Origin of the sequence: Alkalitalea saponilacus (assembly GCF_900168165.1) — a bacterium.
GTDB classification, from domain to species: domain Bacteria; phylum Bacteroidota; class Bacteroidia; order Bacteroidales; family Marinilabiliaceae; genus Natronoflexus; species Natronoflexus saponilacus.
In genome coordinates, this window is the sequence record NZ_FUYV01000004.1 from 51,048 (window position 1) to 166,390 (window position 115,343).

Genomic DNA, 115,343 nt, shown 5'->3' on the forward strand with positions numbered 1-115,343 from the left:
AGAACTTATTGTAAATGAGAATCCGACTGTTCTTATTGATAGTGATAATAGTCCCGAACATCAGGTTTGTTTGGGAGAAGATCTTGAGTTGGAAGCTACACCGTCGGGAGGAAGCGGTAATTATGTTTACCGTTGGTACCGTGCAGGCGTTGTAATAGCTGGAGAAGAGAATTCAACTTACACCATAACCAATGCACAGTTTACTGATGCAGTTGAATATACTGTAGTTGCCATCGACAGCGACACCGGTTGCGAAAGCGATCCGGCATCCTTAACTGTTGTTGTAACCCAAGCATCTGCTACTTTGGATGGAGCAGCAATTTTTTGTGAAAACACTTCTGAGACTTACACCGCTGGTGGAGGAGTTTCTTACGAGTTTAGTATACCTGGGATTGGAGTTGTTCAAGCCATGTCAGCTAATAATGAATACACCACTGATCCAACTTTATCTGCCGGTATTTATACATTAAGAGTTGACATTGTAGATGAAAACGGCTGTGAAGATTTTGAAGAGATTAGCTTTGCGATCAACGCTGCACCCGAGGTTACACCTATGGCAGATTTCGCCGTATGCGAAGGAGACAATTTTACTTTACAAGTTACCGTTTCCGGTGGTGCCGGTCCTTATAACTTTGAATGGGAAGGGCCTGATAATTTTGAATCAGATGAGGAACAGCCTCAATTAAATAATGTTAGCTTGTTAGCTTCAGGTACATACACTGTTGTGGTTACAGATGCCAATGGTTGTGGAAGTGCTACTGCTGAAATTGATGTCACAGTAAATGAGCGTCCTGTAATTTCCTCATTAGATAGCGACTCTCCACATGCAACTTTACATCAGGTTTGTAGAGGTGGAGACCTTACATTAACTGCTGAAGCTATTGGAGGAACCGGTGTATATACATACACATGGATATTTGATGGAAATACCATCCAAACCGGTTCAGACAATACACTGATTATTAATAATGCAGATGAAAATGCTGATGCAGGTACTTATACCGTTATCGTTAATGATGGAAACTGCGACAGTGATCCGATGGACATCGAAGTGGTGGTTACGTTTGCAACAGCTGCACTTAATGTTACCGATGATGCCGTTTGTGAAGGAATATCTGTTACATTCTCTGCCGGTGGAGGTGTTTCTTATGAATTCTTTGTTAATGGTTCTTCTGTTAAAGGGCCGGGAGCATTAAACACATATACTACCTCCGATTTATCTGATGGAGATATTGTTTTAGTTGAAGTTACAGATGCCAATGGATGTGTGGATACAGAGCAGATTACAATGACCATTTATCCATTACCTGTAGTATCGCTTTCAGCCGATCTAAACGATGTTTGTTCCGGAGAAACCATTACAATAGAAGCAACACCGGGGTATGTCAATTACGATTTCAGAATTAATGGGACTTCTATTCAGAATTCCGAATCCAATATATTTGAATATTCTAATTTCGTCGATGGCGATTTGGTCTCGGTTAGAACCAGCTCAGAATTTTGTTCTACGCTAACTGGACCTTTGACCATAGAAATACGTGATTTACCTGAAATTACTCTGGAAAGCGATCAGACAAATGACATTGCTTGTGAAGGTGAAGACGTTATATTTACTGCTGGTGGAGGTGTTGATTATCAATTCTATCTTGATGGTGATTTGGTTCAGGACTTTGGAAATGGAAATGTCTGGACAACAAATAGTTTAGTAGATGGGCAGGTAGTGAGAGTTGTGGGTGAAGGAGCCAATGGTTGTTTTAATGAAGCTTCTGTTACAATGGAGGTTAATACACCCGTTGCAACAATGGCTGTTTCACCAAACCGACCTGAACATTGTGCCAATGAAACTGTGCGTTTTACCGCATCAGCCGGAGAACTCTTTGAGTTCTTCCTAAACGGCAATTCTCAAGGCGAAACAACAAACCCTGTATTTGAACACTTCCCACCTGCAGATGGAGACGAAATTTATGTTATTATAACCAATGAATTTGGTTGTGTAGCTACTTCAGATGTGAGACAACTAATTGTGAATCCAGTTCCAACAGTAAATCTGAATGTTGATGCAACCGATGAAACCATTTGTGAAGGGGAAGAGGTTATCTTTACTGCCACGGCTGGTTTGGGATGGAACTATCGATTCTTTGTTCTTAGAGATGGTAGTGATATAGAGGTTCAGGATGGAGAACTCAACACTTATACAACCTCTGATCTTCAGGATGGTGATGAAGTATATGTAGTTGTGCGAGATGAAAATTCATGTAACGGGATTTCACCAAGTGTAATAATGACTGTCAATCCAAATCCTGAAGTAACACTTAACGTGTTACCTTCAAACCATATTTCAGAAGGACAGGATGTTACACTTGAAGCGACAGGTAATGGTATAGAATTTTTATTCTTTATAAACGATGTACAAGTGCCTGAAGGATGGATTACTGACAATACTTATGATTTTCTGAATCCTGAGGACGGTGATTTTGTTTATGTTGATGCTCGTTCAGCATTTGGTTGTATCACCAGGAGTGATACAATAGAAATCATGGTTGATGCACTTCCGATAGTATTCGATATTCTACCTGAAGATCCTTATTATTGTGCTGATGAATCAGGTGTTCAGCTTTTTCTGAATAATTATGAGGAAGGTGTGAGATACGACCTTTATGAAATTTCTGATCTGGATACGCCTTTTGCAACCGGAGTTGTAGAATCCGATGTCTTAGTTTGGAACGATGTTCCTGCTGGCACTTATCGTGTTCGTGCAACTCGTCTAATTGGTGTAGAGCCTAATATTTGGTTCCCTGATGATGTAACTGTAACTGAAGAAGCAACACCGGTTATTTTTGATGTTACACCTAATGGAGTTGTAACTGAATGTCCTGTTACAATTGAACTGCTTGGTTCAGAGGAAGATTTTATCTATACCTTATACAGGGATGGAATGCCATTAGCTGGTTCAAATGTTATTGGAACTGGTGGCGATCTTATATTTGGTGATTTTGATATGGTTGGTGTTTATACCATTCTTGCTACAAATCCCGAAACGGGATGTACTTCATGGATGAATGGAGAAGTTGATTTGGATTTACCACCGGTTGGAGATATTTATGACTTACTAACCGATCCCGAGAATGGCGCCTTTTGTGAAGGCGGAATTGGTGTTAGCTTATATCTTGCAGAATCCACAATAGGAGTAAATTATCAATTGTATTATGGAGGTTTACTTCAAGAAGAAGTAGTAAGCGAAGATGGCGGTGAGATTAACTTTGGAATGTACACAGCACCTGGTGTTTATCAGGTATTTATAGAGGTGGGTAGTGGATGCCGATATCCAATGTCTGCGACAGAGATTATTATGAATCCATTGCCTGAGCCAAGAGGCATTGAGGCTGACAACAATGGACATTTCTGCGAAGGAAGTGATGGTGTTGAAATCCGACTTATTGGTTCTCAGGCTAATGTACGGTATGAGTTGCAACGTAATACAAATATTGTAGCAGAACTACCTGCTCTTCCTGAAGATGATGCAGAAACACGTGCCTTTGATGGATTGGTTAATGTTGCTGGCACATATACTGTCTTCGGTTTCACTGAAAATGATTGTATAGGAATCGTTGCAACAATTGAGATTGTTCAGGATGATCTGCCTAACATTTATTCTGTTTTTTCAATACCTGCCGGTGGTTTCTGTGAAGGAGAAACAGGCACTATTGTTGTGGATGGTTCCCAACCTGGTGTTACGTATAATTTATATCTTATTGGCGACAGTGATCCTATTGATAGTCAATCCGGCGATGGTGGTATCATTGAATTTACCGGTATAGATGCTGAAGGCACTTATTTTGTTGAGGCTGTTAATAATTTAACTGGTTGTTCAAGAATACTTAATGAAGAAGGACTTGTTATTGACGTTATTCAATTGCCTGACACTGCAATTGATATAAATATAATTATAGGGGATGAAAATTGTGACCCGGTTGTTGTGGAAATAGTAAATCCAGAGATTGGTGTTTTCTACGAACTGCTGCGTTATGAAGATGGAAATTTATACTCAACAAATAACTTCACACTAACACCCGATGGATCATCAGTTAGCTTTAATGGCATTATTGATTCAGATGGTTATTATAATATCATTGCGATTAGAAATGGTTGTTCTGTATTGATATATGATGATTTTGATGATTATATTCACATCGATGTGCCCGGGGCCATACGTCAGTTTGAGGTAACTGGATTCGATAATCTTTGTGAAGGTGAGGGGGGCGCAATTATTAGTTTAAGTGGTTCAGAGGTGGGTGTCAATTATGAGTTATGGAGGATGGGAGATGATATTCCTGTTGAAACTCGTGACGGTGATGGTGATGCAATTATTTTTAACGAAATATATAGTGAAGGTCAATATTATGTAAGAGGAGATAATGGTATATGTCCCGCTCAAATAGGAAGTTCATTTGAGGTAACATTCCATCCTTTACCGGTTGCTTTCCAGTTGTATGGTGATGAAGCATTTTGTGGTGATCATGAAGCAAGGATTTATTTAAATGGTATGGAACCAAACACCACTTATATCCTTCAATTCCGTTCTGAAACTGATGGGTTCAAATCCCTTCAACAAACCATTACAACAGGAAATGAGGTCATCGATGAACCTCTGGCATTTTTACCAGTAGTTGTTGAAGGTTATTATACCGTATTTGCCCGCTCTCAGTTTGGATGTACTTCCAGCATGAATGGAGAAGTTCATGTTGAAATGAGGGATCTCCCGAATGTATCAGGTATAACGATTACAGGGCATGACAATCCTTTCGATTGTGGTTACGCAGAGATTCATTTATCTGGTGTTGAAAGTGGAGTCCTTTATTCATTGTATCATGATGATGATTTAGTCCGTAGCATTCCTGTCACTACTCAAAGCAGCATATTGTTTGGTAGTATTACTGACTCTGGCGATTATACCATTTACGCATCATATAATGGGGCTTGTGAAGTTGAAGTAACTAGTTTTGATATAATTATAGAAGATGTTCCTGCGATTGGCGTACTTACTAAAAGCGAAGATGGTTGCGTCAGTTCAGTTACTTTAACTCTATCTGAAAGTGCAATGGGAGTTAACTATTATCTATCAATAGATGGTAATAAGCTTGAGGAGAGAATGCTTGAAGGAAATGGCGAAACATTGGAATGGATTATAGAAGATCAAGGCTCTGCACTTTATGGTATTATTGCAGAGACTCCTGGAAGTCAGTGTCCTTCATATAGTAATCAAGTTCTGGTTAATATAATTTCAGGAAGAGAATCCATAGTTTCATTCCCTTATGGCACCGAATACTGTTCCGATGGTATTGGTATCTCAATTGAAATTGGTAATACTGAACCTGGGGTTTATTATGATTTATACATGGATACTCCATTTGGAATGATGTATCAATTTACCAGACGTGGTAATGGCGGTTTTGTTTCATTTGATGAACTAACCGGATCTTTGGAAGGAACCGATTATTCAATAGTCGTTAGTTCTGGTTGCGTTACCGTTGATCAACCTCAATTCACCGTAACCGCGTTACCATCACCAGAAATATTCCGTCTTACACGTACCACTGATTCACAGGAATTTGTGCTTAGTGGCTCAGAGGCAGGAGTATGGTATTTCTTGCTCAGAAATGGACGATTTATATTTGATGATATTAACTATATCCGTCCTGGTACTGGTTCGCCTGTCAACTTTGGCTACATCGATATCCCTGGTTATTATTCTGTTGTTGCGCAACACGAAACCAGCGATTGTGAGGCGTTTATGGATAACATCATACATATTGACAGTGAATTGCCTGATTTTAGAGCCAATGATGATGTGTTCTATCTTGGTATAGACAGGTTCTCTGGAATTATCGATGTTGCCAGAAATGACCGATTTGATCCATTCCTTGATGAAGGTCATCTAGAATTTATGCTCATTGACCCGATGTTGGAGGCTGAGGTTGAACGATTCACTTTGTATTTGGATAACGATGTTGCCAATGTTCCAATAGCTGAATTGTCAATTGATACTGAGACTGGTGAAGTATCATATTCTAAGCTCCAGGTTAGTTATTTCGGTATCGATTCAGTTCAATACAGTGTACGAAATACTCAGCCTGGATTGCAGAATCGTTATGACACTGCAAACATTACAATAGTTGTTGGAAACAAGGATATTGATGAACGTTTATCGTTTATTTTACCCAATGCTTTCTCACCAAATGGTGATGGCTTAAATGATTTTTTCATCATACAAGGATTGGACAACACATATGAGTCTAATTTAGAAGTGTTCAATCGTTGGGGAACTGTTGTTTATAGAAGCAGAGGTCGATGGTATAATAACGATTGGGATGGAACCGCCAATTCAGGAGACATGGTTTCTATTGGAAAAGAACTACCTGTTGGAGTCTATTTTTATGTGTTTAGTGTAAAGGTTTATATTGATGAAGAGTTAATTAACAGAACCTTTAGCGGATTTATTGAATTGAGAAGATAAGAATTAAGATAGTAACCCAATTGCAACAGGTTTAAACCTGTTGCAATTAAGTCCCTATATTATGATTAAAAAGTATCTGATATTAATAGGTTTAATGTTGACTGTGGGTGGAGGAATGATCATTGGTCAAAATCAATATCAATTCAACCATTACATTGCCAATCAGGGTTTGTTAAACCCTGCTTACAATGGTACCAGGGACATTATTAGCGGACTGATGATTCATCGCAGTCAATGGGTTGGTTTGGATGGTGCTCCTATGAACCAGGCCTTAAATGTACACGGTCCAATTGAAGATACCGATGTCGGCCTTGGATTGTCCATCGTGAATGATCGCATTGGATTTACCAATACATTGGATTTGTTTGGTGCTGCTTCATATAAACTCCAATTGGATCGAGATGAAAAGTTTCTTTCATTTGGTCTTCAGTTTGGACTAAGTTCAATGATTTATGATGGAACCGACGCAGTTATCATCGACTACGAAGATCCATTGTTCTCAGGTAAGGAAACAAAATTGAATTTCAATTTTGGTTTTGGTGCTTATTATTTTGCTGATGATTATTTTATTGGTTTTTCTATCCCTAAATTTTTTACTGATCAATTTGATGAAAGAAGCGAAGGCTTTAAGAACTCTATAGATTATAAGAATATACATAAATATTTGTATGGAGGTTATGTGTTTGACTGGCATCCTGTGAAAGTTAAACCTACGCTTATGATTAGAGAAGTTTATGGCGCGCCTTTGGTTTTTGATGTTTCCACATCTGTACTTTTGGCTGATCAGGTATGGGTGGGGTTGGCCTATCGTTCCATATCCGATATGGTATTCTTGTTGGAATATATCATTAATCGACAATTTACAGTCAGATATTCGGCAGATTATCCGTTTAATTCTATGAACAGACATGCAAAATTTGGATCACATGAAATAAGTCTCCAATTTGATTTTTCATTCAATCGGAGGCCTGGAATGCGTTCAATCAGGTATTTCTAATTGGTTGTATCCTGAATTCAGGATACGCAGTATAGTTAAATAATATCACAGATGTTTTTTAAGAAGTTTGGATACATCTGAAAATCTATAGAAAATAAATCTTTACGAGATGAGACCATACCTAAAGTCCATATTTATTTTTCTCTTTCTGTTAAGCTCTACGCTTGCCTGGAGTCAGGGAGCTCTATTACGCCGGGCTAATAATGAGTACAACAGGGGAGAGTACTATGAAGCGCTTCAACTATTTCAAAGAATTGTTGCTAGTGGCTATGAACTTGATATTGAATCCAGGATCAAAGTTGCACATTGTCATTACGACCGGAATAACATCATGGAAGCGTGGAGTATTTTTTCTGAATTGGAAGATCATTTAACCGGTCACTATCTTTTTCTATACGCTTCGAGCACTCATAAAATTGGTTTTTATGAAGGAGCAATTAACTTATACCGACGAGCAAGACCTGAAAATCCCAGAATTCAAGGTCAAATAGATGAGCTGATCAGGGCTTGTGAATGGGCGCTTGCTAACCCAATATTTGATCAGGATGTTAATGTTCTGCCATCGTTAATTCCTACGTTTGGTCAGTCATTTGGATTACAATATTATGGTGATGGAGTTGTTTATTCTTCTGCATCGCCCGAAGATGAAGGTCAGCGAGGACGCCGCGACCGTACAGGAAGAAGTATGTTAGACTTATATTATTCAGATCTTACCAATGGTAGTGTTTCATCTGAACGGAGACTTTTTTCTCAAAATCTGGTTTTTCCTGAACACGTAGGAGCAACTTCTTTTTCTCCTGATCAAAAAAGAATGTATTATACCCGTGTTGTTCGAGTTCGTGGAGGATCTGTATTCAAGATTTTTTCAGTAGAGCATGATGGAAGGGACTGGGTAAATGAGCGAGAACTTCCATTCAATAGCAACGATTTCGATACTGGTTATCCTGCCGTATCGCCCGACGGGAAATTTCTTTATTTTGCTTCAAATCGTCCGGGTGGTTATGGAGGTATGGATATTTATATGGTTGAAATTCGTGGCAGAGGAAACTATGGTCCGCCACGTAATCTTGGACCAGAAGTTAATACATTTGGAAATGAGGTATTCCCGTTTATTAGTCAGGATAATGTATTATATTTTTCAAGTGATGGACACATTGGTTTCGGCGGTCTTGATGTTTTTAAAGCTTCCAATGTAAATGGGAACTGGAGAAACATTGAGAATATGATGCAGCCTATGAACTCTTCCTTTGATGATTTTGCTTTTGTTATTAATCCGGAAAATCCATCACATGGGTTCTTTTCAACTAACAGAAGGGGAGATGGTGATAACGATGAATTTTATTCTGTAAGACTGCGTGAACAGGAAGAAAGGATTGAAAGTGAACCTATCGACGCTATTCCTGTCATTGGATTGCCCGATTCAGAACCAGAACCTGAGCCTGTAATTGAAGAACCGATTATTGAAGAACCTGTAATTGAGGAGCCAACAATTGATCTTTCGATGTTTCCATCATCTTTTGGAACAATAGTTAATAGTTCTTTTGATGAGGATGCCCTAGAAAATGCGTCAGTTCGGCTTTTAGATTCTTTTACAGGCAGTGTTGTTGCTCGTGGTTCAACCGGTTCTAATGGTCGGTTTTTGATTACCATTCCTGATAGTTACAGAAGAGAGGGACAGGAGTTTGAAATTGAGGTTTCTAAATCAGAATATCATACACGAAAACTTGTCGCCAATATTCTCGAATTAACAGAGATTGAGAGAAATGGTATTACCCTTACTCGCATATTCAGGGAAGCTGCGCTGAATGAAATCAGTGGTTTAATTATACCATATGTTGGTTCCGAAATTACCCAGGAAGGATACAGAATTTTAGATCAAGTGGCAGGTTATTTAGAAAACAACCCTCATGTTGTAATTCGTCTTAATGCGCATACAGATGCACGAGGTGATCGGATGAATAACCTTACCACTTCACAGAATGTATCTGAAACTGCGAAATCATATCTTGTATCTAAGGGTATTTCTGGAAATAATATAATTGCCAGAGGTTATGGAGAAAGATATTTATTAAATAATTGCAGTAGAGGCAAGCTATGCAGTGATTCTGAACATTTGGAAAACCGACGTGTGGAAGTTGTGATCTGGCGGTTTTTGCAATAATATCAATTTTTGAAACCATTGAACTTTCATAATTGAATGAAAATGTCGAATTTTGAAGATTGAACCTAATACAAAATTTAAAGTGATGAACCTGATAAAGAGCATTATTATAATTCCACTGTTGTTTTGCACGATATTTGCTTATGGTGACAAACTTGAGCATTTACGTTCAGCTCGCAGAATAATTACAGTGCATGATATTACTGCACCATATTTTACCATTCAGATTTTGGCCTTAGCAGAGCCACCCGGAAATCCTGGGTTTTTCAATGATATTGATGTAGCAAGGGAGTTTATATCAACCGATGGGTTTGTACGTTACACAGTAGGGGAATACAGTACATTTTCAGAAGCTGCTAGTGATTTGGATCAAATGAAAGCTAAAGGTTATCAGGATGCTTTTGTTTTAAATTTGAGAAGAATAACTTTGAAAGGAAGTAATTATCAGTCAACAGGAGTTGATGGATTTGTACCTGATCCTAGTTTGGAATATACTATTCAGCTAGCAGCCTACAGGTTTCCGGTTTATGTTTCCGAATTTGAGCAATTTGATAATGTATATGAGTTCTATATGCAGGATCGTATCTTTAGATACACAACCGGACGTTTCCGCGGAAACGTTGCTGTTCAGGAATTGGAAGAGGTAAAAAGAAAAGGTTACCCGGATGCCTTTCTGGTTAGATTTGATCAGTATGAAAGGTATCGTATAGAATAAAATATATTGCAGCAGGTCGGTCTGTCGCTGCAAACTGTCGTTTGCAGAGGAAAGTCCGGACTACAAAGAGCAACGTGCTTCCTAACGGGAAGATACTCGTGAGGGTATTTCAGCGTAACAGAAAATAACCGTTCCGGCTTGCCGGAATAAGGGTGAAAAGGTGAGGTAAGAGCTCACCGGTTCCGGTGGTGACATCGGAAGCCGTACGTCACACGTGTTGCAAGACCATGTATACCCCGGTTTCTTTATAGAAGCAGGGTTGCTCGCCCTGTTGATTCCAGCCGGGGAGGGTAGGTCGCTGGAGATTGTGGGTGACTGCAATCCTAGATAAATGACAGACACTGTTAATCAGTACAGAATCCGGCTTACAGACTTGCTGCTTTTTCTTTTCCTAATTTTTTAATTGTTCGCACGTGAAAAATAAAATAGATCAGGTAAAGAAATTTGTGCAGGAGGATATTTGGCGCATCAGGAAAGAAAAAACGTCTAAGCGGCAATATTTGACCATCCGACTTTTCCGCATTTTTGTCCTTGCCATTAAAAGATTCATGGTAGACAACTGTCAGGTGAAGGCATCTGCACTTACTTATTACTCGCTTTTATCTGTGGTGCCAGTTGTAGCTCTGGTCTTTGCAATTGCTAAAGGATTTGGTTTTCGTGAGCGGCTTGAAGAAGAACTTCAGTCAAAACTTACAGGCCATGAGGAGGTGATGATTTGGGTACAGGAATTTGCTCTCAGCTATCTCGACAATGTGCAGGGGGGAATGATTGCAGGGATTGGTATTGTGATTCTTCTTTGGAGTGTAATGAAAATTCTAGGTAGCATCGAAGAATCCTTTAATGATGTTTGGGATGTAAAGCATGCCCGTACGATGGTGCGCAAATTCAGCGATTACATATCGTTTGTTTTGGTTGCTACCGTTTTATTGATGCTTTCCTCCAGTTTTTTGGTTTTTATTACCAATAGCATCGAGATTTTTGATGTAGGCCGTATTGCCACACCAATCATCGTTTGGGCCTCACCTTATGTCGCCATCTGGATGGTGTTTTCCTTGATGTTTATTTTGATGCCAAACACAAAGGTTAAACCTACTGCCGGTTTCTTTGGAGGATTCATTGCCGGTTCTCTGTTTCTCCTTGTTCAGTTTGCATATATTACCTTTCAGATAGGAATGTCGAAGTATAATGCCATTTATGGTAGTTTTGCCGCTTTGCCGTTATTTTTGATTTGGATGAACATATCTTGGCTTATTGTTTTGTTAGGGGCAGAGTTATCGTACGCCTTTCAGAATGAAAAGAGTTTTGAATTTGAAGCTGATACCCAGAAAATGAGTTTTCATTATCGACGTTTGGTTAGTTTACTCGTTGTAAAATATCTGGTTGATGCATTCAGGGATGAGAAACCTGCCCCAACTATGAGTGAAATTTCGGTTAGTCTTAAGCTGCCAATTCGTTTGGTTTCTGAACTTCTAAGGAAACTCGAAGAAGCAGGTGTTTTAGTGGAGGTATTATCGATTGATGACGACAGAGATATAGGTTATGCCCCAGCATTTGACATCGATAAAATGTCTGTTAATTGTGTCATTGATAAAATAGAATCACATGGTTCGTCGGATTTCCATTTCGAGGAATCTGAAGGTTACCAAACTTTAAAAGATATTCTTGATGCCTTCTCAAAACAGAAATCAGAAATGAAGGAGAATGTTTTATTACGGGATTTGTAGTGATACATTATATCACAATTATAAAACAAAAAAAGCAGCATATTTATGCTGCTTTTTTTATGGGGCCGCATCAACTGAGACTAATTAAACTCCTAAATGACAGGAATTTGAGTGCACCCTAATCGCGAAGATCCTCTGTGCTCCGAAAAGCAACCCGAAGGTTGAGGCCTGTCCTTGAAAAGGATAGCTTTCTCGGTATGTTATTAGTGTTGAGTTTAACAATCACTAGCAGTTGATGCGGTTTTATTTTCAAGTAACTAAACCTGATTCTGTTCCGCTCTTTATTTCAATGAACCTATAACAAATATAATGGTTTCAAAGGTTTTTTGCAAGAAAATACTGCTGTTTTAGGAACTATTTCCCTTTTCGCCATGGAAAATTTCCATTGCCTCGCATCATTGACCTGACAGGGAATACGCCCATATTAGCAAACCTTATATCTTCGAGTGTGTAAAAGGCATTCGGGTTATATTCCTGTATGATATCCGCAACCAGTTTGTAATCGCTTCTTTTAATAACACAATAGATAATGTTTACCCTTGATCTTGTACCTTGTGCTTCTGAAGAAGTAATACCAAAACCTTCGTTTGCAAGTCGTTTGATTAATGCATCTCCCTGCTCGTGAGTTATAATGCGAAGGTTCATGAATCCTAGTGCCAGTTTCTCTTCTATTATTAAGCCGATGTAGTTTCCCACTGCAAATCCGGCTGAGTATGCTACGTAATACATCCAATTATCAAGATTCTGGAATATTTTCCCCATGGCCAGTAACCAAATGAATACTTCAAAAAATCCCAATATCGGTGCAAGTATCTTATATCCTTTGGAAATGAAAACGATACGCAGTGTTCCGATGGTAACATCGGAAACACGTGCTATAAATATCAGAAAAGGTATAATAACCCATGTAAACCAGAAAGTATCGTAAAATTCCATCAAGCTATTGTTTTACAATTGAAGCGTGAAAAAGTTCAATGTCGACTACGTATCGACTATGAGCACCAATGGCAATCTCTTCAAGACTTTCATCCAATACAACTACATCAAAAAACAACTTGTTATTCTCTATAAATTTGAGATGAACCATGCACCGCACTAGTTCCCCTTTACCAACCGGCTTAAAATGTTTTACATTAATTTCGGAACTAACAGTTTCCTTATTCTCGTCTAAATATGGCTTAATGAGGTTGGTCACAGCTTTTTCTATAAACAAAATAAGTGCTGACGTCGAAAATGCTTTAACACCAGAAGTTCCCAGTCTATTTGCCAAATCCTCTTCATCAACTCTTTTCTCCAATGTCAGTCGTAAGCCTTCTTCTATTTTGTTTGTACTCATATGTGATCCTTATTAAGACATTCAATTGTTATTTTTATACTATTCACTCAAATTTATAGTTATTCCTAGTAATAACAAACTTCCAACATATGTTTTTAAGTATTTATTAGGAATGATTAGTGTCCGGTAAAAAGTTGTTTTGTCCCTAACGGGGCAATAGTTTTTTTTTCAACTAATTGTTTTACCGATCTTTAGTCTCAAACGGGACTGTGCCGTCGGTACAGAATATCGGTAAAGAAAAATTAACCCCCAATTTCAAGTGTCCTTTAGGGACACAACAATTTGCAGGCATTTTAGCATCTTGTCTGAAAATTTACCGGACAGTAATGATTAGGAATATATCAAACTTAATATCTATGATGTTTTACCCTAAATAGAATTTCGGTTTTTGATGTAGTAATAATGCCATTTAATAAAAGATTGGTCATGACCCCTATAAGATATTCATCCCACCAATATGGCGATAATGATTTATTTTAACACGAAAATAAATGAAGCGTTTTAAAATTCGGAGGTAAAATAAAAACGAATATCTTTAAAATTTTCCTGAGCCATTTGCAGCATATAGGAGCTGTCTGCTAAAAATACATCCCGGCCATGTTTGTCTTTGGCCATGTATTGGGTTTTCCGTTTTTTAAAGTCTTCCAATTCAGCTTTGTTATCGGAGGTTATCCAACAAGCTTTATATAGGTTAATTGGTTCGTATCTACATGAAGCTCCGTATTCATGCAACAAACGATGTTGAATGACTTCAAATTGAAGAACTCCCACAGTACCAATTATCTTTCGACCATTGGATTGATTAATAAATAGTTGTGCAACACCCTCATCCATTAGCTGATCTACGCCTTTTGCAAGTTGCTTGGCTTTCATTGGATCTGCATTCTCAATGTACCTGAAGAGTTCAGGTGAAAAACTTGGCAATCCTTTATAGTGCAGAATTTCGCCTTCTGTCAGTGTATCTCCGATCTTAAAATTTCCTGAATCGGGAATCCCGACGATATCGCCGGGGAATGCCTCATCAATGATTGATTTCTTTTCGGCCATAAATGCTGTGGGACTACTGAATTTCATCTGTTTGCCCTGTCGGATATGCAAGTAGTTGGTGTTTCGTTTAAAGTGCCCGGAGCAAATTTTTACAAATGCCAGACGGTTTCTGTGGTTTGGATCCATGTTGGCATGGATTTTAAACACAAAACCGGTGAATTTATCTTCATAAGCATCAACAACTCTCTCTTCTGCTTTAGAAGGAAGAGGAGAGGGGGCTATTTTTAAAAATGCGTGCAGTAATTCTCTTACGCCAAAATTATTCAATGCACTACCGAAGAAAACAGGAGCTAGGTTGCCAGCCAGATACTCGTTTTTATCAAATTCCGGATACACTCCCTCCAGAAGTTCCAATTCCTCCCTCAGACTTGAAGCACTTGTTTTACCTACGTACTCTTCAATTTCAGGATCGTTGATGTCGGAGATCTCAATGCCATCCTCTAAAACTTGTTTGTTAGGTGAAAAAAGATAGAGGTTCTCTTCCAAAATGTTGTAAACACCTTTAAACTGATCGCCATTGCCCATTGGCCATGCCAATGGGCGCACTTTTATCTGTAATTCTTCTTCTACTTCATCTAATAGTTCAAAAGCATCTTTTCCGGGCCTGTCTAATTTATTAATAAAAACAATTACCGGAGTTTTTCTCATACGGCAAACTTCCATAAGTTTGCGGGTTTGAGCTTCAACACCTTTGGCTCCGTCAATTACAATGATTACACTGTCAACTGCAGTAAGTGTCCTGTAAGTGTCTTCTGCAAAATCTTGGTGACCAGGCGTATCAAGTATATTAACCTTGTATCCGTTATAATTAAATCCCATGACCGAGGTGGCAACGGAGATTCCTCGTTGCTTTTCAATTTCCATGAAATCGGAGGTGGCCGTTTTTTTAATTTTATTAGATTTTACGGCTCCTGCTACATGAATGGCGCCTCCAAAAAGCAATAACTTCTCGGTAAGAGTGGTTTTTCCGGCATCGGGGTGACTGATGATTCCAAAAGTTCGCCGACGTTGTATTTCTTCTTTAAATGTCATCTGTTGTTTTTTGAGGCTGCAAAAATAGCGGTTTTTTTTCGGCCATCCATTTAATGTCCCTGATAATTCTACTTTTTTATTTGGTTGAATTTTGCGTACTTTGAAGTTAGATGTAAAGATGATGTTATGAGTTGGAGCAATTATCACGGACATAGCTTTTATTGTGACGGGCGAAAAGCACCGGAAGAATATATACCCGCCGCTTTGGAGCAGGGGATGAAGATTATCGGATTTTCTTGTCACGCACCGGTTCCTTTTGAAACCGGGTGGACAATGCCTAAAGATAAACTTCCTCAATACCTTTTGGATATTGAACAACTGCAAAGTAAAAATTTCAATGGCCTTCTGGTACTAAAATCTCTGGAGGTGGATTACATTCCGGATATTGCTGGTCCACTGCACCCCGACATTTTGTCGGCCAAACTGGATTATGTTGTTGGTTCCATTCATTACGTTGATCAGTTTCCATCCGGCCAACATTGGTCAATAGATAACAGCAATGAAGAGTTTGAACAAGGTATTGCTGAAGTTTTTAACGGAAATGTGAAAAGCGCTGTCACGCGATATTTTCATTTACAGATGGAGATGCTCCGTTATCAGCCTCCAAGCATCATCGGTCACATGGATAAAATACGAATGCATAATGTTGTTAAACAGCATTTTAATGAGGATGATGACTGGTACGTTGAACTGGTTCGTGAGACCATGTTAATGGCTAAAGATAAAAATGTTATAGTAGAGATAAATACCAAATATTTTGCCAAAAATGGTTTGCTTTTCCCGGATCATAAGCATTTTAAATGGATGTTTGAAAATGATATCCCGGTTACCATTAACAGTGATGCCCATGACCCGGAGAAATTGACTTCAGGATTCTCTCAGGTAGCTAAATTATTGATGGAAGCAGGCTATACCAGGCTGATGGAATGGAAGGACGGAAAGTTTATTCCAATGCCCTTTAATGAAAAGGGCATTAAATGGGAATAACATAATCTAATTGCTTTTAATATGTATCAGGGATTGTCCTTCTTTGACAAGGCTTTCCTCTGAAACGTCGATTTTCTCAACAGTTCCTGCTATCTCACTCGTGATTTCGTTTTCCATTTTCATGGCCGAAAGTACTATGAGCGGAGTGCCGGCTTCTACTGTATCTCCTTTTTTTACTTTAAGTTTCACAATTTTTCCGGACATAGGCGCTTTCACCAGTAGGTTTTTCAATTTTTTAGCATTTCCGTTGGTGCTGGATAGAATTGCTGGAATGACTTTTAACTCAAAGTAATTATGCAAAGTATTAACTTTATAATTGCCTGCCTCACCACTCTCAATCATCTCCATGCCGATACTACGACCTTTATATAAAATTGAATAAACCCCTTCCGCTGCTTTTACAACATCAAGTTCATAAACTTTATTATTTATGGATACTTTAAATATATCACCTTCTTTTTCAATTACTTTAACGGTTTTATTTATTTTACCGTTTTGAACCATCATTTTCATGTGTCTATGTTTAAGTTATTTAAGGCCACATGAGACTCGCCCTGGAGTTACATCCTTGTTTAAAATACTCTCTCACACGGCTCGTTTCATGGCTACAATTATAATTTAGACAGATTGTTAGTAAGGATTGTGTCGGAACAGTCGTCCAAAGTTTTTCCAATTGGAATGATGTTTTTGTTGATGAGTCACGAAATCCTTACGCTTATTTTGTTTGTTTTGGTAATCAAGATATGCTATGATCATGGCTATATCTTCAATCTCTTTAGATTGCTCTGATGGTTGTAATAAAAAGTCCAGATTTTCTTCTATAAAATGTGTGTTGTAATTACCATCAATAAAATCTTTGGCCTCCATAATGCGCTGAATAAATGCGATGTTGGTTTTTATGCCTGTAATTTTATATTCATATAAGGCACGCTTCATCCTGTCAATAGCTTCGGACCGTGTGGGTGCCCAAATAATCAGTTTCGAAATAAGCGGATCGTAGTAAACCGGAACTTCATAGCCTTCAAAAACATAGCCGTCGGTTCGCATACCAAGTCCTAATGGTTCTGAAATGTGACGAATCAATCCGGAACCCGGCATAAAATTGTGGTAAGGATCTTCGGCATATATCCTGGCTTCTATGGCATGTCCTGACTGCTTTAACTCCTCTTGTTGAAGATGTAACGGCTCATTGTTGGCAATGTGAATTTGCGCTTTTACCAGATCAACTCCTGTCACACGCTCGGTAATTGGATGTTCTACCTGTAAACGTGTGTTCATTTCGAGGAAATAGAAATGATGGTGCTTGTCCATGAGAAACTCAATGGTTCCTGCTCCGGAGTAATTAACTGACTTAGCTGCTGAAATGGCATGTTTTGCCATTTCCTGTCTGGTTTCTTCTGTTAAAAATGGGGAAGGAGTCTCTTCAATTACTTTCTGATGTCGACGCTGAACGCTACACTCTCGCTCGAACAGATGAATAACATTTCCATGATTGTCTGCCAAAATCTGAAATTCAATGTGGTGAGGTTCTTCCAGATATTTTTCCAAATAAACCGCATCGTTTCCAAAGGCTGAAGCCGCTTCAGATCGGGCGCGTCGGTATGAACTGATCAAATCTTTAGAAGAATGAACAAGACGCATCCCCTTTCCACCCCCACCTGCTGAGGCTTTAATCATGACAGGATAGCCAATTTTTGATGCCAATTGTTTTATTTGTGCTTCATCATCGGGCAGGGCCCCTGTACCGGGAACAACCGGTACCTCAGCTTTTTGCATCAGTTCACGGGCTCTCATTTTATCTCCCATGGCTATGATGGCTTCCGCTGATGGACCAATGAAAATGAGTCCGGCTTTCCGTACTTTTTCTGCAAACTCTGCATTTTCAGATAAGAAGCCATAACCTGGGTGTATGGCATCTGCTTTTGATTTTTTGGCAATCTTGATGATTGCATCCATATTTAAATAACTCTCTGCCGATGGAGGAGGACCAATGCGGTATGCTTCATCAGCATATCTCACATGCAACGAAGTTCTGTCTGCGTCTGAGAAAACGGCTATGCTTTTTATGTCCATTTCGCGACAGGTACGGATAATTCTTACTGCGATCTCTCCTCTGTTTGCTACAAGAATTTTTTTTATCATAAAGCAATTTGATTTTATTAAAGGGGAAGTTCAGATAATTTTACAACATTACAAAGTGAATGCATTTAATGATTGTATAATCAGTAATTTATTCATGTGTCAGAATGTTACATTTTTGTAACATCCAACTAATGAAACATTCCAGTTTGCAAATTGTTTAATTAGAATAATTCCAAATTAGGCATTTTAGTTGATATAATTGAACTTTTCACTGTTTTTTGAATTAATATTGATAAACCAATTAAACTAATTAACCATGCTTAATAAGAAAGTAGAAAAAGCTTTGGTAGCGCAAATAGAAAAAGAAGGTTATTCATCCAACCTCTATTTAGCCATGGCCAGTTGGGCCGAAACCAAAGGAATGGAAGGTGTATCCAAATGGATGTATGCACAAGCGGATGAAGAACGTATGCATATGCTTAAATTTATTGCATATGTTAACGAAAGAGGTGGTAAAGCCATTATCCCGGCATTTGAAAAGCCCCCGGTTGATTTTGATAATGTTCATAAGATGTTTGAGCAGGTATTGTCACATGAGCAGTATGTTACAAAGTCCATCAATGACATTGTTGGTGTATGTTTAGGCGAAAAGGACTTTACCACACATAACTGGATTCAGTGGTTTGTGGAGGAACAAATTGAGGAGGAGGCTTCTGCCCAGACTATTATTGACAAACTTAATCTGTTGGGTGATGGTGGATTGTATCTTTTCGACCGAGATATCCTCTCCATGCGAACTGAAAGCGAGCCAGGGGCGGAATAGTTTTATCCATTTAGCAGACATATAGAACAAATTGCAGGTTAAACCTTTTTTGAGGTTTAACCTGTTTTATTTAAATCGATTTAACCGATGATTTTACTATTTTTGCATCATAAAAGTTCATTTAAAAATACCTGTTTTGAAACTTGTTGCTAAAACTTTTCACGGACTGGAACCCGTTCTGGCTAAAGAGCTGGAAGAGATGGGAGCCAGAGATATTAAAATTTTAAAAAGAGCGGTTTCTTTTGAATCCAACAAAGAGTTGTTGTACAAAAGTAATTTGTGTCTGCGTACGGCCATCCGAATTCTTCAACCGCTAACTACTTTTACAGCCAGAGATGAGCAACAATTGTATGAAAAGGTGAAAGCGTTCAATTGGGCACCTTATTTACGCAATGATCAGACCTTAGCCATTGATGCTGTTGTTTTTTCGAAATACTTTCAGCATTCTAAATATGTAGCGCTTAAGACAAAGGATGCCATTTGTGACCAGTTTAGGGAAAGCACCGGAAAGCGACCATCCGTCGATGTGGAGCGACCCAATTTGCTGATAAATGTCCACGTGGCCGAAGATAAATTTACCTTGTCGATGGATAGTTCTGGTGAGCCACTTAACAGAAGGGGATACAGGGGAGGCGAGCATCCGGCTCCTATTAATGAAGTGCTGGCTGCCGGAATGATTCTCTTATCGGGGTGGGATGGCGTTCGTCCGTTTCACGACCCTATGTGTGGATCGGGAACCATCGTTATGGAAGCAACCATGTTTGCGGCCAATATGGCTCCCAACATCAACCGAAATGAATTTGGGTTTTCCAGATGGAACAACTTTGATCCGGAGCTGTGGAAAAATGTTCTCGAAGAAGTCAAAAGTAAAGTTAAGCGTCCCGAATGCAGAATTACAGGAAGTGATATATCGAAGAAATCCATAGACATCGCAAGGCAATCTGCGTTAGATTTTTCGCTGAAACAATACATCGATTTTCAGGTATCTCCATTTAGTGAAACCCATCCGATAGGAAAAGGAGGTGTCCTTATGATGAATCCGCCATACGATGAGAGACTGAAAACCAAAGATATTGTTGTTTTGTACGAAGGGGTGGGAACCAAACTAAAGCATGAATACACCGGTTGGGAGGCGTGGATTATTAGTTCCAATCTGGAGGCTTTAAAATTGGTGGGGCTTAAACCATCTGAAAAGCATACGCTTTTCAATGGCGCTTTAAAATGTGGATTTCATAAATTTGGATTATACGAAGGATCGAAAAAACGAGTAAACCGCTCTCTTCAGAAAATTCGCGAGAGTAGGGGAGAATAATTTCCAGACTAATGAAACGTGGTACAAAATACTTTTTCGCAGGTATATTATTGACTTTTGCTTTGGTATTGTTTCTAGGGCCCAAACCTGAAACACCATTGTATCACACCTTTGTTCCGAAAACGCCCAAAACAACACTAGAAGCCGAAGCAATACTGACCGCTCGTGAATCAAACTTATCCATTAAGCCCAAAAACGAAGCCTCCATAGTATGGGTTTGCGACTCCTCCAAGGCTCGCACCAGACAGGTTTTAGTTTACCTCCATGGCTTTGGTGCCAGTCACGAGGAGGGAAATCCCGTTCATCGTCATGTTGCAGATAGGGTAGGAGCCAATCTTTTACTTACCCGACTATATGATCACGGTTTAACAGATACGTTGCCCATGCAGCACTTTTCTGTTCAAAAATTTTGGGATGATGCCCTTGAATACCTTTCAATTGCCAGAGCATTGGGAGATGAGATTATTCTGATGGGAACCTCTACCGGTGCTTCATTAGCCTTATTGATGGCTTCTCATTTTGATGATGTGAATGCCATTATTTTGCTTTCACCCAATATTAGGGTCAACGACCCTAATATATGGATTATGAATCAACCCTGGGGACTTCAACTGGGGAGAGCAATTACGGGAAGTAACAAAACAATTTCAGATCACCCTGCTGAGTGGTACGATAAATATTGGTATCGTCAGTACAGCTTAAATGCAGTGGCTGAACTCCAGCAATTCCTCAAAATAGCCATGAAGCCAACTGTCTTTAAAAGGGTATTTCAACCAGCATTAATGCTTTATTACTACAAAAACGAACAGGAAAAAGATGATGTGGTTCGTGTTGATGCCATGTTGAAAATGTTTGATGAGTTATCCACCCCGTCGCATTTAAAATTGAAGCAAGCTATCCCCGAGGCAGCAGACCATGTAATTGGCTGTCACCTGCGATCTGGAGATATTGATGCAGTAAAGCTTGCACTGGAAGTTTTTATTGATGACATTTTGAATGCAAATGTAGACTAATTGTCTTTTTTAACTCTTCTCCATTTCTTTGCAGTGTGAAATATTGTAAAAACAATGGGCAAGTATTACTTTTACGACTAACAAAGGGGTCAGGAAGTGCGATGACTCATCCTCTTCTGTAAACAAACTATGCAACCTACATTTTAAGATGAGCTAAGCAGCCCATCTTCAGTTTTGGTGGTGTTATTATTCTGTGTATAGTTTAATTTTAATGAATGAGGAGTATATTATGCGTATGAAGAGTCTTATAACGGTTTGTTTATTTATCTTGACCATAAATCTTTCTGCACAATCCGTTTCTGAAATATCGCGAGAGGTTGACACATGGACAACCAGTATTGATGGGACGGATGTTTATATAGGTAACCTTTTTGATGATGCTTTACAAAAAGCAATAGATGAAATGGGTGCGGGTGTCATAAACATTCGAAACAGTGCGACATTATCCAGAAGAATTCATTTACGAGAGAATCAAACAATTGATTTTCATTCACACGAAATTCATTCATCCGGAAATTTGCGTGGATACCATGTGAACGGTGTGACCATTCGTAACCTTCACATGACCGGGAGTCCTACACACTCTTTGTTGTTTCATGGTTGTTCCGATATTCATTTGCACAATATCAGATTGGAATTTTCAGGTCCGGCAGGTGGCGTACGTATAGATAATGATCGGTATGCTAATTTGGTTGTAACACGAAATCTGAAGGTTACCGGAGAAGTATACATCCAAAATACACGTGGACACGCTTTTGAAACTTATGGAATCGACGGAATAGAAATAGAACAGATTGAAGCTCACCATACAGCCGGTTGTGGACTTCTGTTAAATGAATCGAAAAATGCAGTCATTGGCTCTGTTGTTGGTACATATAATAATCAAAGTGGTGGTTATGCTACATTTAGGGTTGCTAACGATAATGGACCCAACATTAGGGTTGAAAGTCTCTATTCTCTCCATTCGGGAAGAGGTTTTTTTAGCGTTTCCCGAAGTGGGGATTGTGTCATCCAGCATGTGGATATTGCCAATAGCACCCGGCAGGGAATATTTCTTGAAGATGCACATGATACCTTTGTGATGAGTGGTACGGTTGTGGATGGCAATCCCAATGTTCAGCTGGTTCGAACCAGAAATTGTGGAGTTTTTGTAAATGGCGCTGTTCCTCCGCCCTCAGAGGTGTTATTAGGTGATGGAGTCTTTTTTAAAGATTTAATCCTTTATGAAACATATAATTATGAAGGTTGGAATATCATGTCTGATTTAAATGAGGGTGATGTAGTTTATGGTGATCGGTCATTTACTTTTGCAAGCATTCCAGAGACTCTACATGGCGCTGAATGGATTCAAACAGCTAACAACTCCAGAGATTTGACGTTTCCATATACATATGCCGAGTTTGAAGTGGTTAAATCCGGATATGTTTATGTCGCACATTCTGATCGGGTTTCAGATAAGCCCGAATGGTTATTGGATTATGATTTAACCAACTTGTCTGTTGTTGTTCAGGAAAATGAAGCTACGCAAAGAACATTTTCTGTTTACCGAAGAAAAATTGAAGTAGGTGAATTCATCAATTTGGGAATCAATTCAAACAATGGTACGACCAATAGTTTAATGTATTTCGTAATTTTTAATGAGGATGAGCATGGTGGAATTCAGAAGGTTGAGCTAGGGGACGGAGAGTTTTTTGAAAACTTAGTTGTTTTCGAAGCATTAAATGGAGAAAATTGGAGTATTATGTCGGATTTAGATGAAGGTCAGGTTGTCTTTGGGGACAGAGCATTTACATTCGCTTCTATTCCGACAGGTCTGGTTGGCCGTGAATGGATACAAACAGCAATGAACTCACGTGTTTATACACATCTTGATGCATACGCAGAGTTTAAGATGAAGAAGAACGGCGTGTTGTATATTGCACATGCTGATCGGGTTCAGACTAAGCCTGCATGGCTTTCTGATTACACAGAAACAGACATGTCTATAGTTGTTCAGGAAAATGCAACTACGCAAAGATTTCTTACTCTTTATGAAAAAGAAGTTTCGGAAGGTGATGTTATTAAAACCGGCATCAATTCCAATAATGGAACTACTCAAACCCTGATGTATTTTATGATATTTTCTGACGATAGAGTAACTTCAATTAATGAAGTCAATTCTTTTAATTCAGATTTAAAAATATATCCAAATCCCTTCAGAACATCAACCAGTGTATTGTTTGATTTACAAAAAGGAACTGATGTAGACATAAAATTGCATGCACTAAACGGAGTTTTTATAGAAACCATATTTTCAGGATTTAAACCTGCCGGAAATCACTCAGTTTTGCTGCAAACTGCCAAACTTCCTTCTGGAGTATACATTGTTAGTTTAAGATCAGATGAAAATCAGGTAGAATATCGAAAAGCAATTGTTAAGTAGTAAATTATTAGGTCAATATGAAGGAGTGATGCCGATTTTCGGCATCATTCTTTATTCTGAATAAACTCTTCTATGTTTTTGAGCACTTTTTCACTTAGTCGCTCAAATGCTTGTTTTGTTCTTCCCGATGAAATACCCATACATTTCACGTTAGGGTGATTGGCCAGATTTTCTCCTCCCAAAGCTTCAATGGAGTCGCAGAAACATAAATTTTCATTATTTATCCATTTTTTAAAATCCTTTTCATCCCATGCGGGAGATAATCCTACATTAAAAAGAATTTTTCTATTTCCTAAATGTCTGAATTGTTCCTTGTGAAGAAGAACCGTGTTTTTGTTGAGACAGCAAATGATGACATCGTTGTGCGACAGTAAATTATTGAGCGGCATGTAACGAAAGCCTTTAGCATTGGCTTCATGTTTTTCACTACGTGAAAAATATGATATTTCTGCACCAAAAAAGCTGAGTGCATCGGCAATCATCCCCCCAACTTTTCCCATACCAATAATGCCGGTTTTTAAACCGGTTATTTCTGAAGGCATTCCAAACCATGGTTTGGAGTGGGCTCCAAAACCGTGCAAACAACAAACCAATTCACTTAAAACATATTCAACTACTCCTTCATCACCATAATCCCGAATTCCTGTTACAGATATATCATTTTCTTCTGCATATCGAATATCCACGTTGGCACTTTCGGGAGAGTATAGCGAGCAACACATTCCGATGTATTGAACATTGGGACATTTTTTCAAAGTTTCAGAATCAAGTGTGGTGGTATAGCTTAATAAAACCGCATCGGCATCGCCAATACGTAAAGCTATTTCATTCGAGCCATTGGGAATGTCCTGATGCATTATTATTTCTTTGGCAAATTGCTTCAATTTAATTTCAGCCTGAGGAACTAAGCCGATAGGTTCAATGGCTACCAGTTTTCTAAACATTATAATTTCATTTTTATGGAATGGATATTGTTTGGGTAAGTATCCATTTGGTTATCTCATCTAAAGCAACCGGGGCAAAAGTTTGCTCTATTTGACTGTATTCAGAAGGTAAACCCGTTTCACATTCCTGAAAAAGATGGTTTAATCCATCAAACTTCACAATTTTATAGCTTTTATTGCCACTTTGTAAAAGAGCTTCTTCTATGGCTTGCAAATTTTCGATTGGAGGAACCTGAAGATCTTTTTCACCATTCACTGCTAATACAGGACATTTCACCAACTTTAATGGGTTTATGGGATTGTGATTTAAGAAAAACCGCATCCAGGGCGTTGCCCACATGTTAACCTGATAGTTAATAATGTCGTCAGTTATTACTCCTCCCGGTATTTGTTCGGATGGGATACTTTTGTAATAGATCTCGAGTTTTGATTTTAAATCATTAATATCCTCAGTCTTGCTGACGATATTAAAAACATTCCTGTTAATTTTTAATGACTTCTCTATTTCAGATTCTTGCATTCCGGAGGCGCGGCTAATTAGTTTAACTTGAAGATGCAGCAGATCACTTCCTTTCATGCCGGTTCCGGCTAGAAGGACTATAAATGCAATCTTTTCATTTTTTGCAGCTACCATAGGAGCAATCATTCCTCCCTCGCTGTGACCAATCAAACCAATTTGCTTGCTGTCAATTTCCGGGCGGGTCATAAGATATTCAAAAGCACTTTGCACATCGGATGCAAAATCCTGCGATGTTGCAATGGAAAAATCGCCTTCCGATTCTCCATAACCCCGATCGTCAAACCTTAAAACCGCAATTCCATGCCGGGTTAAATAATCTGATAATACCAGGAATGGTTTGTGTCCAAAAATCTCCTGATTCCGGTTTTGTGCACCACTACCTGTTATTAGAACAACTGCCGGGTGTTTTTTATTGCCGTATGGGAAAGTTAGTGTTCCGGCCAGTTTAATTCCTGCTTCTTTATTTTTGAAAATCACATCTTCAGAATGATAAGGAAATGGAGGAGTGGGTTCTTGTGGTCTTTGTAAAGGTTTTTTTTCAGGTTCGTTGCGTGTTAATATCAACGGAGTATCAAATCCCGCTTGTGAAAATGTTCCTTTAATTTCTTCGTTTTCAAATTCTCCTGAGTATTTCAGAAATAATCCTGGAATTTCAATTGTTAAAATGCCTTCAACAAATGTTGTTGTTTTAACCTCTATTCCATAAGCTCCCTGGTCAGGGCTGTCGAGGGTTGACACAAATCCATCATCGGTTTCCTCAATATTAAAAACAATAGGTAACGAAGCTCCGGGAACTTCTACTATTCCGTACCATTTTCCTGATACGTCCTGAGCATTTACACCAATGGTTGTCAAAAATATAACCATTAAAATAACTGTTGCTTTCATCCGAAAATAATTTAGTTAATTAATTGGCCGAATGGAACTTCCATGAGGTGTTATTTTCATTTTCTTGTTGTGAGTTTCCCACTCATGGGCGTTTCATTTGAAAATAATTTGTTTAAGTCATTGGCCAAATGGAACATCCATGAGGTGCTATTTTCATCTTCTTGTTGTGAGTTGCTCACTCATGGGCGTTTCATCTGTTTATAATTGCTTGTTCCATCCCGAAGCCTCAGAACTCGCTTCATCTGGAAATTATTTAGTTAATCCATAGTTAAGCTGTGCGTTGAGATAGTATTTGTGTGCATATTTTGACTCTGCCTTTTCAAATATAAACAATGTTACGTTTAATACTCATAACTTTCTCTTATAAATCCCCCTTCTGAATGAATAATTTGGCCTGTTATCCAATCGGCATCTTCATTTACAAGAAATCCAACCAGTTTAGCTGCATCAGCAGGCAGGCCAAATCTTCCTTGAGGAAATCTTTTTCGAAAAATCTCGGTTTGCTTTTGGTCTAACAAACCGGAGTTTATCCACCCGGAATCAGTTAAGCCAGGATTGACTGCATTTATTGTGATGTTCATAAAACCAAGTTCATGCTGCATGGTTTTAGTAAATGTTTCTATTCCTCCCTTAGTAACTGCGTAGGCTATTTCGTTGCTCATTGCACTCAAACTTTGGCCTGATGTGATGTTTATAATTCGTCCATGGGCATTTCCATCATATTGCTCTACAAATTTTTGTGTTAGCAGAAGTGGTGCTTTTAGGTTAACCATGTAATGGTTATCCAGATTCTCCGATGTAATGTTTTTAATATCTGTTTGCGTGCTGTAGGTAGCATTATTTATTAAAATAGAAGCCGAACCAAAGTTTTCTTTTATTATTTTAAATATCAGTTCGATACTTGATTCATTCATTAAATCAGCTTCATAGTGCTTACAATGAACACCCAGATCTGATATTTCATCTTTAATCATTTCCGGTTCATTATCACTAATCCCCCATGGCATGGATTTGTCATATTGTCGCCAGTAGGTGAAAAAAATGTCTATTCCTTGTTTGGCCAATTCAATACATATGGCTTTCCCAATACCTTTAATTCTACTTACACCTGTTACTAATGCAACTCTTTTTTTATTCATGAATTTGTGTTAGGATATATTATTTGAATTTCATTTTTTTCTGCATAATGATTTACAGATTCCTTAATAATCTGAACCCGATGATAATCATCTGTGGGGATATCTATATGTATGATTTCGTTATTATTCATACCTATTTTATATTGAGCCGATTTGTATTCAATTGTTTTAACATGATTCCATTCAATTTCTTTTTCTTTGGAAAACGCATCTTTCTTAATTTTTAAGCCGGAATCTCCAATATGAACAAATGCTTCTCTATTTAAAAATGTGGAAAATGAAAATCCATACCCTTCAATCAGATGGCCAATGCCCAGTAGCATAAATACTATAACATATACCCAATCAAAGGTGCTGATGTGGCCATCTTTAAGTGGTTTAATAATTAAAAATGAAATTGAAAAGAGTACAAGGATTATCCCATAAAAGATTCTGGTTCTTGACTTTTTATTTTTCAAAAGGTTGATTTGTAGCTCCATTTGTTTGTTTTTATACGACAAAAGGCGATTGATAAACTGTAATTTAAAATGCCTGATACTAAGAATAAAGATAAAGTATTTTTGTTGAAGTTATGTTTAGTACTCTTCAAACCAGTTAAATTTATTTTTTATAATATTATCCTTCTCTTTTTCGATATATTTTAAATAGGCTGAAGCTAATGGTGTAAGCTTTTTATCTTTTAACCATATTAAATACCATGTGGAAATTATCGGGAATCCTTCCACCGGAATGATTTGTAGCTGTCGATTCAGTAGTTCGTTTTTTATACCAATCAGGGGCATAATAGAATAGCCCAACCCGGCAATGACTGCCTGCTTTACAGCTTCATTGGTGGTAAGTTCCATTTTTTTTGTGACGGGAAGGTTGTTTTCCAAAATGAAATTTTCCATAACGTGCCTTGTTCCAGAACCTTGTTCGCGGTATATAAGTGGCATGTTTTCAAATATTCTTTTGTCATATTTTTTCTTGGTGAACGGTTCATCGGTATTTCCTACCACAAAAAGTTTATTTTGCATTAATCCCATTTTTTCAATGTTTAGGTTGGTTGGTAAAACACTTACCAATGAAAAATCAACAGCATTTCTTTCCAGGCTATTCATAACCTGTGCCTTGTTTTTTACATCCAGCAATAGTTCTACGCTCTGATGTTGTTTAATAAAATCGACAATAAAAAATGGTGCTACGTATTTTGCTGTGGAAACAATTGAAAATTTCAATTTTCCGGTAAGCAACCCTTTATGTGCTTGCATCATATAGTTTATGGCGTGCACTTCAGATAAAATTTTTTCTGCGGCGGAGGCAATCTCTTTCCCAAAATCAGTCACAAAAATCCTCCGGTTTATAATTTCAATCAATGGCACTTCGAACTGTTCCTGAAAGTTTTTCAATTGAATTGAAACTGCCGGTTGGGTGAGATGCAACTCTTCTGCAGCTTTTGTGATGCTGTTTGTTTGCACCACTTTCTGGTATATCCGTAATTGATTAAGTGTGTAGTTCATAAATATTATTTATGTATAGTATTGCAAGTTTGAATAATAATTTATGAATAATTTTTCTCAATTTGTGTTTGTTTAATTCAAAATATTTAAAAATGACCAGAATAGCAGTTGCAAAAGGGGATGGCATTGGCCCCGAAATAATGGATGCTACACTAGCAATCATAAAGGCTGCCGGAGCATAAATTGAAGTGGATGAAATCGAGGTTGGAGAAAAGGTTTATCTGGCCGGCAATACTCCGAAATGACTGTCCGCAATTAAACGAAATGACTGTCCGAATTGCTCCGGAATATGCAAGTATTACTTTACAGCATTCTTGTTAACATCTATAAGCCGTAAAATCTGCATAGCAGCAAGTCCCCATTGAGCCGCATAATTAGTAGAAATATCAGGTGCTTCAATTATTGGATTTAAAGAATAAAGCGATTTAATTTCAACAGTCTTAGGTATTTTTAAAGATCTTTCAGCATCATTAAGTATGAATTCTTCCCAGGCGCGTAAAGCCAATTCTTTATCTGATTTTTTCATTGAAGCATAAGCTGTTAATCGAGAATGTCCTTGCCTAAGGCCTCTGTTGCGCGAGACTGTTCCCAATACCGCATATTGCTCTTCATCGGAAGCATTATAAAGTTTGCAATACTGCAACCATGCTTCTTCAAATTCAGGAATGTCAATCAGGTCAATAAGTTCAGCAACAATTTCAACCAGACCAAAAACGGCATTTAAATGGGAAACAACAATTTGATCGCTCTCGGAGATTTCAAAAGCTCCTGACTCAACATCCATCATACCAACACCGGTAAAGAAGCCCTGAGGTTGGGCGGCTATTGATTTCATTCCATTGCGAATTCTGTTGTATGATGCTTTGTTCTTATTGCGCTCCCAATCGGTTAGCCAGGCTGACACGATTGATCCCCAGTCTGTTCCAAAACTTAACAATACTTTGGAGGGATCACTTAAATCAACATCAACTCTTTTTCGAAGTGGGGGCACATCGTGAAGTGACCGATGAGCCTCAATCTGAGCATCCATTAAGTCTCCTACACGTTCATCGGCTGTGAGATAGTAATAATATCGCCTGTTAGCAACCGTGCTGATTCTTAATTGTTTGGCACTGCACCCCCAATGTAGGACATTATGCCGGGAGCCTAGTGGCGCAAATGATCCAATGTGATGAACATCAACTTCTCCGGTGTGACGTGTCATGGCCTCAGCCATCCTAAATGCATCCGCTCTGCCGGAATGGAGAAAATAGTACCATAACCAAATATCTGTAGCAAGTTCTGAATTGTCCCAGGCATACCCACCAACATCATATCTCCACACATGGCGGTCATAATCGTAGGTGTGCATAAAATCACCATAATCCCAGAAACCATACCAATTATGCATATCCACGCTTTTCTTATAATAATCAAATAGCCAATCTAACTTGTCGGTAACTTGATTTCTAATTGGATCTGTGTCAGATGAATCTTTTACAGTCCATAAACCACCAAAAACTCCTGCATCATGGATATGTTGAAGATCGGCTATCAATATAGGCGGCTTGGCAACGGAGGCAGCGTAACTAGCAAATTTTTCTCTTGGGGGAGTTTTACCCGGAACCCATAAATCCAGTTCACTGGTTCTGGCGACACCTATGGGACGACCAAAACCTGGTTCATAATCCTCATAAATGATCTCAAGACCTTCCCATTGTTTCTCGTATGTATCCATACCCATTCCGTCGTGATAAAATCGCAGATCCATAGGATCTGATTCAGGTGCCCATAACCACAAAGTAACTTGCGCGTTGTCGGTATTTGCCTTTCGTATATCGATTTGAGCAGGATAAGATTGCCAAAAATTCCTAATTCCAAATCCCACACCTCCCAAGGGTGAACCTACAAAACCAGCTCCGGAGGAGCGAGAACCATTACCTGCATTTAGCCATGCATGACCCGGTGCAGTTCTTTTTCTTATTCTGAATGCATTTGCGGAAGATTGAAATAGGGTATAATCACCAAAAGTCGGAATATAAGGTAAGCCACGACGCACTCTTTCAGGAAACTCTTCAACAGCAGGTGTCATCCGGCCCTCCAATTGAGCTGAAATAATTTCCGGTCCGGGATCACGGCGTAATCCTGTCAACCCTTTAACTGCTTCTGCAAAAATACCATCATTCTCTCCAGAAAAACGGATGTGCCGATCGTGCATTTGTGCATTGTGCATGGGAACATCAAAACGAACTCCGATACCACGAATAAAATCTTTCTCTTCATCTCCATCATATGTAATGGAGTGCATAATTCTAATATTTTCTGATCCCGCATAAAAATACAAACGAACTGAAAAAGGCATGAGCTGAGTATTATTATCCGATTGATGAATACCTGATAGTTTTACAACAGATCGTATCGGTCCGTCTTGCTCCAATAACACATCTTTGATTTGTCCCGTAAAATGGGTTGTTACAACTGCGAATTCCGGACTTAATTCAGGTGTGTTTTGGTGCAAAACCACCAAATGTCCATTTTTTGCAGATATCACACCTTCGCGAGATATGGACTCAAAAATGTTTGATCCGGATTTGTTAATGGTAACTTCCACTATTCCGGTTTTAATGGTTATTGATTTTTTATCTTCAATTACTTTAAGAGAGTTCTTGTATATCGGATTTAAATCCTCAATTAACTTTAGGCTTTCAGGCAAATGGTCGTGGGGGCTAACTGCTACTGCAGTCCACTTAACTGAACCATCTGGCCAGAATGCGAATGGCCAGGTTTGAACATCAAGAGATGTATGTTCATCACTCATTAGTTTAAAGGTCAGGTCTGGTTCAATTAACCCGCGCTCCCAAGGTACACCAAAGGTTGTACCTGAAAAGTGAGATGGAGCAGACTGATCAAGCCAATTTATGTTGGCTCTTTTATTAGGGTTTTCTGCAAATCCAATATTGAAGTTGGTTAGGATGATGGATAAGATCCACACAGGCAAAAGTTTATTTTTTTTCATTGTAATATGAGGTGTTTGGTACATCGTCTTTAATGAAAGAAGTTCCAAGTGAATGATTTATTAAATTGGGCTAACAAGTTTTTCAGAAACTAGTGGATTTTATAAATATTTATAAAATCAATGTGGTGTCGTGACCATGTTGACCGAAAACCAAAATATCCACTGGTGAGTGGTTCCGAGTCCTCATACTCAAAATAGCACAGATCATTCATCCAAAATGATATGTTACCATTATTTACTTTAATTTTCACATTATATGTGGTATTTGCTTCAAGTAAATAGGGTGGTTCATTTTTTTCTTCAATAATTATCCTTTCGCCATACCCATCATACTTTCTGAATCTGGTTGTGGTGTTATAGTTTCCTCCAACTCCAACATAATATTGAGATAAATCATCATATTCCTCAAATTTCCCAGATCGGGTGAAGAGGTTTTCATTATTTGGATCAGATGCCATCCAAAATTGATTCAGATCAGATAAACGGTCGTTTATTCCATCTTCAACCATTACGGTTCTCTGGTATTCAATGATGTAGTTTCCACTCAGTTCTTTGTTGAGCCAAACTGTTACACCTCCCTCTGTATCGGTAATAAGTTGACCATTTTCAACATAAACCCTTGATTGTGGCGTGGAGTCGATTTCAACCACCCATTTCATTTTATTCAGGCCATTTGAAAAATCGTCGCTGAATATTAATTCCTTTGTTATATTAACTGAAGAGGAAGATCCGCCACAGGATGAAAGGGCGATAATTAACAGTATTGATAAAATTGTACTTACTTGTTTCATGATAAAGGCATTTTGTATTTAACGCAAAATACAAAAATCAAAGAAGTTTTTAATGATAATTCACAAAAACATGTCATAACAAGTTTGGTTTTATTAATTAATATATTTCAAACCAGTTAAATTAATTTATTATATTATTATCCTTCTCTTTTTCGATATATTTAAATAGGCTGAAGCTTACGATGTAAGCTTTTTATCTTTTTTCCAGATTAAATACCATGTTGAAATTATCGGGAATCCTTTCACCGGAATGATTTGTAGTTGTCGATTCTGTAGTTCTTTTTTTATACCAATCAGGGGCGTAATAGAATAGCCTAATCCTGCAATGACTGCTTGTTTTACAGCTTCATTGGTGGTAAGTTCCATCTGTTTTGTGATGGGCAGGTTGTTTTCAAAAATGAATTTTTCCATAACGTGCCTTGTTCGCGGTAAATAAGTGGCATGTTTTCAAATATTCTCTTTTCATATTTTTTCCGCAGCAGTGGCTATCTCTTTCCCAAAATCAGTCACAAAAATCCTCCGGTTTATAATTTCAATCAATGGCACTTCGAACTGTTCCTGAAAGTTTTTTAGTTGAATTGAGACTGCCGGTTGGGTGAAATATAACTCTTATGCAGCTTTTGTGATGCTGTTTGTTTGCACCACTTTCTGATAAATCCGTAATTGATTAAGTGTGTAGTTCATAAATATTCTTTATGTATTGTATTGTAAATTTAAATAAAAACTTATGAATAAATTTTCTCAATTTGTGTTTGCTTAATTCAAAATTTTATAAAAATGACCAGAATAACAGTTGCAAAAGGGGATGGCATTGGCCCCGAAATAATGGATGCTACACTAGCAATCATAAAAGCTGCCGGAGCAAAAATTGACGTGGATGAAATTGAGGTTGGAGAAAAGGTCTATCTGGCCGGCAATACTGCCGGTATTGCAAAAGAGTCGTGGGACATCATTCGCAGAAATAAAATATTTCTGAAAGCTCCCATCACTACTCCACAGGGGGGAGGATATAAAAGTCTGAATGTTACCACCAGAAAATTTTTAGGATTGTATGCCAACATTCGTCCTTGTATCAGTTTGCATCCATTTGTGAAAACCAAACATCCACAAATGAACATTGTAATTGTACGTGAGAATGAAGAGGATCTTTATGCCGGTATTGAGCATCAGCAAACCGATGAAGTTGTGCAATGCTTGAAGTTGATTAGTCGTCCCGGATGTGAGAAAATTGTTCGTTATGCATTTGAATATGCAAAACAATATGGTCGGAAAAAAGTAACATGTTTCACCAAAGACAACATAATGAAACAAACCGACGGTTTGTTTCACCAGGTGTTTGATGAAATAGCAAAAGATTATCCCACCATAGAAAATGAACATTGGATCATTGATATTGGTGCTGCAAAAATGGCTGATACTCCGGAGGCTTTCGATGTCATTGTGATGCCCAACTTGTACGGTGATGTTTTGAGTGATGTCGCTGCTCAAATAGCCGGTTCTGTTGGTTTGGCCGGCTCAGCAAACATAGGAGAGGAGTGTGCCATGTTCGAAGCCATACATGGTTCCGCTCCGAGAAGAGCAGGACAAAATATGGCCAATCCTTCTGGTTTGTTGCAAGGAGCTGTACTCATGCTGGTTCACATTGGCCAGGTTGAAGTAGCCGAGAAAGTTCAGAACGCGTGGCTTAAAACCATCGAGGATGGAATACATACTTACGACATTTTTAAAGAAGGTACCAGTCGAGAAAAAGTGGGGACAAAGGAATTTGCAGATGCAGTGATCAGCAATCTTGGTCAAAAACCATCGCAATTACCCGCTGTCAGTTTATCCGGAAATGCAGCCCTTAACCTTCCAAAGTATCAGAGGAAACCTGCCCAGAAAAAGGAACTTTTGGGTGTCGATCTGTTTGTTCACTGGAACGGTTCCAGCTCCGATGATCTGGCAGACATTCTTAAAAAAGTTAACACCCCTTCTGTGCAATTAAGTATGATAACCAATCGCGGAATTAAAGTCTTCCCCGATGGTTTTTCTGAAACTTTTTGCACCGATCATTGGCGATGCAGATTCAAGCATATAGATGAAAAAAATATTTCCAAACAGGATATCATTCAACTAATGCAAACTGCTGTTGATAATGATATTGATGTTATAAAAACTGAAAATTTGTATGCTTTTGAAGGGAAGCCTGCTTTTTCATTGGGACAGGGTCAATAAATATTAATGCCACCAGCCTCATTTGAGGCTGGTGGACTTATAACATCAAGCTAATTATTCAATATCTCTCTTTCTAATTGTTGAATGGTCTTTTTTAGGGAAGCCCGAACCAATAGTTTGTGAATGGGTTTAACGGGGAAAAAATAGATGTTTCCAAAAATGTTGTTGAATTTTACTGCAGTGGTAATGGTTAATTTTGTTTTGTTATTTCCATTGCCTCCATTTTCAGTCAATAAGGAAACTCTGAAATTTAAATGTTTGTCGTTTTCTCCTAGTATATATTCATTTTCTGACTGGTCGAATAATTTAAAAATACCTATTTGTTCTCCAATCAAATATTCAGTCTTATCTAATTGCTTAGTCGCATTTGTTGTCTTATTCGATGTTTTTAAGCCAAATATCCCCACAATTTTATCTCTAAGAACCAACAATTGATCGCCCCATCTAGGACCACTGTTCTTGAATTGATTAAGAAAATCTACCTTGTTGATTTTCTTTCCATTTGTAGTGATAAAACCACAAAAACTATCAATGTAATTAAAAGGTTCTTCAATTTTGTTCAAAATTGAAGCTTTAGGAATTTTGTTCTGTTTTGTAATTGTAATCATTCCAGTGATTTATATTAATAGTTTTTTAAAGATACTCATTCTTTGGCAATTTAATTATCATATTTGGCGGTATGAAAGTGAATAACTTAATTTGCTGATCCAAAAAAAATCATAACTTTATGAAACACCCAATTTCAATTAATAGAAGAGAATTTGCGGACTAATGTTGAGGTTTTTTTGGGAAATATTTATTTTAACTTTACGAAATATTAAATACTAATTTATCATCATATGAAATGGTTTTTTAGTGATTTATTATTCATTAATTTAACTTTTATAGACTTGGTTGGGAAGCGAAACCAATAAAATATCGACATTCTGGATAATGAATAATAAAGCAGATCAAAGATACTTTAAGGAAGATTTTGAAAGATATTTGGGACGAGTTTTTTTGAAAAATCTAACTCTGGTTCTTTCACTTGGTATATTGATTTTAACCTTTTACATTTATTCCGATTGGAACGTCAGGCAAAACCCTTTGGCTGTAACTACACGTCTGCTTCCTTTATCATTGATTGTTATTCTATTAATTACTCACCTGATATCCAAACATAAATACTACAAATTTAAGAGTTATATATATGTGTCAATTTATTTGGCACTTCAGCTGATGATGTATGGAAAGTGTCTCATTCACTTGCATGACGATGGATTAGCTCCAAGTGTAACAGGAACCATATTGGTGATTTTCTTAATTTCTCTGGACATAAAACAGAGCGACAGATTAACGGCTTTCATTTATGCATTTCCAATCACTGTTTTTTCGCTGATTCTTATTTTTATTCATCAACCTTCCAGCAAGGAATTTATTGTTTTGGCCGATATATATCCAATAATCGCTGTCGGGTTTATCATAAATAGAATGCAATACAGACTAAGATTCAGGCTTTTTAAATCCAATAAACTATTAAACCTGGAGCGGTCAAGAACTAAGACTTTGTACGACGAAACCTTATTGGCCAATGACCTGCTTGAGAAAAAAGCAGTAGAATCTTTTCAGATTAAAGAAGAAATTGAAAAGAAAAACCAAGAGCTTGAAAAATTGAATCAAGCTAAAGATAAGTTTCTTGGCATTATAGCCCACGATTTAAAGAACCCAATCAGCACCATATGGGGCCTCTCGGATTTACTGATGTTGAAAAACGAACTTGATGAAAAGAATAAAGTAGAATGCATTCAAACAATTAATGAAAGCATTAAACACACTCATGGTTTGTTGGAAAATTTGCTGGATTGGGCCAGAGCTCAGAGTAATACAATTGTCTTCAAACCAATACATTTTAGACCATATGAGAAAGTAGAGAAGGAACTAAGATTATTGCATCAAATGGCTGAAAAGAAGTCAATCTCTTTTAAAAATACAATACCCTGTGGCTTTGTAATGTTTGCTGATGAAAATATGTTTGAAACCATTGTTCGAAACTTGATATCAAATGCAATAAAGTACACACAAAAAAACGGGAAAATTGAAATATCAGCTCAATTGATTCAAAAAGAAAGTGATGAGAAAGTTCTGCTTTCGGTAGCTGATAATGGTATTGGCATGAATAAATCCCAGTTATCAGGCTTGTTTAGAATATCAGATAATACTTCTACCAAGGGAACCGAAAATGAAGCAGGAACCGGATTGGGCTTACTATTATGTAAAGAATTCATTGATATTCATAATGGAATAATCTGTGTTAAAAGTAAACCTGGAGAAGGAAGTGTTTTTCAATGTTTTTTCCCTCTTAATTAATGAAGTTATTGATGCCAATATGATATTATTTTTCTTTCTTCAGAATTGTCTTGCTTTCGCTACAACAAAATTTTCAATTTGTTTGTTTACTAACAGATTGGTAAACCTTTCCTGATTTCTGGTGAAAACTTATGATTTGTAAAATCAGGAAGGGTAAATTAGTCTTACCTATATAAGTAAACAACAACTAAAACATTAATCATGGCAGAAAAGCTTAATAAATTCAGCCGCATAATAACTCAAGACGATAGTTTACCCGCTGCTCAGGCAATGCTCTACGCCATAGGCATGGATGAAAACGACCAGAAAAAAGCACAGGTTGGAATTGTGAGTACCGGATTTCAAGGGAATCCCTGTAACATGCATTTGAACGATTTGGCAACGAGTGTTAAGAAGGAGGTCGATCGACAAGAGGATTTATACGGACTTATATTTCATACAATTGGAGTGAGTGACGGCATAACCAATGGTACCACCGGTATGATGTATTCATTGCCGTCCAGAGATTTGATTGCCGATTCCATTGAAATTGTAGTGAGTGCTCAATTTTACGATGCTGTTGTGCCTATTGTGGGGTGTGATAAAAATATGCCAGGAGCGATGATTGCATTAGGACGACTCAATCGGCCAGCTATTATGATGTATGGAGGAACGGTAAAAAAAGGTCAATGGAAAGGCCAGGATTTGAATATTGTATCTGCCTTTGAAGCATATGGAGAGCGTTTGCGGGGAAATATTTCCGATTTCGACTATAAAGGGATAATCAAACATAGTATCCCCGGAGCAGGTGCCTGTGGTGGAATGTATACTGCAAATTCAATGGCCGCGGCCATTGAATGTATGGGAATGAGTTTGCCTTACTCCTCTTCGAACCCTGCGGTGAGTCCACAAAAATTCAGCGAGGCTGAACGCATCGCAAAAGCAATACGAGTGGTTCTTGAATTGGATCTGAAACCACGTGATATCATGACCCGAAAAGCTTTTGAAAATGCCATTTCACTAATAATGGCTTTAGGAGGCTCTACCAATGCCGTAATTCATCTTATTGCCATGGCAAAAGCTGTCGAGGTTCCTTTGAGCATCGATGATTTCCAGACGATCAGCGACAGGGTTCCTTATCTGGCAGATTTAAAACCAAGCGGAAAGTATCTTATGGAGGATTTGCATGACATTGGTGGAATCCCGGGTGTAATGAAGTTTTTATTAAAAGAGGGGTTGTTAGATGGCTCGTGTATGACGGTTACCGGAAAAACACTTAGCGAAAATCTTGACGCAGTGCCCGAATTTCCTGCCGATCAGAATATTATAAGACCCGTTAGCAATCCGTTAAAAAAAACTGGTCATTTACAGATTTTATACGGAAATCTGGCAGAGAAAGGTGCCGTGGCCAAAATCACCGGTAAGGAAGGCTTGCGTTTTGAAGGCCCTGCCAGAGTTTATGACAATGAATCAGCAGCCATTGAGGGAATTAAAAATGAAGTTAAGCCGGGTGAAGTGATAGTTATTCGTAACTGTGGACCAAAAGGTGGCCCGGGAATGCCTGAAATGCTCAAACCTACTGGTGCTGTAATGGGAGCCGGACTAGGTAAAGATGTGGCACTGATTACCGATGGACGATTTTCCGGCGGTTCTCATGGTTTCGTTGTTGGCCACATAACTCCTGAAGCATACGAAGGAGGCGTGATAGGCCTTTTGAAAAATGGAGATTTGATAACAATAGATATCACTAAAAATAGTATCTCTGTAAATCTCTCAGAAGAAGAGATTGCCGAAAGACGTAAAAGATGGAAACGCACAGAAGGTTTGGAACTTATAGGGATTCTCAAGAAGTTTCGTCGTTCTGTAAGTTCTGCATCGGATGGGTGTGTAACGGATGGGTAGGTTGGTTTATCAATTAAACAATTAAACAATGGAGACAGATATTCCTTTGTATGCCGTTATGAATATGGCTGCCGGAGGGAAACTGAAACAGCTTTCGTCAATTATAGCGCAAAGTGTTCCATTTTAACCTAATATGACAAAAATAGCTACAGCACTATCAGTCAGCCGGAATAATATTGCTGATTATTGCCTTTTTATAGAAGAAGCAGGGATGATTGCACAACTGAGGAATTCAACCGGAGGTATTAAAGGACTTGGATAAGTTGATAAATATATCTGGATAATACCAATCTGATATACAATTTAGCCAGTGAAAACGCCAATGTTGGTAATATTCAAGATGTGCTTTAATCAAACCTTTTAATTCCAGGTTTTTAATGGTTCTTTCCCCATGGTCGATTTTTGTTATGGGAACTTACTTTTGAGGTAGGAGTAATGAATAAACAAAAGAGAGGATAATCAAGGGGCGAAACTATGTGTTTCCAATTAAATTACTGGGGAAATGCACATAGATTCGCCTGTATTTAGAATATCTAAGGGTTATTTGTTTATAAAGATATTTCTGCTCAAAACTCCTTTCTCTGAGCTGATTCTAATGATGTAAATATCATTCTCCAAGTTTGAAACATTAAGATTTACATTTCCGGACTGGTTTTCCAAACGCATCATTTTTGCTCCTGTGATTGAGAATATCTCAATGGTGCTGTTTTTATCCAAACCGGAAATATTAATATGGTTTTGCGCCGGGTTGGGGTAGATTTTTACGGGGTTAGCGTAATCCGCTTCCGTAATGGATGTAGTTTCTGAAAAATTAGCGGTAATAGTAACAACCTCAGCGGGCATTGTAAAAAAGTAAGTTTCATCATCGGATAGAATATTTTCGCCATCTGTCCAATTAATAAACCCATAGCCTTCATTTGCTGTGGCTGCTAATGTAACCTCCTGGTTCATGATATAAGCGCCTTCCCCGGAAACACTGCCTGCGCCTTCAGGATTAATATTTACGGTAAGTTGGTAATCAATATGGGAAAAGTTGGCGGTAAGGCTTACTGCTTCTGCCGGCATGACAAATACAAATTCTGCCTCTGTGTCCACTTCTTCACTATCATTATCAGTCCAGTTAGCAAATTCATAACCCATATTAGCAAACGCTTTAACATCAACATTATCGTCTGAATAGTACAATCCTTCGCCTTCAACTTCGCCGGCATATTTTGGGTTGGCATAAAGGGTAAGCAGGAACACTTCATTTCCGGTGTTGCCATCATCATTGAACGTCCAGCCAAACTCATCAATAATAAACTGCCTTTTTTCCTGGGGCAAGCCCAGGTCATATTTGCTGTTACCCCCACTAAAGTTGATTCCTTGTTGTAGGTCTAGTTCCGACCATTTTATTAGCAGCTTATTATAGTTTTCGGTTGAAAGTTCTGACACTGATAGAAAAGAACTAAAATTTTCCACATTAGAAACATCCCAGTTGCTAATGTCCTGGTTAAAATCGGAGAGATAAAACATTCCCTGCATATTTGTAACGCTACTAACATTCCAACCCCCTATATCTTGGTTGAAATCAGAATAAGCAAACATGTCACTCATAGTTGTAACATTGCTCACATCCCAACCGCTAATGTCCTGATTGAAATCTGAACCCCAAAACATATACATCATATTATTAACATTGCTCACATCCCAACTGCCTATATCCTGATTAAATTCAGAGCCACTAAACATTTCCTGCATGTTTGTAACACTGCTAACGTCCCATCCTCCAATATCCTGATTGAATTCAGAATTTCGGAACATACGCATCATATTAGTAACATTGCTCACATCCCAACTGCTAATATCCTTGTTGAAAGGAGTTCCATCAAATAATTCTAACATATTAATAACCTTACTAACATCCCAGTTGCCAATATCCTGATTGAAATTCGAACCACCAAACATAACAAGCATATTAGTAACATTGCCCACACCCCATCCGCCAATATCCTGATTGAAATCTGAATTTCGAAACATATTACTCATATCCGTAACATTGCTCACATCCCAATCGCCAATGTCTTGATTGAAGTCTGAATTTCGAAACATACTGCTCATGTTAATAACATTGCCCACATCCCAATCGCCAATGTCTAGATTGAAAGCAGAATAGCCAAACATCCAAAGCATGTTGGTAACACTGCTCACATCCCAGCTTGCTATTGAACTATTGAATTCTGAATAAGCAAACATATATCTCATAGTTGTAACATTGCTAACATCCCAACCATCAATTTCTTGATTAAAGTCTGAATTGTGAAACATATCAGACATATTTGTAACATTGCTTACGTCCCAAGAGCCTATGTCATGGTTGAAATCAGTGTGGCTAAACATACCGTTCATATTTGTAACATTGCTAACGTCCCATACTCCAATATCTTGATTGAATTCGGAATGCCGAAACATACCGCCCATGCTAGTAACATTGCTAACATCCCAATTGCTAATATCCCTATTGAAAGAGGTTCCCCTAAATAATTCTGTCATATCAGTAACATTGCTAACATCCCATCCTCCAATGTCTTGATTGAAATCTGAGTCTTGAAACATACCTCTCATATCAGTAACATTGGCAGAAGCATCGTCAAAAAAGTCTGCTGCGGTAAAACTTTCCACAGTTGTTCCCCTGAACATATTCCATGCACTGGTGATACCGGTAATGCCATCCGAGACGGATGTTAAAATGTCTCTGAGCATTTCAGCATACTCACAGTTCCAACCGGTCCGGAAGCTAATACGGCTTGCCTCGCCACTTACTTTAATTGTCCATAAGCCCGCTTCGCCAAAATCGTGGATGGGTGAATCAGTTCCATTATAGGTATCGGAGCTTCCATTGCCCCAGTCAACCTCTAAATCAACAGCATTATCAACCACAAATTTGTATTGGGTTTTGTCTTCGGTAGTTTCTATTACAAAGTTAAATGTGCTTTCTTTCTGTCCGAAAACCAGGTTAACAGAAAAAGCCAGTAGTATAATTAGTAAGTTTTTCATTTTTTTGTGTTTAAGGTTTGCAAATGTTATTGGTTTACTGTGAAGCCCTGTGCATTATGCTGTGATTTAAGAAAGAGTCTCGCAGAGGAATGCACAGAGCACACAGAGGCGTACTATCCGCCCAGTTATTTCTTGATAAATATTTTCCTGCTCACAAACCCTTTTTTAGAATTGATTTTTATGATATAAATTCCATTCTCCAGGTTTGAAACATTAAGGTTTACATTACCTGACTGGTTATCTAAGCTCATCATTTTTGCTCCTGTGATGGAGAATATCTCGAGGGTGCTGTTTTTATCCAAACCGGAAATGTTTATTTGGTTTTGCGCCGGGTTGGGGTAGATTGAGATGTTTAAATCAGTAATATTATTGATGGAAGTGCCGGTAGCAAGGGTTGTTACTTCAATTACATTTGAATAATCAGAACGGCCGGAATCATTGCAAGCCTTGATTTTGTATTGATAGGTTGTGCCCGATTCCAGACCATCAATTTCGAGGGAGAGCGTCCACCAGGCTGTTCCCCATTGGCCACTAATGTATGTGTCAAAATTATCATCAGACACATAGATTCTATAAAATATGCCGTTATCAACTTCTTCCCAGCGTGCAGTAAATCCATTCTCAGTAACTTCGATGGCACCTAGTGCTAAAGGTGGTGCAGGGATTTCAGGCATAGGGGTTGTGGATGCTTCAATCGTATTTGAGAATAACGACTCGTAACCATTAGCCACCGAAGTTAGCCTGTATTGATAGGCGGTCGCAGGGCTAGCATCGTCGAAAAGGTAATTAAGGTTCTCAAACGGGAAAGCATCTCCATAAACAACAAAACCATCATAATCCGGAACATGGCTTGCGAAATTATCCGTTGAGATATATACCTTATAATGGTCAGCATTCTCCACTTCTTCCCAGTTAATCAGGAACCAACCTCCGGATGCATGTGTGGCTTCCAAAGCCACAGGAGGTTGCGGCATGTTTTCATTAATCGTAGTAACCTCAATAATGTTTGATTGTGTTGAGCTCAGATCGCCTGCAACCGACATAACCGAGTATGTGTAAGTTGCTTCAGGATTAAGCCCTGTAACAGTTTTGAAGGTATCGTTTACTATTGCGGGATAAAAGCCATCTACAGGTTGATGATTGGAATCTACCACCCAGAGTTTGTAGCCGGTTGCATTGACGACACTTGTCCAGTTTGCGGTGAATTGGTCGTGTTTTACAGGTGAGGCTGCCAAGGCAACAGGAGGGGTTAATTTGGTAGTGACTTCCCGTGTTTGAGAGAATGTAGACTCGTTATCCAATGCTTTTGCTTTTACCTTAAATTTATAGGTGGTCAGGGGTTTTAAACCCGACACAGTGATGTTGGTTACAAGCCTGAATTCAAGGTCAAACCCAGGAACAAGCGTTAGGAAGTCATCATCGGAAACAAGAAGCTGGTAATATACATTCTTTCCCGCAATGCTACTCCAGCTTACGTCAAAACTTGTCCCGGTTATATTGGTTGCTTCTTCCAAAACGGGTGGATCAACATTGGGTTCTTTGGTCGTAACTTGTACATAATTTGAGTTGGCAGATTTATCATTGTCGTTATACGCCATAATAAAACACTCATATGTTTTTTCATGATTAAGGTTAATAACCCAGGCGTTGTTTGATGTGATTATCTTACCGTTGTATAGAGGCAGATACGAAGTCTGAGAATCTTCCTTATAATCGCTAACCCATATTTTGTAATAGGTTGCACCTTCCACGGCATCCCAGCTAATCCTGAATTCATTCACGCCTAGCGTCTCAGCATCCAGACTTATAACAGGTGTATCAAGGCTTTTGCCTGCAAAGGAGTTTGTGGTAAAGAACATGAACAGAAATGCATAAAACAATGGCTTTGTAGTTTTATTTTTCATAATATTTAAGTTTTGGGTAAAAAAATTATTTGTTTTTGATAATTTTGAAATTTTGTGTGTTTTGATTATTGGTCAATCGCAATAAATAAATTCCATTTGAGATGCTTTGTGTGTTTATATAGAAGGTTTCTTCTCCAAAAGTGTTATGCTCTGTTTGATATATAAGGCGGCCATGAATGTCGTAGATATACACTGTAACGGTTGAGCTATGCTCAAATCTTCCTTTAATGATTATATGGTTATCAAAAGGATTGGGATATACCCGGAAAGTATTGACATCTCTGTTTAGAAATTCGATAGATGTTGGTGGTTCCTGGTCATCATCCTCATCAAGCGGGGTTTCCTCCGGTCCGGTATATTTCCTGAGTATAGTTCCATTAAAACCCACTGCTACAACTGTATTTCCATTTCTTGCAGCTAAGCCGCTTATACTGGGAGATCCCGGCAGTGGGTTGAGCTCCCAGCTTTCGCCTCCATCATGGGTAGTAAACATATAATCACTTCCGGCGAGATAACCAACTTGTTCAGAAATGAAAACCATATCACGCATAATCCTGTTGGGAGAACCGGGCAAGGATATCCAGATCCAATTTTCTCCCGCATTAATTGTTTTTACCATTCCCCACCCTCTTACTGCAGCAAAACCTATAGAGTTATTGATAAAAGATATGGCAAACATACCGTCGGTAGTTGGAGTATTCGCTATTGTCCATGTATCACCGCCATTTTTGGTTTGGACAATTGTACCGCTGCTTCCACAGGCGTAACCGGTATTGGCATCGGTAAAAAATACCGAATTCAGCTGAACACTAACACCGGATTCCTTTGAAACCCAGTCTTCACCCCCATTGGTGGTTTTGTATATTACTCCACCAGAACCCACAGCATATCCTGTGTTGGCATTGGGAAAATGAATACCCCTTAATCTTTCTCTAAAATTATTTGATTCTTCAGAAGTAGAAAATAATACCGATCTCCAGCTATTGCCTCCATCATCTGTTTTAACGATCCTGTGGCCCCAATTTTCCTCTGAGTAAGAATTCCCTACTGCAAAACCGGTATTTTCATCAATAAAATGAACTCCTTCGTATTGTCCCGGGGGGTTAAAGGTTTGCACAGTCCATGTTCTTCCGTTGGTATTTGACCGTGCTAAAAGACTGTTGTTTCCGACAGCCACAATGGTAGTATCATTAATAAAGACAGCACCTTTGATGTCATGGGTTGTTATGCTTTGAGTATGACTATTATAGGTATTAGATTGCATATCAAGCTGGGTAATATTTTCGAAACCTACCAGTATCCCATGATTTTCATTTTCGAAAGCTATGGCTTTTTCACAGGAACTTAAATGGCACAAGAAATAGTCAGGCAACAGGTTGGTGTTGGTCCACGATTCTCCCCCGTCAACAGTTTTATAGATGCGCGACAGATGCCCAAGTACATACCCCGTTGTTTCGCTTACAAAAGAGAAATTGGCCATTTCTTCATCATCAGGAGCTAACTTTTCTTCCCAATTTACACCTCCATCACTGCTTTTGAATATACCTCCATAAGATGCCAGCAATATGGTTTGAGCATCAATAAGGTGCATATCGTTGATATAATAAAAACTAAGCTCCTCCTCAATTACTTCCCAGTCTTCGCCTCCGTTTGTGGTTTTGGCAAACAGTCCATGCATGCTGGCAACATAGCCTGTGTTTTCGTCGAAGAACTTAATTAACCTAAGATGTTGCCATACATCCGGCACTTCCTGAAGCGACCAGTTTTCGCCACCATCTGTGGTTTTAAACACCCTTCCTCCATTAGCGGCTATAAAGCCCAATTGCTCATTTACAAAGAAAATATCCCAAAAGGTGGACTCGGTACCCGTATTCATTTCCTGCCAGCTGTTGCCTCCATCAGAGGATTTTAAAAGCAATCCGTCATCACCCACCACAAAGCCGGTTTCAGTATTTAGAAATAATACTTTATTTAAATTTGTAACAGAAGGATGTGCTGTCTGCATCCATGATCTTCCTCCATCTTGAGTTTTTAAGATTAAACTTTCCCCCATCGTAACATATGTTTGTTCAGTAACATGTGCTACAGATTTGTAATGAGTTTCTGGTGGCATAGGGTTTATCCATTGCCACTGTGCATTTGCCGGCAAAATGTGGCAAAGAATTGCTGCGATAAGTATAAGTTTTTTCATTTTAGTAGATGTTTATGAAAGTCAGACATAATGGGTTATGATTCGTATTTGTTTGGCAGGTTTATCCTTACATCTCTTACTCCGCAGATTTTGGATGTGGCGGGCAATGCAAACCATATGATAAGAGTGACCAGTAATAGATTTTGCAGTGTTTTCATAATTGTTTTTAGTTTAGAAGTAAAATCTCAGATGGATTGATAATGATTATCTGTATGCATTATTCATGGTTTTTTATGAATATTGTGTTCTAAATGGATGCTTTTTATCATGTCGTGAATTATTCTGTTTCGGCATATCTCATTTTTCATTCCGATCTTTTGTAAAATTTTGCTGGCAGGTCTTTTTTTTTGCCATGCAGCCAGCAATTCATCAACTTTTAATGTCAGATTGGAGGCTTTTATGAGCTTTCCATTTTTCCGGTATTCTTCTGCCTGCTCATTTAGTTTTCTGACGGTTGCAATGATTGTTTTTAAATAAGGCTTTTTCATTTTACGAACTGATAGTCAGATAAACCATTTTATGTATAACACAAAGCTAAGACCTAATGGCAAGTCATATCAATCGGTTGATATACGGAAATTCAGATAGGTGAAATCCCGGATGAAGTAGGTGAAATCCCGTATTTGGTTGGTCTCTGTTTTTGTTATGATAAAACATGAGTCCTAACAAGGGGTGGAATAAACTGTCCGGCTCAGCGAAGAGCTTGTCTAAAAAAGTAGTAAACGTTAGAAAATGTTACAAAGACTTTGGGGCACAAAGAAGCACAAAGCGCATAATGTCAATCAGATATTTACTTAGTGAAACATGGAGCCATTGTAATTGAGTGGCGGAAATATGACTTACGAGACAACCTCTTTGGGCAAGAGATATAACTTGTAGAAATGAATGCTTCCTTTTTGTTGTGAGAGGGGAGTTACAAATCTATAATTCCGTTTTTAATGGCATATTTCACCATTTCAATGGTGTTCTTTAGTTCAAGTTTGTTGAGGATGTTAATTTTATGGGATTCCACTGTTCTGGGAGAGATGCATAGTTTGTCTGCAATTTCTTTAAAGCTCAGTCCTTCGGAAAACGCTTTGAGAACGTCTGATTCCCGTTCAGTCAGTTCTTCTGTTCTTTTTGGGGATTCTTTATCTCGAAGAATATTGACATAACTCCGATAAATAATGGAGGCAATGGATTCTCCATAATAATTTTCACCCCGGGAAATATGACGGAGGGCTTTGATGAGTTCTCCGCTTGAGCATTCCTTGGGTAAAAATCCTACAGCACCGGCTTTTATGGCTGAAACGATCCAGTCTTCACTTGCATTGGCACTCAATATTAAAACTTTGACGGCGGGGTATTCCCTGTTCAGCTTCCCGGTAATCTCAACACCGTTCATTTCTGGCATTCCAATATCCAGTATCACAATATCGGGAGTTAATGAATTGAGTTGTTGAAAAAGTTCTTTTCCTGAGGCCAAATCACCAACCACAGAAAATGATTTGTTGCACAACAACATGGCCCGGATGCCGTCTCTTACAATTTTGTGATCATCAACAATGATTATCTTTTTGGTATTGATCATGATTCGTTATTTTGGTTGTTTGTTTGGCAATACTATTTGGAAAATAGTCCCATTACCGGGTTGACTTTCGGCTCTTATTTCTCCATTGTTCTTGTCTATAAATTCTTTGCATAGAAACAGTCCGAATCCCATACCTTTATCATTGCTATTCCCAATTCTGGATGGGTCATTGCCGATATCAAATAACTTTGGCAGATCTTTTGGTAGAATTCCAATTCCGCTGTCCGATATTTTTATCTCCGTATGGATTGATTGCATATTGCTTTGGATTTTTATCCATCCGTTCTCAGGAGTAAACTTAATCGCGTTTGAGATGATATTTCGGAAAATGGTATTTATCATGTTCCTGTCTGCCCAAACAAGATGTCCATTAGGTATGTCCACACTTATGCTTAGTTTCTTAGACTTTGCCATAGGGCTGCAAAGATCGACTAATTTTTCAAATAGCGGTTTAAGCTCAATCGAGTCTGCTTTAGGTACAAGTCGACCGGTGATGGATGCTGCCCATTTTAAAAGGTCGTCTAGGAATGCACACAATTTCTCAGATGTGTTTTTAAGTTCACCGGTGTAATATTTTAAATCTTCTCTGCTAAGTTCAGCATAGTTCTCGTGAACAGAAGTTGAAATGTTTCGGAATGCATAGATCGGGTTTTTTAGGTCGTGAGCAAGGATAGTAAAAAACTTGTTTTTGGTTTGATTCATTAGATTAAGCTGCCTGTTTGCTTCAGAAAGTTTAATTTGAGCACGCTTTTTAATTTGAAATCTGCTGTACAAAGTGCCAAGTAGAAATATCAAAATGGTAACGATCCCAAACATTAAAATGTGCTGTTGTCTGGCTTGATTTAATTTTAGTTGGTCTTCAAGCCTTTTTTGGTTCATAATTGCCAGCTCTTTTTCTTTATGTTCACTTTCGTATTTCACCTGAAAGTCGAGCAACTGTCGGCGGGCTTGTTCGGTAAATGCGGAATCTCTGATAGCTACAAATTGCTTGTAATACTCAAGGGCTTCAGAGTAGTTCTTTTTTTTCTGCATGAGTGATGAAAGCTCCCTCAGGTTTTTTTGTTTCATATTATTGAAGCCTGTTTGCTCTGCTATGGCAAGGCTTTCAATATAGCGGTTCAACGCGTTTTCATAATCATTTTTCTTCATGTAGTTGAATCCAATGTGATTAAGAACGATGCTTTCAGAAACAAGAATTCTGTTATTCCGGAAAATTTCCAAAGCCGAAAGCAGCTTCTCTTCGGCTTTTTCAAAATCCCCCAGAATTGTAAAGATTTCACCCATTTGATCCATCCTGTAGCCCATGCGCACTTCATTGTTTAATTCAGTTTCAAGTGCCAGAGATCTCTCAAGATAATCAAGAGCCAGATCGAAATTTTGCATTGATTTGTAAGCAGATGCTATGCTGGCCTTTCTTATGGCTATCTGATCAAGATTATTTAGGTGTTCAGCAATTGCAAGAGACTGATAAAAAAAGTCCAACGCTTTGTCAAATTGCTTCCACAGCTCATGAATTTTCCCTATTGCATTCAGACTTATGGCTATGTTTTCATATGCATTAAGCTTCGTATCTATTTCCAGGGCGTTTCTATATGCCTCAAACCCCTGCTCATAGTTTCCTGCTATTGTCGATCTGTAACCCAGCTCACGATAACCTATCGACAAAAGGGTTGAATCTTTAATTTGCATTGCAATAGCAAGCGCTTTTTCCAGTACTACTATGCTTTCCACTGTTTTACCTTCGTCCCCAAAGCAAAAGCTTTTTTTTAGGTAGGCTCTGCAAAGCAATACTCGATCAGTCTCGTCAAAATTGGCATATTGTTCTAAAAGTTCATGAGTCAGGACACATGCTTCTTCATAAAGCAATAATTGCTCCAGAGAATCAATCTTTGTCATTAGGTCTTCGGGTGATTGAGCAGTATAACCTGTCCTGGCAGAAGAGAAAAGATAAAATGTGGAAATAAAAAGAAACATGGAGGTATAATAAAAGCATTTTTTCTTTTTCATCATACTATTTATTTTGTTGGAATATAAATATACACAACTGCTTTTTTAAAAGGTGATAAATATTAAAATAATATCTATTCCGCATTGCAAACAGATGATTAGTAGTAAGTATGAACAAAGTTTTAGCTTTGATATATTACGCTTTTTCTTTTATACGTATTAAATATATTCAGAATTTTAGTTATTGTAAAATGTTGTCAGATCTTTTTCAAGAAAAAAGGAATCGTTTTGTTTAAGGTCTTTCTACATGTTTTTTGTTAACATAAGCTATTTGTTAGGCATTATATACCTTTAGATACGATTTATTTATATCCCTGAGATTTTTATATTGAATATAGATTTGGTAATTTATTTGATTTTTGGGGACAGAGAGTTTCTAGATTCAAATTATCACAATCAGCCACAACAATTTGTTTAATCTATTTTGGTGTCAAAAAGGTTTTATCTAATAGCGGTTTGTTGCATTGAACGATACTTGAAAACAGTTGAACTAATTCTGAAATCCTGCATTTGAATTTTCATCATTGTTTAAATCAGTGACTATATCATCATTTTTGTTTTTTTAATAAACATCAATCACAGCATCATTCCGATTCTTATAATACTCCCCCATATGCACATATCCCGATACAGAAAATGCTAATAGGTTTCAAAGTTCATATTGACAGCGCTTTGAGTTGGCCGATATGATTTCAAATTGTAAATATGCTGTAAATATATCATACATGCAATCTACTTATGAAACAATGTTTGATACCGATTTTTCAATAGTTCCAAATACTTTATTTTCAACGGTTCCGATAGGAAAGAAGCTTCAATCAGGTTTTCAGCTTTGGGTAAATTCTTGAGAAAACGACTGAATACACTTGATATTTGTTTTTCGTTTAGCCCCATCTCTTTTGCAAAACCCTCAAAGATCGGACGGGTGAGTTTGCTTTTCTTACCATTAAGTGTCAATGCCAACTCTTCTGTATCATCAGGAAGAATGATAGTCACGTTCAGCAAATCATAAGCAGGAGCCAAGCCCCATTTCTCATGATTTTGATTCATGGAGAAATTTTTCAGGTGCATATCGTTGTTCCCGGTCAGAAAACTGAAAATTGTTAGTTCAAAGAGAAACAGCTTATCGAGCAGTGGATTGGCAGAGTATGAACCCAAAGCCTTTCCAACTTTTTCCATGGAACTTTTGTACTTGTCGAATGCCTCCGTTATCTGAAACATATCAAGCATGTGTACTTTTTGGCCGTCCCTTGTCCGGTCAATCCTTTTTGTGATGTACGAAAGCTCTCCCGAATGGAGCCTTATCAGACTGGATGGAACCACATTAATGCCATAAGCCTCAGCAATGCGCATGGTCACATGTTCATTGGCAGGCATTTCCGGGAAATCAGTTGATGGTGGTTTAAAGATGAAGTCTCCACCAAGAGCGCCTACTACTGTTAGCCTTTTGCCTTTTAGGTTTTGAGCATCTTTAATGATGCTCATGGATAGTTTTGGCTGAACCCCGGGAACGGCAATGCTTCTTTGAACCACCTCTTTCGCCAGCTCAGTCATTTCATTGTAAGAGTATGGAATCACAGGCGGTTGCGGCGAACCAAAAAACTTGCGGCTGCAAGATTCATGAAATTCGCTATCACCCGTTATGGGTTCGTAACAATACAGGCATTTATGATGGTTCATAACTCTTCTTTCATAGGTAACACACTCACAGCGCCGATACAATTTCCACAACAGGCCAGCAATAAACCCATGCGGTCATTATGATTAATTCTCCAACTTTGAGAGGCAATCTCCAAAAGCCATCCCTCAGGTATAAGACCTTCAAAGAAAGGAAATAGCCGGTTAGAATTGTATGTTTTATTGGAAACAGGCATGGTGAAAGTTAGAAACTGATTTGGGTATTTCTGAACATAGGCTTTGTCGTAAGTGAACTCATATTCACCATCGTCCGTTTCAACCAATAATCCGGCATATATGTCCTGATAATATATCCTGGCTTTTCTCATGACTCACGCGGTTTATTAATGGCAACCGGGCCCACCTCATGGCCAAACATGGCCAGAACCTGATTCACCTTATCCAGATTTAAACTGGTTTTTCCCTGTTCTATCTTCCGTATGACAGTTAAAGCCACTCCTGCTCGCTCAGCAAATTCTTCCTGAGTGAGTTTTACCTCTTTACGGCGCTGTTTTACAAAGTTGGCTAATTGGTTCATTATATGTCTTTAGATATACTTTTTGCAAATATATGAAATTTATATCTATTTAGATATAAATTTTGCAAATTTAGTTGATTTGTATGCGAATAGATATAAATTAGTGGAATGATTTTAAAGAATTAGTTGCTAAATTACTTTTGAGAGCGGCTTATGAAAATGGAAGGTGAATCCGATTCATTTCCTTTGTTTTCTTTTCGTTCATTTCTTTAAAAACGTTAATTTAGGGTGTGTAAATTCCTGCCGGGATTGTTCCGGTGTTCTAGATTTTAGATATTCAATTATTAATTTATTTTGTAAATGGCTATACAAAACCTAAAACCATGGCCGATAAATTCCAGAATAAATACCGAATAGAATCCACCCGTTTACAAAATTGGGATTACGGATGGAATGCGGCCTATTTTATTACAATTTGCACAAAAAGCCGGGTACATTATTTTGGAGATATAGTGAATAGTAAAGTGAATTTGTCTGGCATTGGTATAATTGCAGAACAGTTGTGGTACGAAATTGTTAACCATGTAAAAAATGTGGAATTGGATGAATTTGTGGTTATGCCCAACCATATCCATGGTATTTTAATTTTAAATGGAAAAAATAAACATGATCCAAAAAACGAAAATATCGATAATATTGATGTCGGTGATGACGTCCATCGCAATTACGATATTGCCGATTGTGGTGATGGTTTGGATAACGGGCGCGATGACGGTAATGGTTTGGATAACGTAGAGACAAGGCATGCCTTGTCTCTACAATGCCCGCAATGCCCGCAATGCCCACCAACAATACAAACATTCCATCCGCCACAACCACCAACCATTGGACAACAACGATTCCAAAACCAGGGAAAAAACACCCTGTCATCGATAATTGGTTCGTATAAATCGGCAGTTACCAGACACGTCAAACGTTTGGGATACGATTTTTCGTGGCAACCACGTTTCTATGACCATATTATTCGTGACCACGATTCGTTTCTACGAATCCGTAAATATATTGTAAATAATCCGGCAAAATGGAATGAAGATACCTTTAATAACTACAAAAATAAACATTGATGACAACATTTGGACAATTGGTTAAATCCCATTCATGGCTGAGCATTAAGCTGAAATTGGAGACTCTGTTCCCGGATCAAAATGATTTATTGGATGATTATGAAAATGTGTTTTGCAAGCTGCAAACAATACCGATACAGGAGAGCAATGTTACAATAGATGTGCAATGGGTTCATGATGATTATGACAATTCTGAGTATGTTGATGTTTCAGGTTATTATACAAACCCGAATGAGAGGACAGATGAATACTCAAATTCACTTGCAATAGAATTCACGCCATGGCAGGAATGGATGGGAATGCCTGTTAATCCTGAATCATTGAAGTTATTTTCAGAACTTGAGATTATTGCATATTGTCTTAACGAAATGACATTTGCAGGATTTGATCAGGAAGAGATTCATGGAGAAATGAACAAGATTAGACAAATTGCGAAGGAGTATGATGAAATGACTCCAGAAGAAAAAAAACTGAACACAACCAGATTAGATGATGTTATTAAAAAACATCAAAAAAACAGATGAAAACATTCGATTCTTCAGACGTTTAAAAATCTAAACTTGCGTAAAGTGTTGATTTAAAGTTTAATATAAGCATCGCTCCGATAATTAAAGTGTTCACCCAAATGCACATAACATAGCTGATTGGTTACAAGCCTTGTATTATCCATCAGCGTTTCCGGCATATTGGCATGATGATGACCATAAATCCAATAGTCAGGTTGGTGGTCAAATATAAGATCTGCTTGCTCGGAAACAAAAGCACTATTTATATCCGAATTTTTATATTCCTGAGGGTTGACTATATGACTGGGCACATGGTGACTTGCCACAATTTTATATCTTGCAGTTGACCTAGAGATGCTCTTTCGCAGGAATTCAATGCTTCGGGCATGTAGATGATTAAAAGTGTTAGCAGTCAGTTGTCGGTCATGATATTTAATCAGACGAAAATCACTGACGCAAGATTCTACAACCAAACTCTTTTCTTCAGGAATATGTGACCAGAGGGCAGTAAAGAACAAATCACAATCGTCTAATGATACGACCTCATTATTAACCAGGAAAACATTCTCCCGAATAGCCTCTTTTACTGGTTCATCCAAAATTCTCAAGTCCTTCCCGGAATAGAACTCATGGTTTCCGGGAACATAATATACAGCCTTCCAATTATCGGCTACATAATCGAAAAACCAATGTTTAAAGTGTTTTTTACTCCAATAGGTAATGTCTCCGGCCAGAATAAGAATATCTCCGATGGGTTTAATTGGGTTTTTGTGTAAGAACAGAGCATTTTGTGCAAATTCTAAATGCAAATCTGAGCAGTATTGTATCTTCATAAAAGAGCAAGAATGTTTACTATTACCTATCAAATATACGATTTTTTATTGACTTATACGCTTGACTATCAAATCAAAGAAGTATATCAAAGAATGTTTATATCTTTTGATTCTTTTCTGAACTACTCTATTTTAGTTTGTTACTTTCCGATACAGAAATTCTTAAAAATATTTCCTAAAATCTCATCTGTTGAGATCTGGCCTGTGATGCTGCCGAGGTAGTGTAGCACTTCTCTGATGTCCTGAGCCAAAAAGTCACCGGAAATGTTGCTGTTAAGGCCTTCTTTTACGCGGGTTATACTTTCCAAAGCATTGGAAAGGGCTTCATGATGGCGTGCATTGGTTACAATTACATCATCGGAATCAATGGCACTGAGATTAACTGTACGCAGAAGCTCAATTGTTAGATTGTCGAGGTTTGTTTTGAATTTTGCTGATATTGGTAATATGGTATTATTACCGGTAAGTTCTTTGAAAGCATTATGGGAGAAACGTCTTTCTATCTCATCGTCTTTCGCCAGATCGGTTTTGTTTACAACCACAATTAATTGTTGATGGTCCGATTCCAGTTTTGAAAGAATATTTTGAATGGCTTCATGAATTTTCTCATCGGCATCTGTTACATCTACCAACAAAAGGACTATTGAGGCCTGTTTTATTTTGCTATAAGTTAATTCAATACCAAGGTTTTCGATGGCGTCGGCCGTAGAGCGAATTCCTGCTGTATCAATGAATCTGAAAGAGATGCCTTCTATGTTAATGGTATCTTCAATGGCATCACGGGTGGTTCCGTGTATGTCTGATACTATGGCTCTTTCTTCATTCAACAAAGCATTTAACAATGTACTTTTGCCGGCATTGGTATGGCCGGCTATAGCTACAGGAATGCCGTTTTTGATGGCATTACCAAGGGAGAATGATTTCACCAATCTTTCAATATGTGAGGTGATTTCATCTACTAATTCATTAAGCTCATCACGATTGGCAAACTCAACATCTTCTTCACTAAAATCAAGCTCCAGCTCAATCATAGATATAAACCAAAGAAGCCTTTCACGCAGTTGCATAAGTTCAGATGAAAACCCACCGCGCATTTGTTGTAGAGCAACTCTGCGAGCTGCTTCGCTTTGCGAAGCAATTAGGTCTGCCACCGCTTCAGCCTGGCTCAAATCCATTTTTCCGTTTAAGAAAGCGCGTTGGGTAAATTCTCCCGGCTCTGCAAGCCGGGCTCCATGTTTTGTGAGCAGCTGAAGCAATTGTTGTTGTATGTATGGCGCTCCGTGACAAGCAATTTCAATAATGTCATCCCCAGTAAAAGAGTGAGGAGCCTTAAAAACCGATACTAAAACTTCGTCAATCTCACTATCGCCATCGCAAACTGTCCCAAAATGAATGCTGTTGGCCGGTTGCTCTGTAATGATTTTACCTTTTTTTGCCGGTTTAAATATGATGTCGGTTATTTTAAATGCATTTTCCCCTGCAATTCTTATTACAGCAATGGCTCCCATTCCTTTTGCAGTGGATATGGCACAGATGGTATCGTTGGTTGTCATGTGGCTACTAAACTATATTCGATGAAATTTTCCTGTATTTAAATGTTGTCAACTAATAGGCTGTCAAGCGAAGAATATTTAGTCATTTGTAAATGAGTATCTTTTTGATTTATAAATTTTAAACAGCCAATTCAGGTGCCAAAGGTTTAATTCTAAAATGCTTCTTTCTAAAACTCTGTTCTTGTTACAAAGTTATTATTTTTAATCGTTCATGGGCAATTAAATGAACATTGCGATTTGGAACCTGTTATAACAAATATTAAATTTAATCCGAAACTTAACTTTTTTACTTATGAGCGTATTGGTAGATAACAATTCAAAAATAATAGTACAAGGATTTACCGGGGGAGAAGGAACTTTTCATGCCGGACAAATGATGGAATACGGTACCAATATTGTTGGCGGTGTTACACCCGGTAAGGGTGGAACAATGCATTTGGGGCTTCCGGTATTTGATACCGTTCAAATGGCAGTAGAGAACACCGGAGCCGACACTTCGGTGATTTTTGTGCCACCGGCTTTTGCTGCCGATGCCATTATGGAGGCCGCTGATGCCGGAATTAAAGTTATTATCGCCATCACCGAAGGCATTCCGGTGTCGGATATGACCAAGGTAAAAGCTTTTCTTGAAAATAAAGAGAGCATTTTAATTGGGCCCAACTGTCCCGGAGTTATTTCACCCGGAAAAGCAAAGGTCGGAATCATGCCCGGGTTTATTCACAAAGAGGGGAGGATTGGTGTTGTAAGTCGATCAGGTACATTGACCTATGAGGCTGTTGATCAGTTAACCAAACTTGGATTGGGACAAAGTACCTGCATTGGAATTGGTGGCGATCCGGTGATTGGAACTACCACTTTGGATGCAGTTAAAATGCTGATGAATGATCCCGACACCGAAGGCATTATCATGATAGGGGAGATTGGCGGAAGCATGGAAACCGATGCCGCGCGTTGGATTAAAGAACATGGGACAAAACCTGTAGTTGGATTTATTGCCGGACAAACAGCTCCTCCCGGCAGACGCATGGGACACGCCGGAGCCATCGTAGGTGGTAAAGACGATACAGCTGCCGCAAAAATGAAAATCATGAAAGAGTGTGGTATCCATGTGGTGGATAATCCTGCACATTTAGGTAAAACCATGCAGGAGGCGATGAAATAATGAATTAGATATGAAAAAATATAGGTCTTTCGTGACCATTTCTGGTCACAAAACTTATCGCTGAAACATATAATCAAACAAAAAATGCTTAAGTAATACACCATTTACAAAGGAGCAATCTTTTATAAATGGTGTTTTGTTTTTCATACATCAAATTTTCAGTATGATAGCAAATCCTCAAACCTATTCAGCTCGAGACAGTCCTCAAGCTATAAACCCTAAACCCTAAACCCTAAACCCTAAACCTTAAACCTAGAACTTTAAACCCTCAACTCTAAACTTAAAACTATCCCTCCTCGCTTTCCCCTAGCCCCCTATAAGGGGAATTCCACGCATACATCTCATTTCACCAGAACCATCAACTACAAACCCGCAACTCAAAACTTTTCACCATAGCGGGACTACGCTACGCGCATAAACCTTAAACTTCAAACCTAAAACCTATTCTATCATCAACCCTTCACCACTGCCAGCGGTTCTAGTTTAAGCTTAATTTTAACCAGGTCGGATTGGTTCATCATCACTTCATCAATGTCTTTGTATGCTCCGGCTGCTTCGTCCAGATCCCTTTGTGTTCGTATGGAATGAATAATTCCTTTATCGTTAAGTTTTTGAACTTCTGTAGTAAAATCAAGTTGCCGTTGTGCCTGTCGCCTTCCAAGACGACGACCTGCACCGTGGGAACACGACATAAAACTTTCAGGATTTCCAACACCTTCTACAATGTAGGATGAGGTTCCCTGTGAACCTGGTATGATACCCGTTTCACCGGGAAAAGCTCTTGTAGCTCCTTTTCGGTGTACCAAAACCTTCTCGTCAAAATGAGTCTCAAAAGAGGCATAGTTGTGTGCGATATTAATGATGCCTCCGAAAGATATCTCTTTACCAATGGCCTCATTGATGGCTTCCTGAACAAAATGCATCATTAGTTTTCGGTTGGCCAATGCAAAATCGATGCAGTAATTCATCTCTGAGATGTAGTCCTTTGCTTCCTCCGAATCGAGCGATAAAAAAGCCAGATCCCACTGCTTAGGAACTGATGATTGCCATTTCTCGTTCAGTTTTCTGGCCAGCTTATTGTAGTAATCGGCCACGGTTTTACCCAGATTTCGACTTCCTGAGTGAATCATAATCCATATAAAACCATCGCTGCCTTTTTGAATTTCTATGAAGTGATTACCGCCACCCAGAGTTCCTACCTGAGTTCTGGCTTTTTCAAATTCTTGTTCTACAATATTTGGGAGATTTTTCCATTTAGGCATATGATGCATATCCTGCATCTTTTTATGGCTTTTCATGCCAACGGGTATTCGTTTACGAATACCCGACAGAACCTCCTTTAGTTGAGGAGGTGAAATTTCTCTTAACTCTGTTGGAACTGCACACATTCCACATCCAATATCTACACCCACCGCATTAGGGATGACATGATTTCTTGTGGCTAAAACACCCCCGATGGGCATTCCAAATCCTGTATGGGCATCGGGCATTAAAGCAACATGACGAAAGGTAAAGTCCAGATTGGCCAAATGCCGGGCCTGCTCTAAGGCATCTTCATCAATCTCTTTAAGCCACAGTTTGATGGGGTGTTTTTCAGTGGAAATCACCTTTTCCATGGCTATCGGTTTAGATTTTTAAGGGAGTAATTGTAAAAATTCCTGGTAGCGTTTAGTAAATGGATTACCTTCTTTTCCTCCCAATCGCTGATGGTGTCTGTGAATTTCAGAAATACGGTCGCCTGGATCGGGGTGCGTACTTAAATAAGTAACAACACGTGATTGTTTGGCCAAATCCATTTTTTCAAAAAAGTAAGCAACGCCTCTGGAGTCCAATTCGGTGGGGTAGAGGTAGCGAACGGCATATTCGTCTGCCTCAAATTCATCCTGTCTGCTAAAAGCCAAAGCGGTAACCCCGGTTGCCAAAGATTCCGCGATATCTCCCAACAGAGATTCATTATCTCCTCTAAGCACCGAAAATAAAATGCTGAAACCGTACATTTTTGTCATTCGGTTGGTGGCATGCCTGCGATCAACATGGGCAATTTCATGTCCCATAACCCCGGCCAGAGATGCTTCATCATCCAGATATTTCATCAGTCCGGTGTAATAGAAGGTAGGGCCACCCGGCAAAGCAAAAGCATTCAAAACATCCTGATCGATGATATAAATATCCCATTGAAACCGGTCTCTGTATCGTATATCCTTAGATGCAAGTATTTTATCCCGAATGCCTTCGAGGTAGGCATACGCCTCTTCGTTTCCTTGTCGCGGCAACACATTATATTCTTGTGGATTTGCAAGAATTTCTGCCACCACCTGTTGGCCAAACTCCACGTCCTGATTCAGGGTGAAAAAATTAACTTTCCCATCATTACAGCTGCTTAGTAACACAACTGTTAACAGCGTAACAAAAAATCTATTTCTCTTCATGCTTTTGACTGTTATTAAATTATTTTGTGAAGAACGCATCAATCCCGGGATAATTGAATTTTGTTTTGGCCATCTCTTCCGGAAACAGCACATAAACAATGGTTCCGGATGTGCATAACTGGTTACCGCACAATATTTCGGTTTCTATAGCCACTTCACGCCTGTTTTGCTTTTTATGTGAAACAGCTCTGATAAGAATTGGTTCAGAACTGATTCGACAAGGCTCATGGTAATGAGTGGATAAACTTTTGGTGACACCTGCGGTATTTAATTGCGTGTAGATATACCAACTTGCAATTTCATCCATCATGGTGGCTTGTATGCCACCATGAATTACTCCATTATAGCCTTCAAATTTCTTATCCGGAAACCATTCTGAACAAACCATTCCGTTCTCTTCAAAAAAAGACATGTGCAATCCAATGGGATTATGCTCTGAACAGCCAAAACATATTCCTCTCTCATCTATTTTCGTGCCAAACGGATTTACAATGGCTCTTTTCACAACAAATTATGAGTTAAAATGGTACAGAAATACAATTTCCCCCTCGTAGGCCGGTTTTTTATTTCCCTCTATTTCAAGTTTAACACCAATGTTGGCTTTGGTAACTCCGCGAAGATTAATAGCGCTTATAACTTTGGCTGCCAATCGCACCTTGCTGTTGACCAATACAGGCTGGTTGAATTTGAATTTTTCAATACCGTAATTCACCTGCAGCTTCAGATTCCGGACTTCCACTATCTGGTTCCATAAATGTGGCAACATGGATAGCGTAAGATATCCATGGGCAATGGTGTCTCCAAATGGAGATTCTTTTACAGCGCGTTCTTTATCTGTGTGTATCCATTGATGATCTAATGTAGCATCGGCAAACAGGTTGATTTGCTCTTGGGTAAATTCATGGTATTCAGAAATTCCTAAATCGTGACCTACCAGTTTTTCCAGCTCCTCGAAACTATTGATGATAACTTTGCTCATTGAATTTTAGTTTTGATTTTAATTAAGATAAAGCTACAAAACTAATAAAAGAAGTGAAACAACCATAATAGAATTGTTTTCATCGGATTTTGATAACCATAAGTTATCACTACTGACCGACTAAATAATATAGATTTCTCGCTCTGCTCGAAATGACAAAACTTTCAAGAGGTCAAAGTGGGGGATTGGGTGATGGCGGCTTTGCCACCATCTCCCAATCCCCTATCAAAACGTAATAGCCTGTTGTTTACAGCTAGGTGAGAAAGCTATTACAAGATTATCATTATAAAAAAACTTAATCAGATAGCAGTGAATTCTATTATCCCCTTCTTTGAGTAGGGTTTTATTTGTTGGCCGGAAGGAATTCGTAATTGGAATGAACTATATTTATAATCTACTATTCAATTTAAATTACACCAATTCTATGACTGCAGAATTTCAGATATTACTATTAACTGCCGCATCACTTGGATTCGTGCATACCATACTTGGGCCTGATCATTATTTACCTTTTGTTGCCATTTCCAAAGCACGTGATTGGAGTGTGGGGAAAACAATTTGGTGGACTTTTATCTGTGGAACAGGTCATGTATTAAGTTCTGTAATCATTGGATTGGTTGGAATTGCAATTGGCTCTCAACTTGAAAAACTTGTTTTGATTGAGGAGTTCAGAGATGGACTTGCTGCCTGGGGCTTGATTGCTTTCGGCCTTATATATGCCTTGTGGGGAATGCGATACTGGGTATCAAACAAGAGTGGAGATCTTAAACAGAACAATCAAGGAAAAAAGATAACTCCATGGGTGCTATTCATCATATTTATATTGGGTCCATGCGAGGTGCTGATTCCGGTTTTGATGTATCCTGCCGCTAATGCAAGCACGGGGGCTTTAATTTCTGTATCCCTGGTGTTTGGAATAACTACTCTTTTAACGATGATGGGGGCTGTATTTATTATGATTTATGGTTTACGTTATGTGTCGTTAAAACCATTGGAGAAATACAGTCACACCATCGCTGGAATTGTAATATTTATGTCAGGATTAGCTATTGAAGTGTTGGGATTATAGATAATCAGGGCAACTAGACCGAATCACATACATCTAGTCTTCGGTTGCACTTCGGAAAATTTCACTACGTTCAATTTCCGGTCTTTGGTTCCGCTGTGCGGAATTTCGCTACACTTCATCTCCGTTCTCCGGCTTCCGTTCTCCGACAACTCTTCGCCTCTCAACCTAATGTCTAACAACCTCTTCACCTATCTACCTAACAGCCTATCAACCTTCAAAATTTTTCTTTTTCGAAGCGCAAAAATAGCTTGAATTATCCCAACAATGCGTACATAATTTCTCTTTTGGCAGTCCAATGGCTTTTACTAAATCATCCAATTTCTGAAACTTTAACGATGTTAAACCCAAATCCTTACGGATTTGTTCCACCATATCAATATATTTCTGGTTTTTGATGTCAGTGTAAGGTCTCAGATCTACGTCTTCATTTCCTTCAATATGGGTGATGGCTTTCCTGGTGGCCAAATCGAGGGTTGTTCTCGATCTGCTGAAATTGAGAAACTCACATGGATAAATCAAAGGCGGACAAGCTATGCGCATGTGAATCTCTTTAATTCCACCGGCATGTAAATCCTTTACATTGTCTCTTAATTGCGTCCCTCTTACGATGGAATCGTCCAGAAATATTCCTTTTTTATCCTTGATAACTGATTGGTTGGTAATGAGTTTCATTTTAGCCACCAATTCGCGGGTTTCTTGATTTTGAGGCATGAAACTGCGAGGCCAGGTGGGGGTATATTTCGAATATGGCCTTTTAAGAGGAATTCCGGTTTTATTGCTGAATCCCATGGCATGACCGATTCCTGAATCGGGTATGGCAGCCACAAAATCAGCTTTAACATCTTCATCCACTGCCATAACTGCGCCACATTTGTATCTCGATTCATCAACATTGATTTCTTCGTAAAAGGATGGAGGATACCCATAATAAACCCACAAAAACGAACATATTTGCATGTCTTTCCCGGCTTCCTGAAGTTGGGTGTATCCGTCTGCTGTTATTTCAACAATTTCGTTGGGACCCAAATTGTGAACCATTTCATATCCAAGATTGGGAAAGGCAGATGTTTCAAAGGTAACGGCATGTCCATTATCTTTTTTTCCGACAACAATAGGGGTTCTTCCTAAACGATCGCGTGCAGCAATGATTTTATCTTCTGTTAAAATCAATAGAGAGCACGAACCTTCAATATGATCAAAAACATTGTTTATTCCGGAAACAAAATCGCTGCATTCTGCGATCAGTTTTGAAACCAGTTCGGTTGGGTTCACGGCTCCCTGACTGGTTTCGGCAAATGTGTGACGTTGATCAATAAACCGCTGCTCCAATTCATCAATGTTGGCAATTCGGCATACTGAAACAACGGCAAAACGCCCAAGGTGGGACGAAACGAGTATGGGCTGAGCTTCATTATCACTAATTACACCAATTCCAGAGTTCCCTTTGAAACCTTTTATATCATTGTCAAACTTATTTCTGAAATATCCATCTTCAAGACTGTGTATGGCTCTTTGAAAACCTTTTTTCTCATCGAAAAAAGCCATCCCGGCACGTTTGGTTCCCAGGTGGGAATGGTAGTCGGTGCCATAAAAAACATCCATTACGCAATCGCTTTTGGTGATGCTGCCGAAAAATCCGCTCATGATAAATTGAAGTTTATTTTTGAGGCGGTAAAGATAGTTTAAAAATTGGTATCAGGTGGCTAATAAAGGCAATTCAAACAGCTTCTATGCACAATATTTATAATCGAATTCCTATAAGTAAAACATCATCAACTTGTTCCTGACTCTCTCTCCAGGTTTCAAAATATTCATCATAGATTTTGAGTTGTTCCTGCATGGGAAGATGATAATTGTTCAGCAACATTTCCCTGAATCGTTGGTGTTTGATTTTTTTATTGTTTGGGCCGCCAAACTGGCTCACAAAACCATCGGTAAACAGATAGAAACAATCTCCCGACTGATATTGAATGGCGTGATGAGTGTATGGATTATCGGTTTCACCAATGGATACCGGCATATGATCGGCAGGAAAAACAGTGATTTTGTTATCACGTATTTTGTATAAAGGATTAAATGCTGCAGCATACTCCAGAACTCCCTTTCCTTTATCCAAAGTTACAATGCATATATCCATGCCATCTTTTATTTCGCTGGTCTCGTCCTGTTGGAGTGATTCAATCAAAGTACTCCGCAGGGAGTTTAAAATGGTAGCAGGTTGAGTCACTTTATTGGTGTCTATGATTTCATGTAAATATGCAATCCCAAAAATGCTCATAATTGCACCCGGCACTCCGTGACCAGTGCAATCGGCAGCAACAATCACCAATTTATTATCAATATTCTTAATCCAGTAAAAATCTCCACTAACAATGTCTTTAGGTTTAAAGAGGATGAAGTGCTCCGGCATGTTTTTCTTCAGAAAATCCTGTTTTGGCAAACTGGCATGTTGAATTTTTCGTGCATACCTGATGCTGTCGGTAAGTTTCTGATTCATACCCTCGATCTTCTGCATCAATCTGCGGTTCTGATCTCTGGCTAATTTAATGGTTATCTGAGTTTTCACCCTTGCCATTAATTCCGGAATGTTAAAAGGTTTTGTGATATAGTCTATTGCGCCGACTTCAAAACCTTGAAGAATTGTTGTGGAGTCTGATTGTGCTGTGATAAAGATGACCGGGATCTCAGCTGTTTTCGGATTTTGTTTTAACTGCTTACATACATCAATTCCGTTCAGGCCGGGCATGATAATGTCTAAAAGAATTAAATCGGGAGGAGGGGGCTGAGCTGCAAGTTCAATGGCTTTTTCTCCATTGATGGCGGTAATGGGATTATATCTCCTGAGTGCATCCGACAGAATTTCCAGATTCAGATTGGAATCATCTACTAGTAATATCCTGATTGAACTATCAGTCATGCTGATTTTGGTTAAAGTTCAAATTTGCCCCAGTTTCTTTTTTGCTTATTACTAAATATACAAAATGTTTTGATGAAATGCATACCCAAATTTGAAATTACCAGACAAAAAATTACAGTTTGAATATTCATCTGTTTATATTTCGATTTTTAGTTGCTCCCGAGGGATCGGGATTCGATTCTCCTGTGTGTCTAAGCATTCTAAATGGCTCGTTTCATATAAATAAAAAGCTCCCTGTTTATAAAACAGGGAGCCTAAAAATCATAAATACTTTATAATGATATAAACTTAAGCCAGCTTAACATTTACCGCATTTAATCCTTTTCTGCCTTCAGTAAGGTCAAAAACAACTTCGTCGTTTTCGCGAACAGAATCAACTAATCCGCTAACGTGTACGAAATACTCTTCAGATGAACTTTCATCTTTGATGAAACCAAAACCTTTGGTTTCGTTGAAAAATTTTACTACTCCTTTGTTCATAATAATAATGATATAAATTTAATGATACAAACATACGGTAAATAATTGGTTCTGAACGAATAATTTTAATTTATTTGAGATTTCTTTTGTGAAATATTATATAAAGCTCACTTTATTAGTGTGTTGTGATTGTAATAATTCATTGATTTCGTGGTGGTTTTCCTCAAATTTTCTTAACTTTATTAGTCAGAATTGCAGATTTCTTGCATTCTGCATGATTTTGAATCATAATAATATGACAATATTCTGCTTATGCAAATAGATTTACTAAAGAATGCTGCTGAAATTATTAAAGAGTCCAAATATTGTATTGCCTTTACCGGAGCAGGTATTTCTGTTGAAAGTGGTATTCCGCCGTTTAGGGGGGAAAACAGCATATGGAGTAAATATGACCCAATTAATCTTGATTTGAGCTATTTTATTGAACATCCTGATAAAACCTGGCCTATAATAAAAGAGATTTTTTACGATTTTATTGGAAATGCCAAGCCTAATAAAGGCCATGATGCTTTGGCATGGCTTGAAAAAGCAGGAATGCTTAAATGTATCATTACCCAGAATATTGATAATTTGCATCAGGAAGCCGGTTCTGAAACAGTTTGGGAGTTTCATGGAAACTCCCAACGACTTGTATGTATGAACTGTAATAATCATTTTCCTTCTGTTGATGCAGATTTTTCTCAATTGCCACCCACTTGCGATAAATGCAATGGTTTGATAAAGCCGGATTTCATCTTCTTTGGAGAACGCATCCCTCAAATTGCATACGATAAAAGTATGGAAGCCTCACAAAATGCAGATGTCTGCATCATTGTTGGTAGTACAGGGGAAGTAATGCCTGCTGCATCTGTTCCGGTGGTTGCCAAACGGAATGGTGCAGTTATTATCGAGGTGAATCCTGAAGAGTCTTTGTTTACAAGAGATGTTACTGACTTTCATCTTCAGGGAAAGGCAGGCTTGATTTTGGAGGAATTGGTTGGGGTTATAAAAGAATAAATAAACACCTAAAATTAAATGAGATGGAATTATTTAATTTTGAAAATGAACATTTTCGCTTACTGTTGATGTCCGCTGTATTTTTAGTTGCAGCTTTTATCTTATCCGTTTGGTTGTATCGTATTATGAAGCGGATTCTAAAAGAGAATAAAAACCCTTCATGGAAAAATATTGCATCTGTAATACAGTATCCTTTTAAGGCTTTGGTGTTATTAATAGCCATTGTTTTTATAAGATCTCATATTGGAGTGACAGATATTTATGGAATTAAAATTGGCCTCATTCTATATATTCTGTTTTTAACAGTTATGTCATGGCTTGGGATTTCTATTGTTAAAGCTATCAAAATTGCTGTCATTGCCGGATATGATGTGAATGAATCTGACAATTTGAAAGCTCGCAAAATGCACACTCAAATGAGAGTTTTTGAGCGAATATCTATTTTTCTGATTTTGTTTATTACATTGGCTCTGATTTTGTTGAGTTTTGAAACCATCCGTGAAATTGGTGTCAGTTTGTTGGCATCGGCAGGAATTGCAGGCTTGATCATTGGTTTTGCCGCGCAAAAAAGCATTTCAATGCTTTTGGCTGGTTTTCAAATTGCCATTACTCAACCCATACGAATTGATGATGTTGTGATTGTTGAAGGAGAATGGGGGAGAATTGAGGAGATTACATTAACCTATGTGGTAGTAGCCATTTGGGATAAACGAAGGTTGATGGTTCCGGTCAACTACTTTATTGATACCCCTTTTCAGAACTGGACAAGGCAATCGGCCGATATTTTAGGTTCTGTATTTATTTACGTTGATTATGGTTTTCCGGTTGATAAATTGAGAGAATATATGGATGAGGCATTGGCGAATAATCCATGGTGGGATGGAAATGTAAAAGTACTACAGGTGACCAATTGTACCGAAAAATCGATGGAGCTTCGTGCTCTTGCCAGCGCTAAAGACTCACCTTCGGCATGGGATTTAAGAGTTAAGCTTCGCGAAGATTTGCTCGAATTTCTAAGATTAAGCTATCCTGAATATTTACCTAGAACACGTGTGAAAATGGTAGATGATGAACCTTCATCATCCAAAAAACAGGTATAAACAATTGAGCGAAATTGGTTATACCAATTTCGCTCAATTGTTTAATATCCGAATAAAGTAACCTAAAACTTAAAACTTTGAACTTGAAACTTTATTCATAATCTTTACAAATCAAATCGCCCTTTAAGACCCCCAGTGCATTCATAGCCAATGCTTCCATTTCATCTTCTCCCGGGTAGATGGTGATTTTCCCTAAAAAGTCGATGTATTCCCGGATGTATTTTACTACCATTTTATTGTGAGCCATTCCGCCGGTCAGGATGATTCCATCAACTTCCCCTTTTAATACAACCAGCGCACTGCCGATAGCTCTGGCTACTTGATAACTCATGGCGTGAATAATGAGTCGCGCTTTTTCGTTACCTTCCTCTGCCCATTGAGTAGCTACGTGTGCCTGATTTGTTCCCAGGTGTGCAACCAGACCGCCTTTACCGGTTATCATGGCGCGGACTTCTTCACGGGAATAATCCCCACTAAAGCAGATATCAACTAATTTTCCCGCGGGCACTGTACCTGCTCTTTCGGGTGAGAAGGGACCAAATCCATCCAGAGCATTATTTACATCAACAATTTTCCCTTTGCGGTGGGCACCTACTGAAATTCCACCTCCCAAATGAGCTACAATCAGGTTGATCTCTTCATAAGGTTTCTCGATGGCTTCAGCAAATTTTCGTGCCACAGCTTTTTGGTTCAATGCGTGAAACTTTGATTGGCGTGGCATCAGTGGATGACCGGTAATACGTGCCACATCCTCTAGTTCATCTACTACCACAGGGTCGGCAATGAAAGCCCGTGCTCCGGGAATTGATTTTGCCACGTCATCGGCAATTAATCCCCCCAAATTACTGGCATGTTGTCCCATAACACCTTTTCTTAAGTCCCTTTTAAGCGCATCATTTACTTCGTATACACCGGACTCGATGGGACGTACCATTCCTCCGCGACCAACTACGGCTTTTAATTCAGAAATGTCAATTTCTGCATCTTTCAATTCGTCAAGAATGACCTCCTTGCGGAACTCATATTGGTCGGCAATGGTATCAAACTGATCCATTTTCTCTGAAGGATGTCGAATGGTCTTTAAGAAAATAGATTTTACATCTTCGAATACTGCAATCTTTGTTGAAGTTGATCCGGGGTTAATTACCAATACTTTAAACATAAATGTAGACTTTTAATCAAGTTTTGAAATAAGTTAGCTGAGTGTGTTTGATTCAAAATAAAACCCAAACATCTCATTTGACAGATATTTGGGAAATATTTTATTTCAATAAGCAATGATACTATTTTATCCCAATGCAGCCAACAAAATGCTGTCAAATTTACTCTCTTCGGAGTCGGAACGTGACGTGAGTATGATTGGTGCTGAAGCACCAAGTACCAATGAGGCGACTTTGGCCTTGGCAAACCAGACAAGACTTTTGTAGAGAACATTTCCCACTTCGATATCCGGCATCAGAAGAATGTCAGTATCTCCGGCCACTTCGCTGTTAATTCCCTTATTTTTGGCACTTATTTTACTTACGGCATTATCAAACGCAAGTGGTCCATCAATGATACAGTTCTTTATCTGATCGCGTTGATTCATTTTGCTTAATAAAGCGGCGTCAAGGGTGGCTTGCATGTTTTCGTTAACCATCTCGATGGCCCCCAAAACAGCTACTTTGGGACGTTTAATGCCTAGTTTATTCAGGTATGTCACCGAATTATTAATTATGGCAATTTTTTCCTGAAGATTAGGTGCGATGTTCATAGCAACATCAGTTACACCTATCAGTTTGTGATAGGTGTTTACTTCAAAAAAAGAGAAGTGGGAGAGAAGTTGACCTGTTCTAAGACCCCATTTCTTGTTTAAAACACCTTTTAGCAAAACAGGTGTGGGAACTTTCCCTTTCATCAAAATGTCGGCTCGCCCGTCATGTACCATTCTGACTGCAATCTCAACAGCTTTTTCCGGATCGGGCTCGTCAATTATGCTGATTCCATTTAAGTCGTATCCATGTTGGTTGGCCAACTCATTAGTTAGTTTTTCGGAGCCAACCAGCACGGGTTCAATAATTCCTGCTTTATAGGCTTTATAAACTGCATCCAGCGAATAGGCGTCTTGGGAAACAGCAAGAGCAAGCCGCTTGCGTGGCTTGCTTTTGTCTATTAGTGATTGCAGTTCATTCAGATGTTTAAACATGATATCTGTTTTATCATTCATTCATGAATATCAGTTAACTGATACTCATGAGGGTCAGTCACACTGAAATCTATTTATGAACCAATTCTGTGACAATTTTCTTTGTGTCAACAGCAATTACAAGTTCCTCGTTGGTTGGCACAACCATGATGCGGCATTTTGACTCTTTCTTGCTGATGTCCATTTCCTTGCCACGAAGGCCTGTGTTTTTCTCATCATCCAAAACCATACCCATAAAATCCAATCCTTTACAAACCTCCCTGCGGGTAAGGTCTCCATTTTCACCAATTCCACCTGTGAAAATCAGAATGTCAACACCACCCATTGCAGCGGCATAGCTGCCAACAAACTTTTTAATTCTGTAGTTGTACATGCTCATGCCTAATTCAGCCATGGGATCTTTTTTCTCAAGTGCTGATTCAATTTCGCGCATGTCTGATGATATACCTGTTACACCAAGCATTCCACTGTGCTTATTAAATAAGATACTGGCCGACTGAATACCGATGAGCTCCTTGTCCATAATATAAGTTGCAGCACCAATATCAAGGTCGCCACAACGGGTACCCATCATCAATCCTTCAAGTGGTGTAAACCCCATGGATGTATCAACCGATTCTCCATTCATAATGGCAGCTACAGAGGCTCCATTACCCAAGTGACATGATATGATTCTCTGTTTTTTATAGTCAACTCCAAGAGCTTCACAGGCTCTTTTTGAAACATACCTGTGGCTGGTTCCGTGAAAACCATAACGTCTGACTCCATATTTTTTATAGAGCGAAAACGGAATGGCATACATGTAAGCATGTTTGGGCATGGTTTGGTGAAAGGCCGTATCGAATACTCCCACTTGAGGTACATTTGGTAACAGAGATGAAATGGCGCGAATTCCTTTTAAATTGGGAGGGTTATGCAAAGGAGCCAGGTCAATGCAGTCTTCCATTTTGCTGATGACCTCGTCTGTAATAAATACACTTGAATTAAAGGTTTCTCCACCATGTACCACACGATGACCCACGGCATCGATCTCTTCCATCTCCTTGATGCAACCGTGAAGGTCGCTCAAAAGGATTCCCAGAATATAATCTATACCTGTTTCATGATCGAGAATTTCCCCTTCAAGGAGAACCTTTTCTCCGTTGCTTTTTTCATGTTTTAGAAAGGATCCTTTTAAACCAATCTTTTCAACCCCGCCTTTAGCCATCACATCCCAGGTTTCACCTTCCATGAAAAAGAGTTGATATTTAATGGATGAACTTCCACAATTGAGAACTAATATCTTCATTTTTTGAACTTTAAACTTGTTGAATTAAATACCAGAAGTTAATCAGGATGTTTCTTAATTGATTCTTTTCCCGTTCATATCGTATTTGTAAAATCCTTCACCGCTTTGTGCTCCAAGTCTTTTCGCTCTGACAAGGCGCTTGATAAGCGGTGATGGTTTGTATTTGGATTCTCCAAATTCATCAAACAGGTTATCCATCCATTTAACCACTTTGTTTAATCCAATAATATCGGCTGTATGAAAAGGCCCGAAACGCATACCCAATCCAATGACCATTGTTTTGTCAATGTCTTCCAATGTTGCAATACCCTCCATAAGAGCTTCACATGCTTCGTTTAGAAGTGTTACGTATAGGCGTACACTCACAAGACCAGCTGATTCTTCTACAGGAATAACATCCCTGTTTATCAATTTAACGAAAGTGCAGACTTTGCTGTAAACTTCATCGGTGGTATAAAGCCCTTTAACCACTTCAATGATTCTAGCTTCGGCTGAGGTTACAAAAAAGTGAAGACTCACACATCGGTCGCGATGCACCAACTCAGAGGCCAACTCTGAGATGACAATGGTGGTGGCATTGGTTGCAATAATGGTATCTTTGTCCACTACAGCTTCAATGCTTCTGAATATCTGCTTGCGCACGTCAATGCTTCTTTCACCGGTAGCTTCGTCAGATCGGATGGCTTCAATTACAAAGTCGCAATCAACCAGATCTTTGTAATCCATGGATCCTTTGATTCGTCCAAGAATTGCTTTCTTCTCACTTAGAGTTAAACCCCAGTTTTCTATCCGATGATCAAGCTCACGGCTGATGCCGTGAATGGCAGATTCAATTTTATCCAGTGATAACTCGATAAAAACAACCTCCATTCCGTGCCAGGCAGCAATTCGGGCAATGCTTTGTCCCTCTTTGCCACATCCAACAACACCAATTTTTGAAAAAAGAGTTTTAACTCTTTTTCGCTTGTTTAGTGCGTATTTTTCAATAGGTTCGACTACAATTTCTGCCATATCCCTCGAGTTCTTGTGTTGTTAATGCTTTTAGTTTTATTTAAGAGTTCCTGCTGCCTGATTGGCTGTTATTGCTATCAGGTTTACAATGTCGCTAACAGAGCAACCTCTTGACAGATCGTTTATTGGTGCTGCCATTCCTTGCAATACGGGTCCAATGGCTTCTGCATGTGCCAAACGTTGAACCAATTTGTATGCAATGTTGCCTGATTGTAAGTCGGGGAAAATTAACACATTTGCTTTGCCGGCAATTTCGCTCCCCGGAGCTTTTTTGCTTCCAATGGACGGGATCAATGCCGCATCGGCTTGAAGTTCACCATCAATTTTCAGGTCAGGATTGATTTTTTTTGCTTTTTCTGTCGCTTCAACAACTTTGTCTACCATGGGATGCTTAGCACTTCCTTTGGTTGAAAAGCTCAGCATGGCAATGCGTGGTTCTATTCCTACTATTGATTTAGCCGTCATGGCAGATGCAACAGCGATATCTGCCAATTGATCTGCATCAGGATCTGGGTGTACTGCGCCGTCAGCAAAAATAAGAATTCCGTTTTCACCAAACTCTTTATCCTTCAGGATCATGATGAATGCACCTGATACAACACTGATCCCCGGAATGGTTTTCACGATTTGGAAAGCCGGCCGTAACACATCTCCGGTAGCGTTATCAGCACCGGCCACTTCGCCATCAGCGTCTCCGTTTTTAATCATTAGCACAGATAGATATAGCGGATTTTTTACAAGCTCAGAGGCTTGTTCAAGGGTCATTCCCTTACTTTTTCTTAATTCGTAAAGAAAATCCCGGTAGCTCTCAATTTTATCGTGCCTTTCCGGGTCAATGACGGTTGCTTTATCAATGTGTGATAAATTAAGACGTGAAGCCTCATCTTTAATGGCTTGTGGATTACCAATTAAAATGATTTCGGCGAAATCTTCTTCCAGAACAGTATTTGCAGCCTGAAGAGTTCGCTCCTCCAGTCCTTCGGGTAAAACAATTCTTTGTTTTTTTGCTTTGGCGTTTGCTTTTAGTTGTTGAATAAATTCCATAATAAATGAGTAATTTTTATGTTTTGTAATACTTTTACGTTTGTTCTAAATGTATGGTTTTCAAATTCATATATTTATTGTATGAATTTTGCATCTTGTAATCACACTTCTTGTCTGGTTGTAGTACCCAAAAATATCTCAATCAATGGGGGAATATTTGTGCTAACCCGGATTACAATCTATTAAATTTAAGAAATTTAAAGAGATTATGCATCAATATTTTGCACTTTTCAAAACGAATTGCAATTCAAAGATACAAATTTCTGATAATCTATGGTTTATCGTTAAAAATCACGGATGCTAAAGAAATGCCGGATTGTTAAAATCCGGCATTTTAGTTTGTTGTTTAATATGTTGATTAATTGTTGTTTAACCTAAATGAAATGCGATGTGATGAAAAGTTTGTTTAAAGAATTATTAAGGATATTTCACTAACGTATCGGTGGAGTTCCTCTTTTAGTTGTAATAACAACGACACCGTTTAGTGCTCCATCACCATATCTCTCAATTGCTGATTCGCCTTTTAAAACTCTTATTGACTTTACGTTGTGTGATGGGAGGTGAATGCGTGAATGGACAATTTTCCCATCAATTACATACAATGGTGGGTTTTCATGGAGTTCAAAACGTTTTAGAGTCGATACAAACTCACGCTCTTCTTCTGATAAAGTAAATTGAACCGGAATCGACATTTGCGTATGTACATCAACACCGTTTTTTCTTCCTGGTCTCCAATCTGTCATCATGTCAACAATTCTTAATGCTTCCATATCCAACAGGGGGTCAATGCTTTCCTCTATTGCTGCGTTCATCAACTTCCCATCTTTTGTTATAATGAACGATACTTTAACAACTCCTTCAATCCCGTTAATCCATGCTTCATCAGGATAAATAAGATTGGATCTGACAAATCTGTGGATATTTGAAGGTCGTCCTCTGAATGCCGGAAGTCTATCAACTATTGTATATACGGAATCCATAGTCTGCTTTGATGGTTCATTTGCATATAATTCGGTAACAAATAATATGGAGGAAATCAACCATATAAATGGCATGAACCATTTCCTTGAATTTAAAGAAGTTGCTTTCATGTGTCCGAGGTTTGGTTATATTAATTAATTGCTCTATATTCTTTAGAATGCTAAAGAAACTACATTTAAACAGCTACTTAATAGATGTGTTAACAATCTTTAAGTAACAATAATTATACCAATTGTATATCGATATGAGTTTAATGATATTGTTAATTAGATTTAATCTTTAAAATGATGGTATTTCCGGAATAAATAGTTATTACTTTTGCATGGTTTAAGATTTTAGCAATGTGGTTTATATGCTTTCATTTACAGTGTTTTTAAGATCCCGACGCTATTTTGCTCCGGCTTTTTTGTTTTTTTGTTTTGCCATGGTTTTCAGTACCTGGGTTACATACATCCCAGTTATTGTAGATAAACTTGAGATCAGTGAAGGGCAATTAGGAGTGGCTTTATTCTTTGCTTCACTTGGATCTTTTTTAATGATTCCGGTAAGTAATAGGTTAATTGATGTTCTTGGAGTTGGGCGTCAAACTTTCTTTGGTTTCATCTTTTATGCCACTTCGGTATATGGAATGTTTCTAGCCCCAACTTATATTCTACTCTGCATAGCACTCTTTTACTTTGGTCTGATGAGTTCTGTATTTGTAATAGCATTAAACTCTCTTCTTGCAAATGTTGAGCTTAAGGCAGGGCGAAATATTATGACAGGGAGCCACGGATTTTGGAGCGTTGGAGGAATTATTGGTGCCTCTTCCGGCGGATTTTTAGCGGGGAAGATTGGTATGCCGATTCTGCATTTGACAGTGCTCTTATCTATTTTAATCGCGGCTCAAATTATGTTAAGAAACGCGTATTATCATATTAAAGGAGAAACTCCATCATCTGGTAAAAGGAGAAAATTCCCGGTTAGGCCATTGCTTGCTGTTGCTATAATCGGGTTGATACTTATGGCTTCTGAAGGAGCAATTGCCGATTGGAGCGCTCTGTTTCTTCAAAGAGAGGTTGAATTAGATAAATATATGCTTGGTTTTGGATATGCGCTCTTTTCTTTGGGAATGACCATTGGTCGATTTTCCGGCGATGATTTAAGTTTTAAGCTTGGCTCCTGGAAGTTGCTGCGAATAGCAATTGGCACAAGTCTGCTTGGCTTTGTTCTGGTTTTAAATGTTCAACCAGCGATAACTCTGGCTGGATTTATGGTGATTGGATTGGGGTTTTCAGTTATTGTCCCTGAAATATACCGTTTGGCATCACGCATTGATGGTGTTAAAACTTCGGATGGAGTCTCATTTATTGCTGCGGTTTCTAATGTAGGATTTTTAATTGGTCCGGTTTTTCTTGGATTGATAGCAGAGGCCTACAGCCTTCTTATCAGCTTTTTCGTACTATCTCTATTCGTTTGTTTTGCTTTTATAATATCTCTGTTTAAAAAATGATTTAAAATCATTTTTTACTCTATGTGCTAAATCGATTCATAAGAAATAGTTATGAAATCATGAGCTTGCAAGCTTTTTTGATGAGATATTGAGGTATGAACTTATAGGTCGGAGCACTTATTTAATATTGCTATTAATTCAATTCCGCTGTCTGTTCAATGAGAAAAAATCAGTTGAATCTGCTCGATTCACTATAATGGGTTTGTTGATCTAACTTGCAATACGTAATAGTATAAACATAACTCGAGAAATGTTTGACCAAATGTCGTACAATTACCTATTGCAAGGTGATCAATATGTAAAGTAATATTATATTATATTGACAAAATAATCAGCCTTTTCTGCTTCGATCTCTTAATGCATCAATTCTGGACATGACTTCTCTGAGGTTTTCCAAACTGTTTTCGGTATCAGCAAATTTTCCACCTGATCCTTTAACAGAGTTTTTTGAACCTTGTTTGTGATTTCCATCCTTAGAACGAATTTCAAAACTTGGATATATGCGAGGTTCTGAGAATCCTTCAACTTTTTCGTAATCACAGAAATCAAGATATCTTAATAATTCTTCAAAGAATTCTGCTTTTTCATCTCTTACTTTAACCCGGTAACTCTTCATATTTGTTAGATTTAGTACGATAAGTGATTTGTTAAAACTAAAGTATAAACAAAATATTACATTTATCGCTGTGCTTGTGAATTTTGTAAATAATTTTGATAATATTAAATAAAGTTTGGATGAACGTTTAAATAATTATGATATAAAGTTCTTCTTTGCCTCTACAATTTGCCATTAAATGCCTTCTAACGCATATCTGTGATAATTGTCCATCGTGATTTCACTATAATTTTTAGCACTATTTTCACTCAATAGAAATCAAGGCCAGGTAACTTTGTTTAATTAAATTAAGTGTGTTAAGTTGATTTGGGTGGAAAGGAAGAGTTTGCAATAATTCAAGTAATTTAGTCGAAAAATGTTTTTGAACTTATATGCAACCATTTTCTGATTCAAATTACTTTGTCCTGGTTCGCTTAAGCAATTGTTAAATTGTTGAATTCAACTTTTGAAATTCTTCTTATATGGTACCTGATATACTGCAATCATGCCATATATACGGATTCTCGTATCATATAGTTACGCATTTAGGTAAAAATTATCCGCATCCATCCATGTAGGAAATTTATTTCTGAAGTTATATAAAGATTTGAAATCCAATGTTGTATTGATGATTGCTTCTTTGTTTAAAATCGTTCTATTTAGTGATCTGCCATCAAACCCAAATACAGTCGATGCTCCTTCATATTCAGCAACTGGATCTTTACCCACTCTGTTGGAACCAATTACATAACACTGATTTTCTATGGCTCTTGCGGATAGAAGCGTTTTCCATATGTAAGAACGGGTTTTAGGCCAATTTGCCACATATATGGCAACATCGTAATCGTTCCTGTTTCTACACCATACCGGAAACCTCAGATCATAACAAATGAAAAGAGCGATTCTCCATCCATCTACATTAATGATGACTCTCTTATCTCCTGATGAGTATACTTTCTCTTCTCCGCTCATCCGAAATAAATGCTTTTTATCATACCAAAAGAGGTTCCCTCCGGGATACATTGCGATACAGCGGTTATAATATCTGTTGTTCTCAACAATTGGTAGGCTTCCAATGACAATAGCGTTGGTTGAATCAGATAATTTCTTAAGCCAGTTAAAAACTACCCCTCTCATTGTAGTAGCAGTTTTGTGAGGCTTCATTGAGAATCCAGTAGCAAACATTTCAGGAAGAACAATTACTCTTGATTCAAATTTATTATTTTGAATCAGGTATTGAATTCGCTCCAGATTTACTTCTATTTGCTCCCATTTAATGTCGTGCTGAACTAATGATACTTTTAATTCTTCATTCATGTATGGCTAATAATGGTCAATGAAAAAATTGATATATTCTTCGATTGAGTTTCTGATTTCCAGAAATGACTGAGTATAGTTATTTACAATAATGCAAAAGGCCAGTTTGCGTCCGCTGGTGGTGTAAATATAGCCTGAATACCCCAACACACCCTGCATGGAGCCGCTTTTGGCCAATACTCGACCTCTCCTGTTGTTGGTAGACCACATTCTTCGCAATGAACCGGATTGACCACTTACTGATAGAGACTTTTCAAAAACGCTTTGATATTGCGTTTGATTCACGTGTGCCAATAAATCGGTAAAAAAGCGAGGTGATGCGAGGTTTTTTGGTGATAAACCCGACCCGTCATGAAATCTTAATGGCATGTCTATTCCTGCATTCTTCCAATATTTAATGGTGTTCCATGTAGCAAGATCCCACAATGAATGATGCTTAGGTGCATTTAACCCGTTCAACAAAAACAGATGATCGGCCAATAGATTGTGACTGCGTTGGTTCACTATTTGTATGATCTCCTCAAGCGGAGGGGAGAGATGGGTGAATAATAAATGTAGATCTTCATAATTGATGTTATCCTGAATGTCTATGATGTTATTATCTATATTGTAACCAATATGTTTTGCCAACTCATGAGCAAATGTCTTTCCGGAATTGGGTAATGCTCCACGTATTGTAAAATCAGTGCGGCTTGTTGGAATACTTCCTCTTACTTCCCATTGAGATAAGCCCGGATATCCAAATATGTAGGCACTGTCCCTGTTGTGTGTGGCTGAATATACATGGCTTATAAAACTGATGTCATCAAGGGGAGGGGTGACCGATACAATTTGACATTTTTCTCCGGAACTTGCAGAAGATCTGAGTGTAAGGTGGAAGGTGTTATCTCTCCAACTGAGTCCAGAAGGAACAGCTCCATAATAATTAGCCATGTCTTCCCAAAGACGCCCGGCCGGGTATCGGGGTTCAGGAAATAAAGTCTGATCAATAATAAGCTTTCCGTTTATGGTATGGATTCCATTTTTCTTCAACTGTTCAGCAAAATACTGTAGCGTATTATCCGGTTGAGTTGAATCAAAGTAAAAAGAACCGAGCGTTCCATCTCCACCACCACGAATAACAAGATTTCCATATAATATTCCGTTTTTAATTTCTCCGCTATAGAAAAATGAAGTGGAGAATCTGTATTCCGGCGACAATTTATCGAGAGCTTTAGCAGTAGTTGATAATTTCAAAACACTGGCAGGGGTGAGCAATTTATCCTGATTCACTCCGGTTACTTCTAGACCACTAGAGAGGTCAATGACCGATATCCCAACAGATGCTCCAGGGAAATTTGGTGGCGCAGGTACTTTTGAATTTGAGGCAGCAAAGCTGCTGCATAAACAAGAAAATAGTATTGGTAAAGCAATGATCCATCGCATGGCTGTAACGTTGGTTGTTAAAATCCTGCTCCAAGTTGTTCCTGAAGTTTCTTTGAGTCGTTTATCCTTCTCTCAAGTTCCTTGATGTATTCTGACAAGATTTGTTTCTCTCTTGACGAAACTTGCAGAGAACTTAAGTTATTCATAAGCTCCTGACTAACTCTCGCCCATGCAAGGGACTCATCAAAATTCCCGCTTACTTCAAAAGCTACTGCCAGATTGAATGCTGCTCTGGTTTTTTGTCTATTGTTTCCGTTCTCGTATACATAGTACCAAACTCTGCCAGCCTGATTCCAGTTATTAATGTTAACCAGATCATTTGCACGATCAAACATATGATGTCCGCTTCTGTAGTAAGGTCTGTATACCGATTCCCAATATGGGGCTATGCGTGTGGTGTATTCTTGCCCCATAAAGTTCGCCATTGTATTTAGGCCTTCTCTAATCTCAGGTAAATTTCTGTGTGGTTGATTTAGATACGTAGGATAATTATTCCAAAACAAAGTATCTTTTTGTAGGTAAACATCTAAAATATATCCATTTTCATCATATATTTTCCAAAACATCGCCCCATAAATATCCAGCGTTCCGAAATAAACGTCCTGATTTAGATAGGTTACATTCACTTCACTACTGTAATTGATTTTCTCAAGTGCTATTAAAACCTGAGCATCGTACTCCGAAAGAATTCTTCGAATTTCATTTAAAGGAATAGGGCGGTTTGGGTCTCCATTAGGGGGCAGGTTTAATGAGGTGGAATAGAAATAAACCGTGTCAAAAAATGCCATTTGTTGTAATGATTTGGTCATTGATTGAACTGCTCTTATGCCAAAATCATCCACCCAAATAGAATCGGCAATAATGGTGTCATTGTTGATATAAAATATGTGCATTGAGTCGGAACGATGCGGATATGCGTAATCCACGGCTACAACAGATAAGATATCTGGTGCCATTGAATACTCCGCAGGCCTTAACACGTCTATCTCGATATACGACATGGTAGAACATGCGCTGAAAACAAATGGAAGGAGAATAAATCCCAGGCTCTTCTTTATTTTTTTTAGTCCCATACGGTTATATCTTATTGTTTAATCCGTACCTATAATGCGATTTTAAATATTTCAACAATGTCTGCTTTATTCAGTTTTTTTATTAATCCAATAGATCCAAACCTGCATGCCTTTTCAGCCATAGTTCCGAGTTGAGAATCATCAATATCTACTTCCTTTAAGGAAACAGGCATGCCTATTGATGAAAAGAATGATTTCATGGCTGCAATCCCTTTGTGAGCTGCTGACAAATCATCTGTATCAATAATACCCCACACATTTCGCGCCAATTTTGCAAAACGCCACGCGTTTTGTTCATCTAAAACATATGTCATCCAGGCAGGAAAGATGATTGCAAGTCCTGCACCATGTGTTATGTCATAAATAGCACTCACCTCATGTTCAATAAGATGTGTTGACCAATCGCCCGGTAATTTTCCAAAACTTAATAACCCATTTAATGCAAGGGTGCTTGTCCACATTATTTGTGCTCTTGCTTCATAATTTTCGGGCTGTTCCAAAACTACAGGTGACAACGAAACAGTTGTTTTAATTAATGCTTCGCTCATGGCATCCTGCACTTGGGTTGATTTTTCAGGAGTGAAATATAATTCCAGCACATGACTAATAATGTCGGTAATGCCGGCGGCTGTATGCCACTTATTTACTGTATATGTATATTCCGGATTTAGGAGAGAAAAAACCGGACAGAGAATGGGAGCCCCCATCGCTCTTTTCTCAAATGTTTCACTGTTGCTGATAACCGCGTTGCCATTCATTTCAGAGCCGGTAGCTGCTAATGTAAGGATGGTTCCTAAAGGAACCGCTTTTTTTACAACCGCTTTTTGAACCATGAAATCCCAAGGGTCGCCTTCATAATGTACCCCGGCAGCAATGGCCTTACAACAGTCTAAAACACTTCCACCTCCAACTGCCAGTACAAAATCCAAATTATTCTCACGACAAATTTTTACTCCTTCACGCACAGACTCAATTCCAGGGTTTGGCCTGATGCCGCTTAACTCCTCAAAAGGAATTTGATGTTTGTTTAAAAGAGCTACAATTTCATCATATAATCCAATACTTTTAATTGAACCACCTCCGTAGGCCAGAAGAAGACGTGAACCAACCATTTTTATTTCCGGGATTATTTCCTCAAGTTTATTTTTCCCAAAAAGAATTTTTGTGTTGAATTTGAAATTGAAATCTCTCATATGTTAAACTTTTTAATTGTATTTGATAAACAGTTCTAAAATACAAAAGTTTTCTGTAATTCATAGAGTATTGTTTATAAACAAAACGGGACGGCCAATGGCCGTCCCGCTTTTTATACCTGATTTTGATTCAAATACTACATGTTCATACCACCACAAACAGGAATTACCTGCCCGGTAACATATGATGAAAGATCTGAGCCAAGGAATACGCATGTGTTGGCAACATCTTCCGGAGTTCCTCCGCGTCTCATAGGAATTTGAGCTTCCCATGATTTTTTTACATCTTCGGGTAGAACGCCTGTCATTTCTGTGATAATAAACCCGGGAGCAATGGCATTGCTTCTGATTCCCCGTGATCCAAGTTCTTTTGCAATTGATTTTGTGAAACCAATCATACCTGCTTTGGATGCAGAATAGTTTGATTGACCTGCATTTCCACTTACTCCAACTACCGAACTCATATTAATAATGGAGCCTGAGCGCTGTTTTAACATGGTTCCCTGTACTGCTTTTGTAAAGTTAAAGCAGGATTTGAGGTTTACTGAAATTACGGCATCCCATTGGTCTTCGGTCATACGCATCAAAAGGGTGTCTTTGGTTATTCCGGCATTGTTAACCAGGATATCGATACGACCAAAATCTTTAGCAATTTCTGCCACCACCTGTTGAGTTTCTTGAAAATTAGCAGCATTGGAGGCGTAACCTTTTGCTTTTACACCAAAAGCAGCAATTTCTTTTTCAGTAGCTTCTGCCGCCTCGTTTATGGCAAGGTCAGTAAAAGCAATATTACAACCTTCGGCTGCAAAACGCAATGCAATGGCTTTACCGATTCCGCGGGCAGCACCTGTAATGATCGCAGTTTTTCCTTCTAATAGCTTCATTCGTTAAAAATTTAAATAAATTTGGCTGAATAGCGTTATTGAATTAATGTTGACCTGTTTACTCTGCTTAAAAATAAATAAAACAGGATGATAACAGCAAAATTCCACACAAAGTTAAGAAAAAAGTAAAAACGTACAATTTTAACTATACGCAATGAAAAATGTTAGTCTAAGTTGAATTGATTGATTTTATTTTGGAAAGCAAAAAAAAGAGTGGGGGGAGGAGGATTCGAACCTCCGAAGTCGTAAGACAACAGATTTACAGTCTGCCCCGGTTGGCCACTTCGGTATCCCCCCTTGCAATTTGCAGGTGCAAAATTACAATTATTTTTTTAACCTACAACTTAAATCAACCATTTTAATAGCTGTTATGGCTGCTTCATCACCTTTGTTTCCATGCTTTCCGCCGGCTCTCTCTTCAGCTTGCTCTTGATTGTCAGTTGTTAATACACCAAAAATAAATGGGATTTTAAATTTTACATTCAGCTGGGTAATCCCTTGTGTAACCCCCTGGCATACGTAATCAAAATGCGGTGTATCTCCCTGAATTACGCATCCTAAACAAATAACTGCGTCAACATCGGTTTTTTTTGCCAAAAGACGTGCCCCTGCTGTCAGTTCAAAGCTACCCGGAACGCCAATGGTTATGATGTTCTCTTCGATGGCTCCATGTTTTAAAAGAGTGTTTTTAGCTCCCTGATATAGCGCATCGGTAATGGGTCTGTTCCACTCCGATACTACAATACCAAATTTCATTTTAGAGGCAGACGGAACCGACTGTTCGTCGTATATTGATAAATTCTGTAATGATGTAGCCATGATTATCAGTGTTTTAATATGTACAATAAAAAAGCTGTTAGTTTCTATAAGATTTACTTTGCCGTCAATCCCACAGGGTTGACGGTAAAGTAAATCAAATCATTTCTAACAGCTTAAATATAATAATTGTTTACAAAAATCAGAGAGATACGCGAGTGATGTATTTGTCGATCTGTCTAGCCTCGGTACTTTCTCTGTATTTTTCTTTAATTGTTCTAAAAGCTTCAAGAGCTCTTACATTGTCGCCAATGCTTTCGTATGCCAAGCCTTTTTTCAGAAGGAAAAATGGCGCCGTTATGCTGTTCTCTATTTGAGATGAACGCTGATACCATCTGATGGCTTCGTTAATGTCGCCAAGCTCTGCATGTGCATCGCCGATAGCTCCTAAAGAAACCGCGTTCATCTTGTCGTTTTTGGTTTTAAAGCTTCTGAGGTATCTGATGGCTTCTTCGTACTCTCCAATATGCAGATAGCTGATTCCGGCATAATATCTTGAAAGATTACCTGCTTTTGTACGCCCAAAATTATCAATGATTTCCAAGAAACCCGGATTAATTCCATCTCCTTCAAGAGCGGCACTATAATCTTCGTTTTCGAACATGATTTGTGCATGGAACATCTGACGCTGAGCTTCAGCTTCCTGCGGCTCCATGTATAATTTAATGTAGGCCCAATAACCGCCAACAATAAGTATCAATGCCAGTACAGCAATGGTCAGAGTTTTTTGATTCTCTTCAATGAACCTTTCGGTTCTACCGAGCGCCTGCTCAACATTTTCCAGTTTGTTTTCTGAAGTGTTTTCTTTCTTAGACATATCTTCATTAATTTTTTAGATTCGCAAATTTAATAAATTAGATATAATATGAGCAATTGCCCTAAATATTTTTGGCATTTTACAGAATGCCAAAACGATATGTTGTTAATGATTAGGGTGTTAATTATTTTAAATGGGATTTCTATTTTTTGCTTTTTCAAATGATTACTTTTGTACAATATAATTTCGTTATAAATGTACTTAAAACATATCAATCTTTTAAATTTTAAGAATTTAAAGCAGTGTGAACTTGATCTTACCTCAGGAATAAACTGTTTTGTTGGGAAAAATGGTGCCGGAAAAACAAACCTCCTGGATGCTGTTTTTTATATGTCTTTCTGTAAAAGTTATTTTAATTCAATTGATAGTCAGTTAATTCATCACGATGAAGATTTTTTCGTAATCCAGGGGAGTTACGTCAGAGGCGATCAGGATGATCAGATTTATGCAGGTTTAAAGCGAAACCAGAAAAAGCAATTTAAACGCAATAAAAAGGAATATACCCGTTTATCCGATCACATAGGATTGTTACCTTTGGTGATGATCTCTCCTGGTGATGAGCGTCTAATTACGGAAGGAAGCGAATTGCGACGAAAATATATAGACAGTGTAGTGTCTCAATTTGATAAGCCTTACCTGGATTTAATTATCAGGTATAACAGGATTGTTAACCAGAGAAATGTTCTTCTTAAAAGTGCAAGAGGCAATATTAAGTTAATTGAATCGCAGTTGGATGTTTGGGATGAACAACTGGCAATTACCGGAGAACAGATTTTTAATAAACGTGAAACGTTTATTAAGGAGTTAGAGCCTGTATTTCAAAAATATTACTGTTTTATCTCAGGCGGACATGAGCAGGTCAGCATCATTTATCATTCGCATCATCAGAAAGGAAAACTTACGGAGCAACTATTAAAAAGACGTGCAAAGGATTTGGTGTTGGGATACACCAGCAAAGGCATTCATAGGGATGATCTTGAATTGTTGTTGAATGGATACGCTGTAAAGAAAGACGGATCACAGGGACAGAAAAAAACTTTTTTTATCGCACTTAAACTGGCACAATTTGAATTCCTGAAAGATTTTTTTGGTTTTTCACCCATTCTTTTACTCGACGATTTGTTCGATAAACTGGATGATGAAAGGGTGAGTAGTTTAATTGAGTTGGCCGGCAGGGATACCTTTCAACAGATTTTTATTACCGATACACAAAGAAAGCGTCTTCATGACATTGTGAAGCAAACCGGTAAAGAGCATCGCTTTTTTCAGGTTGACAATGGAGAAATTAATTTTGAAATTTAAAGAAGAAAAGATATTTGACGATGTATAGAGACGACAGAAACCGATACAACAACACGAAATCCCTTCAGGAGATTCTTTCTGATATTGTTGACAGTCCGGCATTAAGTCGTGGCATAAAAGAGAGCCGTGCAATACAGGCCTGGCCAATAGTATTAGGCCCGTCAGTGGCCCGTATAACTACACAGGTAAAGTTTTATAAGGGAGTTTTGTACGTAAATCTCAACTCCAGTATCATCAGAAGCGAACTTCTGATGCACAAAACAAAAATCATAGAATCATTAAACCGCGAAGCCGGAGGCAAGGTGGTTTACGATCTGGTTATCCGTTAATAAGGGAACTCTTCCATCGAGCTAAAGAAAAATCGTGTCTCTCTTTTTGCGCTTTCATCACTGTCTGAGCCATGTATGGCGTTGCGGGTTTTATCTTTGGCATAGGTTCTCCTAATGGTTCCCTCTTCGGCCTGTGCGGGATCAGTATTTCCAATCAGTTTGCGAAAATCATCCACTGCATTTTCTTTTTCAAGTATGGCAACAACTACTGGCCCTGATGACATGAACTCGATCAAATCGGGGAAAAACGATTTTCCGGTATGTTCTTCGTAGAATATTTCAGCTTTTTCAGCAGGTAATTGGGTCATTTTTAAGGCTCGAATATGAAAACCTTCTTTTTCGATTCTTGATAAAATTGCACCAACGTGATGTTGCTTTACGGCATATGGTTTTATCATTGTCAATGTTATTCTGCCCGTGTTCATATATCCAGAATTTAATGGGTTACAATTGATGCTAACTTTAAAGTTAGCATACCAACAATATACCTTTTTTACTTGATAAATCATAAAAAATAATCGCTTGGCTGATAATTTAATTTATCTTTGTTGATTGAAGATATAAAACCCCCATTATAATTGAGACTTGTGCTTTGGGGGTAAATGAGTTTATAGAAAACCAGAATTTTTGTGAGTTTAGATATTCAAGAGATTAAAAGATTCAAATCTTTTTTGGTCAATGCCAAAAAAGTACTAATCATTCCACATAAAGATCCGGATGGCGATGCCATAGGTTCTTCTCTGGCATGGTATAATCTGTTTAAAGAGAATGGAATAAAAGGAGTGGTGGTATCACCCAATGAGGTGCAGATTACACTTCAATGGATGCCGGGAGCTGACTCTATCATTATCTTTTCTAAGGATAGAAACATCGCCCTTCAGGAGATTAATGACTGTGATTTGGCGTTATACCTCGATTTTAATGGGATTGGCAGAACAGGTGATTTGCAGGAGACTTTATCGAAACTCGTTATTCCAAAAATCACCATCGATCATCACCCTTATCCTGATATGGATTTATCGGATGTCATGATTTCAGATACCGAGGTGTCATCGACTTGCGAATTATCCTACTCGGTAATGAAGTATCTTAACTTGAAACCATCGCCGTTCTCAGCCACATGCTTATATACCGGTATCATGACCGATACCGGTATGTTAAATCATAACTCTTCAAGACCGGGATTATATCATGTAATTGCCGATTTGTTGGAGGTCGGAGTTGATAAAGATTATGTACATCAGGAAGTATTCCACAGCAACTCTTTATCACGAATGCGTTTATTTGGGCACGCTTTATGTAGTAAGTTGGAGTTGTTAGCAGATGGCAAAATTGCTTATATTGCTCTTTCTGAGGATGAACTTAAAAGATTTGATTATAAGCCAGGGGATACAGAAGGATTGGTGAATTACCCTTTGTCAATTGATGGGATAGAGGTGGCAGCCTTGATAACTGAGAAGGAGCCTGGATTTGTGAAAATTTCAATGCGTTCTCGCGGAAATTTACCAGTTAATGATTTTGCCGCTAAATATTTTTCTGGTGGTGGTCACAGAAATGCTGCCGGAGGAGAAATGAAGGACGATTATGAAAAAGTAGTAAAGCATTTTATATCAGTTGTAACGAAACATTTCAGCTAAAAATTATTAGATGAGGGTTTTAAATATAATATTTCTGATCTCATTGCTGTTCATTTTTTGCAGCTGCTCCGATTCTCAGAATCGACAACAATCACAGCGTAGTTCCCAAATCAGTAGGGATCAATACATTGAGATTAACAGGCAGTTGATTGATTTTGACCAACGTATTATATCACAGTATGTTGATTCAACGGGGCTGGAGATGGATAGAACTGAAACAGGCCTATGGTATAAAATTGATAGTCCTGAAGACGGAGTCGAAATCAAGACAGGACAAATAGTTACTCTCGACTATAATGTATGGTTGTTGGATGGAACTTTATGTTACAGTTCTGATGAAGATGGCCATAAGGTTTTTATGGTTGGGCACGGAGGTGTTGAGTCAGGACTTGAGGAAGGCATTCTAATGTTAAAGAAAGGTAGCAAAGCAACCTTTATCATGCCGCCGCATCTTGCTCATGGGCTTATTGGCGATGACGACAGAATTCCTTATCGAGCCATTTTAAAATATGAAGTTGAAGTATTAGATGTTAAAGACAAATAATTTTTAAACAATGATGAGATTTTTTATTGCAGGCTTCTTTTTATTCTCTTTCCTTTTTGTAGGTTGCAGCAAGGACAAGGACAAAACTTCTGAAATTGAATACGAGTATGTTGATATACATGACTATGCCAGGGAGCATTTTCCCGGTGTCGACAGCATGGAAAACGGAATGTATGTAATTGTACACTACGAGGGGTCAGGAAGTAAACCGGTTAGGGATGAAGTTTTATATGCTTATTATACGGGGCATTTGTTAACAGGCCAGGGTTTTGATACCATCAAACACCGCAGATTTAGTTCGGCAGATTACCCGGTTCCACTTAAACCTGTAAAACCCTCAGATGATGCTACAGATGAGGAAAAAGAAGAATATGATAAAGAACTTGCGGAATTTCAAGCTAAAGTAATTGCGTATGAAAAGTTGAAAGATGAAAACTTTAAGCTTTTTCAATTCAGGTATGAAACCGGAAATGTAATACAGGGCTGGCACCTAGGTTTCGGATTGCTGACTAAAGGCAGCAGAGCAACTTTTCTAATACCTTCTCATCTTGCATATGGAGACAGGAGGGTGGGGGTAATCCCTCCAAATTCGCCTCTTCGTTTTGATGTGGAGTTGGTAAATCCAAAATAGTCAATAATTGTGCGTCAATAATAAAAATATTATAGTATGTTTTTAATTAGTTTTTTTAAGAAAATTGTCAATGCAATTTTAGGGTTGTCGATCTTTACTCTTTTAGCGATTGGATGTAGTGATCCATACAGGGGAATCGACTATACAAGATTTCAGCGTGAGGAGGCAAAACTTCTGGCCGAGTTTTATGAAATGTATGAGGATAGTCTGTTTGCATTGGCGGTTGACACGATTATTGATAACAGAGAAAAATCTGGCTTGCTGTTTCTTGGTACTGAGCGAGGAGTGGGAGATACTTTAGGACTTCATAAATATGCATCTTTTAGATACGATTATTATGAACTACTCAGGCATCCTGAAACCGAAAAGCCTGCATTGTTGAAAAGATATAGTAATTATGGTGGAGGAGAACCAGATGTGATTCGAATTGGAGATGAGAGTTGGTTTTCTGGTTTACACGAAGGCATGAGTTTTATGAGAATTGGTGGAAAAGCCACTCTGGTAATTCCTAGTACAATTGGTACTAGAAATGAATTTATAACTATAGTTATAGATGTTGAAGTTACTACAGCGGAATTCTAAATAAAACTTGTCTTTGTTTTATGGGAAATTAACCTATTCTACTTTGAAGTGAGTAAGTACTATATCTATTCTCTACTGGTCGAAAAATGATGTCTTGTTTTTAACAGTGCATAAATGTATTTCTTAATTACTTGTTATACCGATATGGTCTTCTTTGGCAATAGTTATATTGTGCAATGAAGAAGGCTCACTTTAACAACTATTGAGTTGTTCATTAAGTGGCTTATCGGGATAGTCCCGTCAGGCTTGTAGTATCGGTATTAAAAATGAAATTCCTTGCTTCAGAAACGTCGTGGTACTCCTTGGTTGAGCAAATATGTAGATTCTATCAAAGCTCTTCCGGACAGTATTTATATTGTAAAAAGAAGTTTTAAACAGTCCATATTTAACCTACGAAATTGGATATTGAGGCAGTTTGCATTTCAAGATACGATTTTTGTGTCGTACAAATTCTCTTTTGCCAGATTTTTCTAATATTTCTCCTATAGCATTAAATGGCAATCCCATTTGAAAGGGGTAGACTCTGTCCAAAATTGTTAGTATGTGTAATCTGCATTAAATCAGACTGCTAGCTGATTTTGGGTTTCTTTGTTGTCTCAATAGTTCATTAAACTTTTTCATCCCCTTGAATTGCAGATGGATACCAATCTGTCTGTTAGGGGTGTTTATTGTATTAAATCAAAGACATACCTTGATATAATCCCGAATGTCTCGAGATCAAAGGTCTAACGACCTATTAATTTACGGATTGCTTCTTTTTGTGGTTTGGGTATATTGTAATAAAAAAGGAGCTGCCTCATTAGGCAACTCCCTTCTCGAATTAAAAAACCAGGTAAATTTTAAAGTACGGATTAATAGTTATATGAACTTTGTCCGTGCTCATGTATGTCAAGACCTTCACGTTCTTCTTTTTCAGAAACCCTTAGTCCTGTTGTATGCTTAAGTATTGTGAATAGAAGGAATGCAGTTCCAAGTGCCCATGCTGCGATTACCACAACACCAAGAACCTGTACTCCAAATAGAGACCATCCACCACCATAGAATACTCCACCCTCGGTAGCAAAAAGCCCAACCATGATGGTTCCAAATGCACCAACCAATCCGTGTACTGTAATTGCACCAACGGGGTCGTCTACTTTTAGAACTTTGTCAATCAATTCAATACCAAATACAAGAACCACTCCGGCCAAAGCACCAATAATAACAGCACCTCCCGGTGAAACTATATCTGTACCTGCAGTAATGGCTACTAAACCTGCTAAAGCACCGTTGAGGGTCATACTTAAATCAGGTTTTCCATAACGTTTCCAGGTTAAGAACATGGTTACAACAACCGAAGCAACTGCTGATAGGTTAGTGGTAACAAAAATATGGGCAATGGCAAAAACACTATCTCCCGAGGCGGCTAATTCAGAACCAGGGTTGAATCCAAACCATCCTAACCATAGAATAAAGACTCCAAGAGCACCTAATACCATGTTGTGACCAGGGATAGCATTTACTTTCCCATTTGTATATTTGCCTAGACGAGGTCCAACGATGGCTGCTCCAGCCAATGCAACCCAACCACCAACAGAGTGAACGACTGTTGATCCGGCGAAGTCATGGAATCCCATTTCTGCCAACCATCCGTCGCCCCATACCCAGTGTCCTGATATCGGGTAAATAACTAATGTAATGATAAGCGTGAAAATTAAATAAACACCAAATCGGGTTCTTTCAGCCATAGCTCCGGAAACAATGGTTGCGGCAGTTGCTGCAAACATGGTTTGGAAGATCAAAATGGCCATGTCAGGCACATCATTGCCATAATCGGCAGTAAAGAAGAAGTTAAACCCCCCGATAAATCCTCCAACCGAAGGTCCAAACATAATGCTGAAACCAACAAACCAGAAAACCAGTGACCCAATTGATAAGTCCATTAGGTTTTTCATGATGATGTTTCCAACGTTTTTTGCTCTGGTGAAACCTGCTTCCACCATACCGAAACCAGCCTGCATAAAAAATACCAGTACAGCTGCAATCAGTATCCATATAGTATCAATTGAAACGGAGTTTTCGCTTGCTACTTTTGCAATATCTAATGTATCCATAGCGTTTAAGTTTAATCGGTTAATTAGGTTACTTCTTTATGTACAAGGTTTCAGGGCCGGATTCGCCGGTGCGAATCTTGTAGGTGTTCTCTACATCGGAAATAAAAATTCTTCCGTCACCAATCTCACCTGTACGTGCAGCTTCTGTAATGGCCTTAACTGTTTTATCTACATTTTCGTCGCGAACAACGATTGAGATTAAGCGTCGCTCAATGATGCTGGTGTCATACACAGTGCCGCGATATAGATGACCTTCAACGGCAGTTCCAACACCTCGCACATCCCAATAGGAGAAAAAAGTGATGTCTTGTTCTTCAAGTGCTTTTCTTACGTCTTCGTATTTTGTAAGACGAATGATGGCTTCAATTTTTTTCATGATATCAGGTTTTAAATGAATATTCATAATGAAGTTGTAATGAGGTTGAATTAAAGGTTGTCCTTGTTATTATAATAACAAGGCTACCTTTAATTGTTTTTATTTTAGAATGATACCCCAACTACGATATAGAATTGCTCGGTATTCGGGTTCAGAATTAACGACCCAGACATCGGAATAGAGAATGTATCAGTGATTTTAATCTCTTTTGATGTTCCAATGCCTACATTTACCACCTGAAGGTTTCCATTTGTGGTGTGCCAGCCGTCACCTGCTCCAAAGAATACATCGAATAAGCCACCGCTGTATCCAATTTCGAAATACATGTCGCCTCCCTCGGACCCGGCTCCATCCGAAGAGTCATTTACTATATAATTGGCACTGAGAGATAAACCTGATACCTCATATCCCAGATTCAATTCTAAAGCATGGCTCGAAACACCTTTGTCTAACTCAAACCAGGAGGAGCCGGGGTAATAATACGAGGTAGCGCCTAAGCTTAGGCCAAAATCAAAGTCGTATGAAGCATAAAGGTCAGCTTCATTAAAGTTTGTCAAAATTCCGTTTCCAGTACCAAATGCTCCCCATGCTCCAATTGTGAATCCGCCGGATGTGAATTCAATGGTGGGTTGCAAACTTGGTCCGTCTCCAAAATCAACTCCACGGAAAACGTAACGGTTGTAGAAGTCAAGTCCTACATTAACTTCCTGGGCGTTTGCTGTTGTAAAGAACAGTACCCCGATTGCTGCGATTAAAAGCTTTTTCATGGCTCGGTAGTGTTAAATTAGTAATTAGGAATAAAAAAATGGTTTTTAGGTTATCAACCCCCTTTTTTTTGTAGGTTGATAATGCAAATCTATGTAAAAAATCAATTGACCCCCCTAAAAACAATGTGAAAAAAACTAAAAACAAGAAAAAAATATCATTTACCCCTATTTTTATGGGGTGGTGTGAGTGGAAAATATACTTTTTATTAAGGTGTACCCTGTATTAATTATTCTCTGCCAAATATGATAGGTAGAATCTGTTCAGCCTTTTGTTTGAGACTTAAACAACATTAGAGGCCAAAAATCTATTCCAGCTATATTGTAATATCTCGAAATAAAGTTCTGGTCTACTGTTTTTAAATTGTTATATTTAAAGGATTTTTTTATGCGTGTGGTAATGAGGAGTTTATTTTATGTCTCTGCGACGCAACCATCTGAATCAAATTGCGTCTACCAATAGATTTTAAATATGAAAGCAATTTAGGCAGAATTAATAGGGTGACTATTAGTGATAAGTCAACCATGCTAATTGAAGCAATATGAGTAAATAAGGGAAACGGGGTGTGAATAAAACACGAGACTCATCTCTTTTTGACGGTTCTGCATTCTGAAGTATATAGAGCGAGCATGATTCGTTTAAAGAAAATATGGATCAGAATTCATCATGCGAATTCAATCCGGTATAAAAATATGTGCGGATGAAAATCTTAAAGTCATTGTTAATTGGAGTTTTGTTGGTTGCAATTACTGGTTTAACTTCTTGTAAAGTAGAAGATGATTACGAACAGCTATACTTAGCCATGGGAAATGTCATTGGAAATTCACCTTCAACCTTTTTAATCGAAGCAGATGATGGAACTATTCTACGCCCTATCGAATACCCTTCAGATTATGATGAGATTATAGAGGGCAAGAGAGTATTTTTCTATTTTAAACATGTAGATGCTGGTAGAGACGATCAAAACTTTGATTATTCTATTCGTATTCAAGCCATGCAGGATGTATTAACAAAAGGGATACTGAATGTTGATAGTGAAGGGAGGGATACATTAAAACGTGATCCTGTTAGGATTATTAATGCTTGGATTGGAAAATCGTATCTTAATGTGGAGTTTTCATTTTTTGGACACGAGAAAGCTCACATATTTGATCTTTTGCTGGATCCTGGAGAACAATACAAAGGTGGTTTCACCACACTTGATTTTCATCATGACGCTCGTAACGACAAGCAATACTATAACCTCCGGGGGATAATTAGTTTTGATTTAACTGAGTTACAAAAAGAATCAGTTGATAGTATCAATATATTCTTTCGCGCCGATGACGACTCTTTTACTTCACGTGAACTTATATATAGATATTCTGATGAGTAGACTGCTGTACTTATTGAAAATCTGCGGTCTGATTATTGCTGTAGGTTGATACACATGGAGTGTTGATTTTGAATTAATAAACACTGGAAAAAAGAAAGAATAATTTGTAGCTTGCAAATTATTCTTTTTTTTTCACATGTTGTTAAGATTTCTGCAAATTTAAGTGCCATATTTAATATAATATTGCTCTTTCAGGCAATGTAATCTGCATTTAAAGGTTTTTTTCCAGTTGCCGAAAACCTGTCAACGTGTTATACCTTAATTAAAATAATTCAAATGAAAAAAAACGTATCAGCCTTCCTCAGTTTCTTTATCACGGTAATCATGTTTGCAGAGGAGTCAGACACCACAAAACTATGGTCAACCGGAGGAGATGCATCTTTAACACTCTCACAGGTTTCTTTTAGTAATTGGGCTGCTGGTGGACAGGATGCGCAAACAGGAACCTTTTTATTTAATGGCTATGCAAATTACAAAAAGGACAGACATGCTTGGGATAATAGCCTTCAGGTTGGTTATGGTTTAACCCGACAAGGATCAGAAAATCTCATCAAAAGTGAAGACCGTGTGCTTGTGACATCCAAATATGGATACAAGGCTGCTGGTCATTGGTTTTATTCCGGACTGTTTGATTTTAGAACGCAAATGACAACAGGATACCAGGATCCGCCTCAGAATGCAGTTACAATATCCAACCTTATGGCGCCTGCATATCTGCTTTTATCGGTAGGTATGGATTATAAACCGAGTGATGCTTTTTCTGTGTATTTGTCTCCATTGACCTCCAAAATGACTTTTGTGTTGGACGATGAGTTGGCCGACCGGGGTCTGTATGGGGTTGATCCGGGTGATAACTTTAGAGGAGAATTTGGAGCATCCACCAAAATTGTTTACAGAAAAAGGAACATCATTAAAAATGTGGATTTTTTAACCAGGCTTGATCTCTTTTCAAATCTTGCAGAAAATCCACAATATATTGATGTTGATTGGGAAGGACGCATAAATTTGCGAGTAAATGATTTTTTAACAGCAGTAATTTCTCTTAACCTTTTGTATGATAACGATATTAAGTATGTCGACTCAGAAGGGAATCAAAGAGGTGCCAGAGTACAGACCAAACAATTACTTGGATTTGGATTATCCTATAGCTTTTGAGAAGATATTGTTAGGTGATTTTATTAAAAAGAGCACAGTCCATGAAGGTATTGTGCTCTTTTTTTATATTTTAGATGATAAATGAAAAACTAAAATGGACGAAAAAAGCTCTGTTGCCTGGAAGTTCTGGTTGTATCAACCATATAAGTGGTTGATATTAATGCCTCTGATGCTTATTAATTCTATTGTATTTGCTTTATTGGCCATTATTATGTCCCTCTGTGTTTCACCTAGAGCCGGCAGCTTAATGGGTAAAACATGGGCTTTAATCACATGCTGGCTTACCCCGGTTAGTGTTAAAGTGAAGGGGCAGAATAACATCAGTGAAAGAAAATCCTATGTCATCGTATCAAATCACCAAACAGGGTTTGATATTTTTCTACTTTATGGCTATCTTCCTATTGATTTTAAGTGGGTGATGAAGAAGGAGTTAAGAAATTTGCCTTTTATTGGTTTGGCATCTGAAAAAGTGGGACATATTTTTATTGACAGATCTTCTCCCAGAGCTGCAGTTCAAACTCTGGAAGAGGCGAAAAGAAAATTGGTTAATGGAACTTCAGTTCTTATCTTTCCGGAAGGAACCAGAAGTAGAAACAATCAAATGCGGCCTTTTAAAAAAGGAGCCTTTAAATTGGCAATGGATTTGGATTTGGATATTTTGCCGGTTACCATTCAAAATAGTCATAAAATAAAACGAGCAGGGTTCATGAATTTGGTGCCGGGTAATGCCGGGTTAGTTGTGCATCCAATGATTAAAACCAGTGGTTTTAAAGATGACATCAGTGGATTAATGATTAAAACAAGGCATGTCATCGAATCCGAATTGCCATCTGACTAATTAAATTTTAGAGGCATGCATCAAAAAGTAAGTAATGCTTTAAGATAATGATTGAGGTTGTTGTGTAACAAACTTCATAGATAGAATGTAGAATATTTGGCATAGATGAAATGAACCATTAGAATCGGTAGATCGACGAAGTCTCAGAGTTCTCACACAGGGGGATGATTATCTGGCGAGTTCTCCCGAGTGCTCGGGATCAACTGAAAACAAATTATAAACACATGAATAGATTTTTAATATTGATTATTGGATCAGTCTTGATTTTTGGGACAATGGTTCAGGCTCAGGAGTCGCTGACAACCCGAAACAGAGGAGCCATCAGATTATATGAGGAGGCGAGGAATCATTATGGTTTAGGACAACATAATGAAGCAATAGCTGCCCTTCAGAGAGCCATTGACCGAGACTCTGATTTTATTGAGGCTTATCTTGTGTTGGGTGATATTTATAACAGACAACGAGAATTTGCAAAGGAGGCAGAAGTGCTTAAAAAGGCGGTAGCCATTGATTCAACTTTTTTTCCAACAACGATGTTCAATATTGGCGTTGCATCATTCAATGCCGGCGATTATGCTGAATCAATTCTCTGGCTTGAGCGTTACCGCTGGTATTTTAGTGACGATAGAAGTGCTGAACGAGTTAAACAATGGCTTGACCGTGCCAGATTTGCTGTTGAAGCAAGTGAAAACCCATACGAAATAGAGCTGATCACTTTGGGCGAAAAGGTAAACAGTGATTACGATGAATACTGGCCAAGTGTAACAGCCGATGAGCAAACATTGGTATTTACTGTCTTGGTTCCTCGCAACCCAGGCTTGTTCGCTGAACGAAGTTTGCCCCGCACATCCATGTATTTTCAGGAGGATTTTTATGTGTCTCATCGCGGAGCTGATGGTCAGTGGCAAACGCGAGAACCATTACCAGGCAGCATAAACACAGATGGAAACGAAGGCGCACAAGCGCTTAGTGCAGATGGAAACTGGATGTTTTTTACAGCTTGTGGAAGGTCTGATGGTCGGGGCAGTTGTGATATATATTTTTCTCAGCGCACTCCTGAAGGTTGGTCGGAGCCGGTAAATCTCGGGATGCCTGTGAACACACCTTATTGGGAAAGTCAGCCAACCTTTGGTGCTGATGGTAAAACTCTTATGTTTGTTAGTAATCGCCCGGGAGGTAGAGGTGGTAAAGATATTTGGCAGGCTACCGTTCAACACATCAACAGAGATGGAGTACCGGTTTTTGGTGATGTTCGAAATCTCGGGTCAAATATCAATACGACCAAAGATGAAAACTCTCCATTTCTTCATCATGATAACCGGACGTTATATTTTGCTTCGGAGGGTTGGCCTGGCATGGGAGGGATGGATCTGTTTGTAAGTCGTAAAGGAGAAGATGGTGTTTGGCGGGTACCTGTCAATCTGGGTGTGCCAATAAATACACCTGGAGATGAAATTGGTCTTGTTATCAATGCACGTGGCAACAGAGCTTATTTTGCCAGTGATGGTCGGGAAGAGGATCAAACCAGCAAAAACATTTATACGTTTGAATTGCCTCCGCCCATTCAGCCATCGCCTGTTCTGTATGTAGCCGGCAGGGTTTACGATATTGAAACAGGTGAGACCCTGCCGGCTGATTTTGAGTTAAAGGATATCAGTACAGGTAATTTAATTGTATCTACCCAAAGTAATAGATTTTCAGGGGAGTTCTTGGTCGTTTTGCCTGTTGGGGGACAATATGCTTTTAAAGCCGAGCATCCCGGATATATGTTTTACTCCGGGCATTTTGACCTTTTCGGAGATCACCCGCTTGATGCTCCCTATCAATTGGACATTGGACTGCAGCCCATACGCAAAGGCGTTTCAATGACGCTGGAAAATATTTTCTTTGGAATTGACTCATACCGCTTGGAATCTCAATCAAAGGTAGAACTTGATGGGTTGGTCAGATTTTTAGCCGATAATAAAGAAGTTCGAATTATGATTGGAGGGCATACGGATAATGTCGGAAATGCAGCCTACAATCAACGACTTTCAGAGAACAGAGCCAGATCAGTCTATAATTACATCATTGAACAGGGTGTTGATACATCCCGACTTGAATACAAGGGGTTTGGAATGGATCAGCCAATTGCAGATAATGAAACAGAGTCCGGAAGAGCCAAAAACAGGCGAACAGAAATTACCATTTTATAGCTATTTGTTCTGATGAAGAGTTACAGATTTAAAATATTATTGTTGTTTTGTTTAGTTTATCCGGCAATTATTCTGGCAACAGAAGTTGTTTTTCTTGGCATTCCTGAAATTGAATACTTTAATCGGCGACAATATAAAGGGGGTACTCAGAATTGGCAAATTAGCCAGGCTGAATCAGGAATCATTTATGCGGCAAATAATGATGGAATTCTTGAATATGATGGAACAACCTGGAGGTTGTTAACCCGCGTTGTTGATGTTATAGTAAGAAGCGTTTTGGCTCATGAAGATAAGATTTATATGGGAGCTTATAACGAGTTTGGATATTATTTTAAAAATAACCGAAATGAGTTTGAGTACAAATCACTCTCAGTTAATGATGAAATTAGTGCGTTGGGAGATGTATGGAATATAATTCCATACAACAATATGTTGATTTTTCAGGCTGATAAGGGCTTGGTCTTGTATAGAGATGATCAGGATATGCAGTTTGTACCAGCCAGATCGAGGATTTCAAATGCTTTTCTTGTTAACGGCATCATTATGGTATATGATGAAGAGGCTGGATTAATGGAACTTAGAAATAATAATCTATTTGTAGTTTCTGGTGGAGAACAATTTGCTGGAATTGGAATCGGAACCATCTTACCCTTATCCGACCGAGAGGTTTTAATCGGAACCATCAGTGAAGGTCTTTTTGTTTGGGATTATCAGCAATTTAAACCATGGGAGACTCCGGCAGCTGAAATCATTGCTAATGCAAATGTGTTTTGTGGTACCAATTACGATTCTGAATTTTTAATTTTTGGTACCATTCAATCAGGTGTAATCGTAACGGATATAAACGGAAATGTTCAACTTATTGCGAATAAGGATCGAGGTCTTCAGAATAACACGGTCTTAGGGCTTGATATTGACTTTGAAGGAAATATTTGGGCAGGGTTGGATAATGGAATCGCCAGAATCAATTACAATTCTACCATCAGCTTTATTCATGGATATTATGACATTGGAACCGGGTACACTATGGAGAAGTTTCAAAACAACATCTATCTAGGAACCAACCAGGCATTGTATCATATCTCAAATGAAGATTTCAGAAATCCTGAGAAAAATAGAGATGACTTTACTCGAATTCCGGGCACGAGTGGACAAGTTTGGTCACTTTTTGTTGATAAGGAAGGACGCCTTTTATGTGGTCATAACAACGGGGTTTTTGAGATTTATGGATCAAATGCACAACCCATTACTCCTGCATCTGTAATGGGAGCATGGATATTTAGATATCCGCCCAATCGGGATGATATATTATTGGTTGGGTCTTATTCTGGAATTCTAATTCTTAGAAAGGATAGAAACAACTGGGTGTTTGATAAGCGACTCAATGGTTTTTCTGAATCGGCCAGATATATGGAATGGGATTCGGATGGAAGCTTGTGGGTAACGCATGGATATCTGGGAATATTCAGGTTGTATTTTAATGATGATTATACAGAAGTCGATCGTGTAGAAGAGTACAGTGAAGCAAGAGGGATGGTTGATAATGCAGCTCTGAATGTCTCTCTCATAAATGGTGAACCTTTATTTTCTTCAATTCATGGAATATACGGGTACGATAATAGTTCTGCGAGTTTTTATAGGCATTACCTGAACAGATATTTTATTAATGAAGAGTATCCTGTGGTTATTCAACAGGATCAATACAATAATATATGGTTTTTTACTACAGAAGGTGTGGGCGTCCTTCGCAGACTTGAAGATGGCTCATATACACGAGTTGTTGGTCCATTTTACCCGGTACATGGCAGATTGGTAAACGGTTTTGAATTTTTAAAGATATTGGATGAAAGAAACGCAATTATTGGAGTAGAGGATGGTTTTGCCCATTATTCTGTCAATGAGCGCAAAAACTTTATGAAGCCATTTCACGTGCATATAAGAGGGTTTAGAAATCATGATGAATCTGTAACCTACTATTTAGCTCAGCCAAATGGAGAACAAAAACAGGTACCTGAATGGCCATACTCGAAAAACTCATTTGAGGTGACTTATTCAGCTACTACTTTCGAGAATTCTAATGTTAGATACTCTACTTATATCGAGGGTATTGATTCAGATTGGTCTGCATGGACTTCTCAAAAACAGCGGCAGTTTACAAATATTCGTGAAGGTAAATATACTTTTTGGGTGAAGGCTGTTAACATCCATGGGGTTGAGTCCGATCCAATTGGTTTTATTTTTATTGTTAACCCCCCTTGGATCAGGACTACTACTGCTAAAGTTCTGTATGTGTTTGTAGTTATTTTGTTGTTGCTTGGATCCTGGATATTAATGAATAGATTAATGGAGCGTAGTAAAATGCTCGAAAAGAGACGACAGCAGGAAAAATTCAGGATAAGGGAGGAGCAATTGCGAAATGCCGCCCTTGAGAATGAAAAGGAGATGATCCGGCTTAGAAACGAGAAGCTTAGAAATGAGATGATGTTTAAAGAGAAGGAGTTGGCCAATTCCACCATGAATATTATACATAAAAATGAGTTCCTGTTAAAAGTTAAGGAGGAATTAGCCAGGGTTAGTAAACAAAGGGATTTTACTGGTATGGATAGAAAAGTTAAAGACATTATCAGGAAAATTGACAAAGACATAGATAATGATTCACATTGGGAGGTGTTTGAGCTTCATCTGGAACAGGTTCATGAGGACTTCCTTAAAAGGCTGCACGAGAAATTCCCTGATCTTTCCTCCAAAGAGAAGAAGTTATCAGCTTATTTACGAATGGATATGACTTCAAAAGAAATCTCATCACTTTTAAACATCAGCGTTAGAGCTGTGGAAAACAATCGTTATAAACTTCGAAAGAAACTTGGACTGGAAGGTGGTGATAACTTGATTGATTTCATCATGAATATTTAGCCTGCTTTTTTGAATAATCTGAACCAATCTTAGGAACAGCCAACTTAATAAACGGGTCATACAGTAATATTTGTAAATATTACTGTATGACCCGTTTCCTATTATCTGTCATTTATTAGCTTTTGGCCTGGCCTATTTAATTGTCTATTCTTTACTCAAATAGAGTTTTTTACTCAGTTTGATTTCTTCCTTTTATATTTTAAAAGTTCACAACCTCATTTTTACCTCATTGTTAAAAAAAGCAAATTAATTTTCGAGATGTTTTTTATTATTGATTAGTACCTGGATGAGCATTGTTTGTTTGTGTGAGTATGTTGTAAGTATAATATAAACAGGTGTATAAGATATGATGTGTGAGTTTTTGATGAGGTGATGAAGGGGTGGGTTATGAGTTTTTTGTGCGTTTTTAGATTAGTGTTTGTTAACATCTGAGCATAGATTTGTGAAAGTGATTTAAATAGATCGAAGCATTAATTAAAAATGAAAGGACTTTATAAACTAAAAAAGATGAAGTCAAAAACAAACTTCTATTTCAATTTAAAACAAATCATTATCTTATGAAAAAAACGTTAGGACTATTGTTTCTGATGATGCTTGCTACTCTTGTAGCAGCACAGGACGTCACCGTTACAGGACGCGTGACATCTGAATCCACCGGGGAACCCATACCCGGTGTAAGTGTAATGGTGGTTGGAACTACTACCGGTACCATTACTGACATTGATGGCAATTTTTCATTACCCACCCAAATGGGAGAAAGATTAAGGTTCTCATTTATTGGGATGAATAATGTGGAGGTAGCTGTAACTTCAAGCACTCATGATGTAAGAATGGTTGAAACCTGGACAGATCTCGATGAGGTTGTTGTTGTTGGTTATGGTGTTCAGCGGCGAAGTGTGATTACTGCGGCCATAAGCAGTGTCAGTTCAGATGACCTTGAGTCATCACGTCCTTCCCGTATAGAGGACGTTCTTAAGGGTCGGGTTTCAGGAGTCCAGATAACTCAAAGTTCAGGACAACCTGGTTCAGACTCCAAATTACGTATACGTGGTTTAGGAACCATCAACAACAGCGAGCCTTTGTATATCGTAGATGGAATGGCAGTAGATGGAGGTATTGATTACCTGAATCCAACTGACATCGAATCTATCGAGATTCTTAAGGATGCTGCATCAGCAGCAGTATATGGAGCTCGTGCTGCCAACGGAGTGGTTTTGGTAACCACTAAATCCGGATCTGTAGCTCGCACGACCGTTAATTACGATTTTTCCTATGGATGGCAAAATCCATGGAGAAAAAAATCAGTTCTCGATGCCCGGGAATATATGATTATTATGAACGAGGCACTTCGCAACGATGGAAATGCTCCACGATACTCAAATGAGCAGATTGCTGGGGCTGGCAGAGGTACTGACTGGCAAGACGAAACTTTTAACTATGATGCACCAATTCAGAATCACCAGGTAAGTATTCAAGGTGGGTCTGACCAAGGTACGTTCTTCCTTTCTTTTGGATACTTTAGTCAGGATGGTATTGTTGGAGGAAACTACGGTAAATCAAATTATGAGCGTTACAGCTTGAGAAGTAACAACAACTACACTGTTTTTTCTACCGACGATAGGGGCTTTCTGAATAAAGTTCGTGTAGGTGTAAATGCCGGTTATTCAAGGATTTTGTCAAGTGGAATTGATCCAAACTCTGAATATGGTTCTGTTTTGGGTAGTGCCTTGGCATTTAACCCTATAGTTCCTCTATATGCAGAAGATCCAGAAGGTGTAATCGCTGCAAGACCAACTGCTGTTACTGATAAGGATGGCAGAGTATTTTCTTTACCTCCAAGTGGTTTCCAGGAAATTGCAAACCCGGTTGCTATGCTTGCTGCTCCTCAAAATTCACAGGGCAATTCTGACAAGTTTGTTTCAACTTTTTGGGGTGAATTGGATGTTTTAGAAGGCCTTACATTCAGAAGTAGTTATGGTGTAGATCTTGCTTTCTGGGGTAATGACGGGTATACTTTTGAACATTTTCTTGCTACACAAGGCAAAAACTTTACTCAGAGCCATGTTTTTTCAAATATGCACAGAGGTTTCAGATGGCAGTTGGAAAACACTCTGACCTATAATTTCTCTGTGGAGAATCATAACTTCACCGCTCTTCTTGGTCAATCCGGGCAGGAATATACTTATCGCAATCTTGGTGGAGATAATTATGACCTGTTGGAAAATGATCCACGCAAAGCGAACATCAACTATGGAATAGCCGATCCGGCTTTACAAAGAACCTGGGGTGGAACAGGAGGTTTTTCTGCACACACCTTGGCTTCTTACTTTGGCCGGCTTGACTATAACTTTAGAGAAACTTATATGTTTCAGGCTACTGTACGTCGTGATGGATCATCTAATTTCGGACCAAATAATAAATGGGGAACTTTCCCTTCTGTTTCTGTTGGTTGGAATATTACCAATGAGTCATTTATGGATAATCGTCCAGACTTCCTTACGCACATGCGAATTCGCGCAAGTTGGGGGCTTAATGGTAATGAGCGTATCCCAAATTTCGGATATACCAGTTTGATGAGTGGAGGACAAAATTATTATTTTGGTTCTGGCGATTATATGACCATGCAATATGGTGCCAGTCCTTCACAGCTATCAAACCCTGATTTAAAATGGGAAGAAACCGAACAGATTAACTTTGGTTTTGAAACGCGCATGTTCAATAGTGCTCTTACCTTCGGATTTGATTATTACAAGAAAACCACAACAGGAATGTTAATGCATATTCCAATTCCTGCTTATGTTGGTAAAGGTTCCCCTTGGGGTAACGTTGGTGATATGGAGAATTCCGGGTTTGAGTTTGAACTTGGTTATAGAGGTCGAACCGGAGATTTCCGATACAGCATCAGTGGTAATGCTTCTTACTTGGAAAACAAACTGATAAATCTTGGAAACGAGTCAGGGGAAATCATTCTAGAAAGTGCAGGTGCTGCAGGTTTAGGAGCTTACGTAAAAGGAGAGAACGGTATGCCCTTCCCTTATTTTTACGGATTCAAAACCGACGGAATTTTGCAGAATCAGGCTGAGGCTGATGCATATAATGCAGCATATGGGCGTAATGCGCGACCTGGTGATGTTCGCTTTGTAGATCTTAATGGTGATGGTCAGATTAATGATGCAGATAGAACTAAAATTGGAAAGGGAATGCCCGATTGGACATTCGGATTTAATCTTAACGCTGAGTGGAGAAACTTTGATTTGAACATGTTCTTCCAGGGTACTTATGGTAATGACATATTTGACTATTCAGTTAGAGGAGATATTCCTGCCATGAACCGCCCATCCTGGATTCTTGATCGTTGGACCGGAGAGGGGACTTCTGACAGAATTCCAAGAATGACCAATGCAAACCCAAATGGAAACTGGGCTTCATCTGATCTATATGTTAAGGATGGATCATATTTAAGGCTTAAAACCATGCAGATAGGTTATACTTTACCAACTGAAATCAGCCGTAGAGTGTCAATTGATCGTTTCCGGATTTACGTTAGTGGAGACAACTTGCTAACCTTTACCGGATATGATGGTTTTGAGCCTGAGATTGCATCAGGTGGTTTTACCACAATAGGAATTGACAGAGGTATTTATCCTCAGGCCAGAACAATTTCTGTGGGAGCAAACATTACTTTCTAAACAAAAAAAATGATTTTGATTATGAAAAAATATATAAATGGATTTTTCCTGGCTGCACTGTTACTTGGTTTTGTAGCTTGCAGCGATGATTTCCTGACTGTTTATCCTACCGAATCACAGGAAGCAGGAGGTGATGCAACCGAAGGTGCCATCATGGCAAACCTTGCCGCAAGTTATCAGATATTATTGTTCGATAGTTATGCTAATAATAACTACAACAGTATATTCTTAATGTCAGATTTGCGTTCTGATGACATTTTTAAAGGAGGTGGTGATGCCGGTGACCAAGGCCAGCTTTATCGTCTTTCTTTACTTGACGCTACACCTGATGAATTACCCGCAGGTTTGTGGAATATCTATTATAGTGGAATTGCCCGTAGTAATAACGTCATTCTTGCTTGTGATAATGCTGTTGACGTTCCTGCTGAAAGAGTCGCTGAAATGAGATCTGAAGCGCTATTTTTACGTGCTTATTACACCCATTGGCTGTGGAAGTTCTGGGGTAATATTCCTTATTTTACTGATGATTTGCCAGAGCCATATATGGCTCCTCAATACTCTGCTGATCAGATTTATGAATTTATCATGGAGGATTTGGATGCTATAATTGAAATTGGCGCTTTACCTATGAGAACATCTGCTACAAATGATGGTCGTGCATCCATGGCTGCAGTAAAAATGTTAAGAGCCCGAGTGGTAATGTATCAAAAAGATGAGTCGCGTTACCCACAGGTATTAGCCGATATGACCGAAATTGTAACCAGTGGTGTATATAGTCTTGTGGATTTTGCAGAGATTTGGTCTCGTGAAGGACAATTTAACGATGAGTCTATTTTTGAAGTTAACCATCTTCCCGGTGAATATGGTGGGAAAACCTGGGCCAGCGGATGGCAAGGTTTTGGAACTAACTTTCCTGCATTTATTTCGCCCAACGATCTCAGTGATCCCGATGGAGTATATAAAGGTGGATGGGGCTTTGGTCCGGTTCGTCCATGGGTAATCGATATTTTTGAATCGGGAGATGTTCGTCGTGATGCTTCAATTAATCAATGGGACGAGGATCAGTATGTTCAAAGATTTCAGGATACCGGTTACTTTATGGCTAAATATGCGGCACGTGTTGGATACAATGAACCGCCTGGTGATGTAGACCTTAATTATGAAAATAACCTCCGAATTTTCCGTTTGGCTGAAGCTTACCTAAATATTGCAGAATTAATAGTTGTTCATGGTCAGGCTGCTGTAGGAGTTTCTGCTGAGGATGCTTTGGCCGAAATTCGCGAAAGGGCAGGTTTGGGGCCGATTGCTTCTACTGTTGAGAATATTAAACTTGAGCGCAGACGTGAATTTCTCGGTGAAGGAATGCGTTTTTGGGACATCGTTAGATGGGGAGACACCCATTTGTTGACCGAAAACTTAAGTGAGTTTTCTTCAAACAGAACCTGGGAGTCCTACAAGAAGTATTTACCAATTCCTCAGTCAGAAATAGACCGGACAGAGGGTGAATTCAAATTGGTTCAGAACCCTGGTTATAATTAAAAACATGAGTTGTTGCCAGAATTAATTTAATAAAAAAGATACCGGAGGTTTTTTAACCTCCGGGTTATTAAAATATTAAAATAGAGCATTATGAAAAAAAATATTATATTGGGTTTTGTTATGGTCATGGCGTTCTCTTTCTTTGGCTGTGATCCTGAACTTGGAGATAGCCCATCTATTGGAAATCCTCCTACTGAGGAACAACTGGGATTTGTTGTTGAACAGGATGCCACAGATCCGTTCCGCTATCATTTTAAAAATGAGTCAAGTGTCACTGGAATAGCATCTTGGGTGTTAGGTGGAACTAGAAGAACAGGTGATAATGTTTCAATTCGTTTTCCAATGCCTGGAGAGCATGAGATCTCATTAACTGTTAGTACCAGAGGAGGATCAGCTTCTAAAACTACCACTTTAACAACAGAAGATACTGATTGGGACTTTTTGGCCAGTCCGGAAATGGTTTTGTTATCAGGAGGTATTGAAGCAGAATCAGGAAAATCCTGGGTTTTGGACAGTCTGACATGGGGGCATTTAGGTGTAGGTCCCGCCGGCTCAAATGGTTTGGATTGGTGGGGTGCAGGCCCTCTTGATAAAGCAGATGTTCTTGTTTTATACGAGGATGTAATGAACTTTAATATTGTAGGACTTGAATTTAATCTGCATAATAATGGTGCAAGTTACGTAAAGGATTACAGAGCAAGTGATCCTGCATTTTCTAATCCTGAAGAGAGAGACACGGATTACAAAGTTGACTTTACACCTTCTCCGGCTGAATGGACCTTGGAACAAGAAGGCGGAGAATGGTATCTTGTTTTTGTTCCTTCTGAAGGTCCTATCTTCCCTATATTTGATGTAGGCGCTGTTGACAATAGATACAGGGTTATAACGCTTGAGGAAAATAAACTTGAATTAGTCGCTTTGGGATCAGATGGAAATGCATGGCATTACAAATTTATTCCTCAAGGTTATGTTCGACCTGTCGCAACATTTGAAATTGGGTTAGAAGCTGGAACAAATCCAAATGAGTATCACGTAGGATTGAGTGATCTTATTATCCCTGAAGGAGCAAACTTCCAGAGATTTACAGTTAATTTTGGAGATGGAACAGTTGAATCTTCAAATGATCCTGAAGCTGTCATTACACACTCTTATATGCGAAGAGCCACTTACAATGTGGTTGTTACATTGGTTACTTCTATTGGAGAGTTTACCCATTCAACATCAATAAATGTTGAAGATCATCATCCCGATTATGAGGAGTTCATTATTAACGATTTTGTTTTGTATAATAATTTCTCTGATGTTGCAATGGTTCCATTTGGAGGGGAGGATATTGCAATTACGATTGTAGACAACCCGTTGCGTCAATATCCAAACAGAACTTCTAAGGTAGCCCATTACCGTAAGGAAAATAGCGAGTGGGGAAATGCTTATATGCAGCTTCCTTCGGGATATCGCTTCGATATTCGTGAAATTTCAACCTTTAGAATGATGGTGTATGGAAAGGCGGGTCAAGCAGTATTACTGAAACTCGAAAATACCGATTTGGGTGGAGATGCTTGGACAACCGGTACTGAGTTGATTTATACCATTCAAAATGATAATACATGGGAAATTGCCACGTTTGATTTTGAAGGAGTTCCCGCCAGTTTTGACTGGCATGGAGGATACGCCCCTGATGTAACGGCTGATAACAGGTATAATCACAATTACTATAACATTATCCGTATAATGTGTAATCCTGGTGTTGGCGACGGAGTTCATGAGTTCTATTTTGATGAACTTTATGGCCCCCATGTAGAAGGAATTAAGTCTACTCGATAGAAATACTAATAAATCTTCATATCTCTAGTAAACTAAATACCCTGCCAAGAGCTTTTTGGCAGGGTATTTTATCCCTTAATAGCACGACTTAATTGATCGTCATTGTTTTTCGAATAAATGCGAAATGAAGAAAATGAAACTCTATTCGTTGTTCATTTGGGTATTGCCCTTTGTTCTGTTTATGAGCTGTACCAAGATTTCATCCGACTGGAAACTGGTGTGGAGTGATGAGTTTAATTACCATGGCTTGCCAAATCCATTAAAATGGAACTATGATACAATTGGAAATGCTTATGGTTGGGGTAATAAAGAACTTCAATATTATACTTATGCCAATCCGGAAAATGTTTGGGTAGAAGGAGGTTTTCTGCATATTAGGGCTCAAAAGGAACGGATTAATGGTTTTGATTATACATCAGCCCGTTTAAATACACTTAATAAGGGCGATTGGAAATACGGACGGGTAGAGGTTCGTGCCAAACTACCTGGAGGAAGAGGTATATGGCCGGCAATCTGGATGTTACCAACCGAATGGAAATATGGAAATTGGCCAAATAGCGGTGAAATTGATATTGTTGAGCATGTTGGTTATATTCCTGATTCAGTATTTGTTACTGTTCATACTGAGATGTTTAATCACATGATAAATACACAGAAGGGTGCTTCTGTTTACCTCCCTCAAAACGAACATGAATTTCATTTGTACGCAATTGAATGGTGCTCAGAAAAGATCGACTTTTTTATTGATGATGAGTTGGTTTTCACTTTTTATAACAGCGGAAAGGGGGCTGCTGAGTGGCCTTTTGATCAAAAATTTCATTTGTTGCTTAATGTGGCAGTTGGAGGAAACTGGGGGGGCCAGCAAGGCGTCGATGACTCGATCTTTCCGGTAACTTTGTTGGTGGATTATGTAAGAGTTTACCGAAGGAGTTAAACTCTAAGAGTAAAAAAAAGAGAGCAACTATTTAATTGCTCTCTTTTTTTAATTCATTTATTCTTAAAATCATGCATTCAAATACTTCGACAAAGTATCGATGAGTATTTGTAATCTTATGGGTTTAGCCAGATAGTCGTTACAACCAGCTTCCAGACATTTTTCTCTTTCTCCGGACATAACATGAGCCGTTTGCGCAATAATGGGAACATCCGGATTAATCTTTTTAATTTCTCTTGTGGCAGTATAGCCATCCATAACAGGAAGTTGCAGATCCATTAAAACAAGATCTATGTGGTTATCTTTGAACATATCAATGGCCTCCTGACCATCTTTTGCCCATAAAATTTTTGCTTTGGTACGCCTTAAGGCTGCATCAAAGAAGATCTTGTTGGTGTCTACATCTTCAACCACGAGAATATTTTTATCCTCCCAGTTCTGATTGAGTGCATTGCTTAGGTTGTCTGACATAATATAAGGTTAATCATTAAGCAAACTATAGAGATAACTTCAAAAATATGATTTTATTTTAAAAAATCTATAGGAATGCAAATATTTATACAAATATATCGTTCTCTTTTGTTTTTTGATAAAAAACGGAATATATTTTGCCATAAGTAAAACATACTGTTTAAATATACGTAGAATTTGGCATTTCACAGTTTGATTGGTTAAAAAATTATGTAGAGTTGAGTTGTGTATCGAAAGCAGTAATCAAAACAATTATTTCAAGCTGCATTGGTGTGGTGATTTTTTAATATAATTCCAGCAGGTTTGTATGAAGGGATTGAGTGTATTGAGTTTTTGGCTTTTGGGTTTGTCGGTTCTGGGAAATGTTTCCATACCCGGATATGAAAATTTTTCTTCAAATGCCCGGCAATGGGCAGATTCAATTTATCATACACTTGATTTGGAGTTAAAGGTTGCTCAAATTCTAGTTTCTAATCAAAGTGAATTTGTAGCAGATTTTAAGAAACAAATTCCCCAACCTGGATTTATTATTGGCAACACAGATTATTCCACATCTGGTATACAGAAACCCGGTTTCGCTCTAAGTACTTTCATTGTTCCAGAGCTTAAAAATATATCAAGTCAAAACGACCATACCATCTCTTTTCCCGATGAGAAAAGCATGATCTTAATGGGACAAGAGCATCAGATGCAATTGAAAAACCTGCTTGCTAATAAACTGTACCCAAAAGGAAAACCTGTTTTTGTTGCCTCAGGGAAATACTCTCCATTATGGATGGATGGTGAGGTAATTGGATATGAAAACTACAGTTCACGGGATATCTTATGGATGCCAGTTAGTCATGGAAATGAAACAGGAGGGAAGCCGGGAATCAGGTTATTTCAGATGCCCCGCCAGGTCATTAGTTTAATACCTTCCCGTTTGCCTGATATTTCGTTTAAGGATACTGCTCATAAAACTCCGGTTATGTCTTCCGGTAACTGGCGCAAGGAACCTGTTACCGAAATTGCCATTGAACAGGTACTGAATGACGGAATGCTTTTGCTTACTGATGATTATGAGCTTGACTATATGCGTCTTTTAGCTGCATTTAAGGATCGTTGGCTACCAGAATCTCTTTTAAGTAAAATTTGCCGAATTGTCCTTGCATTTAAATATGATGCCATTAATAAACTGGTTACTCATCAGTTAGATTTCTCAGTTGAAGAGGAGGAACTCATGCTGCGTCATGCATATGAAAACGCAATAATGTTGTTTCAATGGCAGCACCGGTCTCCTTTCCCCATACAGGAGTTAAATATCAGAGTCGGATTTTACGACAACACAAAAGGAAACGCCGAATATTTTCGTGCCATGGCACAAAATCATGTTGTCTCCCCGTTGGATCTGGCTGATGATGTTAATTACGATTTGATTTTCTGGTTAATTGATTCTTTCGAGGATGTGAAAGTGGATGTAAATGGGTTTATTTCACATTTGAAAAGAACATACAACGGAACCAAGGTTGTAATGGTTTATGCAGGGGATCTGGATGAAATTCCATTTACCCGACTTCCCCGCCATCTGGATGCGTTGATCGCATCTCCGGCTAATATTCCTTATTCTTGGAGTTCATTGGCGCAGGTTGCTTTTGGTGGGATAGCAACCATTAAAAAAGATGCATCTTATTATTTTAATGCCGATCTTTTGGAGTTGCAAAGAGAAATTGAAGCCAGTCGCTTAAAGTATGGTACTCCTTTGGAAGCCGGATTAAATAAGGAAATGTTATCTAAAACCGACAAATTAATTCATGATGCCATCAGACAAAAAGCCACGCCCGGCGCCCAATTATTAATTATCAGAAATGGTGTTGTAGCCTGGCATAAAAGTTATGGATTTCATACTTATGAGAACTTCCAACCTGTTTTAAATACCGATTTATATGATCTTGCATCTATAACAAAAATGTCAGCAACTTTACCTGCTCTGATGAAATTGTACGATGAGGGCCGTTGGCGATTGGCTGACTCGCTAAAGAGTTATTTGCCCGAATCAGATACAACAGATAAAAGAGCAATAACAATGAGGCAGCTTTTATTGCATGAGTCTGGTTTGCCTGCATTTATCCCATTTCATATTTCTACCCTTGACCGCACCAAGTTAATTGGTGATTTATATAGCCGTCGACGTTCTGCAACGCATCCGTTTCAAGTTGATGAGCGTTTATGGATGAATAGAACTGCTGTTCTCAGAGATGATTTGTACAGAAGTGTATCAGATCTGCGATTCTCAATACCTGTGGCTCGTGATTTGTACCTGGATGGAACTTACACCGATTCCATATATAATCAGACGCTTTTAGCGCGTCTGAACTCAAACTCATACCGATACAGTGATTTGAATTTCTTGTTGCTGCAAAGAATTACGGAAAACCTGACAGGACATTCACTGGATCAATATGTTTCAAAGAACTTCTACGGTCCGATGGGAGCATCATCATTAACATATAACCCTTGGAAAATAATGGCTGTGGAAAATGTTGTTCCAACTGAAAACGATGTTGCATTTCGCAGACAATTGCTTAGGGGGTATGTACATGATCAGGCAGCGGCTCTCATGGGTGGAGTTGCAGGACATGCCGGTCTTTTTGGAAATGCCAATGATCTGGGCAAAATGATGCAGATGTACTTAAATAATGGAGTTTATGGTTACAGACGTTATCTGAATAGTGAAACCATAAAGTTTTTTAGTGCCAGACAAAACCAGAACAGTCGAAGAGGTTTGGGTTTTGATAAACCCGAACCCGATCCTGATAAAGTGAGTCCCGCGGGTAAACTGGCATCTCCCCAATCATTTGGTCATTCAGGATTTTCAGGAACCATTGCATGGGCTGATCCAGAGTATAACCTTGTATATGTTTTTCTTTCTAATAGAATACACCCAAATCAATATAATCGCTTATTGATTCAGGAAAATATTCGAACCAAATTGCAGGATATTATATACGAATCCATATTGGAAGAGTAATCTCAATTAATGGATGAGATGATTGATTCCGAATCTTTGATCATTCTCTTTCTTGATGCTTTTGCCATATAAATGACATTCTAAATCTTGTTTTTGAGTGGAATTTGCAGGTCAATTATGGAGTCCTTAAGGGGCATAAAGTTGGGCGACTGATTTACTGTGCCTAATGGTACAGTCCTTTCGAGACATGAGATGCTTCTTTTTGCTGAACTGTAGAGTTTTAGATGTCCAACCATTATCCTGTTTCTGAATTAATTCTGCTCAACTACGTTTGGATTTCTCAATAATTAATATCTTTAGTTATTCGTGGATGCTATTTAAGTTATACTGATTGTATTTCATCCGAAAATAATTTAGTTAATTAATTGGCCGAATGGAACTTCCATGAGCTGTTATTTTCGTGCTCTTGTTGTGAGTTGCTCACTCATGGGCGTTTCATTTGTAAATCATCATTCTGATCATGGTAGAGGCATTTGATAAAAAGATTTCAAATCCCGGCAAATTCAAAAACGAAGTTGCCAAAAACGATCCTTACTTTAAGGCTCTTATCACAAAAAATGAGAAAATTCCGACCGATGTTTATGATTCTTCAAATCAGGGGAGCAACATAGTTGCAGCTGAAATTGCAGATACCATTAAAGATGTTAATAGCAAAGGGAGAAAGTGTGTATTATGCCTAACTGTAGGGTCTGCACCTGCAGAAGTATATACCGGGTTAATTCGAATGCACCTTCAGGAGAACCTGTCATTTAAAGATGTCATTGTGTTTGGTGTCATGGAGTTTTTCCCAATTAATGCAAATGCAATTCAAAGCTTCTCGCGCAATATTAATGAGAAATTTATTAGACACATAGATCTGCCTAAAGAACAATTGTTTTTGCTCAATGGAGAACAAAGCCAGGAAGGTATCCATCGTTATTGTCAAGAGATTGAAGAGAAAATTACAAGTTTTGGTGGCATTGATTATCAACTTTTGGGCATCGGATCAACCGGACATATTGGTTTTAACGAACCGGGCTCTGCATTGAACTCCTTAACGAGATTGGTATCTCTTGATGACACAACACGAACCTCTTTGGGTTCATTCTTTAGAGGGAAGGATAATGTTCCAGCCAAAGCAATGACCCTTGGAATTAAAACAATTCTTAGTGCCAAGAAAATTAGGCTGTTGGCATGGGGTGAAGCAAAATCTTCTGTAATTGCAAGTGCGGTGGAAAATAAATTTTCTGAAGAACTGCCCGCTTCATTTCTTCAACAACATAAGGATGCCAGGATTGTGTTAGATATGGCTGCGGGAGCCGAGCTCACACGAATCAAAACACCATGGTTGATTGATGCCGTAGAGTGGAACGACCGGCTCATCCGAAAGGCTGTTGTTTGGTTATGCCAAAAACTTGAAAAGCCTATTTTGAAATTAACAGACCGTGATTATAGTGATAATGGGATGGGTGATCTGATCACAGAAAAAGGCGGTTCATATTCAATAAATATAAAGGTGTTTAATGATTTGCAGCATACCATCACTGGCTGGCCAGGGGGAAAACCAAATTCTGATGACAGTAAACGCCCGGAAAGAAGGGAGCCGTTTCCCAAAAGGGTTATAATTTTTAGTCCACACCCCGATGATGATGTTATTTCAATGGGAGGAACCATGCTCCGATTGGTGGATCATGGACATGATGTTCATGTGGCCTACCAAGTTTCCGGAAATATTGCGGTTAGTGATTCGGATGCTCTCCGATATCTGGAATTTGTTCGTGATTTACAGATCCAAATGGGGTGTAGTGCAGAGTCAATTGCTAAAATTGATCATCTGAAAGAAAAGACCGATAATTTTATTAAGAATAAGCGCAATGATGCGACAGATCTTTATGAAATAAGGAAAATTAAAAGTTTGATAAGGGTGGGAGAGGCCAGAGATGCCTGTAGGTATGCTAATGTTAAATCAGCGAATGTTCATTTTCTGAACCTGCCTTTCTATGAAACCGGAGAGGTTGAAAAGAACCCGATTGGAAAAACAGATATAAAAATTATTTCTGATCTCATTGAGAAAATTAAACCCCATCAAATATATGCAGCCGGCGATTTGTCCGATCCACATGGAACTCACCGGGTTTGTCTGGATGCTATTTTTGAGGCCATAGATGAACTTAAGCATGAAAGCTGGATGAAGGATTGCTGGGTCTGGCTCTATCGTGGAGCCTGGCACGAATGGGATATTCATCAGGTCGAAATGGCTGTTCCAATCAGTCCGGATGAACTTATGCGTAAGCGCACGGCAATATTTAAACACCAGTCTCAGAAAGATGGTGCCATGTTTCTTGGAAGCGATAACCGGGAGTTTTGGCAACGTGCCGAGGAGCGAAACCGTGGCACGGCCAAAATCTATGATCAGCTTGGCATGGCAGAGTATGAGGCCATTGAGGCATTTGTCCGCTACGAGTTTTTATAACTCGTAGAAGGTTTGCATGACTCTGATCAGGTATTCATGATCCGTAACTCCGGCCAATTCCCTCACTGAATGCATTCCCAACATGGCGTTGCCAATATCCACCGACCTGATATCCAACTGCCCGGTGGAGACATTTCCTAAAGTGGATCCTCCAGCCATATCTGACCGATTCAGGAATTTCTGGCAAGGAACTCCCGCTTTCTGGCATATGGACTCAAATACAGCAATGCTGTCACCGTCGCTGGTGTATTTCTGGTTGGCTGTGATTTTTATGACCGGACCTTTATTCATTAATGGGTGCAAAACCGGGTCATGCTTTTCTTCGTAGTTGGGGTGAATGCTGTGAGCCATATCGGCCGATATCATAAAGGATTTGTAAACAGCGCGATAAAAATCCTCTTTGCTCTTCCCAAATTGATGCATAATTCTTTCAAACAGGTGGCGAAACACCGGTGAGCCGGCACCTTGTTTGGTCAAACTCCCTACTTCTTCGTTATCGAAAATGCATAGCATTTGAGTTGCCTCCGATGGCTTACTGTTTAAAAATGCTTTAAAACCGGCATGTGTCATGGCCAGGTTATCGAGTTTCGGACTGGATATAAACTCGTTGTGCATTCCCATAATGCATCCTTTATTGTACTCATTCAGCGTAAGGTCAAAATCGAGTATCTCCCCAGAGTCAATACCTAATTCCTGAGCAATTAACCTGGTTAGCAATCCTTCTTTCGCATCATTATCAGGTAAAATTCCCAAAAGCGGAAGCATCTCCTTTTGCTTGTTTATGGCAACACCATCGTTAACCGAACGATTAAGATGGATGGCAACCGAGGGAATGATAACCAATGGCCTGTTAAAATTAACAAGACGATTTTCGGGCCATAAGGAGGAATCACTTTTTAAGCTGACGCGCCCTGCTATAGAGAGTGGCCTGTCCAGCCAGCTCATTAAAATGGGGCCTCCGTAAACCTCTGTGTTCAGTTTTATATAATAGTTGTCAACACCCATTTCGGGTGTAGGCTTTATCCTGAAAGTTGGTGAATCGCTGTGTGCAGATACAATTCTGAAGCCCGTCTCTGCCGGGTTTCCGGTGCCGGCAACAAATGCAAACAACGATGAACCATTGGGAGTTATATAGTATTTTCCTCCTTTTTTAAGTTCCCATTCGGCGGTTGAATCCA

Annotated in this window: 90 protein-coding genes, 1 tRNA gene, 1 other RNA gene and 2 pseudogenes (1 of these 94 only partly in view); 40 read left to right on the forward strand and 54 right to left on the reverse strand. The window is 38.6% G+C overall.

What is annotated here, in order from left to right; translation table 11 throughout:
• Positions 1–70: 70 nt before the first annotated feature.
• The 6 genes from B5X70_RS04670 (at position 71) to B5X70_RS04695 (ending at position 12,111) form a co-directional block, all read left to right on the forward strand.
• Positions 71–6,514, forward strand: coding sequence for a T9SS type B sorting domain-containing protein (locus B5X70_RS04670; RefSeq protein WP_079556724.1), 6,444 nt, complete (start codon positions 71–73; stop codon positions 6,512–6,514).
• A gap of 61 nt (positions 6,515–6,575) precedes the next feature.
• Positions 6,576–7,511 carry a PorP/SprF family type IX secretion system membrane protein gene (locus B5X70_RS04675; RefSeq protein ID WP_079556725.1) on the forward strand — a complete coding sequence of 312 codons (936 nt, stop codon included), beginning with the start codon at positions 6,576–6,578 and terminating at the stop codon, positions 7,509–7,511.
• 109 nt (positions 7,512–7,620) lie between these two features.
• A complete protein-coding gene (locus B5X70_RS04680; protein ID WP_079556726.1) occupies positions 7,621–9,672 on the forward strand; it encodes an OmpA family protein in 2,052 nt (683 codons plus the stop codon).
• 85 nt (positions 9,673–9,757) lie between these two features.
• Entirely contained in the window at positions 9,758–10,387 is a 630-nt protein-coding gene (locus B5X70_RS04685) for an SPOR domain-containing protein (protein WP_079556727.1), read from the forward strand.
• An 8-nt stretch (positions 10,388–10,395) separates the two neighbouring features.
• An RNA gene (rnpB, locus tag B5X70_RS04690) (RNase P RNA component class A) lies at positions 10,396–10,771 on the forward strand.
• 29 nt (positions 10,772–10,800) lie between these two features.
• Complete coding sequence (locus B5X70_RS04695) at positions 10,801–12,111, forward strand: YihY/virulence factor BrkB family protein (protein ID WP_079556728.1); 1,311 nt, start codon at positions 10,801–10,803, stop codon at positions 12,109–12,111.
• A 354-nt stretch (positions 12,112–12,465) separates the two neighbouring features.
• On the opposite strand, the gene B5X70_RS04700 is transcribed toward B5X70_RS04695, so the two are convergent.
• The 3 genes from B5X70_RS04700 to B5X70_RS04710 all read right to left on the reverse strand — a co-directional run bounded on the left by B5X70_RS04700 (position 12,466) and on the right by B5X70_RS04710 (position 15,526).
• The gene (locus B5X70_RS04700) at positions 12,466–13,047 is read right to left on the reverse strand and encodes a DUF2179 domain-containing protein (protein WP_079556729.1); all 582 of its coding nucleotides are present in this window, start codon (positions 13,045–13,047) and stop codon (positions 12,466–12,468) included.
• 4 nt (positions 13,048–13,051) lie between these two features.
• Positions 13,052–13,447, reverse strand: coding sequence for a thioesterase family protein (locus B5X70_RS04705; protein WP_079556730.1), 396 nt, complete (start codon positions 13,445–13,447; stop codon positions 13,052–13,054).
• A gap of 501 nt (positions 13,448–13,948) precedes the next feature.
• Complete coding sequence (locus B5X70_RS04710) at positions 13,949–15,526, reverse strand: peptide chain release factor 3 (RefSeq protein ID WP_079556908.1); 1,578 nt, start codon at positions 15,524–15,526, stop codon at positions 13,949–13,951.
• 126 nt (positions 15,527–15,652) lie between these two features.
• Here B5X70_RS04710 and B5X70_RS04715 point away from each other — a divergent pair, with 126 nt between their 5' ends.
• Positions 15,653–16,513 carry a histidinol-phosphatase gene (locus B5X70_RS04715; protein ID WP_079556731.1) on the forward strand — a complete coding sequence of 287 codons (861 nt, stop codon included), beginning with the start codon at positions 15,653–15,655 and terminating at the stop codon, positions 16,511–16,513.
• Positions 16,514–16,519: 6 nt separating this feature from the next.
• Here B5X70_RS04715 and B5X70_RS04720 read toward each other — a convergent pair whose 3' ends face one another.
• Entirely contained in the window at positions 16,520–17,026 is a 507-nt protein-coding gene (locus tag B5X70_RS04720) for an acyl-CoA carboxylase biotin carboxyl carrier protein subunit (RefSeq protein ID WP_079556732.1), read from the reverse strand.
• A 117-nt stretch (positions 17,027–17,143) separates the two neighbouring features.
• A complete protein-coding gene (accC, locus tag B5X70_RS04725; RefSeq protein ID WP_079556733.1) occupies positions 17,144–18,655 on the reverse strand; it encodes an acetyl-CoA carboxylase biotin carboxylase subunit in 1,512 nt (503 codons plus the stop codon).
• A gap of 256 nt (positions 18,656–18,911) precedes the next feature.
• On the opposite strand from accC, the gene B5X70_RS04730 reads away from it, so the two are divergent.
• From B5X70_RS04730 to B5X70_RS04745, 4 genes are all read left to right on the forward strand, one after another.
• Complete coding sequence (locus tag B5X70_RS04730) at positions 18,912–19,418, forward strand: ferritin (protein WP_079556734.1); 507 nt, start codon at positions 18,912–18,914, stop codon at positions 19,416–19,418.
• Positions 19,419–19,554: 136 nt separating this feature from the next.
• Positions 19,555–20,730, forward strand: a complete 1,176-nt coding sequence (locus B5X70_RS04735; RefSeq protein WP_079556735.1) for a THUMP domain-containing class I SAM-dependent RNA methyltransferase — start codon at positions 19,555–19,557, stop codon at positions 20,728–20,730.
• Between the two features lie 11 nt (positions 20,731–20,741).
• Complete coding sequence (locus tag B5X70_RS04740; protein WP_079556736.1) at positions 20,742–21,743, forward strand: alpha/beta hydrolase; 1,002 nt, start codon at positions 20,742–20,744, stop codon at positions 21,741–21,743.
• 268 nt (positions 21,744–22,011) lie between these two features.
• On the forward strand, positions 22,012–24,165 hold the full coding sequence (locus B5X70_RS04745; RefSeq protein ID WP_157666536.1) for a T9SS type A sorting domain-containing protein: 2,154 nt from the start codon (positions 22,012–22,014) through the stop codon (positions 24,163–24,165).
• Between the two features lie 44 nt (positions 24,166–24,209).
• On the opposite strand, the gene B5X70_RS04750 is transcribed toward B5X70_RS04745, so the two are convergent.
• From B5X70_RS04750 to B5X70_RS04770, 5 genes are all read right to left on the reverse strand, one after another.
• The gene (locus tag B5X70_RS04750; protein ID WP_079556738.1) at positions 24,210–25,109 is read right to left on the reverse strand and encodes an NAD(P)-dependent oxidoreductase; all 900 of its coding nucleotides are present in this window, start codon (positions 25,107–25,109) and stop codon (positions 24,210–24,212) included.
• Positions 25,110–25,122: 13 nt separating this feature from the next.
• Positions 25,123–26,517, reverse strand: coding sequence for an alpha/beta hydrolase family protein (locus tag B5X70_RS04755; protein ID WP_079556739.1), 1,395 nt, complete (start codon positions 26,515–26,517; stop codon positions 25,123–25,125).
• A 341-nt stretch (positions 26,518–26,858) separates the two neighbouring features.
• Positions 26,859–27,656, reverse strand: a complete 798-nt coding sequence (locus tag B5X70_RS04760) for an SDR family oxidoreductase (protein WP_079556740.1) — start codon at positions 27,654–27,656, stop codon at positions 26,859–26,861.
• Complete coding sequence (locus B5X70_RS04765) at positions 27,653–28,135, reverse strand: hypothetical protein (protein ID WP_079556741.1); 483 nt, start codon at positions 28,133–28,135, stop codon at positions 27,653–27,655. The genes B5X70_RS04760 and B5X70_RS04765 overlap by 4 nt, the downstream gene beginning before the upstream one ends.
• A 96-nt stretch (positions 28,136–28,231) precedes the next feature.
• Complete coding sequence (locus B5X70_RS04770) at positions 28,232–29,155, reverse strand: LysR family transcriptional regulator (RefSeq protein WP_079556742.1); 924 nt, start codon at positions 29,153–29,155, stop codon at positions 28,232–28,234.
• Between the two features lie 92 nt (positions 29,156–29,247).
• Here B5X70_RS04770 and B5X70_RS18275 point away from each other — a divergent pair, with 92 nt between their 5' ends.
• Entirely contained in the window at positions 29,248–29,337 is a 90-nt protein-coding gene (locus tag B5X70_RS18275) for an isocitrate/isopropylmalate family dehydrogenase (protein ID WP_234995072.1), read from the forward strand.
• A gap of 116 nt (positions 29,338–29,453) precedes the next feature.
• Here B5X70_RS18275 and B5X70_RS04775 read toward each other — a convergent pair whose 3' ends face one another.
• From B5X70_RS04775 to B5X70_RS18560, 4 genes and pseudogenes are all read right to left on the reverse strand, one after another.
• The gene (locus tag B5X70_RS04775; RefSeq protein ID WP_088328795.1) at positions 29,454–32,150 is read right to left on the reverse strand and encodes an exo-rhamnogalacturonan lyase family protein; all 2,697 of its coding nucleotides are present in this window, start codon (positions 32,148–32,150) and stop codon (positions 29,454–29,456) included.
• Between the two features lie 89 nt (positions 32,151–32,239).
• Positions 32,240–32,941, reverse strand: a complete 702-nt coding sequence (locus tag B5X70_RS04780; protein ID WP_079556744.1) for a DUF6250 domain-containing protein — start codon at positions 32,939–32,941, stop codon at positions 32,240–32,242.
• Between the two features lie 177 nt (positions 32,942–33,118).
• Positions 33,119–33,355: pseudogene (locus B5X70_RS18155) on the reverse strand (LysR substrate-binding domain-containing protein); the annotation flags it as partial.
• Between the two features lie 48 nt (positions 33,356–33,403).
• A pseudogene (locus B5X70_RS18560) lies at positions 33,404–33,538 on the reverse strand (hypothetical protein); the annotation flags it as partial.
• Between the two features lie 180 nt (positions 33,539–33,718).
• Between B5X70_RS18560 and B5X70_RS04790 the strand changes: the two are divergent.
• Positions 33,719–35,155 carry an NADP-dependent isocitrate dehydrogenase gene (locus B5X70_RS04790; RefSeq protein ID WP_079556745.1) on the forward strand — a complete coding sequence of 479 codons (1,437 nt, stop codon included), beginning with the start codon at positions 33,719–33,721 and terminating at the stop codon, positions 35,153–35,155.
• 50 nt (positions 35,156–35,205) lie between these two features.
• Here the strand turns inward: B5X70_RS04790 and B5X70_RS04795 are convergent, their stop codons facing one another.
• Complete coding sequence (locus B5X70_RS04795) at positions 35,206–35,763, reverse strand: DUF2867 domain-containing protein (RefSeq protein ID WP_079556746.1); 558 nt, start codon at positions 35,761–35,763, stop codon at positions 35,206–35,208.
• A 325-nt stretch (positions 35,764–36,088) separates the two neighbouring features.
• Here B5X70_RS04795 and B5X70_RS04800 point away from each other — a divergent pair, with 325 nt between their 5' ends.
• From B5X70_RS04800 to B5X70_RS18495, 3 genes are all read left to right on the forward strand, one after another.
• The gene (locus B5X70_RS04800; protein WP_079556747.1) at positions 36,089–37,501 is read left to right on the forward strand and encodes a sensor histidine kinase; all 1,413 of its coding nucleotides are present in this window, start codon (positions 36,089–36,091) and stop codon (positions 37,499–37,501) included.
• Between the two features lie 201 nt (positions 37,502–37,702).
• Positions 37,703–39,382: a dihydroxy-acid dehydratase gene (gene ilvD / locus B5X70_RS04805; RefSeq protein ID WP_079556748.1), complete on the forward strand. Its 1,680-nt coding sequence runs from the start codon at positions 37,703–37,705 to the stop codon at positions 39,380–39,382.
• Positions 39,383–39,515: 133 nt separating this feature from the next.
• Entirely contained in the window at positions 39,516–39,644 is a 129-nt protein-coding gene (locus B5X70_RS18495) for a hypothetical protein (protein WP_262481300.1), read from the forward strand.
• Positions 39,645–39,922: 278 nt separating this feature from the next.
• On the opposite strand, the gene B5X70_RS04810 is transcribed toward B5X70_RS18495, so the two are convergent.
• From B5X70_RS04810 to B5X70_RS04850, 9 genes are all read right to left on the reverse strand, one after another.
• A complete protein-coding gene (locus B5X70_RS04810) occupies positions 39,923–42,418 on the reverse strand; it encodes a BspA family leucine-rich repeat surface protein (protein ID WP_079556749.1) in 2,496 nt (831 codons plus the stop codon).
• A gap of 125 nt (positions 42,419–42,543) precedes the next feature.
• Complete coding sequence (locus B5X70_RS04815; protein WP_079556750.1) at positions 42,544–44,322, reverse strand: fibronectin type III domain-containing protein; 1,779 nt, start codon at positions 44,320–44,322, stop codon at positions 42,544–42,546.
• Positions 44,323–44,347: 25 nt separating this feature from the next.
• Positions 44,348–46,513 carry a YCF48-related protein gene (locus B5X70_RS04820; RefSeq protein ID WP_079556751.1) on the reverse strand — a complete coding sequence of 722 codons (2,166 nt, stop codon included), beginning with the start codon at positions 46,511–46,513 and terminating at the stop codon, positions 44,348–44,350.
• 221 nt (positions 46,514–46,734) lie between these two features.
• A complete protein-coding gene (locus B5X70_RS04825; RefSeq protein ID WP_079556752.1) occupies positions 46,735–47,001 on the reverse strand; it encodes a hypothetical protein in 267 nt (88 codons plus the stop codon).
• 425 nt (positions 47,002–47,426) lie between these two features.
• Positions 47,427–48,083, reverse strand: a complete 657-nt coding sequence (locus B5X70_RS04830; RefSeq protein ID WP_079556753.1) for a response regulator — start codon at positions 48,081–48,083, stop codon at positions 47,427–47,429.
• Between the two features lie 6 nt (positions 48,084–48,089).
• Positions 48,090–50,093 (reverse strand): ATP-binding protein, encoded by a 2,004-nt coding sequence (locus B5X70_RS04835; RefSeq protein WP_079556754.1) that lies wholly within the window; start codon positions 50,091–50,093, stop codon positions 48,090–48,092.
• 729 nt (positions 50,094–50,822) lie between these two features.
• The gene (locus tag B5X70_RS04840) at positions 50,823–51,770 is read right to left on the reverse strand and encodes a HipA domain-containing protein (RefSeq protein ID WP_079556755.1); all 948 of its coding nucleotides are present in this window, start codon (positions 51,768–51,770) and stop codon (positions 50,823–50,825) included.
• Positions 51,767–52,096 (reverse strand): HipA N-terminal domain-containing protein, encoded by a 330-nt coding sequence (locus B5X70_RS04845; protein ID WP_079556756.1) that lies wholly within the window; start codon positions 52,094–52,096, stop codon positions 51,767–51,769. Before B5X70_RS04845 ends, B5X70_RS04840 begins: the two co-directional genes overlap by 4 nt.
• On the reverse strand, positions 52,093–52,305 hold the full coding sequence (locus B5X70_RS04850) for a helix-turn-helix transcriptional regulator (RefSeq protein WP_079556757.1): 213 nt from the start codon (positions 52,303–52,305) through the stop codon (positions 52,093–52,095). Before B5X70_RS04850 ends, B5X70_RS04845 begins: the two co-directional genes overlap by 4 nt.
• A 323-nt stretch (positions 52,306–52,628) precedes the next feature.
• Here B5X70_RS04850 and B5X70_RS04855 point away from each other — a divergent pair, with 323 nt between their 5' ends.
• Both B5X70_RS04855 and B5X70_RS04860 read left to right on the forward strand, forming a co-directional pair.
• Positions 52,629–53,369 carry a transposase gene (locus B5X70_RS04855; RefSeq protein WP_079556758.1) on the forward strand — a complete coding sequence of 247 codons (741 nt, stop codon included), beginning with the start codon at positions 52,629–52,631 and terminating at the stop codon, positions 53,367–53,369.
• Entirely contained in the window at positions 53,369–53,893 is a 525-nt protein-coding gene (locus B5X70_RS04860; RefSeq protein WP_079556759.1) for a DUF6557 family protein, read from the forward strand. The genes B5X70_RS04855 and B5X70_RS04860 overlap by 1 nt, the downstream gene beginning before the upstream one ends.
• A gap of 53 nt (positions 53,894–53,946) precedes the next feature.
• On the opposite strand, the gene B5X70_RS04865 is transcribed toward B5X70_RS04860, so the two are convergent.
• Positions 53,947–54,708 (reverse strand): metallophosphoesterase, encoded by a 762-nt coding sequence (locus tag B5X70_RS04865; RefSeq protein WP_079556760.1) that lies wholly within the window; start codon positions 54,706–54,708, stop codon positions 53,947–53,949.
• A 140-nt stretch (positions 54,709–54,848) separates the two neighbouring features.
• The gene (gene mnmE, locus B5X70_RS04870) at positions 54,849–56,261 is read right to left on the reverse strand and encodes a tRNA uridine-5-carboxymethylaminomethyl(34) synthesis GTPase MnmE (protein ID WP_079556761.1); all 1,413 of its coding nucleotides are present in this window, start codon (positions 56,259–56,261) and stop codon (positions 54,849–54,851) included.
• Between the two features lie 292 nt (positions 56,262–56,553).
• On the opposite strand from mnmE, the gene sucD reads away from it, so the two are divergent.
• On the forward strand, positions 56,554–57,423 hold the full coding sequence (gene sucD, locus B5X70_RS04875) for a succinate--CoA ligase subunit alpha (RefSeq protein ID WP_079556762.1): 870 nt from the start codon (positions 56,554–56,556) through the stop codon (positions 57,421–57,423).
• A 452-nt stretch (positions 57,424–57,875) separates the two neighbouring features.
• Here the strand turns inward: sucD and B5X70_RS04880 are convergent, their stop codons facing one another.
• From B5X70_RS04880 to B5X70_RS04895, 4 genes are read right to left on the reverse strand one after another with little or no spacing between them, the layout of a single operon-like run.
• Positions 57,876–59,039, reverse strand: a complete 1,164-nt coding sequence (locus tag B5X70_RS04880; protein WP_079556763.1) for an RtcB family protein — start codon at positions 59,037–59,039, stop codon at positions 57,876–57,878.
• Between the two features lie 18 nt (positions 59,040–59,057).
• Positions 59,058–59,852, reverse strand: a complete 795-nt coding sequence (locus tag B5X70_RS04885; RefSeq protein ID WP_157666537.1) for a M48 family metalloprotease — start codon at positions 59,850–59,852, stop codon at positions 59,058–59,060.
• Positions 59,853–59,871: 19 nt separating this feature from the next.
• A complete protein-coding gene (locus B5X70_RS04890) occupies positions 59,872–60,357 on the reverse strand; it encodes a PaaI family thioesterase (protein WP_079556765.1) in 486 nt (161 codons plus the stop codon).
• 6 nt (positions 60,358–60,363) lie between these two features.
• Positions 60,364–60,831 (reverse strand): MaoC family dehydratase, encoded by a 468-nt coding sequence (locus tag B5X70_RS04895; RefSeq protein ID WP_079556766.1) that lies wholly within the window; start codon positions 60,829–60,831, stop codon positions 60,364–60,366.
• A 424-nt stretch (positions 60,832–61,255) separates the two neighbouring features.
• Here B5X70_RS04895 and B5X70_RS04900 point away from each other — a divergent pair, with 424 nt between their 5' ends.
• Entirely contained in the window at positions 61,256–61,900 is a 645-nt protein-coding gene (locus B5X70_RS04900; RefSeq protein WP_079556767.1) for a sulfite exporter TauE/SafE family protein, read from the forward strand.
• A 207-nt stretch (positions 61,901–62,107) separates the two neighbouring features.
• On the opposite strand, the gene B5X70_RS04905 is transcribed toward B5X70_RS04900, so the two are convergent.
• From B5X70_RS04905 to B5X70_RS04915, 3 genes are all read right to left on the reverse strand, one after another.
• Entirely contained in the window at positions 62,108–63,544 is a 1,437-nt protein-coding gene (locus tag B5X70_RS04905) for an amidophosphoribosyltransferase (RefSeq protein ID WP_079556768.1), read from the reverse strand.
• Between the two features lie 97 nt (positions 63,545–63,641).
• Positions 63,642–64,817, reverse strand: a complete 1,176-nt coding sequence (locus tag B5X70_RS04910) for a PP2C family protein-serine/threonine phosphatase (RefSeq protein ID WP_079556769.1) — start codon at positions 64,815–64,817, stop codon at positions 63,642–63,644.
• 288 nt (positions 64,818–65,105) lie between these two features.
• Entirely contained in the window at positions 65,106–65,297 is a 192-nt protein-coding gene (locus B5X70_RS04915) for a cold-shock protein (RefSeq protein WP_079556770.1), read from the reverse strand.
• 252 nt (positions 65,298–65,549) lie between these two features.
• Here B5X70_RS04915 and B5X70_RS04920 point away from each other — a divergent pair, with 252 nt between their 5' ends.
• Positions 65,550–66,293 (forward strand): SIR2 family NAD-dependent protein deacylase, encoded by a 744-nt coding sequence (locus tag B5X70_RS04920; protein WP_079556771.1) that lies wholly within the window; start codon positions 65,550–65,552, stop codon positions 66,291–66,293.
• Between the two features lie 23 nt (positions 66,294–66,316).
• On the forward strand, positions 66,317–67,393 hold the full coding sequence (locus tag B5X70_RS04925) for a mechanosensitive ion channel family protein (protein ID WP_079556772.1): 1,077 nt from the start codon (positions 66,317–66,319) through the stop codon (positions 67,391–67,393).
• 91 nt (positions 67,394–67,484) lie between these two features.
• Here the strand turns inward: B5X70_RS04925 and buk are convergent, their stop codons facing one another.
• The 6 genes from buk to B5X70_RS04955 all read right to left on the reverse strand — a co-directional run bounded on the left by buk (position 67,485) and on the right by B5X70_RS04955 (position 74,012).
• Positions 67,485–68,555 carry a butyrate kinase gene (gene buk / locus B5X70_RS04930; RefSeq protein ID WP_079556773.1) on the reverse strand — a complete coding sequence of 357 codons (1,071 nt, stop codon included), beginning with the start codon at positions 68,553–68,555 and terminating at the stop codon, positions 67,485–67,487.
• Between the two features lie 126 nt (positions 68,556–68,681).
• Entirely contained in the window at positions 68,682–69,599 is a 918-nt protein-coding gene (locus B5X70_RS04935) for a bifunctional enoyl-CoA hydratase/phosphate acetyltransferase (protein ID WP_234995073.1), read from the reverse strand.
• 49 nt (positions 69,600–69,648) lie between these two features.
• Positions 69,649–70,866, reverse strand: coding sequence for an acetate/propionate family kinase (locus B5X70_RS04940; RefSeq protein WP_079556774.1), 1,218 nt, complete (start codon positions 70,864–70,866; stop codon positions 69,649–69,651).
• Positions 70,867–70,920: 54 nt separating this feature from the next.
• Positions 70,921–71,877 (reverse strand): 3-hydroxyacyl-CoA dehydrogenase family protein, encoded by a 957-nt coding sequence (locus B5X70_RS04945; protein WP_079556775.1) that lies wholly within the window; start codon positions 71,875–71,877, stop codon positions 70,921–70,923.
• A 36-nt stretch (positions 71,878–71,913) separates the two neighbouring features.
• The gene (gene pta, locus B5X70_RS04950) at positions 71,914–72,921 is read right to left on the reverse strand and encodes a phosphate acetyltransferase (RefSeq protein ID WP_079556776.1); all 1,008 of its coding nucleotides are present in this window, start codon (positions 72,919–72,921) and stop codon (positions 71,914–71,916) included.
• 431 nt (positions 72,922–73,352) lie between these two features.
• Positions 73,353–74,012, reverse strand: coding sequence for an energy transducer TonB (locus B5X70_RS04955; protein ID WP_079556777.1), 660 nt, complete (start codon positions 74,010–74,012; stop codon positions 73,353–73,355).
• 242 nt (positions 74,013–74,254) lie between these two features.
• Here B5X70_RS04955 and B5X70_RS04960 point away from each other — a divergent pair, with 242 nt between their 5' ends.
• On the forward strand, positions 74,255–75,394 hold the full coding sequence (locus B5X70_RS04960) for an MFS transporter (protein ID WP_079556778.1): 1,140 nt from the start codon (positions 74,255–74,257) through the stop codon (positions 75,392–75,394).
• A gap of 331 nt (positions 75,395–75,725) precedes the next feature.
• On the opposite strand, the gene B5X70_RS04965 is transcribed toward B5X70_RS04960, so the two are convergent.
• The 9 genes from B5X70_RS04965 to B5X70_RS05005 form a co-directional block, all read right to left on the reverse strand.
• A complete protein-coding gene (locus B5X70_RS04965; protein WP_079556779.1) occupies positions 75,726–76,010 on the reverse strand; it encodes a hypothetical protein in 285 nt (94 codons plus the stop codon).
• A 516-nt stretch (positions 76,011–76,526) separates the two neighbouring features.
• Positions 76,527–77,306 (reverse strand): amidohydrolase, encoded by a 780-nt coding sequence (locus tag B5X70_RS04970; RefSeq protein ID WP_079556780.1) that lies wholly within the window; start codon positions 77,304–77,306, stop codon positions 76,527–76,529.
• Positions 77,307–77,312: 6 nt separating this feature from the next.
• Positions 77,313–78,731 carry a D-alanyl-D-alanine carboxypeptidase/D-alanyl-D-alanine endopeptidase gene (dacB, locus tag B5X70_RS04975; RefSeq protein WP_079556781.1) on the reverse strand — a complete coding sequence of 473 codons (1,419 nt, stop codon included), beginning with the start codon at positions 78,729–78,731 and terminating at the stop codon, positions 77,313–77,315.
• Between the two features lie 17 nt (positions 78,732–78,748).
• Complete coding sequence (locus tag B5X70_RS04980; RefSeq protein WP_079556782.1) at positions 78,749–79,804, reverse strand: DUF6340 family protein; 1,056 nt, start codon at positions 79,802–79,804, stop codon at positions 78,749–78,751.
• 29 nt (positions 79,805–79,833) lie between these two features.
• On the reverse strand, positions 79,834–80,997 hold the full coding sequence (locus tag B5X70_RS04985) for an iron-containing alcohol dehydrogenase (protein ID WP_079556783.1): 1,164 nt from the start codon (positions 80,995–80,997) through the stop codon (positions 79,834–79,836).
• Between the two features lie 137 nt (positions 80,998–81,134).
• Complete coding sequence (gene fabG / locus B5X70_RS04990; protein WP_079556784.1) at positions 81,135–81,881, reverse strand: 3-oxoacyl-[acyl-carrier-protein] reductase; 747 nt, start codon at positions 81,879–81,881, stop codon at positions 81,135–81,137.
• Between the two features lie 214 nt (positions 81,882–82,095).
• Positions 82,096–82,178: transfer RNA gene (locus tag B5X70_RS04995), tRNA-Tyr, on the reverse strand.
• A gap of 27 nt (positions 82,179–82,205) precedes the next feature.
• Entirely contained in the window at positions 82,206–82,700 is a 495-nt protein-coding gene (ribH, locus tag B5X70_RS05000; protein WP_079556785.1) for a 6,7-dimethyl-8-ribityllumazine synthase, read from the reverse strand.
• Positions 82,701–82,839: 139 nt separating this feature from the next.
• On the reverse strand, positions 82,840–83,514 hold the full coding sequence (locus B5X70_RS05005; protein ID WP_079556786.1) for a tetratricopeptide repeat protein: 675 nt from the start codon (positions 83,512–83,514) through the stop codon (positions 82,840–82,842).
• A gap of 195 nt (positions 83,515–83,709) precedes the next feature.
• On the opposite strand from B5X70_RS05005, the gene recF reads away from it, so the two are divergent.
• Positions 83,710–84,816 carry a DNA replication/repair protein RecF gene (recF, locus tag B5X70_RS05010; RefSeq protein WP_079556787.1) on the forward strand — a complete coding sequence of 369 codons (1,107 nt, stop codon included), beginning with the start codon at positions 83,710–83,712 and terminating at the stop codon, positions 84,814–84,816.
• A gap of 20 nt (positions 84,817–84,836) precedes the next feature.
• Positions 84,837–85,145 (forward strand): DciA family protein, encoded by a 309-nt coding sequence (locus B5X70_RS05015; protein ID WP_079556788.1) that lies wholly within the window; start codon positions 84,837–84,839, stop codon positions 85,143–85,145.
• Here the strand turns inward: B5X70_RS05015 and ndk are convergent.
• Positions 85,142–85,543 carry a nucleoside-diphosphate kinase gene (ndk, locus tag B5X70_RS05020; protein ID WP_232468335.1) on the reverse strand — a complete coding sequence of 134 codons (402 nt, stop codon included), beginning with the start codon at positions 85,541–85,543 and terminating at the stop codon, positions 85,142–85,144. The two genes, B5X70_RS05015 and ndk, sit on opposite strands and share 4 nt — an antisense overlap.
• A gap of 231 nt (positions 85,544–85,774) precedes the next feature.
• Here ndk and B5X70_RS05025 point away from each other — a divergent pair, with 231 nt between their 5' ends.
• The 4 genes from B5X70_RS05025 to B5X70_RS05040 are packed head-to-tail and all read left to right on the forward strand — an operon-like array spanning position 85,775 to position 88,539.
• Positions 85,775–86,782 carry a DHH family phosphoesterase gene (locus B5X70_RS05025; protein ID WP_079556790.1) on the forward strand — a complete coding sequence of 336 codons (1,008 nt, stop codon included), beginning with the start codon at positions 85,775–85,777 and terminating at the stop codon, positions 86,780–86,782.
• A gap of 10 nt (positions 86,783–86,792) precedes the next feature.
• Positions 86,793–87,326 (forward strand): FKBP-type peptidyl-prolyl cis-trans isomerase, encoded by a 534-nt coding sequence (locus B5X70_RS05030; RefSeq protein WP_079556791.1) that lies wholly within the window; start codon positions 86,793–86,795, stop codon positions 87,324–87,326.
• 10 nt (positions 87,327–87,336) lie between these two features.
• Positions 87,337–87,957: an FKBP-type peptidyl-prolyl cis-trans isomerase gene (locus B5X70_RS05035; RefSeq protein ID WP_079556792.1), complete on the forward strand. Its 621-nt coding sequence runs from the start codon at positions 87,337–87,339 to the stop codon at positions 87,955–87,957.
• Positions 87,958–87,993: 36 nt separating this feature from the next.
• Positions 87,994–88,539: an FKBP-type peptidyl-prolyl cis-trans isomerase gene (locus B5X70_RS05040; protein ID WP_079556793.1), complete on the forward strand. Its 546-nt coding sequence runs from the start codon at positions 87,994–87,996 to the stop codon at positions 88,537–88,539.
• An 851-nt stretch (positions 88,540–89,390) separates the two neighbouring features.
• On the opposite strand, the gene B5X70_RS05045 is transcribed toward B5X70_RS05040, so the two are convergent.
• From B5X70_RS05045 to B5X70_RS05055, 3 genes are all read right to left on the reverse strand, one after another.
• Positions 89,391–90,632: an ammonium transporter gene (locus tag B5X70_RS05045; protein ID WP_079556794.1), complete on the reverse strand. Its 1,242-nt coding sequence runs from the start codon at positions 90,630–90,632 to the stop codon at positions 89,391–89,393.
• Positions 90,633–90,660: 28 nt separating this feature from the next.
• Positions 90,661–91,008 (reverse strand): P-II family nitrogen regulator, encoded by a 348-nt coding sequence (locus tag B5X70_RS05050; RefSeq protein WP_079556795.1) that lies wholly within the window; start codon positions 91,006–91,008, stop codon positions 90,661–90,663.
• A gap of 104 nt (positions 91,009–91,112) precedes the next feature.
• Positions 91,113–91,775: a TorF family putative porin gene (locus tag B5X70_RS05055; protein ID WP_079556796.1), complete on the reverse strand. Its 663-nt coding sequence runs from the start codon at positions 91,773–91,775 to the stop codon at positions 91,113–91,115.
• Positions 91,776–92,473: 698 nt separating this feature from the next.
• Between B5X70_RS05055 and B5X70_RS05060 the strand changes: the two genes are divergently transcribed.
• From B5X70_RS05060 to B5X70_RS05100, 9 genes are all read left to right on the forward strand, one after another.
• Positions 92,474–93,148 (forward strand): NigD1/NigD2 family lipoprotein, encoded by a 675-nt coding sequence (locus B5X70_RS05060; RefSeq protein WP_079556797.1) that lies wholly within the window; start codon positions 92,474–92,476, stop codon positions 93,146–93,148.
• 276 nt (positions 93,149–93,424) lie between these two features.
• Positions 93,425–94,303, forward strand: a complete 879-nt coding sequence (locus B5X70_RS05065; protein WP_079556798.1) for a DUF3078 domain-containing protein — start codon at positions 93,425–93,427, stop codon at positions 94,301–94,303.
• 94 nt (positions 94,304–94,397) lie between these two features.
• Positions 94,398–95,141, forward strand: a complete 744-nt coding sequence (locus tag B5X70_RS05070; protein ID WP_079556799.1) for a lysophospholipid acyltransferase family protein — start codon at positions 94,398–94,400, stop codon at positions 95,139–95,141.
• Positions 95,142–95,365: 224 nt separating this feature from the next.
• Positions 95,366–97,336: an OmpA family protein gene (locus B5X70_RS05075; protein WP_079556800.1), complete on the forward strand. Its 1,971-nt coding sequence runs from the start codon at positions 95,366–95,368 to the stop codon at positions 97,334–97,336.
• A gap of 12 nt (positions 97,337–97,348) precedes the next feature.
• Complete coding sequence (locus tag B5X70_RS05080) at positions 97,349–100,249, forward strand: helix-turn-helix and ligand-binding sensor domain-containing protein (RefSeq protein ID WP_079556801.1); 2,901 nt, start codon at positions 97,349–97,351, stop codon at positions 100,247–100,249.
• A 557-nt stretch (positions 100,250–100,806) separates the two neighbouring features.
• A complete protein-coding gene (locus tag B5X70_RS05085) occupies positions 100,807–103,938 on the forward strand; it encodes a SusC/RagA family TonB-linked outer membrane protein (RefSeq protein ID WP_079556802.1) in 3,132 nt (1,043 codons plus the stop codon).
• Between the two features lie 21 nt (positions 103,939–103,959).
• Positions 103,960–105,477, forward strand: coding sequence for a RagB/SusD family nutrient uptake outer membrane protein (locus tag B5X70_RS05090; RefSeq protein ID WP_079556910.1), 1,518 nt, complete (start codon positions 103,960–103,962; stop codon positions 105,475–105,477).
• Positions 105,478–105,567: 90 nt separating this feature from the next.
• Positions 105,568–107,301, forward strand: a complete 1,734-nt coding sequence (locus B5X70_RS05095; protein ID WP_079556803.1) for a PKD domain-containing protein — start codon at positions 105,568–105,570, stop codon at positions 107,299–107,301.
• Between the two features lie 124 nt (positions 107,302–107,425).
• Entirely contained in the window at positions 107,426–108,235 is an 810-nt protein-coding gene (locus tag B5X70_RS05100) for a glycoside hydrolase family 16 protein (RefSeq protein ID WP_079556804.1), read from the forward strand.
• A gap of 69 nt (positions 108,236–108,304) precedes the next feature.
• Here the strand turns inward: B5X70_RS05100 and B5X70_RS05105 are convergent, their stop codons facing one another.
• Positions 108,305–108,706 (reverse strand): response regulator, encoded by a 402-nt coding sequence (locus B5X70_RS05105; RefSeq protein WP_079556805.1) that lies wholly within the window; start codon positions 108,704–108,706, stop codon positions 108,305–108,307.
• 307 nt (positions 108,707–109,013) lie between these two features.
• Between B5X70_RS05105 and B5X70_RS05110 the strand changes: the two genes are divergently transcribed.
• Positions 109,014–111,713, forward strand: a complete 2,700-nt coding sequence (locus tag B5X70_RS05110; protein ID WP_079556806.1) for a serine hydrolase domain-containing protein — start codon at positions 109,014–109,016, stop codon at positions 111,711–111,713.
• Positions 111,714–112,173: 460 nt separating this feature from the next.
• Positions 112,174–114,165: a glucosamine-6-phosphate deaminase gene (locus B5X70_RS05115; protein ID WP_079556807.1), complete on the forward strand. Its 1,992-nt coding sequence runs from the start codon at positions 112,174–112,176 to the stop codon at positions 114,163–114,165.
• On the opposite strand, the gene B5X70_RS05120 is transcribed toward B5X70_RS05115, so the two are convergent.
• Positions 114,160–115,343, reverse strand: the 3' portion of a protein-coding gene (locus B5X70_RS05120; RefSeq protein WP_079556808.1) for a M18 family aminopeptidase. It continues 118 nt past the right edge of the window; the window shows 1,184 of its 1,302 coding nt (coding positions 119–1,302); the start codon falls outside the window, past its right edge; the stop codon is at positions 114,160–114,162. The genes B5X70_RS05115 and B5X70_RS05120 overlap by 6 nt on opposite strands.

Coding starts and splice junctions, on each gene's coding strand:
- B5X70_RS04935 (WP_234995073.1), bottom strand. CDS start 69,599: ATGAATGATAAAACAGATATCATGTTTAAACATCTGAATGAACTGCAA.
- B5X70_RS05110 (WP_079556806.1), top strand. CDS start 109,014: ATGAAGGGATTGAGTGTATTGAGTTTTTGGCTTTTGGGTTTGTCGGTT.
- B5X70_RS04970 (WP_079556780.1), bottom strand. CDS start 77,306: ATGAATGAAGAATTAAAAGTATCATTAGTTCAGCACGACATTAAATGG.
- B5X70_RS05015 (WP_079556788.1), top strand. CDS start 84,837: ATGTATAGAGACGACAGAAACCGATACAACAACACGAAATCCCTTCAG.
- fabG (WP_079556784.1), bottom strand. CDS start 81,881: ATGAAGCTATTAGAAGGAAAAACTGCGATCATTACAGGTGCTGCCCGC.
- B5X70_RS04895 (WP_079556766.1), bottom strand. CDS start 60,831: ATGAGCAAAGTTATCATCAATAGTTTCGAGGAGCTGGAAAAACTGGTA.
- B5X70_RS04835 (WP_079556754.1), bottom strand. CDS start 50,093: ATGATGAAAAAGAAAAAATGCTTTTATTATACCTCCATGTTTCTTTTT.
- B5X70_RS04825 (WP_079556752.1), bottom strand. CDS start 47,001: ATGAAAAAGCCTTATTTAAAAACAATCATTGCAACCGTCAGAAAACTA.
- B5X70_RS05100 (WP_079556804.1), top strand. CDS start 107,426: ATGAAGAAAATGAAACTCTATTCGTTGTTCATTTGGGTATTGCCCTTT.
- B5X70_RS05030 (WP_079556791.1), top strand. CDS start 86,793: ATGAGGGTTTTAAATATAATATTTCTGATCTCATTGCTGTTCATTTTT.
- pta (WP_079556776.1), bottom strand. CDS start 72,921: ATGGAATTTATTCAACAACTAAAAGCAAACGCCAAAGCAAAAAAACAA.
- B5X70_RS04790 (WP_079556745.1), top strand. CDS start 33,719: ATGACCAGAATAACAGTTGCAAAAGGGGATGGCATTGGCCCCGAAATA.
- B5X70_RS05065 (WP_079556798.1), top strand. CDS start 93,425: ATGAAAAAAAACGTATCAGCCTTCCTCAGTTTCTTTATCACGGTAATC.
- B5X70_RS04985 (WP_079556783.1), bottom strand. CDS start 80,997: ATGAGAGATTTCAATTTCAAATTCAACACAAAAATTCTTTTTGGGAAA.
- B5X70_RS05055 (WP_079556796.1), bottom strand. CDS start 91,775: ATGAAAAAGCTTTTAATCGCAGCAATCGGGGTACTGTTCTTTACAACA.
- B5X70_RS04880 (WP_079556763.1), bottom strand. CDS start 59,039: ATGGAAAAGGTGATTTCCACTGAAAAACACCCCATCAAACTGTGGCTT.
- B5X70_RS04840 (WP_079556755.1), bottom strand. CDS start 51,770: ATGAACCATCATAAATGCCTGTATTGTTACGAACCCATAACGGGTGAT.
- B5X70_RS04705 (WP_079556730.1), bottom strand. CDS start 13,447: ATGAGTACAAACAAAATAGAAGAAGGCTTACGACTGACATTGGAGAAA.
- B5X70_RS18275 (WP_234995072.1), top strand. CDS start 29,248: ATGACCAGAATAGCAGTTGCAAAAGGGGATGGCATTGGCCCCGAAATA.
- B5X70_RS05050 (WP_079556795.1), bottom strand. CDS start 91,008: ATGAAAAAAATTGAAGCCATCATTCGTCTTACAAAATACGAAGACGTA.
- B5X70_RS04905 (WP_079556768.1), bottom strand. CDS start 63,544: ATGAGCGGATTTTTCGGCAGCATCACCAAAAGCGATTGCGTAATGGAT.
- B5X70_RS04720 (WP_079556732.1), bottom strand. CDS start 17,026: ATGAAAATGATGGTTCAAAACGGTAAAATAAATAAAACCGTTAAAGTA.
- B5X70_RS04730 (WP_079556734.1), top strand. CDS start 18,912: ATGCTTAATAAGAAAGTAGAAAAAGCTTTGGTAGCGCAAATAGAAAAA.
- B5X70_RS04760 (WP_079556740.1), bottom strand. CDS start 27,656: ATGAATAAAAAAAGAGTTGCATTAGTAACAGGTGTAAGTAGAATTAAA.
- B5X70_RS04855 (WP_079556758.1), top strand. CDS start 52,629: ATGGCCGATAAATTCCAGAATAAATACCGAATAGAATCCACCCGTTTA.
- B5X70_RS04955 (WP_079556777.1), bottom strand. CDS start 74,012: ATGAAAGCAACTTCTTTAAATTCAAGGAAATGGTTCATGCCATTTATA.
- mnmE (WP_079556761.1), bottom strand. CDS start 56,261: ATGACAACCAACGATACCATCTGTGCCATATCCACTGCAAAAGGAATG.
- accC (WP_079556733.1), bottom strand. CDS start 18,655: ATGATAAAAAAAATTCTTGTAGCAAACAGAGGAGAGATCGCAGTAAGA.
- recF (WP_079556787.1), top strand. CDS start 83,710: ATGTACTTAAAACATATCAATCTTTTAAATTTTAAGAATTTAAAGCAG.
- B5X70_RS05115 (WP_079556807.1), top strand. CDS start 112,174: ATGGTAGAGGCATTTGATAAAAAGATTTCAAATCCCGGCAAATTCAAA.
- ribH (WP_079556785.1), bottom strand. CDS start 82,700: ATGGCTACATCATTACAGAATTTATCAATATACGACGAACAGTCGGTT.
- B5X70_RS04945 (WP_079556775.1), bottom strand. CDS start 71,877: ATGGCAGAAATTGTAGTCGAACCTATTGAAAAATACGCACTAAACAAG.
- B5X70_RS04710 (WP_079556908.1), bottom strand. CDS start 15,526: ATGACATTTAAAGAAGAAATACAACGTCGGCGAACTTTTGGAATCATC.
- B5X70_RS05085 (WP_079556802.1), top strand. CDS start 100,807: ATGAAAAAAACGTTAGGACTATTGTTTCTGATGATGCTTGCTACTCTT.
- B5X70_RS04700 (WP_079556729.1), bottom strand. CDS start 13,047: ATGGAATTTTACGATACTTTCTGGTTTACATGGGTTATTATACCTTTT.
- B5X70_RS05035 (WP_079556792.1), top strand. CDS start 87,337: ATGATGAGATTTTTTATTGCAGGCTTCTTTTTATTCTCTTTCCTTTTT.
- ndk (WP_232468335.1), bottom strand. CDS start 85,543: ATGATAAAACCATATGCCGTAAAGCAACATCACGTTGGTGCAATTTTA.
- B5X70_RS04915 (WP_079556770.1), bottom strand. CDS start 65,297: ATGAACAAAGGAGTAGTAAAATTTTTCAACGAAACCAAAGGTTTTGGT.
- B5X70_RS04800 (WP_079556747.1), top strand. CDS start 36,089: ATGAATAATAAAGCAGATCAAAGATACTTTAAGGAAGATTTTGAAAGA.
- B5X70_RS04920 (WP_079556771.1), top strand. CDS start 65,550: ATGCAAATAGATTTACTAAAGAATGCTGCTGAAATTATTAAAGAGTCC.
- B5X70_RS04770 (WP_079556742.1), bottom strand. CDS start 29,155: ATGAACTACACACTTAATCAATTACGGATATACCAGAAAGTGGTGCAA.
- B5X70_RS05080 (WP_079556801.1), top strand. CDS start 97,349: ATGAAGAGTTACAGATTTAAAATATTATTGTTGTTTTGTTTAGTTTAT.
- B5X70_RS05060 (WP_079556797.1), top strand. CDS start 92,474: ATGAAAATCTTAAAGTCATTGTTAATTGGAGTTTTGTTGGTTGCAATT.
- dacB (WP_079556781.1), bottom strand. CDS start 78,731: ATGCGATGGATCATTGCTTTACCAATACTATTTTCTTGTTTATGCAGC.
- B5X70_RS04965 (WP_079556779.1), bottom strand. CDS start 76,010: ATGAAGAGTTACCGGGTTAAAGTAAGAGATGAAAAAGCAGAATTCTTT.
- B5X70_RS04910 (WP_079556769.1), bottom strand. CDS start 64,817: ATGACTGATAGTTCAATCAGGATATTACTAGTAGATGATTCCAATCTG.
- B5X70_RS04750 (WP_079556738.1), bottom strand. CDS start 25,109: ATGTTTAGAAAACTGGTAGCCATTGAACCTATCGGCTTAGTTCCTCAG.
- B5X70_RS04820 (WP_079556751.1), bottom strand. CDS start 46,513: ATGAAAAAACTTATACTTATCGCAGCAATTCTTTGCCACATTTTGCCG.
- B5X70_RS04865 (WP_079556760.1), bottom strand. CDS start 54,708: ATGAAGATACAATACTGCTCAGATTTGCATTTAGAATTTGCACAAAAT.
- ilvD (WP_079556748.1), top strand. CDS start 37,703: ATGGCAGAAAAGCTTAATAAATTCAGCCGCATAATAACTCAAGACGAT.
- B5X70_RS04860 (WP_079556759.1), top strand. CDS start 53,369: ATGACAACATTTGGACAATTGGTTAAATCCCATTCATGGCTGAGCATT.
- B5X70_RS04795 (WP_079556746.1), bottom strand. CDS start 35,763: ATGATTACAATTACAAAACAGAACAAAATTCCTAAAGCTTCAATTTTG.
- B5X70_RS05105 (WP_079556805.1), bottom strand. CDS start 108,706: ATGTCAGACAACCTAAGCAATGCACTCAATCAGAACTGGGAGGATAAA.
- B5X70_RS05090 (WP_079556910.1), top strand. CDS start 103,960: ATGAAAAAATATATAAATGGATTTTTCCTGGCTGCACTGTTACTTGGT.
- B5X70_RS04830 (WP_079556753.1), bottom strand. CDS start 48,083: ATGATCAATACCAAAAAGATAATCATTGTTGATGATCACAAAATTGTA.
- sucD (WP_079556762.1), top strand. CDS start 56,554: ATGAGCGTATTGGTAGATAACAATTCAAAAATAATAGTACAAGGATTT.
- B5X70_RS05005 (WP_079556786.1), bottom strand. CDS start 83,514: ATGTCTAAGAAAGAAAACACTTCAGAAAACAAACTGGAAAATGTTGAG.
- B5X70_RS04740 (WP_079556736.1), top strand. CDS start 20,742: ATGAAACGTGGTACAAAATACTTTTTCGCAGGTATATTATTGACTTTT.
- B5X70_RS05040 (WP_079556793.1), top strand. CDS start 87,994: ATGTTTTTAATTAGTTTTTTTAAGAAAATTGTCAATGCAATTTTAGGG.
- B5X70_RS04685 (WP_079556727.1), top strand. CDS start 9,758: ATGAACCTGATAAAGAGCATTATTATAATTCCACTGTTGTTTTGCACG.
- B5X70_RS05045 (WP_079556794.1), bottom strand. CDS start 90,632: ATGGATACATTAGATATTGCAAAAGTAGCAAGCGAAAACTCCGTTTCA.
- B5X70_RS04925 (WP_079556772.1), top strand. CDS start 66,317: ATGGAATTATTTAATTTTGAAAATGAACATTTTCGCTTACTGTTGATG.
- B5X70_RS04845 (WP_079556756.1), bottom strand. CDS start 52,096: ATGAGAAAAGCCAGGATATATTATCAGGACATATATGCCGGATTATTG.
- B5X70_RS04980 (WP_079556782.1), bottom strand. CDS start 79,804: ATGGGACTAAAAAAAATAAAGAAGAGCCTGGGATTTATTCTCCTTCCA.
- B5X70_RS04850 (WP_079556757.1), bottom strand. CDS start 52,305: ATGAACCAATTAGCCAACTTTGTAAAACAGCGCCGTAAAGAGGTAAAA.
- B5X70_RS05075 (WP_079556800.1), top strand. CDS start 95,366: ATGAATAGATTTTTAATATTGATTATTGGATCAGTCTTGATTTTTGGG.
- B5X70_RS04765 (WP_079556741.1), bottom strand. CDS start 28,135: ATGGAGCTACAAATCAACCTTTTGAAAAATAAAAAGTCAAGAACCAGA.
- B5X70_RS04815 (WP_079556750.1), bottom strand. CDS start 44,322: ATGAAAAATAAAACTACAAAGCCATTGTTTTATGCATTTCTGTTCATG.
- B5X70_RS04885 (WP_157666537.1), bottom strand. CDS start 59,852: ATGAAGAGAAATAGATTTTTTGTTACGCTGTTAACAGTTGTGTTACTA.
- B5X70_RS04680 (WP_079556726.1), top strand. CDS start 7,621: ATGAGACCATACCTAAAGTCCATATTTATTTTTCTCTTTCTGTTAAGC.
- B5X70_RS04810 (WP_079556749.1), bottom strand. CDS start 42,418: ATGAAAAACTTACTAATTATACTACTGGCTTTTTCTGTTAACCTGGTT.
- B5X70_RS04900 (WP_079556767.1), top strand. CDS start 61,256: ATGACTGCAGAATTTCAGATATTACTATTAACTGCCGCATCACTTGGA.
- B5X70_RS04775 (WP_088328795.1), bottom strand. CDS start 32,150: ATGAAAAAAAATAAACTTTTGCCTGTGTGGATCTTATCCATCATCCTA.
- B5X70_RS04715 (WP_079556731.1), top strand. CDS start 15,653: ATGAGTTGGAGCAATTATCACGGACATAGCTTTTATTGTGACGGGCGA.
- B5X70_RS05095 (WP_079556803.1), top strand. CDS start 105,568: ATGAAAAAAAATATTATATTGGGTTTTGTTATGGTCATGGCGTTCTCT.
- B5X70_RS04960 (WP_079556778.1), top strand. CDS start 74,255: ATGCTTTCATTTACAGTGTTTTTAAGATCCCGACGCTATTTTGCTCCG.
- B5X70_RS05070 (WP_079556799.1), top strand. CDS start 94,398: ATGGACGAAAAAAGCTCTGTTGCCTGGAAGTTCTGGTTGTATCAACCA.
- B5X70_RS04675 (WP_079556725.1), top strand. CDS start 6,576: ATGATTAAAAAGTATCTGATATTAATAGGTTTAATGTTGACTGTGGGT.
- B5X70_RS04940 (WP_079556774.1), bottom strand. CDS start 70,866: ATGAAGATATTAGTTCTCAATTGTGGAAGTTCATCCATTAAATATCAA.
- B5X70_RS18495 (WP_262481300.1), top strand. CDS start 39,516: ATGACAAAAATAGCTACAGCACTATCAGTCAGCCGGAATAATATTGCT.
- B5X70_RS04780 (WP_079556744.1), bottom strand. CDS start 32,941: ATGAAACAAGTAAGTACAATTTTATCAATACTGTTAATTATCGCCCTT.
- B5X70_RS04755 (WP_079556739.1), bottom strand. CDS start 26,517: ATGAAAGCAACAGTTATTTTAATGGTTATATTTTTGACAACCATTGGT.
- buk (WP_079556773.1), bottom strand. CDS start 68,555: ATGTTTAAAGTATTGGTAATTAACCCCGGATCAACTTCAACAAAGATT.